This is a genomic window from Novosphingobium sp. BL-S-21, assembly GCF_055521655.1.
This window is the reverse complement of the sequence record NZ_CM145496.1, coordinates 2597263-2704984: the sequence shown is the minus strand read 5'-3', so window position 1 is coordinate 2704984 and position 107722 is coordinate 2597263. Positions and strand designations below refer to the sequence as shown.

General features: G+C 66.9%; 118 protein-coding genes, 1 tRNA gene and 2 riboswitches (2 of these 121 running past the window's edge). Of the genes, 50 read left to right on the top strand and 69 right to left on the bottom strand.

From position 1 onward, the window contains the following. From flgA to ACZ1J6_RS21415, 4 genes are all read left to right on the top strand, one after another. A protein-coding gene (gene flgA / locus ACZ1J6_RS21430) for a flagellar basal body P-ring formation chaperone FlgA (RefSeq protein ID WP_132268586.1) crosses the window boundary here: on the top strand, positions 1–271 show its 3' portion. 167 nt of this gene lie to the left of the window's left edge; 271 of the gene's 438 nt are visible here — the last part of the coding sequence; the start codon falls outside the window, past its left edge; its stop codon occupies positions 269–271. Positions 272–282: 11 nt separating this feature from the next. Then, positions 283–1056, top strand: a complete 774-nt coding sequence (gene flgH, locus ACZ1J6_RS21425; protein ID WP_132268584.1) for a flagellar basal body L-ring protein FlgH — start codon at positions 283–285, stop codon at positions 1054–1056. Between the two features lie 370 nt (positions 1057–1426). Then, positions 1427–2308, top strand: a complete 882-nt coding sequence (locus tag ACZ1J6_RS21420; protein ID WP_134094034.1) for a flagellin — start codon at positions 1427–1429, stop codon at positions 2306–2308. A gap of 300 nt (positions 2309–2608) precedes the next feature. Further along, a complete protein-coding gene (locus ACZ1J6_RS21415; RefSeq protein ID WP_132268580.1) occupies positions 2609–4462 on the top strand; it encodes a methyl-accepting chemotaxis protein in 1854 nt (617 codons plus the stop codon). A 60-nt stretch (positions 4463–4522) separates the two neighbouring features. On the opposite strand, the gene cobU is transcribed toward ACZ1J6_RS21415, so the two are convergent. The 9 genes from cobU to ACZ1J6_RS21370 are packed head-to-tail and all read right to left on the bottom strand — an operon-like array spanning position 4523 to position 13152. Then, on the bottom strand, positions 4523–5029 hold the full coding sequence (gene cobU, locus ACZ1J6_RS21410) for a bifunctional adenosylcobinamide kinase/adenosylcobinamide-phosphate guanylyltransferase (protein ID WP_132268579.1): 507 nt from the start codon (positions 5027–5029) through the stop codon (positions 4523–4525). Then, a complete protein-coding gene (locus ACZ1J6_RS21405) occupies positions 5026–6480 on the bottom strand; it encodes a cobyric acid synthase (RefSeq protein WP_465128027.1) in 1455 nt (484 codons plus the stop codon). Before ACZ1J6_RS21405 ends, cobU begins: the two co-directional genes overlap by 4 nt. Then, on the bottom strand, positions 6468–7430 hold the full coding sequence (gene cbiB / locus ACZ1J6_RS21400; RefSeq protein WP_465128026.1) for an adenosylcobinamide-phosphate synthase CbiB: 963 nt from the start codon (positions 7428–7430) through the stop codon (positions 6468–6470). The genes ACZ1J6_RS21405 and cbiB overlap by 13 nt, the downstream gene beginning before the upstream one ends. Then, positions 7427–8416, bottom strand: coding sequence for an aminotransferase class I/II-fold pyridoxal phosphate-dependent enzyme (locus ACZ1J6_RS21395; protein ID WP_465128025.1), 990 nt, complete (start codon positions 8414–8416; stop codon positions 7427–7429). Before ACZ1J6_RS21395 ends, cbiB begins: the two co-directional genes overlap by 4 nt. Beyond that, a complete protein-coding gene (locus tag ACZ1J6_RS21390) occupies positions 8413–9162 on the bottom strand; it encodes an adenosylcobinamide-GDP ribazoletransferase (protein ID WP_465128024.1) in 750 nt (249 codons plus the stop codon). The genes ACZ1J6_RS21395 and ACZ1J6_RS21390 overlap by 4 nt, the downstream gene beginning before the upstream one ends. A gap of 30 nt (positions 9163–9192) precedes the next feature. Continuing rightward, positions 9193–9774, bottom strand: coding sequence for a histidine phosphatase family protein (locus ACZ1J6_RS21385; protein WP_465128023.1), 582 nt, complete (start codon positions 9772–9774; stop codon positions 9193–9195). After that, complete coding sequence (cobT, locus tag ACZ1J6_RS21380) at positions 9771–10799, bottom strand: nicotinate-nucleotide--dimethylbenzimidazole phosphoribosyltransferase (RefSeq protein ID WP_465128022.1); 1029 nt, start codon at positions 10797–10799, stop codon at positions 9771–9773. Before cobT ends, ACZ1J6_RS21385 begins: the two co-directional genes overlap by 4 nt. Next, positions 10796–11203: a DUF1636 domain-containing protein gene (locus ACZ1J6_RS21375; RefSeq protein WP_132268566.1), complete on the bottom strand. Its 408-nt coding sequence runs from the start codon at positions 11201–11203 to the stop codon at positions 10796–10798. Before ACZ1J6_RS21375 ends, cobT begins: the two co-directional genes overlap by 4 nt. Beyond that, positions 11203–13152, bottom strand: a complete 1950-nt coding sequence (locus tag ACZ1J6_RS21370) for a TonB-dependent receptor plug domain-containing protein (protein WP_465128021.1) — start codon at positions 13150–13152, stop codon at positions 11203–11205. Before ACZ1J6_RS21370 ends, ACZ1J6_RS21375 begins: the two co-directional genes overlap by 1 nt. Positions 13153–13325: 173 nt before the next feature. Continuing rightward, a riboswitch (cobalamin riboswitch) is annotated at positions 13326–13516 on the bottom strand. Between the two features lie 79 nt (positions 13517–13595). Next, a riboswitch (cobalamin riboswitch) is annotated at positions 13596–13819 on the top strand. Between the two features lie 173 nt (positions 13820–13992). Here ACZ1J6_RS21370 and ACZ1J6_RS21365 point away from each other — a divergent pair. After that, entirely contained in the window at positions 13993–15315 is a 1323-nt protein-coding gene (locus tag ACZ1J6_RS21365; protein ID WP_465128020.1) for a cobyrinate a,c-diamide synthase, read from the top strand. Here ACZ1J6_RS21365 and paoC read toward each other — a convergent pair. From paoC to ACZ1J6_RS21330, 7 genes are all read right to left on the bottom strand, one after another. Then, the gene (gene paoC, locus ACZ1J6_RS21360) at positions 15305–17503 is read right to left on the bottom strand and encodes an aldehyde oxidoreductase molybdenum-binding subunit PaoC (protein WP_465128019.1); all 2199 of its coding nucleotides are present in this window, start codon (positions 17501–17503) and stop codon (positions 15305–15307) included. The two genes, ACZ1J6_RS21365 and paoC, sit on opposite strands and share 11 nt — an antisense overlap. Next, the gene (locus ACZ1J6_RS21355) at positions 17500–18450 is read right to left on the bottom strand and encodes an FAD binding domain-containing protein (protein ID WP_465128018.1); all 951 of its coding nucleotides are present in this window, start codon (positions 18448–18450) and stop codon (positions 17500–17502) included. Before ACZ1J6_RS21355 ends, paoC begins: the two co-directional genes overlap by 4 nt. Next, the gene (gene paoA, locus ACZ1J6_RS21350) at positions 18447–19112 is read right to left on the bottom strand and encodes an aldehyde dehydrogenase iron-sulfur subunit PaoA (RefSeq protein ID WP_134094022.1); all 666 of its coding nucleotides are present in this window, start codon (positions 19110–19112) and stop codon (positions 18447–18449) included. The genes ACZ1J6_RS21355 and paoA overlap by 4 nt, the downstream gene beginning before the upstream one ends. Before the next feature lie 151 nt (positions 19113–19263). Then, on the bottom strand, positions 19264–20742 hold the full coding sequence (locus ACZ1J6_RS21345; RefSeq protein ID WP_465128017.1) for a PepSY-associated TM helix domain-containing protein: 1479 nt from the start codon (positions 20740–20742) through the stop codon (positions 19264–19266). Continuing rightward, positions 20739–21305 carry a hypothetical protein gene (locus ACZ1J6_RS21340; protein ID WP_132268556.1) on the bottom strand — a complete coding sequence of 189 codons (567 nt, stop codon included), beginning with the start codon at positions 21303–21305 and terminating at the stop codon, positions 20739–20741. Before ACZ1J6_RS21340 ends, ACZ1J6_RS21345 begins: the two co-directional genes overlap by 4 nt. Further along, positions 21299–23593 carry a TonB-dependent receptor gene (locus ACZ1J6_RS21335; protein ID WP_465128016.1) on the bottom strand — a complete coding sequence of 765 codons (2295 nt, stop codon included), beginning with the start codon at positions 23591–23593 and terminating at the stop codon, positions 21299–21301. The genes ACZ1J6_RS21340 and ACZ1J6_RS21335 overlap by 7 nt, the downstream gene beginning before the upstream one ends. Before the next feature lie 121 nt (positions 23594–23714). Beyond that, entirely contained in the window at positions 23715–24371 is a 657-nt protein-coding gene (locus ACZ1J6_RS21330) for a transcriptional regulator (RefSeq protein WP_465128015.1), read from the bottom strand. Between the two features lie 194 nt (positions 24372–24565). On the opposite strand from ACZ1J6_RS21330, the gene ACZ1J6_RS21325 reads away from it, so the two are divergent. Genes ACZ1J6_RS21325 through ACZ1J6_RS21305 form a run of 5 tightly spaced genes read left to right on the top strand, consistent with a single transcriptional unit; the run spans position 24566 to position 29213 of the window. Then, complete coding sequence (locus tag ACZ1J6_RS21325; protein WP_465128014.1) at positions 24566–26038, top strand: aldehyde dehydrogenase family protein; 1473 nt, start codon at positions 24566–24568, stop codon at positions 26036–26038. 10 nt (positions 26039–26048) lie between these two features. Next, positions 26049–26834, top strand: coding sequence for a carboxymuconolactone decarboxylase family protein (locus ACZ1J6_RS21320; RefSeq protein WP_465128013.1), 786 nt, complete (start codon positions 26049–26051; stop codon positions 26832–26834). Next, a complete protein-coding gene (locus tag ACZ1J6_RS21315; protein WP_465128012.1) occupies positions 26824–27645 on the top strand; it encodes an NAD(P)-dependent oxidoreductase in 822 nt (273 codons plus the stop codon). The genes ACZ1J6_RS21320 and ACZ1J6_RS21315 overlap by 11 nt, the downstream gene beginning before the upstream one ends. Continuing rightward, a complete protein-coding gene (locus tag ACZ1J6_RS21310) occupies positions 27642–28412 on the top strand; it encodes an SDR family NAD(P)-dependent oxidoreductase (protein ID WP_465128011.1) in 771 nt (256 codons plus the stop codon). Before ACZ1J6_RS21315 ends, ACZ1J6_RS21310 begins: the two co-directional genes overlap by 4 nt. Positions 28413–28427: 15 nt before the next feature. Beyond that, entirely contained in the window at positions 28428–29213 is a 786-nt protein-coding gene (locus ACZ1J6_RS21305) for an SDR family oxidoreductase (RefSeq protein WP_465128010.1), read from the top strand. 9 nt (positions 29214–29222) lie between these two features. Here ACZ1J6_RS21305 and ACZ1J6_RS21300 read toward each other — a convergent pair whose 3' ends face one another. The 4 genes from ACZ1J6_RS21300 to ACZ1J6_RS21285 all read right to left on the bottom strand — a co-directional run bounded on the left by ACZ1J6_RS21300 (position 29223) and on the right by ACZ1J6_RS21285 (position 32570). After that, a complete protein-coding gene (locus ACZ1J6_RS21300) occupies positions 29223–30350 on the bottom strand; it encodes a GGDEF domain-containing protein (protein ID WP_465128009.1) in 1128 nt (375 codons plus the stop codon). 167 nt (positions 30351–30517) lie between these two features. Beyond that, a complete protein-coding gene (locus ACZ1J6_RS21295) occupies positions 30518–31411 on the bottom strand; it encodes a sensor domain-containing diguanylate cyclase (protein WP_465128289.1) in 894 nt (297 codons plus the stop codon). 136 nt (positions 31412–31547) lie between these two features. Continuing rightward, positions 31548–32243 (bottom strand): MASE1 domain-containing protein, encoded by a 696-nt coding sequence (locus ACZ1J6_RS21290; protein ID WP_465128008.1) that lies wholly within the window; start codon positions 32241–32243, stop codon positions 31548–31550. Between the two features lie 236 nt (positions 32244–32479). After that, positions 32480–32570, bottom strand: a tRNA-Ser gene (locus ACZ1J6_RS21285). A 78-nt stretch (positions 32571–32648) separates the two neighbouring features. Here ACZ1J6_RS21285 and ACZ1J6_RS21280 point away from each other — a divergent pair. Together ACZ1J6_RS21280 and ACZ1J6_RS21275 are read left to right on the top strand one after the other, a co-directional pair. Continuing rightward, the gene (locus ACZ1J6_RS21280) at positions 32649–33704 is read left to right on the top strand and encodes a peptidylprolyl isomerase (protein ID WP_465128007.1); all 1056 of its coding nucleotides are present in this window, start codon (positions 32649–32651) and stop codon (positions 33702–33704) included. Then, the gene (locus ACZ1J6_RS21275; protein ID WP_465128006.1) at positions 33701–34024 is read left to right on the top strand and encodes a DUF1905 domain-containing protein; all 324 of its coding nucleotides are present in this window, start codon (positions 33701–33703) and stop codon (positions 34022–34024) included. The genes ACZ1J6_RS21280 and ACZ1J6_RS21275 overlap by 4 nt, the downstream gene beginning before the upstream one ends. A 15-nt stretch (positions 34025–34039) precedes the next feature. Here the strand turns inward: ACZ1J6_RS21275 and ACZ1J6_RS21270 are convergent, their stop codons facing one another. After that, a complete protein-coding gene (locus ACZ1J6_RS21270; protein ID WP_132268535.1) occupies positions 34040–36133 on the bottom strand; it encodes a RelA/SpoT family protein in 2094 nt (697 codons plus the stop codon). 301 nt (positions 36134–36434) lie between these two features. Between ACZ1J6_RS21270 and ACZ1J6_RS21265 the strand changes: the two genes are divergently transcribed. Next, entirely contained in the window at positions 36435–36920 is a 486-nt protein-coding gene (locus ACZ1J6_RS21265) for a hypothetical protein (RefSeq protein ID WP_465128005.1), read from the top strand. On the opposite strand, the gene ACZ1J6_RS21260 is transcribed toward ACZ1J6_RS21265, so the two are convergent. From ACZ1J6_RS21260 to hemF, 3 genes are all read right to left on the bottom strand, one after another. Further along, on the bottom strand, positions 36914–37294 hold the full coding sequence (locus ACZ1J6_RS21260; protein ID WP_132268531.1) for a hypothetical protein: 381 nt from the start codon (positions 37292–37294) through the stop codon (positions 36914–36916). The two genes, ACZ1J6_RS21265 and ACZ1J6_RS21260, sit on opposite strands and share 7 nt — an antisense overlap. A 215-nt stretch (positions 37295–37509) precedes the next feature. Continuing rightward, positions 37510–38295 carry an SDR family NAD(P)-dependent oxidoreductase gene (locus tag ACZ1J6_RS21255; RefSeq protein WP_132268529.1) on the bottom strand — a complete coding sequence of 262 codons (786 nt, stop codon included), beginning with the start codon at positions 38293–38295 and terminating at the stop codon, positions 37510–37512. Positions 38296–38408: 113 nt separating this feature from the next. Beyond that, the gene (gene hemF / locus ACZ1J6_RS21250; RefSeq protein ID WP_465128004.1) at positions 38409–39302 is read right to left on the bottom strand and encodes an oxygen-dependent coproporphyrinogen oxidase; all 894 of its coding nucleotides are present in this window, start codon (positions 39300–39302) and stop codon (positions 38409–38411) included. A 59-nt stretch (positions 39303–39361) separates the two neighbouring features. Here hemF and pdeM point away from each other — a divergent pair, with 59 nt between their 5' ends. Together pdeM and infC are read left to right on the top strand one after the other, a co-directional pair. Continuing rightward, the gene (pdeM, locus tag ACZ1J6_RS21245; RefSeq protein ID WP_465128003.1) at positions 39362–40078 is read left to right on the top strand and encodes a ligase-associated DNA damage response endonuclease PdeM; all 717 of its coding nucleotides are present in this window, start codon (positions 39362–39364) and stop codon (positions 40076–40078) included. A 234-nt stretch (positions 40079–40312) separates the two neighbouring features. After that, positions 40313–40834, top strand: coding sequence for a translation initiation factor IF-3 (gene infC / locus ACZ1J6_RS21240; RefSeq protein ID WP_132268524.1), 522 nt, complete (start codon positions 40313–40315; stop codon positions 40832–40834). 157 nt (positions 40835–40991) lie between these two features. On the opposite strand, the gene ACZ1J6_RS21235 is transcribed toward infC, so the two are convergent. The 16 genes from ACZ1J6_RS21235 to hisB all read right to left on the bottom strand — a co-directional run bounded on the left by ACZ1J6_RS21235 (position 40992) and on the right by hisB (position 50961). Beyond that, complete coding sequence (locus ACZ1J6_RS21235; protein WP_132268522.1) at positions 40992–41525, bottom strand: J domain-containing protein; 534 nt, start codon at positions 41523–41525, stop codon at positions 40992–40994. A 173-nt stretch (positions 41526–41698) separates the two neighbouring features. Beyond that, positions 41699–42187 (bottom strand): peptidoglycan-associated lipoprotein Pal, encoded by a 489-nt coding sequence (pal, locus tag ACZ1J6_RS21230; protein WP_132268775.1) that lies wholly within the window; start codon positions 42185–42187, stop codon positions 41699–41701. Between the two features lie 195 nt (positions 42188–42382). Then, the gene (tolB, locus tag ACZ1J6_RS21225; RefSeq protein WP_465128002.1) at positions 42383–43798 is read right to left on the bottom strand and encodes a Tol-Pal system beta propeller repeat protein TolB; all 1416 of its coding nucleotides are present in this window, start codon (positions 43796–43798) and stop codon (positions 42383–42385) included. Continuing rightward, positions 43795–44754, bottom strand: coding sequence for a hypothetical protein (locus ACZ1J6_RS21220; protein WP_314463999.1), 960 nt, complete (start codon positions 44752–44754; stop codon positions 43795–43797). The genes tolB and ACZ1J6_RS21220 overlap by 4 nt, the downstream gene beginning before the upstream one ends. A gap of 14 nt (positions 44755–44768) precedes the next feature. Continuing rightward, on the bottom strand, positions 44769–45224 hold the full coding sequence (locus ACZ1J6_RS21215) for an ExbD/TolR family protein (protein ID WP_132268516.1): 456 nt from the start codon (positions 45222–45224) through the stop codon (positions 44769–44771). After that, complete coding sequence (gene tolQ / locus ACZ1J6_RS21210) at positions 45224–45934, bottom strand: protein TolQ (protein WP_132268514.1); 711 nt, start codon at positions 45932–45934, stop codon at positions 45224–45226. Before tolQ ends, ACZ1J6_RS21215 begins: the two co-directional genes overlap by 1 nt. Then, positions 45931–46395, bottom strand: a complete 465-nt coding sequence (locus ACZ1J6_RS21205) for a YbgC/FadM family acyl-CoA thioesterase (RefSeq protein ID WP_132268513.1) — start codon at positions 46393–46395, stop codon at positions 45931–45933. The genes tolQ and ACZ1J6_RS21205 overlap by 4 nt, the downstream gene beginning before the upstream one ends. Positions 46396–46571: 176 nt before the next feature. Beyond that, positions 46572–46949 carry a histidine triad nucleotide-binding protein gene (locus tag ACZ1J6_RS21200; RefSeq protein WP_132268511.1) on the bottom strand — a complete coding sequence of 126 codons (378 nt, stop codon included), beginning with the start codon at positions 46947–46949 and terminating at the stop codon, positions 46572–46574. 35 nt (positions 46950–46984) lie between these two features. Continuing rightward, a complete protein-coding gene (locus ACZ1J6_RS21195) occupies positions 46985–47311 on the bottom strand; it encodes a phosphoribosyl-ATP diphosphatase (protein WP_465128001.1) in 327 nt (108 codons plus the stop codon). Positions 47312–47374: 63 nt separating this feature from the next. Then, positions 47375–47545 (bottom strand): PEP-CTERM sorting domain-containing protein, encoded by a 171-nt coding sequence (locus tag ACZ1J6_RS21190; protein WP_166675222.1) that lies wholly within the window; start codon positions 47543–47545, stop codon positions 47375–47377. Between the two features lie 147 nt (positions 47546–47692). Continuing rightward, positions 47693–48454 (bottom strand): imidazole glycerol phosphate synthase subunit HisF, encoded by a 762-nt coding sequence (gene hisF / locus ACZ1J6_RS21185; protein ID WP_314464007.1) that lies wholly within the window; start codon positions 48452–48454, stop codon positions 47693–47695. Positions 48455–48458: 4 nt separating this feature from the next. Continuing rightward, positions 48459–48704 carry a hypothetical protein gene (locus ACZ1J6_RS21180; RefSeq protein ID WP_132268505.1) on the bottom strand — a complete coding sequence of 82 codons (246 nt, stop codon included), beginning with the start codon at positions 48702–48704 and terminating at the stop codon, positions 48459–48461. After that, complete coding sequence (gene hisA, locus ACZ1J6_RS21175; RefSeq protein ID WP_132268503.1) at positions 48701–49429, bottom strand: 1-(5-phosphoribosyl)-5-[(5-phosphoribosylamino)methylideneamino]imidazole-4-carboxamide isomerase; 729 nt, start codon at positions 49427–49429, stop codon at positions 48701–48703. Before hisA ends, ACZ1J6_RS21180 begins: the two co-directional genes overlap by 4 nt. 1 nt (position 49430) lies before the next feature. Next, on the bottom strand, positions 49431–50069 hold the full coding sequence (gene hisH / locus ACZ1J6_RS21170; protein WP_134094000.1) for an imidazole glycerol phosphate synthase subunit HisH: 639 nt from the start codon (positions 50067–50069) through the stop codon (positions 49431–49433). Beyond that, on the bottom strand, positions 50066–50359 hold the full coding sequence (locus ACZ1J6_RS21165; RefSeq protein ID WP_132268499.1) for a YciI family protein: 294 nt from the start codon (positions 50357–50359) through the stop codon (positions 50066–50068). Before ACZ1J6_RS21165 ends, hisH begins: the two co-directional genes overlap by 4 nt. Next, positions 50359–50961 (bottom strand): imidazoleglycerol-phosphate dehydratase HisB, encoded by a 603-nt coding sequence (gene hisB / locus ACZ1J6_RS21160; protein ID WP_132268497.1) that lies wholly within the window; start codon positions 50959–50961, stop codon positions 50359–50361. The genes ACZ1J6_RS21165 and hisB overlap by 1 nt, the downstream gene beginning before the upstream one ends. Before the next feature lie 201 nt (positions 50962–51162). On the opposite strand from hisB, the gene ACZ1J6_RS21155 reads away from it, so the two are divergent. The 10 genes from ACZ1J6_RS21155 to ACZ1J6_RS21110 all read left to right on the top strand — a co-directional run bounded on the left by ACZ1J6_RS21155 (position 51163) and on the right by ACZ1J6_RS21110 (position 58528). Then, a complete protein-coding gene (locus ACZ1J6_RS21155) occupies positions 51163–51663 on the top strand; it encodes an SspB family protein (protein WP_132268771.1) in 501 nt (166 codons plus the stop codon). A gap of 34 nt (positions 51664–51697) precedes the next feature. Next, positions 51698–52177 (top strand): hypothetical protein, encoded by a 480-nt coding sequence (locus ACZ1J6_RS21150; protein WP_465128000.1) that lies wholly within the window; start codon positions 51698–51700, stop codon positions 52175–52177. A 94-nt stretch (positions 52178–52271) separates the two neighbouring features. Next, the gene (gene gmk / locus ACZ1J6_RS21145; protein WP_132268493.1) at positions 52272–52925 is read left to right on the top strand and encodes a guanylate kinase; all 654 of its coding nucleotides are present in this window, start codon (positions 52272–52274) and stop codon (positions 52923–52925) included. A 174-nt stretch (positions 52926–53099) separates the two neighbouring features. Further along, positions 53100–53915 carry a hypothetical protein gene (locus ACZ1J6_RS21140; protein ID WP_465127999.1) on the top strand — a complete coding sequence of 272 codons (816 nt, stop codon included), beginning with the start codon at positions 53100–53102 and terminating at the stop codon, positions 53913–53915. A gap of 142 nt (positions 53916–54057) precedes the next feature. Next, positions 54058–54894: a 2,3,4,5-tetrahydropyridine-2,6-dicarboxylate N-succinyltransferase gene (gene dapD, locus ACZ1J6_RS21135; protein WP_465127998.1), complete on the top strand. Its 837-nt coding sequence runs from the start codon at positions 54058–54060 to the stop codon at positions 54892–54894. A gap of 156 nt (positions 54895–55050) precedes the next feature. Further along, the gene (locus ACZ1J6_RS21130; protein WP_134093996.1) at positions 55051–55320 is read left to right on the top strand and encodes a hypothetical protein; all 270 of its coding nucleotides are present in this window, start codon (positions 55051–55053) and stop codon (positions 55318–55320) included. 3 nt (positions 55321–55323) lie between these two features. Then, the gene (locus tag ACZ1J6_RS21125) at positions 55324–55752 is read left to right on the top strand and encodes a DUF1810 domain-containing protein (RefSeq protein WP_465127997.1); all 429 of its coding nucleotides are present in this window, start codon (positions 55324–55326) and stop codon (positions 55750–55752) included. Positions 55753–55865: 113 nt separating this feature from the next. Further along, entirely contained in the window at positions 55866–56072 is a 207-nt protein-coding gene (locus ACZ1J6_RS21120; RefSeq protein WP_442044813.1) for a hypothetical protein, read from the top strand. Positions 56073–56189: 117 nt separating this feature from the next. Next, the gene (locus ACZ1J6_RS21115) at positions 56190–56483 is read left to right on the top strand and encodes a hypothetical protein (RefSeq protein ID WP_314464015.1); all 294 of its coding nucleotides are present in this window, start codon (positions 56190–56192) and stop codon (positions 56481–56483) included. Between the two features lie 461 nt (positions 56484–56944). Then, on the top strand, positions 56945–58528 hold the full coding sequence (locus tag ACZ1J6_RS21110; RefSeq protein ID WP_465127996.1) for a GMC family oxidoreductase: 1584 nt from the start codon (positions 56945–56947) through the stop codon (positions 58526–58528). A 28-nt stretch (positions 58529–58556) separates the two neighbouring features. Here the strand turns inward: ACZ1J6_RS21110 and ACZ1J6_RS21105 are convergent, their stop codons facing one another. Continuing rightward, positions 58557–59363, bottom strand: a complete 807-nt coding sequence (locus ACZ1J6_RS21105; RefSeq protein WP_465127995.1) for a sugar phosphate isomerase/epimerase family protein — start codon at positions 59361–59363, stop codon at positions 58557–58559. A 258-nt stretch (positions 59364–59621) separates the two neighbouring features. Here ACZ1J6_RS21105 and kdsA point away from each other — a divergent pair, with 258 nt between their 5' ends. Then, positions 59622–60464: a 3-deoxy-8-phosphooctulonate synthase gene (gene kdsA, locus ACZ1J6_RS21100; protein WP_465127994.1), complete on the top strand. Its 843-nt coding sequence runs from the start codon at positions 59622–59624 to the stop codon at positions 60462–60464. Between the two features lie 65 nt (positions 60465–60529). On the opposite strand, the gene ACZ1J6_RS21095 is transcribed toward kdsA, so the two are convergent. The 3 genes from ACZ1J6_RS21095 to ACZ1J6_RS21085 all read right to left on the bottom strand — a co-directional run bounded on the left by ACZ1J6_RS21095 (position 60530) and on the right by ACZ1J6_RS21085 (position 63704). After that, entirely contained in the window at positions 60530–61351 is an 822-nt protein-coding gene (locus ACZ1J6_RS21095) for a 3-deoxy-manno-octulosonate cytidylyltransferase (RefSeq protein ID WP_134093991.1), read from the bottom strand. A gap of 6 nt (positions 61352–61357) precedes the next feature. Beyond that, complete coding sequence (locus ACZ1J6_RS21090) at positions 61358–62395, bottom strand: KpsF/GutQ family sugar-phosphate isomerase (RefSeq protein WP_243654375.1); 1038 nt, start codon at positions 62393–62395, stop codon at positions 61358–61360. 271 nt (positions 62396–62666) lie between these two features. After that, positions 62667–63704, bottom strand: a complete 1038-nt coding sequence (locus ACZ1J6_RS21085) for a phytanoyl-CoA dioxygenase family protein (protein ID WP_465127993.1) — start codon at positions 63702–63704, stop codon at positions 62667–62669. 135 nt (positions 63705–63839) lie between these two features. Here ACZ1J6_RS21085 and ACZ1J6_RS21080 point away from each other — a divergent pair, with 135 nt between their 5' ends. The 4 genes from ACZ1J6_RS21080 to ACZ1J6_RS21065 are packed head-to-tail and all read left to right on the top strand — an operon-like array spanning position 63840 to position 68857. Next, positions 63840–65057 (top strand): DUF2279 domain-containing protein, encoded by a 1218-nt coding sequence (locus ACZ1J6_RS21080; RefSeq protein WP_465127992.1) that lies wholly within the window; start codon positions 63840–63842, stop codon positions 65055–65057. Between the two features lie 34 nt (positions 65058–65091). Continuing rightward, positions 65092–65937: an inositol monophosphatase family protein gene (locus ACZ1J6_RS21075; protein ID WP_465127991.1), complete on the top strand. Its 846-nt coding sequence runs from the start codon at positions 65092–65094 to the stop codon at positions 65935–65937. Further along, positions 65934–67580: a capsular polysaccharide export protein, LipB/KpsS family gene (locus ACZ1J6_RS21070; RefSeq protein ID WP_465127990.1), complete on the top strand. Its 1647-nt coding sequence runs from the start codon at positions 65934–65936 to the stop codon at positions 67578–67580. Before ACZ1J6_RS21075 ends, ACZ1J6_RS21070 begins: the two co-directional genes overlap by 4 nt. Next, positions 67577–68857, top strand: a complete 1281-nt coding sequence (locus ACZ1J6_RS21065) for a capsule biosynthesis protein (protein ID WP_431567219.1) — start codon at positions 67577–67579, stop codon at positions 68855–68857. Before ACZ1J6_RS21070 ends, ACZ1J6_RS21065 begins: the two co-directional genes overlap by 4 nt. 4 nt (positions 68858–68861) lie before the next feature. On the opposite strand, the gene ACZ1J6_RS21060 is transcribed toward ACZ1J6_RS21065, so the two are convergent. After that, positions 68862–69572, bottom strand: coding sequence for a fatty acid desaturase CarF family protein (locus ACZ1J6_RS21060; RefSeq protein WP_465127989.1), 711 nt, complete (start codon positions 69570–69572; stop codon positions 68862–68864). A 65-nt stretch (positions 69573–69637) separates the two neighbouring features. Here ACZ1J6_RS21060 and ACZ1J6_RS21055 point away from each other — a divergent pair, with 65 nt between their 5' ends. Then, complete coding sequence (locus tag ACZ1J6_RS21055) at positions 69638–70873, top strand: glycosyltransferase family 4 protein (RefSeq protein ID WP_465127988.1); 1236 nt, start codon at positions 69638–69640, stop codon at positions 70871–70873. On the opposite strand, the gene ACZ1J6_RS21050 is transcribed toward ACZ1J6_RS21055, so the two are convergent. The 3 genes from ACZ1J6_RS21050 to ACZ1J6_RS21040 all read right to left on the bottom strand — a co-directional run bounded on the left by ACZ1J6_RS21050 (position 70870) and on the right by ACZ1J6_RS21040 (position 72398). After that, entirely contained in the window at positions 70870–71412 is a 543-nt protein-coding gene (locus ACZ1J6_RS21050) for a hypothetical protein (RefSeq protein WP_442044833.1), read from the bottom strand. The two genes, ACZ1J6_RS21055 and ACZ1J6_RS21050, sit on opposite strands and share 4 nt — an antisense overlap. Positions 71413–71521: 109 nt before the next feature. Further along, a complete protein-coding gene (locus tag ACZ1J6_RS21045) occupies positions 71522–71833 on the bottom strand; it encodes a hypothetical protein (protein WP_132268464.1) in 312 nt (103 codons plus the stop codon). A 217-nt stretch (positions 71834–72050) separates the two neighbouring features. Further along, positions 72051–72398: a hypothetical protein gene (locus tag ACZ1J6_RS21040; protein ID WP_465127987.1), complete on the bottom strand. Its 348-nt coding sequence runs from the start codon at positions 72396–72398 to the stop codon at positions 72051–72053. Positions 72399–72940: 542 nt separating this feature from the next. On the opposite strand from ACZ1J6_RS21040, the gene ACZ1J6_RS21035 reads away from it, so the two are divergent. From ACZ1J6_RS21035 to ACZ1J6_RS21025, 3 genes are all read left to right on the top strand, one after another. Continuing rightward, positions 72941–73369 carry an OsmC family protein gene (locus ACZ1J6_RS21035; protein WP_132268461.1) on the top strand — a complete coding sequence of 143 codons (429 nt, stop codon included), beginning with the start codon at positions 72941–72943 and terminating at the stop codon, positions 73367–73369. Positions 73370–73440: 71 nt separating this feature from the next. Continuing rightward, complete coding sequence (locus ACZ1J6_RS21030; protein ID WP_134094172.1) at positions 73441–73749, top strand: alkylphosphonate utilization protein; 309 nt, start codon at positions 73441–73443, stop codon at positions 73747–73749. A gap of 67 nt (positions 73750–73816) precedes the next feature. Continuing rightward, on the top strand, positions 73817–74026 hold the full coding sequence (locus ACZ1J6_RS21025) for a hypothetical protein (RefSeq protein ID WP_465127986.1): 210 nt from the start codon (positions 73817–73819) through the stop codon (positions 74024–74026). Here ACZ1J6_RS21025 and ACZ1J6_RS21020 read toward each other — a convergent pair. Further along, the gene (locus ACZ1J6_RS21020; protein ID WP_465127985.1) at positions 73981–74454 is read right to left on the bottom strand and encodes a COG3650 family protein; all 474 of its coding nucleotides are present in this window, start codon (positions 74452–74454) and stop codon (positions 73981–73983) included. The two genes, ACZ1J6_RS21025 and ACZ1J6_RS21020, sit on opposite strands and share 46 nt — an antisense overlap. Positions 74455–74778: 324 nt before the next feature. Here ACZ1J6_RS21020 and ACZ1J6_RS21015 point away from each other — a divergent pair, with 324 nt between their 5' ends. Beyond that, the gene (locus ACZ1J6_RS21015; protein WP_132268458.1) at positions 74779–75060 is read left to right on the top strand and encodes a hypothetical protein; all 282 of its coding nucleotides are present in this window, start codon (positions 74779–74781) and stop codon (positions 75058–75060) included. Between the two features lie 100 nt (positions 75061–75160). Here the strand turns inward: ACZ1J6_RS21015 and ACZ1J6_RS21010 are convergent, their stop codons facing one another. Next, positions 75161–75559, bottom strand: coding sequence for a hypothetical protein (locus ACZ1J6_RS21010; RefSeq protein ID WP_465127984.1), 399 nt, complete (start codon positions 75557–75559; stop codon positions 75161–75163). Positions 75560–75696: 137 nt separating this feature from the next. On the opposite strand from ACZ1J6_RS21010, the gene ACZ1J6_RS21005 reads away from it, so the two are divergent. Beyond that, positions 75697–76311 carry a hypothetical protein gene (locus ACZ1J6_RS21005; protein WP_465127983.1) on the top strand — a complete coding sequence of 205 codons (615 nt, stop codon included), beginning with the start codon at positions 75697–75699 and terminating at the stop codon, positions 76309–76311. Positions 76312–76315: 4 nt separating this feature from the next. Here ACZ1J6_RS21005 and ACZ1J6_RS21000 read toward each other — a convergent pair whose 3' ends face one another. The 4 genes from ACZ1J6_RS21000 to ACZ1J6_RS20985 all read right to left on the bottom strand — a co-directional run bounded on the left by ACZ1J6_RS21000 (position 76316) and on the right by ACZ1J6_RS20985 (position 78165). Next, positions 76316–76702, bottom strand: coding sequence for a DUF4440 domain-containing protein (locus tag ACZ1J6_RS21000; RefSeq protein WP_132268453.1), 387 nt, complete (start codon positions 76700–76702; stop codon positions 76316–76318). Then, complete coding sequence (locus ACZ1J6_RS20995) at positions 76699–77013, bottom strand: YciI-like protein (protein ID WP_134093982.1); 315 nt, start codon at positions 77011–77013, stop codon at positions 76699–76701. Before ACZ1J6_RS20995 ends, ACZ1J6_RS21000 begins: the two co-directional genes overlap by 4 nt. 132 nt (positions 77014–77145) lie before the next feature. Next, a complete protein-coding gene (locus ACZ1J6_RS20990) occupies positions 77146–77517 on the bottom strand; it encodes a hypothetical protein (protein WP_465127982.1) in 372 nt (123 codons plus the stop codon). Positions 77518–77526: 9 nt separating this feature from the next. Then, positions 77527–78165: a hypothetical protein gene (locus ACZ1J6_RS20985; RefSeq protein ID WP_465127981.1), complete on the bottom strand. Its 639-nt coding sequence runs from the start codon at positions 78163–78165 to the stop codon at positions 77527–77529. Positions 78166–78472: 307 nt separating this feature from the next. Here ACZ1J6_RS20985 and ACZ1J6_RS20980 point away from each other — a divergent pair, with 307 nt between their 5' ends. Continuing rightward, positions 78473–79630 carry a phospholipase A gene (locus ACZ1J6_RS20980; protein WP_465127980.1) on the top strand — a complete coding sequence of 386 codons (1158 nt, stop codon included), beginning with the start codon at positions 78473–78475 and terminating at the stop codon, positions 79628–79630. A gap of 42 nt (positions 79631–79672) precedes the next feature. On the opposite strand, the gene ACZ1J6_RS20975 is transcribed toward ACZ1J6_RS20980, so the two are convergent. The 3 genes from ACZ1J6_RS20975 to thiC form a co-directional block, all read right to left on the bottom strand. Beyond that, positions 79673–80437, bottom strand: a complete 765-nt coding sequence (locus ACZ1J6_RS20975) for a DUF72 domain-containing protein (RefSeq protein WP_465127979.1) — start codon at positions 80435–80437, stop codon at positions 79673–79675. Next, positions 80437–80730, bottom strand: coding sequence for a hypothetical protein (locus ACZ1J6_RS20970; protein ID WP_132268444.1), 294 nt, complete (start codon positions 80728–80730; stop codon positions 80437–80439). Before ACZ1J6_RS20970 ends, ACZ1J6_RS20975 begins: the two co-directional genes overlap by 1 nt. Positions 80731–80865: 135 nt before the next feature. Next, complete coding sequence (thiC, locus tag ACZ1J6_RS20965) at positions 80866–82749, bottom strand: phosphomethylpyrimidine synthase ThiC (protein WP_465127978.1); 1884 nt, start codon at positions 82747–82749, stop codon at positions 80866–80868. A 240-nt stretch (positions 82750–82989) separates the two neighbouring features. On the opposite strand from thiC, the gene ACZ1J6_RS20960 reads away from it, so the two are divergent. Continuing rightward, the gene (locus ACZ1J6_RS20960; RefSeq protein ID WP_465127977.1) at positions 82990–83619 is read left to right on the top strand and encodes an SOS response-associated peptidase family protein; all 630 of its coding nucleotides are present in this window, start codon (positions 82990–82992) and stop codon (positions 83617–83619) included. Between the two features lie 107 nt (positions 83620–83726). Here the strand turns inward: ACZ1J6_RS20960 and ACZ1J6_RS20955 are convergent, their stop codons facing one another. Further along, positions 83727–84347 (bottom strand): outer membrane protein, encoded by a 621-nt coding sequence (locus tag ACZ1J6_RS20955; RefSeq protein WP_132268439.1) that lies wholly within the window; start codon positions 84345–84347, stop codon positions 83727–83729. Positions 84348–84944: 597 nt separating this feature from the next. After that, entirely contained in the window at positions 84945–86033 is a 1089-nt protein-coding gene (locus ACZ1J6_RS20950) for a Gfo/Idh/MocA family protein (protein WP_465127976.1), read from the bottom strand. An 18-nt stretch (positions 86034–86051) separates the two neighbouring features. On the opposite strand from ACZ1J6_RS20950, the gene ACZ1J6_RS20945 reads away from it, so the two are divergent. From ACZ1J6_RS20945 to ACZ1J6_RS20930, 4 genes are all read left to right on the top strand, one after another. Continuing rightward, on the top strand, positions 86052–86984 hold the full coding sequence (locus ACZ1J6_RS20945; RefSeq protein ID WP_465127975.1) for an aldo/keto reductase: 933 nt from the start codon (positions 86052–86054) through the stop codon (positions 86982–86984). Continuing rightward, complete coding sequence (locus ACZ1J6_RS20940; RefSeq protein WP_465127974.1) at positions 86981–88066, top strand: LLM class flavin-dependent oxidoreductase; 1086 nt, start codon at positions 86981–86983, stop codon at positions 88064–88066. Before ACZ1J6_RS20945 ends, ACZ1J6_RS20940 begins: the two co-directional genes overlap by 4 nt. A 371-nt stretch (positions 88067–88437) precedes the next feature. Further along, positions 88438–89673, top strand: coding sequence for an MFS transporter (locus ACZ1J6_RS20935; RefSeq protein WP_314464060.1), 1236 nt, complete (start codon positions 88438–88440; stop codon positions 89671–89673). 73 nt (positions 89674–89746) lie between these two features. Beyond that, positions 89747–92032, top strand: a complete 2286-nt coding sequence (locus ACZ1J6_RS20930) for a TonB-dependent receptor (RefSeq protein ID WP_465127973.1) — start codon at positions 89747–89749, stop codon at positions 92030–92032. A gap of 200 nt (positions 92033–92232) precedes the next feature. Here ACZ1J6_RS20930 and ACZ1J6_RS20925 read toward each other — a convergent pair whose 3' ends face one another. After that, on the bottom strand, positions 92233–93597 hold the full coding sequence (locus tag ACZ1J6_RS20925; protein WP_465127972.1) for an FAD/NAD(P)-binding protein: 1365 nt from the start codon (positions 93595–93597) through the stop codon (positions 92233–92235). Between the two features lie 186 nt (positions 93598–93783). Here ACZ1J6_RS20925 and ACZ1J6_RS20920 point away from each other — a divergent pair, with 186 nt between their 5' ends. Then, positions 93784–94377 carry a uracil-DNA glycosylase family protein gene (locus ACZ1J6_RS20920; protein ID WP_465127971.1) on the top strand — a complete coding sequence of 198 codons (594 nt, stop codon included), beginning with the start codon at positions 93784–93786 and terminating at the stop codon, positions 94375–94377. A 17-nt stretch (positions 94378–94394) separates the two neighbouring features. On the opposite strand, the gene ACZ1J6_RS20915 is transcribed toward ACZ1J6_RS20920, so the two are convergent. Together ACZ1J6_RS20915 and ACZ1J6_RS20910 are read right to left on the bottom strand one after the other, a co-directional pair. After that, the gene (locus ACZ1J6_RS20915) at positions 94395–95249 is read right to left on the bottom strand and encodes a MipA/OmpV family protein (protein ID WP_465127970.1); all 855 of its coding nucleotides are present in this window, start codon (positions 95247–95249) and stop codon (positions 94395–94397) included. Positions 95250–95367: 118 nt separating this feature from the next. Then, a complete protein-coding gene (locus ACZ1J6_RS20910; protein WP_132268427.1) occupies positions 95368–95922 on the bottom strand; it encodes a GNAT family N-acetyltransferase in 555 nt (184 codons plus the stop codon). A gap of 74 nt (positions 95923–95996) precedes the next feature. Between ACZ1J6_RS20910 and crtY the strand changes: the two genes are divergently transcribed. The 6 genes from crtY (at position 95997) to ACZ1J6_RS20880 (ending at position 101331) form a co-directional block, all read left to right on the top strand. Continuing rightward, positions 95997–97202 (top strand): lycopene beta-cyclase CrtY, encoded by a 1206-nt coding sequence (gene crtY, locus ACZ1J6_RS20905; protein WP_465127969.1) that lies wholly within the window; start codon positions 95997–95999, stop codon positions 97200–97202. Then, positions 97199–98677, top strand: coding sequence for a phytoene desaturase (locus ACZ1J6_RS20900; RefSeq protein WP_465127968.1), 1479 nt, complete (start codon positions 97199–97201; stop codon positions 98675–98677). Before crtY ends, ACZ1J6_RS20900 begins: the two co-directional genes overlap by 4 nt. Then, positions 98674–99123 carry a hypothetical protein gene (locus ACZ1J6_RS20895; protein WP_132268421.1) on the top strand — a complete coding sequence of 150 codons (450 nt, stop codon included), beginning with the start codon at positions 98674–98676 and terminating at the stop codon, positions 99121–99123. Before ACZ1J6_RS20900 ends, ACZ1J6_RS20895 begins: the two co-directional genes overlap by 4 nt. Before the next feature lie 3 nt (positions 99124–99126). After that, positions 99127–99723 carry an LOG family protein gene (locus tag ACZ1J6_RS20890; RefSeq protein WP_132268419.1) on the top strand — a complete coding sequence of 199 codons (597 nt, stop codon included), beginning with the start codon at positions 99127–99129 and terminating at the stop codon, positions 99721–99723. A gap of 51 nt (positions 99724–99774) precedes the next feature. Further along, positions 99775–100758, top strand: coding sequence for a phytoene/squalene synthase family protein (locus ACZ1J6_RS20885; protein ID WP_132268759.1), 984 nt, complete (start codon positions 99775–99777; stop codon positions 100756–100758). A 423-nt stretch (positions 100759–101181) separates the two neighbouring features. Next, positions 101182–101331, top strand: coding sequence for a lmo0937 family membrane protein (locus tag ACZ1J6_RS20880; protein ID WP_132268417.1), 150 nt, complete (start codon positions 101182–101184; stop codon positions 101329–101331). A 127-nt stretch (positions 101332–101458) separates the two neighbouring features. On the opposite strand, the gene ACZ1J6_RS20875 is transcribed toward ACZ1J6_RS20880, so the two are convergent. Next, positions 101459–102682 carry a multidrug effflux MFS transporter gene (locus ACZ1J6_RS20875; protein WP_243840970.1) on the bottom strand — a complete coding sequence of 408 codons (1224 nt, stop codon included), beginning with the start codon at positions 102680–102682 and terminating at the stop codon, positions 101459–101461. Positions 102683–102854: 172 nt separating this feature from the next. On the opposite strand from ACZ1J6_RS20875, the gene dinB reads away from it, so the two are divergent. Then, the gene (gene dinB, locus ACZ1J6_RS20870; RefSeq protein ID WP_314464071.1) at positions 102855–103976 is read left to right on the top strand and encodes a DNA polymerase IV; all 1122 of its coding nucleotides are present in this window, start codon (positions 102855–102857) and stop codon (positions 103974–103976) included. A 70-nt stretch (positions 103977–104046) separates the two neighbouring features. On the opposite strand, the gene ACZ1J6_RS20865 is transcribed toward dinB, so the two are convergent. From ACZ1J6_RS20865 to ACZ1J6_RS20840, 6 genes are all read right to left on the bottom strand, one after another. After that, entirely contained in the window at positions 104047–104595 is a 549-nt protein-coding gene (locus ACZ1J6_RS20865) for a GNAT family N-acetyltransferase (RefSeq protein ID WP_465127967.1), read from the bottom strand. Continuing rightward, on the bottom strand, positions 104585–104980 hold the full coding sequence (locus ACZ1J6_RS20860) for an NUDIX domain-containing protein (protein ID WP_465127966.1): 396 nt from the start codon (positions 104978–104980) through the stop codon (positions 104585–104587). The genes ACZ1J6_RS20865 and ACZ1J6_RS20860 overlap by 11 nt, the downstream gene beginning before the upstream one ends. An 83-nt stretch (positions 104981–105063) precedes the next feature. After that, complete coding sequence (locus tag ACZ1J6_RS20855) at positions 105064–105684, bottom strand: 6-phosphogluconolactonase (RefSeq protein ID WP_314464077.1); 621 nt, start codon at positions 105682–105684, stop codon at positions 105064–105066. Positions 105685–105881: 197 nt separating this feature from the next. After that, positions 105882–106340: a Dps family protein gene (locus ACZ1J6_RS20850; protein WP_132268409.1), complete on the bottom strand. Its 459-nt coding sequence runs from the start codon at positions 106338–106340 to the stop codon at positions 105882–105884. A gap of 124 nt (positions 106341–106464) precedes the next feature. Then, positions 106465–107022, bottom strand: a complete 558-nt coding sequence (locus tag ACZ1J6_RS20845) for a hypothetical protein (protein ID WP_465127965.1) — start codon at positions 107020–107022, stop codon at positions 106465–106467. A gap of 28 nt (positions 107023–107050) precedes the next feature. After that, positions 107051–107722: the 3' portion of an HAD-IIB family hydrolase gene (locus ACZ1J6_RS20840; protein ID WP_132268405.1), read on the bottom strand. 81 nt of this gene lie beyond the right edge of the window; 672 of the gene's 753 nt are visible here — the last part of the coding sequence; its start codon lies beyond the right edge, outside the window — the gene reads right to left on this strand; it ends in the stop codon at positions 107051–107053.

The following is a 107722-nucleotide window of genomic DNA, read 5'->3' as shown; positions in this document are numbered from 1 at the left end:
CCCGGCCGAAGCGGCGGGACAGGAGGCGGTGCGCCGCCTCAACGCGGGCGCGCCCGTGCGCTCCACCGACCTCACCCCGCCGCGTCTCGTGCGCCGCGGGGAAGCGGTGACCATCTCGCTCGTGTCCGGCAACCTGAAGATTTCCTCGCCCGGGCGCGCGCTCAGCGACGGTACCAAGGGCGAGCAGGTGCGCGTGCTCAACCTTGCCACCAACCGCACGCTCGACGCCGTGGCCGAAGGCTCGGGCGACGTGCGCATCACCGCGCAGTAGGGAGACTGGCCGTGAACAACCGCTTCGCAACCGTCGCTTCCGTGATCCTCGCCGCCAGCCTGGTTTCGGGCTGCGGCTCGGTGGGCCGGCTCAAGAACGTCGGCAAGGCGCCGAAGATGTCGGAAGCCGAGGACCCGGTCGCCCCGCGCCTCGAACCCTCGATCGGCAACCACTCGGTGGACGACCGGGCACTGGCGGCGGGCGGTCAGCAGGCCGACGCGGCGCGCGGCGCTTCCCTGTTCCGTACCGGCGGCGGCGCCTTCTTCCGCGATCAGCGCGCCTCGCGCGTGGGTGACATCGTGACGATCCGCATCAACATCGCCGACAATGCGCAAGTCGCGAACTCGACCACGCGCACCCGCAACGGCAGCGAGAACAGCGGCATCGCCGCCTTGCTCGGTCTGGAAACGGTGATCCCCAAGATCCTGCCCGGCAACCCGGACCCCTCGAAACTGGTCAGCACGGATTCGAAGTCCAGCGCCACCGGGGTCGGCAACACGACCCGCAGCGAGCAGATCAACATGACCGTGGCCGCCACCGTCATCGGCGTGCTGCCCAACGGCAACCTCCAGATCCGCGGCAAGCAGGAAGTGCGCGTCAACTACGAGCTGCGCGAGCTGGTCGTCACCGGCGTGATCCGGCCCGAGGACATCGCCCGCGACAATTCGATCAAGCACTCCCAGATCGCGGAGGCCCGCATCAGCTACGGCGGCCGCGGCCAGCTCACCGACGCGCAGCAGGCGCGCTGGGGACAACAGATCTACGACGCCCTCTTCCCGTTCTGACGAGGCGTACTATTGCGATGTGAATTGCACCTCTCCGGCAGCAGCCGGAGGGGCGCTATTCACGTGTCTGCAAAATCCCGACACCGCGCCGACATCAACCCTCGCGCCATTCCCCCCCATTTCGTCATTGCGAGCGTAGCGAAGCAATCCAGAGCGGCGTGAGACCGACTCTGGATTGCTTCGCTACGCTCGCAATGACGAGGGGTAACTGTACACCGAAACGCCGCGACAAATTTTTTCTTCCATAAAATCCGAAGCCTTCTTCCGTCTTCCTAGAATGAACATGCAGCCGGAAGAACCAGCTGCGCGCATGGCGGCGCTTCCGCCATCTGGCCGCAGAACTTGGCCTGTATTCTAGAAGGAAGAAACAATGGCGTTTTCGGTTAACACCAATGCTGGCGCAATGGCCGCTCTCCAGAGCCTCAACGCGACCAACAAGGGCATGAACACCGTGCAGAGCCGCATCAACACCGGCTTCAATGTCGCTTCGACCAAGGACGATTCGGCAAAGTACACGGTTGCCCAGACGCTTCGCGGCGACCTCGGCAAGCTGGGCGCGGTCACCACCTCGCTCAACAACGCCAAGAGCGTCACGGACGTTGCTGTTGCCGGTGCCGAGCAGATCTCCGACCTCGTCAACGAGATGAAGTCGAAGACTCTCGAAACGTCGGACGCTGGTCTGGACGAAGAAAGCCGCAAGGCGATTGCCAAGGATCTGGTCGCTCTGAAGAAGCAGATCGGCACGATCATCGACGGTTCGGACTTCAATGGTACGAACCTGCTGAAGGATAGCAATCCCACCGTAGCCACCGACGGCAAGGTCAGTGCACTTCAGTCGATTTCGGGTACCGAGACGCTGACAGTGGACAACCAGGGCTTCACCACCAAGGCTGCAACCGCTCTGGGCGCAGCAGGCACCGACACCGACATCGATGCCATCAGCGGTGCTGCTGACGGTGATGCGGCAAAGACGGCGGCTGATGCCTTCACCGCCAAGCTGGACACCTTCTTCGGTGAGGTCAAGGACAGCCTGAGCGAGATGGGCGCGGCTTCGCGTCAGATCGATGGTCAGCTGTCGTTCAACAGCAAGCTGACCGACGTGGTCACTGCCGGCGTGGGCAACCTCGTCGACGCTGACCTGGCCAAGGAATCGGCGACCCTTCAGGCCCTTCAGGTCCAGCAGCAGCTGGGCACGCAGGCTCTGTCGATCGCCAACCAGGCGCCGCAGACGATCCTCTCGCTCTTCCGTTAATCGGAAGTTCGATGGTCTCCCGGTTCGCCGGGAGACAGGTCGTCTGGAAGGCCGGGATGGTTCGCCATCCCGGCCTTCTGTCGTTTCGGGAACCATGAAACGGGTGAGGCCGAAGACGCACCGGAAGCCTTCCTGAGATTGCGGCCAAAATTCATCGAGCGCCGCAGCCACGCAGGCCGTCTTCACGGCGGTTTCGCAAGGAATTCCACGCCTCCCACGCCCGCGATTTGCCCGTCGATCTATAATAAAAATGGCGCGCCGACGGCGGGACCGACCCCCCAAGCAGGAACTGGACTACAAATGCTTGAATTTCTGAACAATTGGCGTTTGCCCAAGAAATTGTGGGCTGCCTTTTCGATCATCAACATCATGATCGCCATCGTCGGCATCAACGGCTTCCTTTCGACCCGCGAACTGAAGTCCGTGGCCGAGGCGCATGTCTCGCGCGGGATGGCCGGCATGTCGGGGCTCACCGACGTGATCAGCAACGTCAAGGAGCTGCGGATCATCGTCTACAGCTACTATAACGCCGCTTCCGCCGCCGACGCCCAGAACCTGCGCGACCGCCTGAAGTCCGGGGATGAGGACCTGCTGAAGTCGGTCGAAGCCTACAAGGTCATCGGCGACGAAGCCTTCGCTGCCGAAACCGCCGACCTGCGCACGCGCGCCCTGGCGCTCACCCAGGTCAACGACCGGATCTTCGCCCTGCGCACCGCCGGCGACAACGACGGCGCCATGGCGCTCATCAAGGGCGACGGCAAGAAAGCCTCGCACGACATGATCGAGCAGACCGACAAGCTGATCGAACTGACCCGCGAACGCGTTGCCGCCAAGGCCGAAGACGGCGCCCAGACCGCCCAGACCGCCATGATCCTCTGCGTGACGCTGGCGCTCGGCGCGATGGCGCTCATCGTCTTCATCTGGCTGCTCATCAACCGCTCGGTCGCCGCACCGATGAGCCGCATCGCCCAGGTCACCTCGACGCTCGCCGAAGGCGGCAAGGCCGAAGTCCCCTACCGCGAGCGCGGCGATGAAATCGGTGAGATCGCCGAGGCTGTCGAACAGTTCCGCGCCGCCGCCGAAAGCCGCGCCGAAGTGGACGCCAAGGGTGCCCGCGAACAGGAACTGGTCACGTCCACCTTGCGCTCCAGTCTCCAGGCGATCAGCGAAGGCGACCTGACCCAGACCATCAATGCCGACTTCCCGCCCGCCTATGGCGAACTGAAGAGCAACTTCAACTCCGCCGTCGGCGCCCTGCGCGACCTGATCGGCGCCGTGGCCGAAAGCGCCGTGGCCATCCGCACCGGCTCCAGCGAAATCGCCCAGGCTTCGGAAGACCTGGCCCGCCGCACCGAGAGCAATGCCGCCAGCCTTGAGGAAACCTCCGCCGCCATCACCCAGATGGACGAACGCCTGCGCGCCACCGCCGCCGCCGCCGGACGCACCGTCCAGCGCGCCGATGGAGCGATGAACGTGGTCGGCTCGGGCCGTGAGATCGCCGACGAGGCCGTGCAGGCCATGGGCCGCGTCAGCGAAAGCGCCAAGGGCATCGACTCGGTGATCGAAGGTCTCGACAAGATCGCCTTCCAGACCCGCGTGCTGGCCATGAACGCCGCCGTCGAAGCAGGGCGTGCCGGCGATGCCGGTCGCGGCTTCGCAGTCGTGGCCGATCTCGTCTCGGCGCTCGCCATGCGCTCGGAAGAGGAAGCCAAGCGTGCCCGCGAACAGCTCACGGCCACCCAGACCGACATCGGCACTGCCGTGGAAGCGGTGCAGCGCGTCGACGGCGCCCTGCAGAACATCTCGGGCGACGTCACCGAAGTGCACTCGCTGCTGAGCGACATCGCCAGCGACAACCAGGCGCAGTCCTCGACGATCACCGAGATCAGCGCGACGATCGGCACGATGGACCAGGCCACGCAGCAGAACGCGGCGATGGTCGAGGAAACCTCGGCCGCGGCACGCAACCTCAACAGCGAGGTCACCTCGCTTTCGGATCGCGCTTCCATGTTCCGCACCGGACACGAAGGCATGCGCGCGCCGGTCCGCACGGTTGCAGCAGCCTCGTTCGCCCCTGCTCAGCCGATGCAGCCGGCAGCGATCCGCAAGCCGATGAAAGCGCTCGCCACGGCAGACGACTGGATGGACTTCTAAGCGTTCACCGAAAGCTGAAAACGGAAAAGCCGCCCTGTCCCGGGCGGCTTTTTCTTTGCCCTATTTCAACACCAGCGGCAGACCGGCGGCGACGAAGACCGCCCGCTCCACCGTGGCGGCAACACGCTGGTTGAGCCGCCCGGCCTCATCGCGAAACCGCCGCCCGAGAGGTGTGTCCGGCACGATTCCCAGCCCCACTTCGTTCGCCACCAGCACCAGCGGCTTCGGGCATGCCGAGATCGCCCGGCACAGACCATCGAACTGCGGTTGCAACGCCGCCTCCGCCAGCATCAGGTTCGACAGCCACAGGGTGAGGCAATCGACCAGGACCCCGTCCGCCTCGTTCGCGGCCCGCGCGATGGCCTCGCTCAGGTCCATCGGCGCTTCCAGAGTGGACCAGCGCGGCCCGCGATCTTCGCGGTGGCGAGCGATCCGCGCCTCCATCTCGTCATCGAGCGGCTGGGCGGTGGCGATATAGATCAACCGTCCCGGCCCCGCCTCGACGAGCGCCTGCGCATGGCGGCTCTTGCCCGACCGCGCGCCGCCCAGAACCAGCGTGCTCGTCATGCGCGATACTCCGTGAGGGCCAGCAGGCCGTCGATGTCGAGATGTCGTTCCATGTCCGCCGCCAGTTCGTCGAGCGCGGCATCGACGGCAGCGCCGTGGTCGAGCCCGTCGCTCTGCGCCCCCAGTCGCGCCAGCAGCGCGGCGCGTAGTCCGGTCGAGGCGAGCAACCCGTGGCAATATGTCCCCATGATCCGGCCCGAGGCATCGACCGCGCCGTCCGGTTGGTCATCGCCGAGCAAGGCGAAAGGCACCGCGCCGCCGCGCCGGGTGACGCCCATGTGCATCTCGTAGCCGGTCATCCGTGCGCCGAGCGCCGTGCCGGAAACTTCGCGCAGGGCCTTGCGGTCTCCCAGCACGGTGGTCACGTCGAGCAGGCCCAGCCCGGCGATCTCGCCCGGCGGCCCCTCGATGCCGAGCGGATCGGCAATCGTGTGGCCGAGCATCTGGTACCCGCCGCAGATGCCCAGGATCAGCCCGCCGCGCCGCCGATGCGCCAGCACATCGATGTCCCAGCCCTCGGTGCGGAGGAAAGCCATGTCCGCCAGGGTGGCCTTGGAGCCGGGCAGCACGACCAGCGCGGCTTCGGCCGGGATCGGCGTGCCGGGCGGGATCATCGCCACGTCCACGCCGGATTCCTGCCGCAGCGGATCGAGATCGTCGAAATTGGCAATGCGGGGCAGGATCGGACAAGCGACGAGCAGCTTGCCGTTGCCCCCGCCCAGCCCTCTTTCGAGCACGACGGCATCCTCGCTGGGCAGGCGCGAGACGGCGCGGGACCACGGCATCACGCCATAGCCGGGCCAACCGGAAAGCTGCGCGATGGCGGCATAGCCATCGGCAAACAGCGCCGGATCGCCGCGGAACTTGTTGATGAGGAAGCCCCGGATCATCGCCGCGTCATCGGCGTCGATCACCGCGCGGGTGCCCGCCACGGCCGCGATCACGCCGCCCCGGTCGATATCCCCGACCAGCACGACCGGAACCCCGGCCTCGCGCGCGAAGCCCATGTTGGCGATGTCCCCGGCGCGCAAGTTGATTTCGGCCGGGGAGCCCGCCCCTTCCACCACCACCAGATCGCAGCGCGCCTCCAACCGGCGGTAGCTCGCCATGACTTCCGGCAGGAGCGTGCGGCGCGCCTCGCGGAAATTGGCGCTGCCCAGGGTGCCGCGCACTTCGCCGTGGACCACGAGCTGCGAGGTCCGGTCGGCCTGGGGTTTCAGCAGGACCGGGTTCATGTCGACATGAAGCGGTGCCCGCGCCGCCAGGGCCTGGAGCGCCTGGGCGCGGCCGATCTCGCCGCCCTCCGGGGTGACGGCGGCATTGTTCGACATGTTCTGCGGCTTGAACGGCAGGACCTTCAATCCGCGGTGGGTGAGCGCGCGGCATAGCCCCGCCACGAGCACGGACTTGCCGACATCCGACCCCGTCCCCTGCAACATCAAGCCAGCCATACTGCTCCCCACGCCGCGGCGAATGCGCCAAGGGCCAGCAGGACGCAGGCCCGGCGGTAGATCGCCAGCGCCCGTCGCAAGTCCGCCGCGCCGGCAATCCGGCCCTCCTCCCCGATCCAGGGCTTCGGGGCAAGGACGCCGTCGTAAAGGATCGGCCCGGCGAGCCTGACGCCGAGCGCGCCCGCCATGGCCGCTTCGGGCCAGCCGGCATTGGGCGAGGCATGGCGGCCGTGGTCGCGAAGCATGACCCGCCAGCCAGCCCGCCCGCCCGCTCCGGCGGCGAGGCAAAGCACCGCGCCCGCCAGCCGGGCCGGGAGCAGATTGGCCAGATCGTCGATGCGCGCGGCTGCCCAGCCATAGGCTCGCAGCGGTTCTTCCGGATGGCCGATCAGGCTGTCCGCCGTGTTGATCGCCTTGTAGGCCCAGGCGCCCGGCAGGCCGCCCAGCAGGAGCCAGAACAGCGGCGCCGCCACCCCGTCGCAGAAGCTTTCGGCAAGGCTCTCGATCGCCGCGCGGACCACCCCGGCGGCATCGAGCCCGGCCGTGTCCCGCCCGACGATCATGCCGACGGCGCGGCGCGCCTGCGCGAGGTCGTCCGCTTCCAGCGCGGCCAGCACCGGCCGGACGTGGTCGTCCAGGCTGCGCGCCGCCAGGGCCGGCCATGCCAGCACCGCCAGCAGGAGCCAGGCCCAGTCCCCTGCCGCACCGCGCACCAGCCAGACCACCAGCATCGTCGCCAGCACCACCGCCGCGATCAGGCCGAGCATGGCGCCCAGGCCGGCGATGCGCCGCGCCATGTCCGACCACTCCGCACGGTTCAGCTTGCGCTCGCAGCCAGAGATCACGCGGGCGAAGAACCCGACCGGATGACCGATCAGCCCGTGGAGCCGCCCCGGCCAGCCCAGCGCGCCCTCCAGCGCCATGGCGGCGAAAGCGATCGGCTCGATCACGCCGCGCGGCCTGCCAATGCCGCGTCCAGACGCGCCAGCGCGTCCGCATCGCCGGGCACGCCGAAGCGCAGCCAGTCGGGGCGATCCGCGAAAGGGCGCACCAGAATGCGCGCGCGGGCCAGGCGATCGAACAGCGCGCCGCCCGCGCAGCCGGTCACCAGGCGGAACAGCGGACAGTCCCCCTGCGGCTCCAGCCCATGGCGGCGCAGCACGGCATCGAGCGCGGCGGCGCGCACGGGCAACGCGCTGCGGGTGCGCGCGATCCAGTCGCCATCGGCATAGGCCGCCGCGCCGATGGCCAGCGCCCCGGCATGGACCGGCCAGCTCCCCAGCAATTGCCGCAGCAGCAGCATGAGCGCCGGCGGGCCGAGCACGAAACCCAGGCGCAGACCCGCCAGTCCGAAGAACTTCCCGAACGAGCGCAGCACGATCAACCGGAACCCCGGCGCTACGGCGCGGGCGACACTGGCGCCGGGATGACAGTCCGCGAAAGCCTCGTCGACGATGAGAAAGCCGCCCGTGGCATCGATGCGCTCCGCCCAGGCCACCACATCCTCGGGGTCGCGCAGCACGCCGTCGGGATTGTTGGGATTGGCGAAGACGAAGACTTCCCGGGCCTTCGGCTGCTCGCCGAACAGCGCCGGGCGAGAGGGGGCGAAAGCCTCCCGATGAGTGCGATAGGCGGGCACCAGCGCGCGGCCGGGCAGGTCCAGCGCCCTGGCCAGCAGGCGCAGCGCGGTCTCGCTGCCCGGCACCGCACAGCAGAGTTCCGGCGCCACGCCGAAATGGCGCGCGGCCGCGGCTTCGAGGCGAAGCAGCGCATCGGGATCGGGCAAGGCCGTCCAGTCGATCGGCCCGACGCCCGCAGCGGGCCATGCCAGTGGATTGAGGCCGGTCGAGAGGTCCAGCCAGTCTTCCGGCGCGCCGCCGAAAGCCCGCGCCGCCTCGCTTACGCGGCCGCCATGAAACAGGAAGGCCGCGCTCATCGTACGACCGCCAGCGCCAGCAGCAGCAGGGTTTCGACGACCTCGATCCCGGCGCCATGCCCGTCGCCGGAAATACCGCCGATACGGCGCCGAAGCCACCAGCCCCAGGCCGGAACCGCCAGGAACACCGCCAACAGGGCGGGTGCCACGAGCAGCGCCGCGACAGCCCCGATGACACTCCACAAGGCCAGGTGCCGCCATGTCACCGCGCTGCGAAAGCGGCTGCCCAGCCCTTCGTGCAGCGGCGGCAGCGCCAGCGTCCAGGCCAGCGGCGCCGCGCGCGCCAGCGGAGCGACGAGCAGCAGCGCCCAGACCTGCCCGGGCGCCAGTGCATGGAGCAACACCAGCTTCGCCAGCAATTGCATGCCGATCGCCACCACCGCAAAGCTGCCGACATGAGGATCGGCCATGACCGCCGAGAGCCGCGCCGGATCCTTGTGCGCCGCGCCCGCGCCATCGGCCACGTCGCCAAGCCCGTCGAGATGCAGCGCGCCCGTCACCGCCACCCAGGCGCCGAGGCCGCACAGCGCCGCGATCCAACCGTCGCCGCTGCAGCCGCCCATGGACGGGGCCATGAACGGAGCCACGGAGCGGGCCAGCCACCAGGCCAGCGCCACCGAGCCGCCGACGGCCAGCCCCGCCGCCGGGAACCAGCGCATCGACCCGGCGAAGTCGTCCGCATCGGCGCGAACCGCCGGAAGCGGCAGCCGCGTCAGGAACTGGAGGGCGAGAACGAGCTGCTTCATCCTGCCTTACCCTTCATCCTACCTTGCCCCTCATCCTGCCTTGCTACTGTCGAGCGAGAGGATCTGCGCGGCAGGCAGGCCCTCGCCCGGCCAGATGCGCAAGCTCACCAGCGCGCCATAAGGGAGTTCGAAAGCCCAGACCTGGCGGTGGTCGAACCCGAACAGGACCGAGAGCGCAGCGCGCATCGCCCCCCCGTGCGTGAGGATGAGACTGGCCCTGTCGATACCCGCCACGGCCTCTCCCACGCGGGCGCAGAGCTGCGACCAGCGCTCGCCTCCCGGCGGGGCGAAAGCCTCGGGATCGTCCCAGAACCGCGCCTGCACGGCCGGATCGAGCTGATGCGGCGCCATGCCGTCCCAGGCGCCGAAATCGATCTCCCGCCACCGCGGGTCAAGGCTGTGCGACAGGCGGCGCATGGCCGCGATCTGCGCGGCCGGAATGCTGGAGCGGCGCAAGTCCGAGGAAATCACCCGCTCGAACGCCAGGGCCGCGCTGCGCGACACGCAGCGGGCGATGCCTACCGGGGTCGGCGCATCGTCCCGGTGGCCCAGCAGCAGGCCCGGCTCGTAAGGCGCCCCGTGGCGCATCAGGTGGACGAGGATGCCGCTCATGATGCCCCGGACACGGAGGATGCCACTGCCGCCTCGGCAAAAGTCGCCATGCCGTCATGCGCGGCCAGGGCCGAACGCACGATCTGTGCCGCCACCGCCGCGCCGGATCCCTCGCCCAGCCGCATGCCAAGGTGGAGCAGCGGGTCCAGCCCGAAGCGATCGAGCAGGCGCGCATGGCCCGCTTCGGCCGAACAGTGCGCGGCAAGGCAGTGGGCCAGGACATCGCGATTGCCGGCGAACAGCGGCGCCATGGCCGCGCAAGTGATGAACCCGTCCAGCAGGACCGGCACCCGCAAGTGCCGCGCTGCCAGCACGGCGCCCGCCATGGCCGCGATCTCACGCCCGCCAAGGCGGCGCAGGGTCTCGAAAGCATCCTCGCAGGCCGCGCCGTGCAGGGCGAGCGCCGCCGTCACCGCCTGGGCCTTGCGCGCCACGCCGGCATCGTCGAGCCCGGTGCCGCGCCCTACCCAGTCGGCCGCAGCCCCGCCGAAGACCTGCGCCGCCAGCGCGGCCGCCGGGGTGGTATTGCCGATCCCCATTTCGCCCACGAAGAACAGATCGCTGTCCGCCGACACCGCGGCGGCACCGCGATCGAGAGCTTCGAGGCACTCGGCCTCGCTGAGAGCGGGCTCTCGCGTAATGTCTCCGGTCGGGCGGTCGAGATCGAGCGGGACGACCGAGAGCGCCGCCCCGCAGGCTGTCGTCAGCGCATTGATCGCCGCGCCGCCGGCCTCGAAATTGGCGACCATCTGCGCCGTGACTTCGCTCGGATAGGCGCTCACCCCGCGCGCCGCGACCCCGTGATTGCCCGCGAAGACCACGGCGCGGATCCGCTCGGCCCGTGGCCGGGTGCGCCCCTGCCAGCCGGCCATGAACACGGCGATGTCCTCCAGCCGCCCGAGCGAGCCCGCAGGCTTGGTGAGCGACGCCTGGCGCGCACGCGCGGCGGCCAGCGCGGGCGCGTCCGGTCCGGGCAGGTCGGCCAGGGCGGCGGCGAAAGCGGCGCGGTTCTCGAAGCGGATCATGTGCCCAGGTACCCTTCCGGCGGGGTGCGGGTGATGAAGTGGCCCTTCACGCCCTGCGGCCACTCGCGATAGGGCACCTGCCCCTCCTCGCTGGCGGCATGGCGCACCGCATATTCGAGGATCGCGCGGGCCGCCTCCGCATCGGGTGCGAAATCGCCGAGCACATAGCCCAGCTTGCCCGGCGCCCGGATCGCCACGGTGCAATGGCGCTGGCAGGCGAAGAGGCAGGGCATTTCCTGCACCGCCACGCCCTGGAGCGCGGGATCGGCAGCCTGCGCCGCGCGCATGGCCTCTGCCAGGACCGCACCGCCGCGCCGACCGTCCTCGTCCTCGCGGACTTCGGCGGAATGGCGGCAGGTGTTGCACACGACCACGGACGGGCCGGGTTCGACTGGAAGCAGCATCAGAACCGGCTCCTCAGTCCGAAATAGACGGTGCGGCCAAGCGTGCCGTAGCCGCTCACGGTTTCGTACTTCTGATCGCCCACGTTTTCGATACGTCCTTGAAGAATCAGGCCTTCCATGACCTGCCACTGCGCGCGCACATCCACCAGCCAGTAGTCGTCCAGCGTGGCGGTGCCGGTCGCCGCATTGAAGCTTTCACCCGAATAGCGCGCGGCCAGGCTGGCGCGCAGGCCCTGCGGCAGCGCCACGCCCAGCTCGGCATTGGCGAGATGACGCGGCACGCGCTGGAGCTGGCGGCCGTAAGTGCCGCTGCCTTGCGTGCGATCCTCTGCCGCGATCCAGCTGTAGTTGCCCTGGGCGAAGAGGACGCCCCATGTGGCCGACGCGGCGAGTTCCAGCCCGCGGGCATGGCTGGCCTTGACGTTGGCATAGTAGCCGAAGCGCGAGGTGCCCGTGCCGGGAACGTAGCAGATGTCCGGCAGGGTGCCGCTGGTGGGGCAGTAGGCAAAGTCGATCAGGTTGTCGGTATCGCGCTCGAACCAGGTCGCCGACAGGCGTAAGGCTTCGCCGAAGCCCTGCTCGGCGCCCAGTTCCCAGCCTTTCGCCTTCTCCGGCTTGAGATCGGCCACGCCGTACATGCTGAACAGCTGATAGAGCGAGGGCGCCTTGAAACCCTCGTCATAACTGGCACGCAGTATCGTGGCGCCGCCATTGGGGGTGTAGACCGCGCCCGCGCTGAACACCGTGTTGCCGCCGAAGCGCGACTGGTGATCGTAGCGCGCGCCGCCATTGAGCGTCAGCCCGGTGAGCGGGGTCACGCGCAGTTCGCCGTAGACGCTCTCGGTATTCGCCCGGCTGGGCACGAGGGCATAAGCCGCGGTGCTGTTCGCGGGCGAGGCGGTGGTCATCCGCTGTTCCTCGCGCTCGGCGCCGAACACGGCCTGGATGGCCTCGCTGAACGTGTAGGTGCCCTGGTACTCGAAACGGCGCACGCGGCCATGGGCGTCGAACGTCAGTTGGCGGACTTGCCGTGCGGGGTCGAAGTTCTCGCGGTCGGTCTCGGTCTGGAGCACGGCCACGCGGTTCGCCAGCCGGCCGTCCAGCAGCGCGAAGTTCACCCCGGCATAGCCCGACCATTCGCGCGTCCACCCATAGGCCAGGGAGTCGCCGGAGGTACCGTCGAACGCGTTCCGCGAATCCGACCAGTAGCCGCGCAGATCCAGCGAGATGCCAGGCGCGACGCGGTAAGTCATCGTGCCGCTGGCCGCGCTGCGCCGGTAGCCGTCGTCCTCCGTGCCATTCGCGCGCGCGGAGATGCCGTCCGTGGCGAAGCGCGAGGCGGCAATGCGCCAGTCGACGGCCTCGGAGGTGCCGCCAAGACCCACGCGGGCCGAGACGGTGTCATGGGTTCCTGCTTCCACCGCGAAGCTGCCTTCCAGCGGCGCGGCCGCGCGGCGGGTGCGGACGTTGACGACACCGCCGATGGCATCGCTGCCCCAGAGGATCGATTGCGGACCGCGCAGGATCTCGACGCGATCGGCATCGTCGACCAGGAAATTGGCAAAGCCATAGCCTCCCGCCGTCGATGAGGCGTCCGACAGGCGCATCCCGTCGATCACCATCACCGTCTGCCCGGCATCGGCACCGCGAATGCGCAGCGACGTGGTGGTGCCATAACCGCCGTTGCGCGACATGCTGATGCCGGGCGTGCGCAGCAGCACATCGGTCAGCGCGATCGGCTGGGCCGCAACGATCTGCGCCTCGTCGAGCACGGTGACGGTATCGGCCACCCGGTCGGCCGCAACGGGCGTGCGCAGGACGGTGACCACGATGCGTTCGTCCAGAGGCACTGCATCGGCCTCCTCGGCCAGGGCCGCGAGCGGGTGCAGCGCCCCTGCAAGGGCTAGCGCGAGAGCCAGGGGGCTGGCGGCGGGAATTCGGCAGTTCACGGCATGTCCTTCGCACGAGCATCGACCCGGCCGGGTCGGCACGCATGCGAAAGGCAGGGCCTCTGCCGCCCATGCAGCGGACGACGCCCCCTCCCGCGCGGCGCGTGCCGGCACGGCAATGGCTGTCGTTGCGCGAGGAATGGCCCCGTTCGCCCGGCTCACCCTGTCCGGTCGAAGAACGACGGCGTCAGGCAGGTCTCCTGGCTCACGGGTCAGTGCCGTTTCGGCCGCCTTCTCAGGGACTTGCACCCCCAATGGCGAATTGGCCGCACGGCTCGCCGCTTACAGTTGCAGGGGCAGCCCGGGCATTCACCCGCGTTCCCTTTTGATCCCCTTGCGGGGAACCTGTCGCTGGAGCGCCCCTATCCCGGTGGGGTGCCGCGTGCAAGAGCCCGGCGCTTGCGCGTGTCCTGCCCGCGCTTGCGCTCTCTGGCGAAGTGCCATAGGCCCGCCGGGCCAGGGGGGCCCGCAAGGGCTTAATCGGGAAGTCCGGGCCAGAGGGGTAATCCCGCTGGAATCCGGCACTGCTCCCGCAACTGTAACCGGGGATGCGCCCCGCCAGCACGCCATTGGCACCGCGCGGTGCCGAGAAGGCGGCGGAAGGCGCGCCGATTCCGAGAAATCGGGCCCAGGAAGTCAGGAAACCGGCCCCCAGCCGTCGATCCTTCGCGCGGGCGGGATGTACCGGGCGGACGGGGGCCATGCCCGATGCGGAGCGCTGCTCCCCGCGGACCCGGTCTTTCGCGAGACGACAAGCCGTACTTGCGCCCAGGAGGATCGAACCGCCATGCCGCCCTGCCCCTTCCGCCTTTCGGATACCGCTCCGTCCGGACGATATTCGTGCCTGCCCGCATGACGGCCTGCCCCGCCCTGCTGGTCACCGCGCCCTCGTCGGGACAGGGCAAGACCCTCGTCACCGCCGCGCTGGCCCGCCGCCACCGCCGCGCCGGGCGCAAAGTGCGGGTGTTCAAGTGCGGGCCGGACTTCCTGGACCCGATGGTGCTGGAAAGGGCCAGCGGCGCGCCCGTCCACCAGCTCGACCTGTTCATGTGCGGAGAGCGGGAATGCCGCGCCTTGCTGCACGAGGCCGCGCGGGACGCCGACCTGATCCTTGTCGAAGGGGCAATGGGCCTGTTCGACGGCACCCCCTCCTCCGCCGACATCGCCCGCCTGTTCGGTCTGCCGGTCATGGCGGTGATCGACGGCGCCTCGATGGCGCAGACGTTCGGTGCGCTGGTCCACGGCCTTTCCACCTACCGCGCGGACGTGACCCTGGCCGCCGTGCTGGCCAACCGCGTCGGCAGCGCGCGCCATGCCGAACTGCTGGAGCGCGGCATGCCGGGCGGGGTGGAATGGCTTGGCACCCTGCGGCGCGATGCCGGGCTCGGCCTGCCCGAACGGCACCTCGGACTGGTGCAGGCCGGGGAGGTGGCGGATATCGAGGCGCGCATAGACCGCGCCGCCGACAGTCTGCCGGAAACCGCGCTCTGGCTGCCCGAGCCGGTGCCCTTCCCCGCCCCGGAAGCCGCCGAAGCGCCGCCCTCCGCGCTGTCAGGCCGCCGCATCGCCATTGCCCGCGACGAGGCCTTCGGCTTCATCTATCCCGCCAACCTCGCATTTCTGGAACGGGCCGGGGCGCGGCTCGCCTTCTTCTCGCCGCTGCGCGATGCCGTGCTGCCCCCTTGCGACGGCTTGTGGCTACCCGGGGGCTATCCCGAGCTGCATCTGGACGCTCTTTCCGCCAATCGCCCGATGATCGCGGCGATCCGCGCCCACTTCCAGGCGGGGCGGCCGATCCTGGCCGAATGCGGCGGCATGCTTTACGCCTCCGAGAGGCTCGAAAGCACCGACGGCGCCAGTGCCGCCCTGCTCGGCCTGCTGCCTGCGCGGGCCGTGATGCAAGGGCGGCTGGCAGCGCTGGGCATGCAGGAGATGGAACTGGGCGGTCATGTCGCGCGGGGCCACACGTTCCACTATTCGCGGCTGGAAACGTCCCTTTTGCCCACCGTCAGCGCCGTCACGCCGGACGGGCGGCCGGGCGAACGCCTGTTCCGCCACGGACCGCTCACGGCCAGCTACATGCACTTCTACTTCCCCTCGGCGCCGGAATTGATCGCCGACCTGCTGACCTGCCAAACCGCCGACCTGGGATTCAGGCGATAGCCGGCAGTTTCGCAAGGTGCTTGTCCAGCGTGAGCGGATAGTCCCGCACGCGCACCCCCGTGGCGTTGTAGACCGCGTTGGCCACGGCCGCGCCGACGCCGCAGAGCCCGAGTTCGCCCACGCCCTTGGCCTTCATCGGCGAGACCTTGTCGTCCGCCTCGTCGAGGAAAACCACGTCCTGGTGCGGAATGTCGGCGTGGACCGGCACTTCGTACCCGGCAAGGTCGTGATTGACGAAGAACCCGAAGCGCTTGTCGACCGCCAGTTCCTCCATCAGCGCGCCGCCCACGCCCATGGTCATGGCGCCGATGACCTGGCTGCGCGCCGTCTTGGGATTGAGGATACGTCCGGCCGCGCAGACCGCCAGCATGCGTCGCACCCGCGTCTCGCCGGTATAGGCGTCCACGGCCGCTTCCACAAAGTGCGCACCGAAGGTCGACTGCTGGAACTTCTTGCCCAGATCGCCCCACTGCATCGTCTCTTCGGCAACGATCTCGCCAGACTTCGCCGCCTCGGCCAGGGCGGCGGAGCGGTTACCCGCGCGCACTTCGCCATCGGCGAATTCCGCGGTGGCCGGATCCATGCCGAGCCGCTGCGCCGCGGCTTCGCGCAGCTTCACGCAAGCCGCATAGACGCCCGACGTGGAGCTGTTGGCGCCCCATTGCCCGCCGGAGCCTGCCGAGGCCGGGAACGAGGAATCGCCCAGCTTCACGCGCACGTTCTCCACCGGCAGGCCCATCATCTCCGCCGCGGTCTGGGCGATGATGGTGTAGGAGCCGGTGCCGATGTCGGTCATGTCGGTCTCCACCGTGACCACGCCGTCGCTCGACAGCCGCACGCGGGCGGCCGATGTCATGTTGATGTTGTTGCGGAACGCCGCCGCCACGCCCATGCCGATCAGCCAGCGCCCGTCGCGCATCTTGCCCGGACGCGTCTGGCGGCGTTCCCAGCCGAAGCGCTTTGCACCGTCCTCCAGGCATCGCACGAGGTTGCGCTGCGAGAAGGGCCGCTCGGGATGCTCGGGATCGACTTGCGTATCGTTGAGCACGCGGAACCGCACCGGGTCCATGCCCAGCTTCTCGGCCACTTCGTCGATGGCGATCTCCAGCGCCATGAGGCCGGGCGCTTCGCCGGGTGCGCGCATGGCATTGGCTTCGGGCAGGTCCAGTTCGGCCAGCCGCAGGGCAGTGAGGCGATTGGCGCCGGCATAGAGCAACTTGGTCTGCTGCGTCGCCGATTCCGGGCCGCCGCCGGGAAGGTCGCCGGACCAGCTTTCATGGCCGATCGCGGTGATGCGCCCGTCCTTGCCGGTGCCGATGCGGATGCGCTGGATCGTGGCCGGGCGGTGCGTGGCGTTGTTGAGCATCAGCGGCCGCGGCATCGCGATCTTCACCGGCCTGCCGCAGGCCTTCGCGCCCAGCGCCGCCATCACCGCATCGGCGCGCAGGAACAGCTTGCCCCCGAAACCGCCGCCGATGAAGGGCGAGCGGACATGGACTTTCTCGGGCGGCAGCTTGAAGGTGGCGGCCAGCTCCTTCTTGTTCCAGGCGATCATCTGGTTGGACGTCCAGACCGAGAGCGCATCCTCTTCCCACCAGGCGATGGTGGCGAAAGGCTCCATCATCGCGTGGTTCTGGTCGGGCGTGGTGTAAGTCTGGTCGAGCTGCACCGCGGCCGAGGCGAAGGCGCCCTCGAAATCCCCGGTATGGGTGTCGGCATCGCTGCCCGTCAGCGGCTGCGCGCCGGGCTTCGCCTTGGCGAGATCGAAACGGCCGTTACCGCGCTCGTATTCGATCCGCACCGCGTTGGCGGCATTGCGCGCCTGCTCGAAGCTCTCGGCCACGACCACCGCCAGCGCCTGATGGTAATGGTCGACAGCGGGACCGCCCAGCAGCTTGGCCGTGTTCATGCTGCCCTTGCCGAGCGGCTGTGCATTTTCGGCGCTGACCACCGCGAGCACGCCGGGCATGCGCTTGGCTTCGGCCGTGTTCATCGCCGTGACCCGCCCCTTGGCGATCCCGGCACCGATCACATACCCGTAGGCCGGCCTGGCCGGCACGTCCTTGTGCTCGTAAGCATAGGGGGCCTGCCCCGTGGTCTTGAGCTTGCCGTCCACGCGGTCGACCGCCTGGCCGATCACTTTCATGGCGTCGATGGGATTGGAGCCCGCAGGCGTATCGAACTTCATGCCCGGTTCTCCTGGATGATCGCCGCCAGCGTGCGCTCCGCCAGAGTGACCTTGAAGGCATTCTCATGGGTCGGCCGCGCGTCTGCGAAAGCCGTGCGCGTCACGGCGCCCGCGCCATTGCGCAGCTGCGCGTCGGCGGCTTCGACCCGCCAGGGCCGCGGCGCGACGCCGCCGAAGGCCACTCGTCCGCTGCCATCCTCGTTCAGCACCGCCGCCACGGAAACGAGCGCGAAGGCGTAGGAGGCCCGGTCGCGCACCTTGTGATAGACATGCCGTCCGCCCGGCGGCTTGGGCAGAGTGATGGCCGTGATCAGCTCGCCCGGCCGGAGCACGTTCTCCAGGTGCGGCGTATCGCCCGGCAGGCGGTGGAATTCGCCCACCGGCACGCTGCGCGTCTTGCCCTGGGCATCGACCGTCTCCACCGCGGCATCCAGCACGCGCAGGGCGACCGCCATGTCGCTGGGGTGCGTGGCGATGCAGGCCTCGCTCGTGCCGACCACGCCGAGCTGGCGGCTGAAACCACCGATCGCCGCACAGCCGGAGCCGGGCTTGCGCTTGTTGCAGGCCTGGTTGGTGTCGTAGAAATAAGGACAGCGGGTGCGCTGCAGCAGGTTGCCGCCGGTCGTCGCCTTGTTGCGCAGCTGGCCCGAGGCGCCTGCGACGATGGCGCGCGTGAGCACGCCGTAATCGCGCCGCACGCGCTTGTCCGCGGCCAGCGCGGTGTTGCTGACCAGCGTACCGATGCGCAGCCCGCCTTCCGGCGTCTCCTCGATGCGGTCGAGGCCGAGATCCTGCACGTCCACAAGATGCGTCGGCGTCTCGATCTCCAGCTTCATCAGGTCGAGCAGGTTGGTGCCCCCGGCGATGAACTTGGCGCCCTTGTGCCCCGCGACTGCGGCGGCGGCAGCGGCCGGCGTCCTGGCGCGCTCGTATGTGAAAGCCTTCATGCCTCGATCTCCGCGCCGTGAGTCTCGGCAAGCTTGACGCCCGCCACTTCCGCCATCGCTTCGGCAATGTTCGAATAGGCGCCGCAGCGGCAGATATTGCCGCTCATCCGCTCGCGCATTTCCAGAACCGTCATCTCGGGAGCGCCGCCGACGTCCTCCTGAACATGGCTGGGAATACCCGCCCTGATCTCTTCCAGCACCGCGACGGCCGAGCAGATCTGGCCCGGCGTGCAATAGCCGCACTGGAAGCCGTCATGCTTCACGAAGGCCGCCTGCATCGGATGCAGGTCTTCCGGAGTACCGAGACCCTCGATTGTGGTGACGGCATCGCCTTCGTGCATGACCGCAAGGCTGAGGCAGGAATTGATCCGCGTACCGTTCACGAGCACCGTGCAGGCCCCGCACTGACCGTGATCGCAGCCCTTCTTGGTGCCCATCAGGCCCAGGTGATCGCGCAAGGCGTCCAGCAGCGTGGTGCGCGTATCGACCATCAAGGCCTGCGCCTTTTCGTTGACCTTGAACGAAACGGCCATCGTCGGGGGCTTGCGCGCCATGGGAGCCTGTCCTTCCGCCATCGTGGGCACCACGGTCAGCCCCACGCTCGCCGCGCTGCCTGCCAGGACCGCGCGCCGCGATACCTCGAAATCCGCCGTTTCGCTCATTGCCCGTCCTTGTCGCACCAGGACGGCAGTTTCCGTCCATCGGGTACGATAACGCACGGCGACGGATTCCGGCACTGTGTGAAATCACATGCCGTCATGAACGAGGCTCATCAAAGAGCGTTCCCGGATCAGGGCCGGGACGATGGATTTCTCAGGCGGCGGTCCTGGTCCTTCCGCGCAGGAGCGAGGCGAGCAGGCCCGCGCTGCCGGCCAGCAAGATGGCGTCGATCAGGACCGCGCCGCCTTGCGGCAGCGCCGCCGCTCCGTGGATGAAGGCCAGGATCGCCAGCAACGCCGTCAGGGCCCAGCGCCAGGCACGCGCCAGCCGGGGGCCGGGAACCGTCTTCGCCAGCGCCGAAGCCAGGATCGAAAGCACGGTGAAGGCGAGCCAGGCGGCAGGCAGGGACGCTTCGGGCGCAAACCGTGCCAGCAGCGCGGTGAGGCAGAGCACGACCGGCTGCCCCCAGCACACCGCCGCCCAGATCCGCTCCCACTGCGGTGCGGGGCGGCCCCGGTCGCGGCGACGGGCGAGCCAGATGGTCACGCCGCTGGAAGTCACCACGCACAGCGCGATGCCCAGCAATCCATAGGCAAGCCGCACGGCCAGTCCGCCATACCAGCCGAAATGGACCTGGCCGATGCCGCCGAGCACGCGGGTGCCGGTCACGAAGTCTTCGGGGTGTTCGTCGGCCACCACCTTGCCCGCCGCGTCGAACCGGGTCTCGTCCTGCTGGACCAGCAGCTTCGCGCGGCCGCTGAGCACGGTGACGCGCATGTCGGCGCGGCCCGCGCGCTCGACCATGACGTTCTGCGGCGCGGCATCCGGCGCCCGGGCGCGGGCCTGCGCGATGAGAGCCGCGATATCGGGCATCGGCACCGCCCGCGTATCGACCGGCGGCGGCGCATCCAGGAAGAGTTCGTAGACCTTCTTCATCCCGCCCTCCGGATAGAGCAGCAGGGCGAGCACCGCGACGATGATGGTGCTGAGGCCGAGCAGCGCCCCGGTCAGCGCCAGCGTGAAGTGGAACGGCAGCGCCCAGATCCCCAGGCGGTTGTGCAAGTCCGCCTCCTGCAACCGGCGCGAACCGCCGAGCCGCAAGTGGAAGGCATCGCGCAGCACGCGCGGATGGGCGAGGATCCCGGAAACCAGCGAGGACAGCAGCGCCACCCCGGTCAGCCCGACGATGAATTCGCCCCAGCTACGCGGCAAGTGCAGGTTGACGTGGAGGTGGATCAGGAAATCGGTCCAGCCGGCTTCGAGGTCCGACAGCGAGCCGTCCTCGGCCACGGCCCACTTGCGCTCGAAAGTCGGGCTGAAAGCAACCAGCGACGCGCCCTCCTTCGCAGTCGTGGGCAGGGCGAGGTAAAGGGCGGTATCGGCAGGCGCGTGCTGCGCGCCTTCGGCAATGGCGCGGGCAGCGGCGGCATCGCTCAGGCTGCGCGCGACCGGGGTGGCGGGCACTTCCCAGCGTTCGAGATCGGGCGCGAAGACAGCCACCGTGCCGGTCACGCAGACGAGGTAGATCACCGCCGCGAAGGCGAGGCCCAGGATCGAATGGCTGCTGAGCACCGAACGCACCGTTTCGGGCGAAAGCGGCCAGCGCCATTGTTTCTTGCGGGTATTGCTCATGCCGACGCTCCCAGATGGGCCAGGCCGAAGCCGACTACGCTGGTGGCGACCAGCACGGCGGTCGCGCGCAGGATGCGGCGGTCGGCCAGGGTCCAGGTCATGGCGAGGCCCCAGAGCACCGGCATCAGCAATCCGCCGATCACGATGCGGGTGCGCGGGTCGCCCGGCAGGTAGACGGTGACGCAGAAGGCGACCGCCATCGCGGCGGTCATCCCCAGAGGGCCGGCCAGCAGGGTCCGCAGCACGCCGCGCCACAAGCGCCCGGGCTCGTCCAGCGGCTCGGGCGCCGCTTCCATCTCGCGCAGGCGCGCGGCCTTGCGCCGCACGCGGCCCAGCCAGACCACCGCCAGCGCGCCGATCCCCTCCATGACCAGCCCGAGCGCGAGGCCCTTCACCGGCCCGACCAGGAACGCCGCGGCCAGCAGCAGCCCCAGCAGAACGACCCAGCCCCCGGCAATCATGCCCAGGGCCGAACCGTCACGCCGCAGCCACGAGCGCCGCAGCAGGAAGGCGCCGAGCGCACCTCCCGCAAGCAGCAGGAGGCTGGCCGGCCAGATCACCAATGCACTCCCGCGCCCAGCCCGAAGGTCTGCGGCTCGCCCAGGATCGCCTGATGGATCGCCGCATATTCGTACTGCTTGTACTTCTCGTCGAAGATGTTGCGCGCGAAGAGGAACAGCGACCAGTTCTCCGTCTCGTAGCCGAGCTTGCCGTTCACCAGGGTGCGGGCCGAGACCTTGTATTGCGACTGGTCCTGGCCGACGCCGGTATAGACCGAAGTGCGGTAATTGGCATTGACGTTGGCCGTGAACCCGCCGCCGAACTGCGCATTGGCGCCGCCCGAGAGCGTCCAGCGCGGCGCATAGGGGAACTGCGTGCCCTGAAGGTCCACCGTGCTCGTCGCGCCCGTAGGCAGGGTGAAATCGTCGAACTTGGTGCGAACGTGGCCGATCGAGGCATAGAGGTCGACGCCCTTCGCCACGTTTGCATTCGCCTCCACCTCGAAGCCGTAGAGGTGCGATCCGGCGGCGTTGACCGTGTTGTAGTCGTAGGCGTTGAGCCCGAAGTAGGCGGTGACCTGCTGGTCCTTCCACTCCATGTAGAACAGATTGGCGTTGAAGGTCAGCCGCCCGTCCAGCCACTTGGAGCGCAGCGAGGCCTCGTAGTTCCAGCTATATTCGGGATCGTAGGGGATCAGTTCGGCGCGGGCCGGGTTCTGGCTCGACCCGCCCGAGCGATAGGCCCGCTGCACGGTGAAGGCGGTGGTGAGGTCCGGCGTCCAGTCCATGCTGATCCCCGCCTTGGGCAGGAAGGCATTGAACGTGCGGCTGTTCGACGCAAGCGGCGAAGACGCGTCGGACACGAGGCCGAGCACGCCCTGGTTGATGACCGAGATGACCGGCGCGTAGGCCGTGCCCATGAAGTTCACGTCCGGCAGCGTGCCGTTGAAGGCGGCGACGGTCTCGGCCGCATAGCGGTTGCGCTCGTGATCGAAACGGAAACCGCCGATCAGCGTCAGCCGGTCCGCCAGCTTGAAGCGGGCATCGCCGAACAGGGCCATGGTCTCGACCTTCTCGGGCTGCTCGGCGCTGTAGGCCACCGGGATCACGGGAAGCTGGGCGCTGTAGGCATTGGCGATGAACTGCGAGGTCGCGGCGTTGAAGCCGCGCGATTGCAGCAGACCCGCGATCGTTGCCGTGGGAGTGGCGATGTTGACGCGGCTGTTCTGGTCGATTGCGCCGGTGCGGCGATAATACCAGGCGCCGAGCAGGCCGCTCAGCCAGTCGCTCTCGTAATTGAGGCGCAACTCCTGCGTCAGCGTCTTGTAGAGATAGCGATTGTCGATCGCCTGGATGTCCTCGGGCGTGCCGTCGGTATCGATCACCGAATGGACCTTCGAACGATTCCAGGAGGTCACGCTCGACAGCTTGAGACTGTCGGTCAGCGGATAGCTGATGTTGAAGACCGCCAGATCGCTGTCGATCTTGCCGCGGCTGGGCTGGTCGCCCGTGGAGATGCGGTGGTCGTAATAGTCCGGCACGTCGGTCCGGGCATATTCGTAGAGGTAGCCGCCGTCGCGCCGCACGCGGTTGTAGCTGGCCACCGCTTCGAGACCGGGAATGGCGCTCGGCATCCACTTGAGCTTGCCGCGCAGGTTCAGCGACTTGAGTTCATCGTCATAACCGCCGCGGGTGACGTTGCGGATCAGTCCGCGATCGGCGCGGCGCTCGGCCGAGAGGCGCAGGCCCAGTTCGTCGCGGACGATCGGCCCGCCCACGGCCGCCGAGAAGGTGCGGTCGTCATGCTCGCTCCAGAGCACGCGCGCGTCGCCGGTCCAGCGGTCCAGCGACGGGTCCTTGCTGGTGATGACGATGCCGCCGGCCAGGGCATTGAGGCCCTGGATGGTCGATTGCGGCCCGCGCAGCACTTCCACTTGCTGCACGTCCCACATGTCGGTCGGGCCGCCATAGAGCGCCCACTTGGGAATCGGCGCGCCGTCGACGTAGACACTGGCCGTATCCGCCTGCCCGCCCGCGCCCACGCCGGTATTGCTGATGCCGCGAATGGTGAAGCCGGACGAACCGTAAGTCTCGGCCAGATTGGCGGTGCGGTTGTAGACGTCCTGGATGGTGATCAGGTTTTCCCGCTCGATCCGCTCGGGCGTGATGACCGCGATGCTGGTCGGCGTTTCCTGAAGCGTGCGTGCGCTTTTCTCGCCGGTGACGATGATATCGTCCGGGCTGGTGGTAGTCCCCGCCGCGGGATCGCCGGGCACGCCCTGCTGCGCCTGGACGGGAACGGCGAGCGCGGCAGCGGCAACGCCCGTAAGCAATACGGAAAATCTGAACATGAAACCCCCTGTTTCCTCAGGCGGCGACATAGATTTCCTCGATATTGCGAGTCAATCGCATTCTCAATAGCCGTGACCGTAAATCCGATAGCGTGTCCTTCCTGCTTCGGCCCCGGCCCGCTCAGATGCGCAGACTGGCCATCACCACTTCCCGGTTCTGGCGGTTTGCCTCGAAGCGGGTGAGATCGGGGTCGTTGTCCAGGATAGCCGCGATGATCCGCAGCCGCCCCGCCCGCCAGAGCCCGACACCCGCGCCGAACGATTCGACCACCGGGGAGGCCCGGGTCGAGGCATAGTGCAGGGTCACGCGCGTCAGCATTTCGAACAAGGGCCTGCGGACCATCTGGAACAGCAGCTCCTGGAACTCCAGCTCGAATGCCCCGAATTCCGCCATCGAGCGGAAGGCGGCCGCGCGTTCCCCCAGCCCCGCCAGCCGGTCCCGCAGGGCCTGGTCGGTGCATCGCGCGGCCGCCGTCGCCAGTTCGGTGAACAGCAGGGAGGTCATGTCGAGCGCCTCCTCGTAACCCGCCGGGTTCATCCGCATGTAGGAAACCATGGCGCGCTCCAGCGCCGCGTCGTCGGGCCGCGTGCCGTAATAGCCCCCGCCCGGGCCGCGCCGCACTTCCAGCAGGCCCTCATGTTCCAGCACCCGCGCAGCCTGCTGCAGCGTGACGATGCCCACTCCCAACGCGCGGGCCAGCTGGTGAAGGGAGCCGAGCAAGGCGCCGTCTTCGCAGGCGAAAATGCGTTCCCGCAAGGTTTCGGTCGTGCGTGCCACCAGGTTGGTTCCCCTGCGGCGTCCCGGCGACAGATCCATACACTCTCCATAATGTGCCTAGTATTTGGCATTCATGGCCATTCTCGGTTCAATTTTGGCAAATTCAAGTCAATTGACCGCGTATATTTGCCTTCATACCTTTCACCTGAAACCGAGCGGCATCAAGCGCCGCCACTGGAGAGGATCGAAAGAGGATGGGCTTCCAACATCCCGACATCTCGGCATTCCCCGAGATTTCGCTGGTCATTGGCGACGAACGCGCACGTTCCGGCAGCGGCGCGGACTGGGGCCATGTCTACCCCGGCACCGGCCGCGTTACGCGTGAGGTCCGTCTGGCCAGTCCGGCCGATGTCGACCGCGCTGTCGCCGCGGCCAAGGCCGCGCAGCCGGCATGGCGCGCCCTGCCCGGCGACAAGCGGCGCGACCTGATGTTCCGCCTGGCCTCGGTGATCGAGAGCAAGGCGGCGGAAATGAGCCCTCTGCTTACGGCCGAGAACGGCTCGATCCTGATCGCCGGCGGGCACATGAGCCTCGATGCTGCGCAGAAGTTCCGCTATTACGGCGGCTGGGCGGACAAGATCGACGGGCGCACCGTCTCCACCTGGGGCGGCCCGGCTCACGATTACGTGATGTACGAGCCTTACGGCACACTAGGCATCATTGTCCCCTGGAACGGCCCGCTGTTCGCCGCCACGATGGTGATGGCCCCCGCCCTTGCCGCCGGCAACTGCGTGGTGCTGAAGGCGCCCGAACTGGCGCCGTGGTCGCTGATGAAACTGATGGAGGCGACCCACGAAGCGGGCTTCCCGGCGGGCGTCGTCAACCTCGTCACCGGCGGGCCGGACGTAGGCGCGGCGATGGTCGATCACCCCGGCATCGACAAGATCGAATTCATCGGCAGCGGGGCGACGGCGAAGAAGATCCTCGCCAGCGCCGCGCAGACGTTGAAGCCTGTCGGCCTCGAACTCGGCGGCAAGTCGGCAGTAATCGTGTTCGGCGATGCCAACCTTCAGGCAGCGGCCAAGCGGGGGCTTTCCGGGGCCGTCAGCGCCAATGGACAAGGCTGCGTCAACGGCACGCGCCTCTTGGTGGAGCGCTCCGTCTACGAACCTTACCTCCAGATGCTGAAGGCCATGGCCGCGCATGTGAAGGTGGGTGATCCCTTCGCCATGGACACCTTCATGGGCCCGGTGATCTCCGAAACCGCGCTCGATCGCATCGACGGCATGGTCCAGCGCGGGGTCGAGCAAGGCGGCGAAGTGCTTTGCGGCGGTGCCCGGATGGAGGGCGATCACGGCGAAGGCTACTTCTACCCGATCACCGTGCTTGCCGGTGTCGCCCCTGCCAGCGAGATCGCCCGCAACGAAGTGTTCGGCCCGGTCCTCGTCGTCACCCCGTTCGACAGCGAGGAAGAGGCGATCGCGCTGGCGAACGACAGCGATTACGGCCTTGGCGCCTATGTCCACACCACCAATCTCACCCGCGCGCACCGCGTCGCCGGGCGGATGATGGCAGGGCAAGTGCAGGTCAACGGATCGGGCGAGGCGATGACGCCCTGCGTGCCCTTCGGCGGCATGAAGCATTCCGGACACGGCCGCCTCGGCGGGATCGAGGGCCTGCGCGAATTCCAGCAGGTCCGCAACGTCTGGGTCAACCTTCAGGACTGAGGAGACGGTCATGGCACTGCTAGACCCCATCGAACGCGGCCAGCGCGGCCTTGAGACCGAGGCCGAAGTCACCGGCCGCACCGCCCACGAACCGGCGACGCTGCTCGAACAATCGTGGCGGGATTTCGTCTTCGCCGAAGTATGGACCCGCCCCGGACTGCCGCGCCGCCCGCGCTTCCTGGTGGCGATCGCCAGCGCGGTGACCTGCGGATTGCAGGACAGCCAAGTCGTCGACTTCGTGCGCGGCGCATTGAACACCGAGGCACTGACCTTGGCCGAACTGCGCGAGGCCGCACTACACCTCGCCGTCTACGCCGGCTGGGGCAATGGCGGCAAGCTGGACCGCGCGGTCACGCGCGTGGCCGAGGAACTCGGACTGCCGCCCGCCGAAGTCCCCGCGATCTGCCCCGACCCCTGGGACCCGGATGTCCGCAGCCAGCGCGGGCATGACGAATTCGCCAAGGTCATGACCTTCGCCCCCGGCCCTCCGGCAACACCCTATCTGGAAGGCATCAACAACTTCGTGTTCGGAGAGATGTGGTGCCGTCGCGGCTTGGACGAGCCTTCGCGCCGCTGGATCACACTGGTCGGCGTTTGCGAATCCGGCGCGGAAATCCCGATCCGCAGCCATATCCATGCCGCCATATCAAGCGGCAACTGCCAGCCTGCCGAGATGCTCGAATTCTGCCTGCAATATGGCACGCACGCCGGCTGGCCCAAGGCCTCGCGCATTCAGAGCGTGGTGCTGGAGATGATCGACAAGGTAGCAAAGGGGCTCCCCTGGCATGCCAAATGACAAGATCAAGACCGGCTTCATCGGCCTCGGCTCGCAAGGCGGCCCGATGGCCGAGCGGATGCTGGCGGCCGGATACGAACTGATCGTCTGGGCACGGCGGCCGGAGGCGACCGATGACCTCGTCGCCAAGGGCGCGCATCGTGCGGCCTCGGTCGCCGAACTTGGCGAGCGTTGCCAACACGTAGGCGTCTGCGTGGTGGACGATGCCGGGGTTGAGCAAATCTGCGCTGAACTTCTCCCGGTCATGAAGCCGGGCAGCGTCCTCGTCATCCACTCCACGATCCTGCCGCAGACTTGCGAGCGACTGGCAGCGGAAGCCGAAGCACGCGGCATCGCCGTGCTCGATGCCCCGGTCAGCGGCGGCGGCGCGGGCGCGGCGGCGGGAACGCTCACCGTCATGTGCGGCGGCAGCGAAGCGGCCTTCGCCAAGGCCCTTCCCGTGATCGAGAGCTTTGCGGGCAAGACCGTGCTGCTCGGCCCGGTCGGATCCGGCCAGCGCGCCAAGATCGTCAACAACGCGCTGATGGCGGCCAACATGGGCCTTGCCCATGCCGCGCTCTCCTTGGGCGAAGAACTGGACATCGACCGGGCGGCGCTGGCCGATCTGGTCAAGCACTCCAGCGGTCGCAGCTTCGGTTTCGAGGTCTACGCCCGCCTGCCCTCACCCAGCGCCTTTGCGCATGGCGGCAAGCTGCTGCGCAAGGACGTGGATCTGCTCGGCACGATCACCACGCCCGACAATGCGCTGGCCCACGCCGCCGATCCCTTCCTCGACGCGGCGCTGGCCGCAATGGAGCAAATCACCCCATGAGTGTGATCTTCAAGACCCTGGACATGACCGGCAAGGCCGCCGTCGTTACCGGCGCCGCATCGGGCCTTGGCCGCATGACCGCGCTGAAACTGGCGGAGGCCGGCTGCGACCTCTGGCTGGTGGACGTGAACGAACCGGGCCTCGCCGAAACCACCGAATTGCTCGTCCCGCATGGCCGCAAGGTCGGCAGCGAAGTGGCGGATTTGTCCGATCCCGCCGCCTGCCACGCCGTGATCGCCCATGCGGTGGAAAAGTTCGGCCGGCTCGACGCGCTCTGCAACGTTGCCGGGCTGATCTACCTCGCCAACACACCGCAGATGCCACAGGCGCAGTACGAACTCACCATCGACGTCAATCTCAACGCCCCGTTCTTCCTGTCGCAAGCGGCGATCCCGCACTTGCTGGAAGCGAACGGCGCGGTGGTCAACGTTGCCTCCTGCGCGTCCTACATCGGGGAGGCCTATGCCGCCGCCTATTGCGCCAGCAAGTGGGGCCTCGTCGGCATGACCAAGGCCATGGCGATGGAATTCCAGAAGAAACCCATCCGCATCAACGCCGTCGCGCCCGGCGGCATGATCACCAATATCGCGACCAACTTCACCCCGCCGGAAGGCTGCGACTTCGAACTGCTCAAACGCTTTTCGGGCCTGCGCGGCCAAGTGGAGGTGGAGGACGTGGCCGACCTTGTCGTGCTGCTCGCCTCGCCCGCCGGTCGCGGCTTTCACGGCGCCTGCCTCTCGCTCGACGCGGGCATCACGGCAGGCTGACAGGAGACGATTGCAATGACATTCTCACTCGACCAGTTCCGCCTTGACGGCAAAGTGGCGGTCGTCACCGGCGCGGGCGGACGCGGCAATTCCATCGGCCGTGCCTATGCGCTTGGCCTTGCCAACGCAGGCGCTTCGATCGTCGTGGCCGACCTTAACGGCGATGGTGCCAAGGCCGTGGCGGACGAAATCATCGCGGCCGGCGGCAAAGCCGTGGGCGTGCAGGTGGACGTTGCCGACGAAGCCTCCACCCTCGCCATGGGCGCCGCTGCCAAGGAAGCCTTCGGCGGCGTCGATATCCTCATCAACAACGCCGCGCTGATGGTCGACGTCAGCTACGACAATTGCGAGACCATCGGGCTCGATGCCTGGAACAAGGCTTTCGCGGTGAACCTCAACGGCGCGCTGCTTTGCGCCCGCGCGGTGATCCCCTCGATGCGCGCGCGTGGTGGTGGACGGATCGTCAACCAGACTTCGGGCGGCGCCTTCCCGGCAACCGGGCTTTACGGCATCACCAAGCTGGCGCTGGTCGGCCTGACCACTTCGCTGGCCAAGCAGTTCGGCAAGGACGGCATCACCTGCAATGCCATCGCGCCGGGCAATGTCACCTCGGACGCGGGCAAGATGCTGGTGCCGGACGATTCGCCGTTCATCCAGTTCCTCAACATGACTTGCGCGCTCAGGGCTCGCGGCGCGCCGGACGAACTGGTCGGCACGGCCTTGCTGCTGTGTTCGGACGCAGGCGCGTGGATTTCCGGCCAGACCATCCATGTCGACGGCGGCTGGGTGCTGCGCCCCTGAACGCGGCGATCAGCAGAGTTCCCTGACCTCGAGGTCGCGGCACGCCTTGGCCCGATAGAGCGAGCGATCCGCGCGGACGATCACGTCGTCGATCCGCCGGTCGTCCGCTTCCACGGCGGCAAGCCCCATGCTCACGCTCCAGCGGTCGGTGAGCGCCCCGCTCATTTCGAGACGGCGGCGCAGGCGCGTCATGAAGCCCTCGGGATCGCGGCACTCCACCGGCAGCAGCACCAGGAACTCGTCGCCGCCCAGTCGCGCGGCCTGGCCCGCGTGTTCACGGGCCAGCGCAGCGGCCTCCCGGCCCAGGCTTATGAGCACCTGATCCCCCGCGCCGTGGCCGTGACGGTCGTTGATGGCCTTGAAATGGTCGACGTCGATGGCGATGACCGCCGCGCCGGGGCGCAGGAAGCGCAGCGCCACTTGCTCCAGCCCCGCCCGGTTCCAGCAACCCGTCAGCGGATCGCGCAGCGCAGCGGCGCGCAGGGCCCGCTGGACCTGCTCGACGGGAATCGCCAGGAGCGCCAGATTGAGCACGCCCAGCAGCACCTGGTCGGAAAGCAGCGCCAGGAGCGCCACGAGGTTCTTGCCCGGAAGCTCGAAGAACATGCCGCAGATCGAGAGCGCATATCCGGGAAGATATCCCAACATCGCCAGACCGGCGAGGCGCCGGCCCACCGAGCGCCGCGCGCCGTGACCGAAAGCCAGTATGAATCCGGCCAGCCCCATGGAAATCGCCAGACCCGCCGCATCGCAGACGCTCTGCCCGCGCTCGGTTCGCGCCATCCAGCCCAGCGCATCGAGCATGCCCGGCAGAACGTGGCCAAGGACCGCGCTGGCCACCGGCACGATCATCCACCAGCGCCAGGGCCGCCCGCCTTCCAGCGCATAGACACCGGCGACCGGAAGCGCCTGGGTCAGTCCCAGCACGGCATAGATCGCCATGCCCGCCGCCAGCGAACCGCGCGGAGCGGCGGTGAAGGCAAAGAGCACGGCAGTGTAGAGAAACGACGAGAGCGCCCAATGGACGAAATGCCGCGCGGATCGATCCCGCAGCCAGAGCACGCCGAACACGAACCCGAAGGCGCTCGACGACAGCATGCTGCACAGGCGGAGGGTATCGACGTCGGGAAAGGTCATCGGACTCGCTTGGATCGAGAGCAGCCCAATGCCATGCAATGGTTAACAATCGTCTCCGCAGAATGCGCCGCAACCCACCGCCGTCTCGCCTCGCTCGATCTGGACAAGGTAAAGGGCTGGCCTTGGGTAAAGGGCCGGATCCTCACGGCGAGGCACCGGGATAGCCGTCAGCCGGTCTGGCGCAGCAGGTTCCGTCCCTCGTCCTTGGCCTGGTAGAGCGCGCGATCGGCGCGGCCCATGAGTTCCTCGCGGTCGATATTGCCCTTGAGCGGCGTGAGGCCGATGCTCACCGTCACCTGCTGAAGGTCGAGCGGCTCCCAATCGATGGCCTCGACGGTGCGGCGCACGCGCTCGGCCACGGCGAAGGCCATTTCCGCGTCGGTGGCCGGCAGGACGATCAGGAATTCCTCGCCGCCGATCCGGCCTACGAGGTCGGATCCCCGGATCGCCAGGGCGCAGACTTGCGCCACGCGGCGGATCACCTGATCGCCCACGGCATGGCCGAAACGGTCGTTGATCTGCTTGAAGCGGTCGATGTCCAGCACGGCGATGGACAATGGCCCGCCAAGGACGGCAGCCTTGGCGATCTCGGTATCGAGGAAGGACAGAACCTTGCGGCGATTGGCGATCTCGGTCAGCGAATCGGTTTCGGCCAGATGGATCGCCTCGTCCGCTCGGGCTTCGGCGCGGGCCCGCGCGCTCGCAAGTTCCATTGCCGCAAGCACGCGGTTGGTCACGTCCTGGAAGATGCCGAAGATCGCGCCGGGCTTGCCATCCTCGCGCAGTTCCACTTCGCTGCAGCTGTAGACGTAGCGGATTTCCCCGTCCGAGCGCACGATTCGCGCTTCGAAATCGAGCGGCTCCAGCGATTCCAAGCTCTGGGCCAGCTTGTCCTGCACCAGCGACCGATCTTCGGGGTGGTAGAAGTTCATCGCCGTGTCCAGCGCCGGATGCGTACTGGCTTCAAGGCCGTGGATGCGAAACACCTCTCCCGACCAGAACAGCCGCTGCTCGGCCAGTTCGAGCCGCCAGTGCCCCACTTTGGCAATGCCCTCCGACATCTCGAGCCAGCGCTTGCCGCGCTCCACTTCCGCGAAGCTGCGGTCGCGCATGGCCATCAGCGCGGCCAGGGGCAGCGCCGAGACCAGCAGGGTGAAGAGGTAGAACTGGAAGAACAGCACTTCCAGTTCCGTGTCCCTATGCGCGCTCAGAAGGCTGATCGACCCGCGACCCTGCCAGATCGCCACGGAACCGATCGCCGCAATGATCAGGATGCTGCAGGTGGCGCCGGTCGCGCCCAGGAAATAGGTCGCGAACAGCACGCCGAGCAGGGGCAGGAACAGCAGCGGATAGCAGCGGATAGCTCGATTGCGTGAAGACCGCCGCCGCCAGGAACGTGACCAGCACGAGCACGACCGCCGTGCTGCCGGCATGGCTGCTCGTCTTCGTCGGTCCGCCGGGGCCGGGGTGAGCGAAGTTCATGATCAGCGGCACCACGATCATGATGCCCAGCGCGGCCGTCGTCAGCCAGGAGACGAACATGTGCCCGAAGCCGTTCCCGATCAGCAGGGCGGCGATCGCCGCGCTGACCGAGGCAGCCAGGATCGCGGCAAAGCAGAAACGCAGGATGGCGGCGATGTGGAAGAAGGAATCGTTGCGCCGTTCGATGTCGCGCATGATCCAGAAGGCGACCAGCGCCTCGATCACGTTGGCGGCCGTCTGTCCCAGCGCGAGCAAGGGCAGTCCGCTCCAGGTGAAGTTGGCGAGGAAGCTGGCAGCAGTCAGCGACAGCAGCACCCATCGCCTCTCGCCGGGCTGCGCCAGCAGGAGCGCGGCCACGGCCACGCCGCTGGCCGGCCAGACGGTGGCGATACCGTCGGCTCCCCTCGTCAACTGAAGAGCTATGGCGGCGAGGACGAAATAGAAGAGGCCCGCCAAGACCGCGACCAGAATCGTCCTACGGAGATTACTGCTACCCACATTCCGGAGATAGCCGTCCGCTCGAACGATTTCGACCGAATAACGCAGAGATGGAGATTTTTCGGTGCGCCGATCCGGGACATGTCCCGGCGATCCGCCTGCTTGACCCGAAGGTCCGTTTCACATTCGCAGGTGGGATCGAGAACAGATGGCGGAGCGGGAGGGATTCGAACCCTCGATACGCTTTTGGCGTATACTCACTTTCCAGGCGAGCGCCTTCGACCACTCGGCCACCGCTCCGCATGCACTGGTAAGGCGGGCGCCCTAGCCTGCGTTGCAGGGTTTCGCAAGCCGTCTCGGCATGCCATCACGCTCTCGATGCGAAAATTCTTTTCAGCCCTCGTGGTTTCCGCCCTTTTGTCCACTCCGGGCATGGCCCAGGACGCCCCCGCAGCGCGGACGCCGAACGATATCGTCGCGGGCGCACCGGCCGGGGACTGGGTGAGGATCGCGCCGTCCGACCTCCTGGTCATGGACCTCGCCCCGGATCCTTCCGGCAAGGCGCGGCGGGTGGTGATCCAGCTAATCCCGGCACCCTTCTCGCAAGGCTGGGTCGGGAATATCCGCAGGCTCGTGGCGGCGCGCTGGTACGACGGGATTGCGGTCGTGCGGGTCCAGGACAACTACGTGGCGCAATGGGGCGATCCCGAAGGGGAGAACCCGGCGAAGGCCAAGCCACTGCCCAAGGGGCTCGCGGTTGTGCGCGAGGATTATGCGGCGAAGGTCAAGACCTCCGTCCTTCACCTCGACAAGGCCGGAAGCCGGGACAGCGCCCGGCTCGACCTTGTTCTGGAGGACGGCGGCAGGAAGACCGCCCGGCCCATGCTCGGCGACCGGGACGCTTATGCCCAGCGCACCTTGTTCGTCGATGGCTGGCCGGCGGCCATGGGAGAGCGCGGGCCTGCAGATAGCGCAAGCCCCGCCGAGAACCCGGACGTCTTTTCGCAGCGAGAGGCCTCGCTCTGGCCGATCCACTGCTACGGCTATGTCGGCGTGGGCCGGAACAACGCGCCCGACACCGGCACCGGCGCCGAGCTTTACGCCGTGATCGGCCACGCGCCGCGACAGCTCGACCGGAACGTGGCCATTGTCGGCCGCGTCATCTCGGGCATCGAGAACCTCTCCGCCCTGCCGCGCGGCACCGGCGAGATCGGCTTCTACAAGACGCCTGCCGAGCGCGCGGCGATCCGCTCGGTTCGCCTGGGCAGCGAGGTGCCCGGCCTGCCCGCTTACGAATATCTCTCCACCGACAGCCGCAGCTTCGCCGCCTATGTGGACAAGCGCGCGAATCGGCAGGACGATTTCTACGTTCATCCCGCCGGCGGGGTAGACGCCTGCAACGTGCCGGTGCCGATCCGCGAGGCAGCACAGTGATCCCGGCCGAGCAACTCGACCACACCGGCCTGCTCTGGCGCTGGACAGGCGGCGCCAACAGCGGCACCTGGCACTTCCTCACCATCGACGGGGCGGCAGGCGAGGCCCTTTCGGGCACGGCGGTGATGCGCAAGCTGGAAGGCACGGCCCGCGGCTTCGGCTCGCTGAAGGTCAGGGCACGGATCGGCGAGACGCATTTCGCCACCTCCGTTTTTCCCAGCAAGTCGGACGGAGGCTGGCTGCTGCCGGTGAAAGCCAGCGTGCGCCGCGCCGAAGGGCTGGCGGAAGGCGACGAGGTGGCGGTCAGCCTGGAATACTGACCTCCCTCGCAGCCGTCAGATGCGGGAGGCTTCCGCGACCGCCTCGCTGGCGCGCAAGGCGCTGACGATGCGGGTAAGGTGGGCCAGGTCGCTGACTTCCAGGTCCACCTCGTACGTGCCGAAAGGCTCGTCGCGGTGGACCATCTGCAGGTTGGTGACGTTGGCGCGGTTGGTCGCCAGGATCTGCGTCACTTCCGCCAGCGTGCCCGGACGGTTGTAAAGCACCAGGCTCAGGCGGCCGACGGCGCCCGTGGTGCGTTCCCCCCAGGAGAGGTCCAGCCAGTCCACATCGGCGCCATTGGCCAGGGTGAGGCAGTCGATCGCATGGACTTCCACCTTGTGATCGGGACGGCGGATGCCGACGATGCGATCTCCGGGAACGGGATGGCAGCATTCGCCCAGCTCGAAACCGACGCCGGGCGTGAGGCCGCGGATGGAGATCGCACGCTCGGTATGAGCCCATTCGCCATCGTCGGGGAGTTCGGCGGTACTGCCCGGCACCAGCGCCTCCATCACTTGTCGGTCGGTCAGGCGGGCGGAGCCGATGGCAAACATCAGGTCTTCCTCATCGCGCATTTCCAGGCGCTGGATGGCGCCGTCGATGGCCTTCTTGCCGATGCGGCCCGGCAGGCGACCGACGATCTCGTCCAGCAGCTTGGCGCCGATCTCCGAGACTTCCTGCCGCTCCTTCGCGCGAACCGCGCGGCGGATCGAGGCGCGCGCCTTGCCGGTGACGACGAAGCCCAGCCACGAGAGCTGCGGCTCGGACGTGGGGCTCTTGATGATCTCCACCACGTCGCCATTGGCGAGCTGGGTGCGCAGCGGCATGTGGCGCCCGTTGATCTTGGCACCCACCGTGGCATTGCCGAGATTGGTGTGGACGGCATAGGCGAAGTCCACCGCCGTCGAACCCTTGGGCAACTGGAACAGCGCGCCCTTGGGCGTGAAGGCGAAGATGCGATCCTGGTAGATCGCCATCTTGGTATTTTCGAGCAGTTCCTCGGCATCGTGGCTGGCATCGACAATCTCGATGAGGTCGCGCAGCCAGCCGACCTGCCCGTCGGGACGGGAACCCCCCTGCTTGTAGGCCCAGTGCGCCGCCAGGCCGAACTCGTTGAGGCGGTGCATGTCGCGCGTGCGGATCTGCACTTCCATCCGCATCGAACGCTCGAAGATCAGCGCCGTGTGCAGCGACTGGTAGCCGTTCGACTTCGGCGTGGAGATGTAGTCCTTGAACCGTCCGGGGATCATCTGCCAGGTCTGGTGCAGCACACCGAGCGCCTTGTAGCATTCGTCCACATTGTCCGTCAGGACGCGGAAGGCCATGATGTCGGTGATCTGCTCGAAGGTCACATGCCGCTCGGCCATCTTGCGCCAGATCGAGTAGGGATGCTTCTCGCGTCCCGAAACCTCGACATTCAGGCCTGCTTCCGCCAGCGCCTGCTTGATGGACAGCGCGATGGCGTCGACCTGCCCGCCTTCCTCGCTGCGGATCTGCGCGAGGCGGCCGGTGATCGTGGCATAGCCCTCCGGCTCCAGCTGCTCGAAAGCGAGCATCTGCATCTCGCGCATATATTCGTACATGCCCACGCGCTCGGCCAGCGGGGCGTAGATATCCATGGTCTCGCGGGCGATGCGGCGGCGCTTGTCCTCCTTCTTGATGTAGTGGAGGGTCCGCATGTTGTGCAGCCGGTCTGCCAGCTTGACGAGGAGGACGCGCAAGTCCTCGCTCATCGCGAGCAGGAACTTGCGCAGGTTCTCGGCCGCGCGCTCGTTCTCGGTCATCACGTCGATCTTGGAGAGCTTGGTGACGCCGTCCACCAGCCGGGCCACGTCCGGGCCGAACAGCTTCTCGATCTCCTCGATCGTCGCCAGCGTGTCTTCCACGGTATCGTGGAGCAACGCGGTGATGATCGTCTGCTGATCGAGCTTCAGCTCGGTCATCAGGCCCGCCACTTCCACCGGATGGCTGAAGTAGGGGTCGCCCGAGGCGCGCTTCTGGGTGCCGTGCTTCTGTACGGTATAGACGTAGGCACGGTTGAGCAGGGCCTCATCGGCCTGGGGCGCGTATTCCTTCACGCGTTCGACAAGTTCGTACTGGCGCAGCATTCCCGGACTTCATGTCAGGATTTTTCGCGGCGCGGCAAGAGGCCGAGTCTTCACATGCAGATTATGCAACGAAACTGTGACATTGGCACCACCTCGTTTTCGAGCGCACGACCGCGAGTATGACGCCGGCGGGCGAGCAATCGATTCCATCGGAATTCCCCGGTGTCTGCGGTTAAGCCGCGGGGAACATGACCTGCGGCACCATCGCGCCGGGACTGCGCCGAACCCTGGAAAGAGATTTTCCGTCGTCTGGAAGCGCCGGAGCCGCCGTCCCTCCGATTCGAAAGCACGAGAGGCAGCCATGGCGAGCGAAATGGAAACGGCGATCTATGCGGCCCTGCTGGGCATGACCGATTCGGAGCTGGTAGAGGCCGCTCTGCTGCCGCCGCGCCCTTTCGCCCCCGATCACCTGCCGCGCGCGCCGCGCCTGCGCACCCTGATCAGTGCCACGCTGCTGCGCGACATGCTGCCCGCGCAGACCATCATCGTCCGCAACGTCTCCGAACGCGGCATGTGCCTTGCCTGCAAGGGCGCCTCCGGGAACGGCGGCTACAAGGCCCTGCCGCTCGGCGACGAGATCGTCTGCATCCGCCTGCCCGAGAATGTCGAGCATCTTGCCCAGGTCCGCTGGGTGGAAGGCCATGCCTTCGGGGTCGAGCTGTTCTGTACGCTGGATGTCGAAGCGCTTGGCGCTGCCAATCGGCGGCGCAATGTCCACTTCCTGCATATGCTGGAGCCGGACGGTGCCGCGACCGCGATGGGCGATGGGGCCGTCCGGGATCAGTAGTACTTGAAGGCGGTGATCACGCCGCCGCGGGTGTCGCACTTGAAGGTCTTCTTCACCGTCTTGGTGGTTCCGTCCTTCTTGCGCAGCACGACATCGACGAGCGCCCGCACCGAGGCGCGGTCGTCGCTCTTCTTGTCGGTGTCTTCCACCTGGCGCATTTCCACGTCCACCGCGCCCAGCTTTGCGCCCCGGGCCTTGGCCTCGGTCATGCAGGCGGCCACGGCCCGGTCGCGCGCATCGGCTTCGGAGGGGACTGCAGGGGCTGCCGGCGCCGCGGGCGGCGTCGGATCCTGGCTCCAGGCGCGCGGCACGATGGCACAGGCCAGCAGGAGGAAGCTGGCGCCGCTGAAGACTTTCCAAGACTGATCCTGCATGAGCCTCTCCCTCTCGCTGCCACAGCGGCAACGAGGGAGGATCATGCGCGCAGGATGGCAGCTACCCTATCGGGGCAAATACCGAGACGGCCTGATGCCTTCCCTTATCGCCGGCCACCGGCCGAGCCCCCTATCGGCCGGGGTGGACCAGGCGCCCGAACGAATCAGGCGCCTGAGCCGGTCAAGCACTCGGGCCGGTCAGGCGCCCAGGCCGATCAGGCAATGGTCGGCAGGATGCCGCCCTCGGCCCGGATCGCCGCACCGTTGGTGACGGCCGCCAGCGGGCTGGCCAGGAAGGCGACCATGGCGGCAACCTCGTCCGCCTCGATCAGGCGGCGAATCAGCGAGAGCGGGCGCAGCTTGGTGAAGAATTCCTCTTCGCGCTCCGCTTCCGAGGCGTCCTTGTTCTCCACCACCGAGCGGATGAACTCGACGATCCCTTCCGACCGCGTGGGCCCCGGCAGCACCGAGTTCACGGTAACCTGCGTGCCGCGCGTGGCGTCCGCCATGCCGCGCGCCACGGCCAGTTGCGCCGTCTTGGTCATGCCGTAGTGGACCATCTCACCCGGCGTCATCAGGCCGCTCTCGCTGGAGATGAAGATCACCCGCCCCCAATCGCGCTCCAGCATGCCCGGGAAATAGTGGCGCGAAAGCCGGATCCCGCTGAGGACGTTGACGTCGAAGATCTCGCGCCATTCCTCGTCGGTGATTTCCACGAAGGGGCGCGCCTCGTAGATGCCCAGGTTGTTGACCAGGATGTCCACCTGGGGGACCGCCTCCGTCAGCGCCCTGGCCCCTTCGGCCGTTGCCGGGTCGGCCAGCACGGCACGCACTTTGCCCAGCTGGCCCACGGTATGGGCAGCGGCATCGAGCTTGGCCTGGTTGCGGCCGGTGACGATGACTTCGGCGCCTTCCGCCGCCAGCTTCGCGGCGATGGCAAGGCCGATGCCGGCGGTCGATCCGGTTACGAGCGCAGTCTTTCCGGCGATCTTGAGATCCATGAAGCTATCCTTCTTGCAAACTTGCGGTGTCGGAGCGCTAGATAAGGGAAAGAATGAAAGCCGATTAGGACCGCTTCAAGCCGGTCAGTTTTGCTTCCGGCGCACAGATGCGGTCAGGACCAGGTGGCTTCGGGCGGCAGGCTCATGAGGATCGCGTCGATATTGCCCCCGGTCTTCAGGCCGAACAGCGTGCCCCTGTCGTATACCAGATTGAATTCGGCATAGCGACCGCGCCATTCCAGCTGCACGGCCTTGTCACCGGCGGTGAAGTCCAGCCCCATGCGCCTGCGCACCAGGCGCGGGAACACCGCGAGGAAAGCCTCTCCCACGGCGCGGGTGAAGGCGAAGTTCGCCTCCCATTCCGCCGCGTCGGCGCATTCGAGGTGGTCGTAGAAGATGCCGCCGACACCGCGATGAACCTTGCGGTGCGGGATGTAGAAATAGTCGTCCGCCCAGGCCTTGTAGCGGTCATAGTAGCCCGCCCCGTGCGCATCGCAGGCCGCCTTTAGCTCGGCGTGGAACTCTTCCGTATCCTGCGCATAGGGGATCGGCGGGTTGAGATCGGCGCCGCCGCCGAACCAGGCCTTGGTCGTCGTGAGGAAGCGCGTGTTCATGTGCACGGCCGGGACGTGAGGATTGGCCATATGCGCGACCAGACTGATGCCCGTGGCCGAAAAGGCGTTCTGCTCGGCCGAGGCGCCGTTGATCGTGCCGGCAAAGTCCTTCGACAGTGCCCCCACGACGGTGGAGACGTTCACGCCGACTTTCTCGAAGACCTTGCCCTTCATCAGCCCGCGCGTGCCACCGCCGGTCTCGGCACCGGCCTCGCTTTCCCCGCGGCCCTCCACTGCAGCGCGCTGCCAGGGGGTATATTCGAAAACCGCCGAAGACCCCGCCTCCCGCTCGATCGCCTCGAACTCGGCGCAAATACGGTCGCGCAGGGTTTCGAACCACGCGCGGGCTCGGCCGGTTTGGTCATTCCAGTCTTGGGCAATCCTGTCGGTCATCGCATTTCCTCTTCCGCCGGGCGCTTGCCAAATCGCACGGCCTGCGGCAAGGGAAAGCCATGGTTCCCTTTTCGTTCCTTTCACAGGAGTTGCAACTGGTCCCGCCGCCCGCCGGGTCTCCGACCGGTTCCGGGGCCGCGCGGGGCGCCGCGCTCTACTGGCCGCGCGAACAGGCGCTGCTGGTGGCGGACCTGCACCTGGAAAAGGCCAGCTATTTTGCCCGGGGCGGGCAGATGCTCCCTCCCTACGACAGCCGCGAGACGCTGGAACGTATCGCACTGGCGGTACGGCAGACCGGCGCGCGCCGGGTTTTCGCGCTGGGGGACAACTTCCACGACAGCAAGGGGACCGAGCGGCTCGATCCCCATGCCGCCGGAATGCTGGGCGCTCTCACCCGCGCGCTCGACTGGGTGTGGATCACCGGCAACCACGACCCCCATCTCGGCAGCGAGGCTGGCGGCACGCGGGTAGAGGAAATCGAGGTCGCGGGTATCGCCCTGCGACACGAGGCGCGGCCGGGCACCACCGGCCCCGAACTTTCGGGCCATTTCCACCCGCGCCTCATCATCAACGCCCGCGGCCGACGAATCGCGCGGCCTTGCGTGGTCCACAGCGGCAATCGATTGATCCTGCCTGCTTTCGGCGCCCTGACGGGCGGCATGGACGCCGCCGATCCGGCGATTCTCAAGGCCCTGCAACCCGCGCGCGAGATCGACGCGATTCTCTCGGCAAAGGACCAGCTGCTGCGCTACCCCCTCTGGCGCGCGGCCGCCTGAGTACCTATATGCACTTTCGGTCTATCCGAGGGCCGAACAGAAACGGCTATCCGGTCGTTGTTTGCGGCACCGGCCCACTATCGGGCGTGAGCCCGGACAAGACACTTTAGGCGTCCTATAGATTTCCTTGAAATCGTGCTTTGCGTGTCGACGCGATTCGCATTAATGACGCCTCCACTCGCCTAGCGACAGAAACGATTCAGGAGAACGCTTATAGCACCCCCACCCCGGCGCATGATGACGCCACCGGTCAAGAGTGGCCCGCGCTACAATAACATGATCCAGTCGGACAAGGTCCGGGTTATCGACCAGGACGGCGAGAACATCGGCGTCATGTATACGCGCCAGGCGATCGAACAGGCGGCCGAAGTCGGCCTCGACCTGGTTGAGGTCTCGCCCAACGCGGATCCGCCGGTGTGCAAGTTCCTGGATGTCGGCAAGTTCCGGTACGAGGCCCAGAAAAAGGCCAATGCCGCGCGCAAGACCCAGAAGACGCAGGAGATCAAAGAGATCAAGATGCGTCCGAACATCGACGATCACGACTACGACACGAAGATGCGCAACGTCCATCGGTTCATTCTCGATGGCGACAAGGTGAAGGTCACCCTGCGCTTCCGCGGTCGTGAGCTTTCGCACCAGCAGCTGGGCATGAACCTGCTGCGCAAGGTGCAGGAAGACGTCGCGGATATTGCCAAGGTTGAAGCCTATCCGCGCATGGAAGGCCGCCAGATGCTGATGGTGCTTTCGCCCAAGTAAGCATTCGGCCCGTCATTCACGGCAAAAACACGAAGAGCGCGCCGCAAGGCGCGCTCTTTGTCTATGGGCCGCATGTTATTTACGGGCCGCATGGTCATGGCCGTCCTAATGACGAATGACCGGGATCAGCCGTGAGCCGCGCCCGGCTTCCCGGCGCTCAGCCCTTCCACTCCCGGCGCTCTTCCGCCGCGCGCAGGACTTCATAGGCCAGCTGGTAGGTCTGGAACGCCTTGGCCGCCTCGGGATCGTTGGGCTTCACATCGGGGTGCACTTCCTTGGCCTTCGTCCGCCAGGCCCTGCGCACCGCATCGAACTCCGCATCGGGGTCGAGACCCAGCGCTTCCAGCGCGCGCAATTCGTCGCGGCTGCGCGAACCGTCGCCGGAGCCTCCCCAGCCATAGTGCGCCGATTCCTTGAATCCCGCGCTCTCGGTGCGCTCGTCCGATTCCCGGCGCGCTGCCTCTTCGGCGTCGAGCCCGGCGAAATAGTCCCACCCCGCGTTGTATTCCGCGGCATGCTTCTGACAGAAGTACCAGCGATCCGGGCTGTTCGGGCTCTTAGGAGCGGGGCAATTGCCCGGCTCGGTGCAACCATGCCGATCGCACAGGCGCACTTGCGCAGCCTCGCGCGAGCTGCCGTAGCTGCGCCAGCGCGGGAAACCCCAATCCATCGATCGACCTGCGCGACTCATTCGAAGGGCGATACCTGCCGACCCGAAGCCAATGCAAGTGCGTAAGGCTCAAGGTCCATGCGGGAATTCCGGTTCCAGCCGGCCCGGCAGCCGGGAATCGCGGGGATCCCTCATGCAAAAGGCCCGGCTCGCCATCGCGAACCGGGCCTTCTTCACATCTTGCGACCGAGCGATCAGTCTACCGTGACGGTAACCGCGCGGCGGTTCTGGGCCCAGGAGGCTTCGTCCGAACCCAGAGCGATCGGGCGTTCCTTGCCGTAGCTCACGGTGTTCAGGCGCGAGGCGTCGATGCCCAGGCTGATGAGGTAGTTCTTGGCCGCATTGGCGCGGCGCTCGCCCAGGGCGAGGTTGTATTCGCGGGTGCCGCGTTCGTCGGCATGGCCTTCGATCGTGGCGCGCTTGTTCGGGTACTGCTGCAGCCACTGGGCCTGCTTCGACAGCGCCGCCTGGTCAGCCGAATCGACGGTATCTTCGTTCAGCTGGAAGTAGATGGTGTCCGAACCCATCATGCGGGCCACGAAATCGGCCTGGCTGCCCGGCTGCGGGCCGCTGGGCGGCGGCGTGGTCTGGGTGGTGGTGGCCGGGCCCGGCTCGGGCGGCAGTTCCTTGGGCGCCTTGGACGCGCAAGCCGACATGGCAAGGGCCCCGGCGAGGAGGAGCATTGTCGATCCGGTCTTCACATGACGGGGGTACATGAGGGCAGGCATGAGGCAATCTCCTATCGTGCGCAGCCAATTATGAATGGCCTGCGTAGTTTGAAGTTCCGATTAATTTATTACCCTGTCAACCTGAACGAACGCCCCGTCTTGGGCACGTCGTCCAGGCAGATCTGACAGGGCGCTGGTCTCAGAGGGTAATCAGGGGCGAACGGGGCCCCATGCCGGGTCCGAGGCACCCACCGGGGTCGGCAGCCTGCGCTCGTTGCGGCCGGTGAGATCGACCTGCCAGATGGAGGTCGTGCCCGCCGTCTTCGCGGTACGGAAGAACTGGATGATGCGGCCGTTGGGCGACCAGGTCGGCGCTTCGTCCTGCCACGAATCCGTGAGGTGGCGCATGCCGCCGCCGTTCGGGTTCATGACGGCGATGCGCAAGTTGCCGGCAACATGGGTGAAAGCGATCTGGTCGCCGCGCGGGCTCCATTCGGGCGTGGCCGAGCGGCCGCCGAAGAAGCTGATGCGGCGCTGGTTGGAACCATCCGCGCCCATCACATAGATCTGCTGGTTGCCCGAGCGGTCGCTCTCGAACACGATCTGGCTGCCGTCGGGCGAATAGGACCCGCCGATCGAGATGCCCGGCGTGTTGGTCAGGCGCTGCGGCGTGCCGCCCCCGGCCGACGAGATACGATAGATGTCGGTATTGCCGCCCGAAGCCATCGAATAGAGCACCCACTTGCCGTCAGGCGACCAGCGCGGCGCCATCGTGGGGTTGCCGGTGCGGGCGATCAGCTTCTGGGTGTTGCTGCCCAGGTCGTAGACATAGATGCTCGGCTGCCCGTTGAGGTAGGACAGATAGAGAATCTTCGAATAGTCCGGCGAATAGCGAGGGGTCAGCGCGGTGGACTGGCCGCTGGTCAGGTAGCGGTGGTTCGCGCCGTCCGAATCCATGATCGCCAGGCGCTTCATGCGGTGGTCCTTGGGACCGGTCTCGGCGATATAGGCGATCTTGGAATCGAAGAACGGGCTCTCGCCCGACAGGCGCGAGTAGACCATGTCGGCGCACTTGTGCGCGGCGCGGCGCCAGTCCGCAGGCGGAACCTGCCAGCCGCCCTTTACGAGCTGCTGCTTCAGCGCCACGTCGTAGAGATAGCAGCCCACCGTGAGCTGGCCACCGGCGCCGGCGCGGACATAGCCCTGCACCAGCATGTCGGCGCTGCGGGCCGACCATACCGGAAAGTCCGGGGTCTGGATCTGGGCATAGACCGGCTGCGGCAGACCGTCCGGGCCCGAGGGCTTGAACAGGCCGTTGTTCTTGAGATCCGCGGCGACCACTTGCGACAGCGCCCGGCCGAGTGCGGCGGTGGAGCCGGCATTGGTGCCGGTGGGCACGTCGGCATCGGTCGCGAAGGTGGTGATGGCGATGCCGAGGTCCTGCCAGTCGCTATCGTCCGAGACGGTCACCTGAAGGCCGCCATCCTCGTCGGCAGGCGCGGCAGGCGCGCCGGGCGCCGCGGGAGCGGGCTGGACGGGCGTTGCCGGCGGGGCGCTCTGCGCGAGAGCTGCCACGGAACCGGAAAGCAGCAGGCCAAATGCAGCAAGGTGGATGATCTTTTTCATTGCGATAGCCTTCTGTCGAAGTTGGTCGTGATGACCTTCCAACCGTTGTAGAGGTCTTCCGGCAGATTGAACGGGGCGGCAAGTTTCACGGCGCGGATCGCCTGTTCCTGGTGCCGCTGGACTTGCGCCGAATTGGCCGCGTTCTGGCCGGTCGTGCGCAGGACCTGCGGCTCCCCGTCGAGGCTGCCATCCTTGTTGAGGCGGAAGCGCACGGTCGTCACCAGAAGTTCCGCATCGGCGCCTTGCGGGGCCGCCCAGTGGGGCTTGAGCTGGCGGCTGATCGCGCCGTTGAGCGCGGAAACCGCTGCCGGGCCGAGCGCCGCGGCCGGCTGGCCCTTGCCCTGCGTCGAGGTGGCACCCGAAACGCCCGACAGGAAGTCGGCGCCAACGCGGCTGCCGCCTGCCTTCTTGGGCGGCGTGGTGGCCTTGCTCGCGGACGAACCGGGCTTGCCCACGATCCGGTCGATCGCGCTGTCACGGCTGGCGGGCGCCTTGGGTGCGGGCTTGGCCGGAGCCTTCTTCGGCGGCGCGGGCTTTTCGGCGGGCTTCGGCGGCGCCGGCTTGGGGGGCGCGGGCTTCGGAGCAGGCTTCGGAGCGGGACGCGGCGCAGGCCGGGGTTGGGGCGGCTGCGGGCGCGGCGCGGGCGCCGGCGGCACCGGCGCGGGCTGCGGCTCCGGACGGGGCTGAGGCTGAGGCTCGGGGGCTGGAGCGGGAGCCGGCGGCGGGGCCGCTTCGCCCAGTTCCGGCGCCATGTCCGGCGCGGCCTGGCTATAGGGGTCGGGCGAGGTGGACGTCATGCCCACCTGGTCGCTCAGTGTCACTTCGATGCGCTGAGGCGGCTTCACCACCTCGTTCTGCGCCGGGCGCAGCACCATCACCGCCAGCACCGCCACATGCAGTGCGACAGCCAGCGTAAGGCCCAGCCCTTCGTCCTTGCGCAATCCCAGCATTGCCATCGTGCCAGCCTAACTCAGCCGCCTGAACCGCTGCTGACACCCGTCACCAGCGAGATCGACGTGAATCCGGCGTGGTTGAGTTCCCCCATCACGTCGATCACCCGGCCATAGTCGAGCGCCTTGTCGGCGCGCAGGGTGACTTGCGGCTTGCGGCCATCGGCACCGTCCGGAACCGAAGCGAGACGCTCCGCCAGTTCGCCGGGCGCCAGTGCCTCGGTCTCGTAATAGATCGTGCCGTCGCGCTGGACCGAGATCGTGATCTGGTCCTGCTCCTCGTTCATGGCCTTGGCGCGGCTGTCGGGCAGCTCGATCGGCACCGCGGCCTTGAGCAGCGGCGCAGTGACCATGAAGATGATCAGCAGCACCAGCATGACGTCGACCAGCGGCGTCACGTTGATTTCGGCCATCGGCGTGCGTCCGCCGCCGCTACGGCGCCCGCGCCTGCCGCCGCCGGATAGGCCCATCCCCATCAGCGCTGCTCCAGCTCACGCGTGAGCGCGGAGTGCAGGCGATCGGCGAAGCGCTGCAGGCGCGATTCGAACAGGTTCACGCGGTGCGAGAAGCGGTTGTAGGCGATGACCGCCGGGATGGCCGCGAACAGGCCGATGGCGGTGGCGAACAGCGCTTCGGAAATGCCGGGGGCAACCACGGCGAGCGAGGAGTTCTGCTGCTGGCCGATCTGGAAGAAGCTGTTCATGATGCCCCAGACGGTCCCGAACAGGCCCACGAAAGGCGCCACCGAACCCACGGTCGCCAGGAAGTTCAGGCGATTGGAGATGCGGTCGCTCTCCTCGCCGACCGAGGAGGTCATGGCCAGGCCGATGCGCTCGCGCGCGCCTTCGGGGTCGAACTTGGGCATGGCGGCATTGCGGCGCCATTCGGCCAGGCCCGCGCCGGCGACTTTGCCCATCGGCACGTCGCCGCGGCGGCGTTCCTTCTGGTAGGCCTCGAAGTTCTGGGCTTCCCAGAAGCCTTCCTCGTAATCCGCGCATTTGCGGTTGAGGCTGCCGATGCGCAGCATGAAGCTGATGATGATGGCCCAGACCCAGACGCTCGCCAGGATCAGCCCGGCCATGATCGCCTGCACGACGATATCGGCGTGGAGGAACAGTTTTACCGGATTGAGGTGATCGGAATCACTGCCGATGGTCACGGCAGAGGCGAGCAGTTCGAACGTCATTCTAGTCCTCTCGGATGCTCTTGCATGAGCGAGGCGAAAGCATGTTGCCAGGCGGCGGGCTGTTTGCGCGGTCGTCCTTCAGGACTGATGAACCCGACCTTTACCGTGGCTTCGGCAAGGCGAATTTCTCCGCGCCGCACGACTTGCCGAAGGGTGCAGCTCACCCTTCCGACCTGAAGCGCGTGAGTGTCGATCACGACCGCGTCGCCGAGGCGCGCGGGCGAGAGGTAGCGGATATTCACTTCCGCCACGGTGTAGAGCCCCTCCCCGGCCTCCAGCGCGGCGCGCTGGTCTATGCCGAGCAGGTCGAGCAGATCGGAGCGGGCCCGTTCCATCCAGCGGATATAGTTGGCGTGATAGACCACGCCGCCGGCGTCGGTGTCCTCGTAGAACACACGGAGCGCATAGCGGTGGGTCGGTCCATCGAGGACGCCGCTGGGGGGAAGAGGGTCGCTGCTCATGCCACCGGAATGTGTAGCGGGCGAGACCGGCAGCGCAATCCGTTCGTCGCACTTATCCCGCGCGTGCGGGCGGATGGACGGTTAATTGCGTCGTAATTGTCGGATTTGTCGTTGCCTGGCGTCGGCATGGCCCCGGATCGGGTCCGGGACCATGTGCAGACTTCCAGATCCGCGCCTTACTCCGCGATCATCTGGAAGAACTGGCGGCCGCCGAAGATGTGGACGTGAAGATGCGGCACTTCCTGGTGGCCGTTGGTGCCCATGTTCACCATCAGGCGGTAGCCCGGCTCGTCGAGTTCGAGCTGGCGCGTCACATGGCCGACCGCGCGCATGAAGCCGGCGATTTCCGCATCGTCGGCATTGGCGGTGAAATCGTCCCAGGACACATGAGCGGCCTTGGGGATCACCAGCACATGGACCGGCGCCTGCGGGCGGATGTCGTTGAAAGCAAGCGCGAATTCGTCTTCGTAGACTTTGTCGCAAGGCAGCTCGCCGCGCAGGATCTTCGCGAAGATATTGTTATCGTCGTAGGGCAGCTTGGGGTCGATCGGCATGGGGTTCTCCCGGAGATGCGAATACGGGCGAGCATTCAGTCCGCGGCGCGAGCAGCTTTCTCGGCAATGCCGGAGATGCCGTTGCGGCGGTCAAGTTCTGCCAGCACGGCCGCGAAAGGCACGTCGCGCGCGCCCAGCAGGACCATGAGGTGGAAAATCAGGTCCGAGGCTTCGCCCACCAGCGCCTTGTCGTCCTCGGTCAGGGCGGCGATCACCGTTTCGGTGGCCTCTTCGCCCAGCTTCTGCGCGATCTTGCCCAGCCCCTTGGCATGCAGTTTGGCGACATAGCTGCTGTCGGGATCGGCGGCGCGGCGCGCGGCGATCGTTGCTTCGAGGCGGGCGAGAGTGTCGGGGCTGCTCATGCCATGCCCATGCGACGCGCGGGCGGCAGGGTCAAGGCCGGCCCGACATGCGCGGGGCGGCGATCAGTCCGGGCGCTTGGAGGAAAAGCGGCGGCCGATCGCCACGCCGGTGACGCCCAGGGCCAGGAGGAACAGTCCGCTCGGCTCCGGCAGGCGCGTGGCGTCGGCGGCGAAAGCCGGCAGGGGAACGAGGACCATCGCCGCAAAAGCGGGCAGGCAGCGGTAGCGAGGCACGGGGGGCTCCTGCGGGGGACTGTTGACAGGACCCATGGCAGGCCTGCCGGGAACGGCAAGGGATGATCGGAGCCTGTCCCGATCCGGGGCATGATCGGATGGGTCATTTCCGGCCCGTCGTCCCGGAAGACGCCCAGGCATCCGCCCTCACCCGCGCGCGGGCAATCCCGCCGCGCGCAGCGCCGCATGGGCCTCCGCGATCGAGTGCTTGCCGAAATGGAAGATCGAGGCCGCCAGCACGGCACTGGCCTTGCCCTCGGTCACGCCCGCCACGAGATGGTCGAGATTGCCCACCCCGCCGCTGGCGATCACCGGCACCGAGACGCTGTCCGCGATCAGCCGGGTGAGGTCGAGGTCGTAGCCGCTCTGCGTGCCATCGCCGTCCATCGAGGTGACGAGCAGCTCGCCCGCACCGTAGTCCGCAAGCTTCACCGCGTGTTCGAGCGCGTCGATCCCGGTGGCCTTGCGGCCGCCGTGAGTGAATATCTCCCACTTTCCGGGCGCAACCCTGCGCGCATCCACCGAGGCGACGATGCACTGCGATCCGAACTTCTCGGCAATGTCCGCCACCACTTCCGGCCGCGAAACGGCGGCGGAGTTGACCGCCACCTTGTCCGCGCCGGCCAGCAACAGGGCGCGGGCATCTTCGGCCGTGCGCACGCCGCCGCCGACGGTGAGCGGCATGAAGCAGACTTCGGCCGTGCGCTGCACCACGTCGAGCAGGGTGCCGCGCCCTTCGTGGCTGGCGGAAATATCGAGGAAGCACAATTCGTCGGCCCCGGCGGCGTCGTAGGCGCGCGCCTGTTCCACGGGATCGCCGGCATCGACGAGATCGACGAAGTTCACGCCCTTGACCACGCGCCCGTTGGCAACGTCGAGGCAGGGAATGACGCGGATGCGGACGGTCATGGGATCACTCCACCGGCTTGAAGAACAGCAGCACGCAGAACACGCCCACGGTCAGGCACACGGCGAGGTTGAACGCGGTGTAGCCCCAGAACTTGCGCGGATTCTCCTGAAGCGAGGTTTCCACTTTCGACCGCGCCCGGCTGAACAGCATCAGGCGCGCGCGGCCTTCGCGATAATCGCGCAGGGCATAGAGCGCGCCGGGCACGAAGATGGCCAGCGCCAGGACCGCGACGAGGCGGTTCTCGTTCACGCCTTCTCCGCCATGGCGATCGCGGCGGCCAGGTCCAGGCGCCCGTCGTAAAGCGCGCGGCCGGTTATCACGCCTTCGATGCCGTCACCGGCATGGAGCGCCAGCAGGCGAATGTCGTCGAGGCCCTTCACGCCGCCGCTGGCGATCACCGGCATGTCGGTGCGGCGGGCGAGATCGACGGTGGCGTCGATGTTGCAGCCCTTGAGCAGGCCATCGCGGCCAATGTCAGTGAAGAGCAGGCTGGCGACGCCCGCATCCTCGAAGCGTCGGGCCATGTCCACGATCGAGACGTCGGAGACTTCCGCCCAGCCCTCGGTCGCGACCATGCCGTCGCGCGCGTCCACGGCCACGACGATGCCGCCGGGATATTCGCGCGCCATGTCCTTGACGAACTGCGGGTCCTTCAGCGCGGCCGTGCCCATGACGATGCGCGAAACGCCCAGGTCGAACCAGCCGGCCACCGCCTCGCGCGTGCGAATGCCGCCGCCGAGCTGGACATGGCCGGGGAACGCTTCGAGGATCGCTTCCACCGCCTCGCGGTTCTCCGCCCGGCCCGCGAAAGAGCCGTCGAGATCGACGACGTGGAGATATTGCGAGCCCGCTTCGGCAAACAGCATGGCCTGCGCGGCGGGATTGTCGCCATAGACGGTGGCGCGGTCCATGTCGCCTTCGGCAAGGCGCACGACCTGGCCCTGCTTGAGGTCGATGGCGGGGAAAACGATCATCTCAGGGCTTCCATTCGAGGAAACGGGAAAGCAGCGCGAGGCCGTAGGCCTGGCTCTTTTCGGGGTGGAACTGCACGCCCACGATATTGTCCTTCGCCACGGCCGCGACCAGGCCGCCGCCATGGTCGGTCATGGCCGCCACATGCGCGCCGTCGTCGGGCTGGAAGTGGTAGGAATGCAGGAAATAGGCCTCGCCCGGCTCGATCAGGCCCTGTGCCGGGTCCTTGCGGCCGAGCGAAACGTCGTTCCAGCCCATGTGCGGGATCTTGATCGCAGGGTCGGTACGCTCGATGCGCTGGACCTGGCCGCCGATCCAGTCGAGCCCGCGCGTCACCCCGTGTTCCAGCCCGCGCGTGGCCAGCAGCTGCATGCCCACGCATATGCCAAGGAACGGCGCCCCGCCGACATGGACGCGCTCGGTCATCGCCTCCACCATGCCGCGAATGCCCCAGAGACCCTCGGCACAGGCGCGGAAGGAGCCGACACCGGGCAGGACGATACGGTCCGCCGCGCGCACCACGTCCGGATTGGCCGTGATCGCGACGTCTTCGGCCCCGGCCGCGCGCAGGGCATTGGCCACCGAGTGCAGATTGCCCGCGCCGTAGTCGATCAGCGCCAGGATCGGGCGGCCTGCCGTCATCCGGCGAGCCCGGCGACGCTGTCGTCAAGGAAGCCGTGCGCCCATTCGATCACTTCGAACTCGGCCACGCCGCCCGCCACGAACGGATCGGCGGCGGCGAGGATTTCCACCTCGTTGCGATTGCTGCCCTTCGCCAGGATGAGCCCGCCGTCACGCGGGACCTTGCGGCCCCAGCCGAGGAAATGGCCCGCCGCATGATTCGCGCGCAGCCAGGCGACATGATCGGCCAGCAGGCCGTCCACTTCCTCGACGGGGGCGGTGTAGCGAAGCGAGATGATGAAGCTGGCCATCAGAGCGTGTCCTGTCCGAGAATGCCCTTGGTGGAAGGAATCGCCCCGCCCTTGCGCGGGTCGAGTTCCACCGCGGTGCGCATCGCGCGCGCGAAGCCCTTGAAGATGCCTTCGCAGATGTGGTGGTTGTTGGAACCGTAGAGGAGTTCGATGTGCAGGGTGATGCCCACGGCCTGCGCGATCGAGTGGAACCAGTGCTCGACCATCTCGGTATCGAACTCGCCCAGCTTGTCCTGCGTGAAGCCGGCCTTCCAGACCAGGTAGGGGCGGCCCGAAATATCCAGAGAAACGCGGCTCAGGGCCTCGTCCATGGGCGAATGAACGTCACCGTAGCGGCCGATGCCCGCGCGGTCGCCCAGGGCCTGGCTGATGGCCTGGCCGATGGCGATGGCGCTGTCTTCGGTGGTGTGGTGCTGGTCCACATGGAGATCGCCCTTGATGCGGCAGGCGATGTCGATCAGCGAATGGCGGCTGAACTGCTCGATCATATGGTCGAGGAAGCCGATTCCGGTGGAAACCTGATAGGCCCCGGTGCCGTCGAGGTTGACCTCCACGGCGATGTCGGTCTCGTGAGTCTTGCGGGTGATCGAGGCAGTGCGCATGCCAAGGGCCTATAGCCCGCTATGTCAGGGAATCAATTCCGCCCGGCACCAAGTGTGCGCGAAAAGCGTTTCTCAGGTAATCTTTGGTCGCGGCGAATTTTCACGCCCGGCACAAACGACCTAGGGAAAACCCGTCGGAACGTGTTATTTTACGCTTGAACACGCTTGACCGGCACCGGAAGCATGAGCACCAAGGGCGCGATGAACGATACGCCACAAGACAGCCTGATCCCCTACGACGAGATCGTGCAGGAGGCCCTGCGCGCCGTTGTGGGCCGGGTGCTAGGCCAGGTGGAAGCCAGCAATGGCATGCTGCCGGGTACGCACCACTTCTATATCACCTTCAAGACCGGAGCGCCGGGGGTCTCGATCCCTGCCGAGCTGCGGGCGCGGTTCCCGGACGAAATGACCATCGTCCTCCAGAACAAGTTCTGGGACCTGGCGGTGCGCGAAGACGGCTTCACCGTCAGCCTTAGCTTCAACCAGCTCCCGTCCAAGCTGGTGATCCCTTTCGCCGCGATCACCGCTTTCGTGGATCCGGCCGTCGATTTCGGCCTGCAGTTCCAGGCCATGTCCGACGACGACGAGGAAGACGAGCTTTCCGCGCCCGAGAACGATTCGGAACGCGACGTTGCTTCGCGCATTACTCCCAGCGAGGATGGATCGAACGTCGTTTCGGTCGATTTCGGCAAGAAGAAGTAAGGCGGGCAGGAGAAGGCCCGGGAAAGCAAGGTCCATGGGCGTCACCTCGGTTCCGAAGAAAGTCGGCAAAAGCGTCGGCAGCGGCGTGAGCAAGGCCGGAGCGGCGGTCAAGAACACGGCCGCCAAGGCCCGCGCCCGCGCCAACACCTTGCGGGGGCCCAGCCCCAGCACGGCCACCAACCTGGCCATTGCCGACATCGCCCTGCGCAGCGGCACTTTCTTCGCGCGCCGGGCGGTCGAGCACGCACTGCTGGGCAAGCGCTACACCCCGGAAAAGGCCAAGCAGATCCTGCGCGGCCGTTCCTTCACTCAGTCCATGCTCCATACCGCCATTGCCCGCGTGGCCCTGGGCTCCGCGCCCGGCGCGGCGCTGGTGATCGGCGGACTGGCGGCCAAGACGCTCTACGACCGCAGCCGCGCCCGCAAGGCCAGCGTCAAGGGCGAAGCCGAGATCCAGGACATGGCCGAGGACGGCGAAGACGAAACCGGCCTGGTGCCCGACATTCTGAAGTGACCCGATCCGGGGCGAAGGGCTCTCCGCTCGCTCCGCGATCCTCTGCCTTCACCTCACCCCTTGATTTGCGCGCCCGGCGGCGGCATCGGGGCACATGGTCAATTCTCCGGACAATCCCGCCGACACGCTCGCCCGGCGCGGCCTCATGCTCATCATGTCCTCGCCTTCCGGCGCCGGCAAGACGACGATCTCGCGCATGCTGCTTGAGCACGATTCGCACATCTGCAACTCGGTGTCCTGCACCACCCGCAAGCCCCGCCCGGGTGAGGTGGACGGCAAGGACTACTTCTTCGTCAGCCAGGCCGAGTTCGACCGCATGGTGGACGAAGGCGAGTTCCTCGAATGGGCGCATGTCTTCGGCCACAGCTACGGCACGCCCAAGGCCCAGGTGAAAGCCGGGCTGAAGGACGGGCAGGACTATCTGTTCGACATCGACTGGCAGGGCACGCAGCAGCTCTACCAGAAGCTGGAGCGCGACGTCGTGCGCGTGTTCCTGCTGCCACCGAGCATCGACGAACTGCGCCGCCGCCTTACCGGCAGGGGCACCGATTCGATGGACGTGATCGCCGCCCGCATGGAACGCGCACGCTCGGAAATCAGCCACTGGGATGGCTACGACTATGTCGTCGTCAACGACGATATCGAAGCCTGCTTCGAGAAAGTGAAGAAGATCCTCGCCGCGGAACGCATGCGCCGCGCGCGCCAGACCGGCCTGATCGGCTTCGTCCGCGAGCTGATGACGCCCTGATCGCGGTATCGGGAAAGCAGCGAGGGTGACGGGCAGCCGCGCGTCGCGCTGCTGCCTCTCCGCGCCCTGCCCAGCAGGCGGTCCGGCATTTTTTCCCGTTCGTTCGGGCACCTGCGGGCGTCTGGCGCGTAGATGTGGGACTGGCCCTGCTCGGGCGCGCCACGGGAGAGAGCGATGATGCCGCCACGAAAGTCCGCGATCCGGTCGCTCAGCCTGTCGGGCCTGCCCCTGGCGGGCCTGCTCATGCTGGGTGCCTGCAACGCCGCGCCCGATCGGCAGCCGGCTTCGGAGACACGCTCGCAAGCGGTCGCTTCGGACCCGCAAGGCCCCGCAAGCAGCTCGGCCCCGACCTCGGCATCCCCATCGGCCTCGCCTGCTGGATCGCCCACCGCGCCGGCGGAAAACGGCGCGGCCCAGCGCTCCGGCCCGCTCTCCTGCGCGGAGGAACTGGGCGCCACTGCCGCCCAGCGCCGCGCGGATCTGTGCCGCAACGTCTCCCCGGCCACACGCCCCCCCTGCAATGTCGCCAACAGCTGCGCGATGATCGAGGACGAGATCGCCCGCAGCTGCGCCTTGTTCGATTCGAAGGGAGATCCCATGCCGGGATGCCGCCCCGCGCCCAAGAGCAAGGAAGCCGCCGCCGCGGTGGTGGAACGCTATTACTCCGCGCTCAATGCCCGCGACTTCGGGACGGCCTGGCAGCAGTGGGGCGACGACGGCCCGCCGCGCCAGACGATGGCGCAGTTCACGGCCGGCTTCGCCCATACCCGCGCCACCCATGTCGCCATCGGCGCGATGGAGCCTGGCGACGCCGGGGCCGGCTCGGTCTACCAGACGGTGCCCGTCACGGTGGACGCGACTCTGGACGACGGATCGAGCCAGCGGTTCCGCGGCAAGTACGTCCTGCGCCGCGTCAACGGTGTGGACGGGGCCACGCCCGGACAACTGCGCTGGCACATCGATTCCGCCCAGCTTTCGCCGGTCCGCTGAGGCGGAGCCCGACCCCGCCGCCCGCCCGGCCGGAGAGCGCCGGCCTTATGTCCCGCGCTCCCTTCTTACTTGTCCTCGCCCACCGCAGGCTCTACGCGCGCCCGGAACAGAAAATCTGAACGACCTTTCCGGAGACGCGAACATGTCCGAACTCGAAACCGCGATCGAAGCCGCCTGGGATGCGCGCGACACCGTCACCCCCGCCAGCGCCGACGTGCGCAAGCTGGTGGACGAAGCCCTCGGCCTGATCGAATCGGGCACGGCCCGCGTCGCCGAACCGGACGGCCAGGGTGGCTGGAAGGTCAACCAGTGGCTGAAGAAGGCCGTGCTCCTCTCGTTCCGCCTGAACGACAACGCCCCCGTCGCTCACGGCGCCGGCGGCGCGCCCGCCTTCGACAAGGTGCCCGTGAAGTTCGAAGGCTGGGCCGACGAAGACTTCCGCAAGGCCGGCTTCCGCGTCGTCCCGGGCGCCGTCGCCCGTCGCGGCACCTTCATCTCGAAGAACGTGGTGCTGATGCCCAGCTTCGTGAACATCGGCGCCTATGTGGGCGAAGGCACCATGGTCGACACCTGGGCCACCGTCGGCTCCTGCGCGCAGATCGGCAAGAACGTCCACATCTCGGGCGGCGTCGGCATCGGCGGCGTGCTTGAGCCACTGCAGGCCGGCCCGGTCATCATCGAGGACAACTGCTTCATCGGCGCCCGTTCGGAAGTGGCCGAAGGCGTCGTCGTCGGCGAAGGCGCGGTGATCTCGATGGGCGTGTTCCTGGGCGCGTCGACCAAGATCGTCGACCGCGCAACCGGCGAAGTCCACATCGGCAAGGTTCCGCCCTACTCGGTGGTGGTCCCCGGCTCGCTGCCCGGCAAGCCGCTGCCCGACGGCACCCCCGGCCCGTCGCTCTACTGCGCCGTGATCGTCAAGACCGTGGACGCGCAGACTCGCTCGAAGACCGGCATCAACGAGCTGCTGCGCGACTGATCGCCGCACCGATCCTGTCTGGAAGGGGCCGGATGCCAGCGCGTCCGGCCCCTTTCTGTATCTAGCTCCCTCGGAACGGCAGGGGCGATGGGGCGTTGATCCCTGGAACATCGGCCTGAAGCGATCGAAGATCGGGCCGGAAACCGGGAGATGCCCATGGATACCCGCGGCGAGGAAGTTCACGTCGAAAAGACCGAAGCCCGTGCCGGCGCGACGCCCAATGTCGTCCGCTACGTCCTGCTTGTCAGCCTGGTCCTGGCCATTGCCGCCATGTCCGCGATCTGGATCTTCGGCGCGGTCAAGGCCCCGGACGATACCGGCGGCGCCGCCGACACCCGCGAGGCCGTGCAGCGGGGCGATGTCGATCCCCAGTCCCAACCCGGCGTCCAGAGCCCCGAGCCGGCCGCAGGCAAGACCGGAAGCTGACCCGTGGCGGGGCTGGCGCGCTTCGTCGAGGCCCAGTCCCGCGACTATGCCCGCGTGGTCGCGGAGCTGGAACACGGCAGCAAGCGCAGCCACTGGATCTGGTACATCTTCCCGCAAGTGGCCGGCCTGGGACAAAGCGAAACCTCGCAGTTCTACGCCATTTCAGACCTGAGCGAGGCCCGCGCCTATCTGGCCCATCCGATTCTCGGTGCCCGTCTCGATGAATGCACCGAGATCATGCTGGAATGGCTCGGCAAACGCAGCGCGGCCGAGATCCTGGGCGCTCTCGATGCCATGAAGTTTCGCAGCGCCATGACGCTGTTCGAAGCGGCCGGCGGCGAAGCGCGTTTCGGCCGCGCGCTCGATGGGTTCTTCCAGGGCGAGCGGGACGAACGGACACTCCAGTTCCTCGGCACCGCGCCGGATCCCTAGCGCTTCGCTCGTTCGGGAACCCGATTCACCGCCAGCGCGTTTCCCCTGTTGGCCCTTATTGCACGGCGGCCGCAGAGCCGCTCCCAAAGCTGTCGGGCCACGGGAGAGCCGAGATGCAACGCGTCGGTGATGAAGTTCATCTGGATGAAGACGAAGCCCGTTCGGGCAGCACGCCGCATATCGTCCGCTATGTACTGCTGGCCAGCCTCATTCTGGCGATTCTGGCGATGTCCGCGATCTGGATTTCGCGCGCCTGGTGGGACCAGCCGCCGTCCCAGGGACATCCCGTGACCGCCGAGGAGCACGCACTCGGCAACTGACCCTGCCGAATTTGCTTGCCTGACGGGCCGACTTGTCCTGATCTGTGCTCGGGAGAAACGAGAAGGACCGACGTTGCCTTGTGGCGGCGCAGGATCCTCATGGAGAGGAAGACAGGAATGCAGGACACAGCTTTTGCGGCAGGGGCCGACAAGGCCGAATCCCATCCCGCGCGGACGGGCCTTTCCACTACGACGCATTCCACAACGATACATGCTCAGGAAGGTGACCTGCGGCGCGGCGGCGATGCCGCCTTGCCGATCCTTCCGCATATCCTGGCAGCAATCTTCGGCGTGTTCGCCATCGCCATCGTCATTCTCTGGCTGTCGATCGGCGTCTGGAGCCGCCCCAATCCCGATCATCTCGCGCCCGCGGGCGCCCAGCAGCAAGCCCCGGCGCAATCTTCACCCTGAAGCGTGACGTGGGGCGCTTCCATCTGGAGGCGCCCTGAACCCCGCTGCGGGCTGTGGAATGCGGCCAGAAACTCGCCCGAAAATCGACCCGAAACCGGACATCGCCGAAGATGTGCGTGAAAAAATGAGCCGCCGATGGAAGCGTGTCCCGAGCGCGGCATGGGTTCATGCTGCGCTCCCGCCCCGGATCGATCTCTCGCCCCCCGACGAACAATCGATCCCTTGCACCGACGGCCCTCGTATGGACGGCGCCTTCGCGTCATCCTCTACTCGTCCGAATACTCCGTCTCGGTGGCGGGTGTATTCGCCATGTCCCGAACGGAAGACAGTCCGTTGCAGAAATTTAACGACACGCTTCGGAAACCCTGCCGGGCGCATCCTTTCCAGCATCGCCGGAGCGGGTTTACGGCGCGATTCGCGGAATGCTTGATCGCGGGGAAATCGCGGCCTAGCCCTTGGTGATGGGAGAATTCGATTACATCGTCGTCGGCGGTGGAAGCGCGGGCTGTGTCCTTGCCAATCGGCTGAGCGCGGACCCGCGCCGCCGGGTGCTGCTGCTGGAAGCGGGCGGCAAGGACGACTACCTCTGGATTCGCGTCCCCGTCGGCTATCTCTACTGCATCGGCAATCCCCGCACCGACTGGTGCCTGTCCACCGAGGCCGAGGTCGGGCTGGGCGGCCGCAGTCTGAAGTATCCGCGCGGCCGGGTGCTGGGCGGCAGTTCCTCGATCAACGGCATGATCTATATGCGCGGCCAGGCCGCCGACTACGACCAGTGGCGGCAGGCGGGTCACGAAGGCTGGAGCTGGGACGAGGTCCTTCCCTACTTCACCCGCGCCGAAGATCATTACGAAGGCCCCAGCGCGTTTCACGGCAGCGGCGGCGAAATCCGCGTGGAGAAGCAGCGGCTGCGCTGGGACATCCTCGAAGCCTTTCGCGAGGCCTGCAGCCAGCAGGGCATCCCCGCGGTCACCGATTTCAACCGGGGCGACAACGAAGGATCCAGCTTCTTCCAGGTCACGCAGCGCCGGGGTTGGCGCTGGAGCGCATCGGATGCCTTTCTCAAGCCGGTAAGAAGCCGCGCCAACCTCAAGGTAGAGACCGGTGCCAGCGTCGAGCGCGTATTGATCGAGGACGGCCGCGCCGTCGGCGTCGCCTATACGGTGGGCGGCCAGCCCAGAACCGCTCGCGCGCGCGGCGAAGTCGTGCTTTCGGCGGGCGCCATCGGTTCGCCGGCGATCCTCGAACGCAGCGGCATCGGCGATGGAGACCGGCTTTCCGGCCATGGCATCCCCGCCCTGCGCCACTTGCCGCAAGTGGGGGAGAACCTGCAGGATCACCTGCAACTGCGCTGCGCCTGGCGGGTGACGGGGGTGTCCACGCTCAACCAGCGCGCTGCCAATCTGATGGGCAAGGCGCTGATCGGCCTGGAATATGCGCTCAGCCGCAGCGGTCCGATGGCCATGGCGCCGAGCCAGCTTGGCGTCTTCACCCGCAGCCACGCGCGCTATGCCACGCCGAACCTGGAATACCACGTACAGCCGCTCAGCCTTGAAGCCTTCGGCGGCGCGCTCGATCCCTTCCCGGCCTTCACCGCCAGCGTCTGCAACTTGCGGCCGGAAAGTCGCGGCAGCACGCATGTGACCGGCCGCGATCCCGCCGCCGCGCCGAGCATACGCCCGAACTATCTCTCTGCCGAGGAGGACCGTGCCGTCGCGGCCCAGTCGATCCGCCTCACGCGCGAGATCGTCGCCCGGCCCGCCCTCGCCCGCTATGCCCCGGAAGAACTGCGGCCCGGCCCCGAACGCGCGAGCGAGGAAGACTTGCGCAGCGCAGCCGGTGCGATCGGCACCACCATTTTCCACCCGGTCGGCACCGCGGCGATGGGCAGCGTGGTCGATGCCCGCTTGCGCGTTCTCGAGGTGGAGGGCCTGCGCGTGATCGATGCCTCGGTGATGCCCACCATCACGTCCGGCAACACCAATGCGCCGACCATGATGATCGCGGAAAAAGGCGCGGAAATGATCCTTGCCGACAGCCGGTGATCCGTCGAGAACCAGCCCTGCGCGCCGTTCAGGCGAGCAGCGCCCTCGTGCGGGCGACCACTTCCACGAGATAGTCCCGCGCGGCTTCCACCCCCAGCGCCGCCTGCGGAAGCGAAAGGTCCAGGCCCAGCGTCTTGCCGCGCGGGAGGGCATCCACGAATTCGCGAAGGGGCAGTTCGCCCTCGCCCGGAATCAGGCGGCCGCGCTCGGCTTCCTCGGCATGATCGCCCAGGGCCTTGAGCCCGGCGTCGCAAAGGCGGACATGGCCGATCAGCGCGGCGTCGAGTTCCGCCAGTTCGCGCACCACCCCGCCCGCGCGGAAGAAATGCAACGCGTCGACCGTCACGCTCACCCGATCCTCGCCGATATGCGCCACGAGAGCCAGGGCTTCGCGAAGCGTGCGAACAGTCATGACAGGAGAGAATTCGAAGCCGAAGTCCATGTCGCGCTCACGCGCCATTTCGGCCAGGCGGGCCATGTAGTCGAAGGCATGTTCCCGCTCGAGCCCGTTGTCGCGGGCGCCGATGCGGCGGGTGCCGAGCCGGGCGAAGATGTCCATGTCCGCAGCATGGTCCTCGGGCGGGCGCGTTGCCGAACCATTGATGCCCTCGCCCAGGCCGATGCGCAGGCCAGCATCCGCCAGCGCGGCCTGGGCTTCGCGCCGCAGGGCCGCATCCTCGCGCAGCGACCAGGCTGCGTAGCCCTCGCTCCGCCCGGCCTCCTGCTCCAGGCCCATCGACACCGCCTTGCAGCCCATTTCGCCCGCCAGGCGGACATGTTCGAGCGGTCCCATCCCCGCGACCGTGCGGCTGTCGATGCCTAAGGGGTGGGGCATGGTATTATCCTCGTGACGGCGGGTGCGACTGTTACGCCGCCCTGAATAGCCGTCATTTCAGCCGCCGCGAAGCCTTCATCACGCGATAGCCCCAGATGACACGGCGGCGCGCCCAAACGGCCGTCACGACAGGCGCGCCGGAGAGTGCGGCGATGGCGTATCGCGCCGGTTCTGGGGCCTGAAAGCCGGAAACGCCTTGACTGCGGCGGCCTGCCCGGCGACGGCCTCTCTCCCGATCGACGAGGACCGAGCCACGCCATGATTCCCTCCGTTACCCTGCTTCCCGACCTGACTTTCGCCAACGACCGGCCATTCGTGCTGATCGGGGGCATGAACGTCATGGAAAGCCGCGAGGCGGTAATGGACGTTGCCGCCGAATTCGTGCGGGTTACCGGCGAGCTTGGCATTCCTTATGTGTTCAAGGCCAGCTTCGACAAGGCGAACCGCTCGTCCATCTCGTCCTTCCGGGGTCCGGGCCTGGACGAAGGAATGAAGATCCTCGCCGACGTGAAGGACCGCTTCGGCGTGCCCGTGCTGACAGACGTGCACGAACCGTTCCAGGCGGAGGCCGTGGCGGAAGTCGCCGATATTCTCCAGCTCCCGGCCTTCCTCGCGCGCCAGACCGACCTCGTCGTCGCCCTGGCGCGCACCGGCAAGGTCATCAACGTGAAGAAGCCGCAGTTCCTCGCCCCGCAGGAGATGCGCCACATCATCCGCAAATGCGAAGAGGCCGGCAATGGCCGCGTGCTGCTGTGCGAGCGCGGTTCCTCCTTCGGCTACAACAACCTCGTCGTCGACATGCTGGGAATGGACGAGATGAAGGCCATGGCCCCGGTGGTGTTCGATGCGACTCATGCGCTGCAACGCCCGGGCGGCCGGGTCGACAGCGCCGATGGTCGCCGTACGCAGGCTGCCGCCCTCACCCGTTCGGGCATGGCCCTCGGTATCGCCGGGCTGTTTCTGGAAGCGCACCCCGATCCGGACAAGGCGCTCTGCGATGGCCCCTGCGCCTTGCCGCTCGGCCGGCTGCGCGCCTACCTCGAACAGGTCCAGGCCATCGACCGCCTGGTCAAGGCCTTCCCGCCCCTCGACATTGATTGAGCGAAACCCGGATTGAGGAAAACCGGGCGGTGGCTTCGCGGCGCCGCCCCCTTCGGCAATTGCCTTCAGGCGATGCCGCGTTCCTTGAGGATGCGTTCGATCACCGGCTTGTCGCCCGGGTTGTTCAGCTCGATCGCATCCCAGGACAGCGGATCGAGCGTGACGACCGAGACCGGCAGGCCAAGGTCGAGGAAGCGCAGTTGTTCCAGGCCTTCCAGCAGTTCCAGCTCGCAAGGCGGCGCGGCGACGTAGCGCTCCAGCGCGGCGCGGCGGTAGGCATAGAGACCGAGGTGCAGGTGGACCGGCGGGAATTCCCGCGCGGCGGCCTCTGCCGGAAGATAGGGCAGCACGCGCTTGGAGAAGTAAAGCGCCCGGCCGCGGCCGTCGATCACGGCGGTGGTGCCGCCCACCCGGCCCTCGGCCTGGTCTTGGACCAGATGTTCGTAAACGGTACGTGAGGCGCGCACGGCGGGGGTGGCCATGATGGCCTCCGGATCTGCCGAAAGGCGCTCGACCAGCGCCGGGACCACGCCTGCGGGAGAAAGCGGCGCATCGCCCTGAAGGTTCACGACGACATCGGCGACCGGCCCAAGCGTGGCAATGGCTTCCGCGCAGCGTTCGGTGCCGTTGGCGCAATCGGGCGACGTCATGACGACCTGCCCGCCGAAGCTCTCCACTTCGGCGGCGATCCGGTCGTCGTCAGTGGCGACCCAGACGCCGGCCGCGCCGGGAACGCCCATGGCGCAATCCCAGCTGCGGCGGATCAGGCTGCGTTCCTCGCCGGTGGCGCCGGCTAGGCGAACCAGCGGCTTGCCGGGGTACCGGCTCGACGCGAAGCGCGCAGGGATGATGATGGCAAAACTGTTGCCGCTATTCGGGGATGTCACGGAGGTTCAGCTGAGCCCGGTGCGAAGGAAATCGTGAAGGTGGATGATGCCGACCGGGATCTGGTTGATCGTGGCTACCATCTCGTCCTCTACCACCGCGCAGCGCGGGCCGTCTTCGCCGACCACGAAAGCGCATGTGATCTGCGCATCGTTGAGGAAACGAAGGGCATCCTCCGCCGCCATGTCCGCCCGCAGCATCTTGGGGCGCGGCGTCATGACGTCGCGCGCGCAGACCTGGTCGAGTACCTTGAAGTGGCGGCGCAAGTCGCCGTCGGTGATGATCCCGGCAAGGCGTCCGGCCGGATCGACGACGCCGGCGATGCCGAAGCCCATGGACGTCATGCACGTGATGACGCCGTCCATCGGCAGGTCGAGGTCGACGAGCGGAAGCTTGTCGGTGCCGTGCATGAGCTGGCTGACCGAAGCGAGACGCAGGCCGATCGAACCACCCGGATGAAGCGCCTTGAGGCTCTCCTTCGAGACGCCCTGCATGTCCATCAGCACCATGGCGATGGCGTCGCCCAGTGCCAGCTGCTGCGTGGTCGAGCTGGTGGGCGCGATATTCGAAGGACAGGCCTCGGTCGCGACCGGCAGCAACACGCAGATGTCCGAGCGGCGTTCCACCAGCGAATCGGCATGAGACGTCATGCCGACCACCGGAATTTCGCAGCGCTCCGCATGGTCGAACAGGACCTGCAGCTCGGCAGTGTTGCCGGAATTGGAAATGGCGAGGATCACGTCACCCTCCACCACCATGCCGAGATCGCCGTGGGCGGCCTCACCGGGGTGAAGGTACATGGCGGGCGAGCCGGTTGCCGAGAGGGTGGCGGCGATCTTGCGGCCGATATGCCCGGACTTGCCGACGCCGGCCACGACGATCCGTCCAGTGGCGCTGGCGAGAAGCTGGCAGGCTTTGGTGAAACTCGCGCCCAGCGATGCGGCCAGGCTATCCAGAGTGCGTGCTTCGATGTCGATGACTTCGCGTGCTCTGGATATAATGAGATTGCTTGCCCCGACTGTTATCGGGACGACCGAATTCGACAACTTTACCCCCCTGCTCGCGTGCTTTCGATTGCTGCGCATCGCCTACACCTTGCTGGCCGCACTGCACAACGCCACAGTCCTGACATGTACTGTTAGACGCCGGCATAGTCCGCGAATTTGTGCTACGCAGCACACCACCCTATGTAAACCCCACATAATCCCTGAATTGCTCGATCTGCCGCAAATTCCGCACAAGCGCCGACAGGTAGAAGTCACATATAGTTGACGAAATTTAATCGTGACAGTTCCGAGGCAAGGAAGTGCAGGCGGATCAGTCTAACGAATCTACCGCGCGCCTTATTCCGACACTGCGCCAGGGCTGCCCAGCAACTTTCTCGAACCGATCGCGCAAGGACCAAAGCCACCCGACGCGGCGCTCGGCAAGGCCCGGAAGGCTGAGAAGGTCGCCTCCCAACCAGGGCACAAAAGGATTGCGGCGGCAATAGGACCAGATCTCGACGCGCTCGATCGCCCGAACCGAATCGCCGCGCGCGTGGAAGCCCAGGGTATCGGCCACCACCAAGGTATTGGCGGGAACGGCCAGCGGCCGCGGCGCGGGCAGGCCCATCTCGGCAAGGTCCCCCGGCCTCACCCGCGGCGAACCACGCGCGGACAGCCGGTCGATCGTCCGCGGGTCGGCCAGGCTGCGGCGATATTCCCAGTCCAGCCGCGCCGCGGTCAACCGGTGCGATCCCGGAACGAAGGTGAAAGGCGCCTCGTCGGCCGTGACCGCATTCAGGAACAGCCAGGATTTCAGCGATGAGTGAAAGGCATCGGCATGAAGCGATTCCTGCGGGTCCGCCTCGTTGCTGGCGTCGTGCGTCACGATGGTCTGGATATAATGCAGCGGTGCGATCCGGAAACCGGCGACATAGTGGAACAGCGCCTTGAGGTCGTCGCGGCCGAGCAGGCGGCGCAGCGCGGGAATGACCCGGAGCATCGCGGGATCGACGGCGAGGCGGCGAGTGATCGCATCGCCCTGCCGCATTTCGCGCGCTTCACCCTCGTATGTCAGGATCGCCTGGCGCAGCGCCGCAAACTCTTCGGCCGGAATGACATTCTCGATGGCGACGAAACCGTCGCGGTCGAAAGCCTCGCGCCAGTCCTTCCGCACTTTTCCTGCAAGGCGCGCCCGTCGCCAGCTGCACAGCGCCCCGGCCACTTTCACCCGCGCCCGGTGCAGGCCCCAACCGTTCAATCGCCGCGAACCCAGAAGCGGATTGTCGAGAAAACTCTTTGCAGTGGTGCCGAGCTGGAAGATCCAGACGGGTAGCATGAGTAACGACTTGACCGGCTTGAGAACAATCATATGAAGAGGGCTACCGATTTCGGGGGGCTTCGCAATGGCCCCTTTGACAGGTCGCTGGCAACTGATTTCGTGGTCCTCGGATCGTCGAATGTCCTTGGCTGGTAAATGGCATAACTTTTCAGGGTAAGACGATACATGAGGATGGGTTCCCGCGGCCGGGCGGTTCTGGCGCTGGCCGCCTGCCTGCCGGCCACTCCCGCCTGGGCAGATGCGTTCGGCGGCACGGCAGCCCTTCCGGAGGCCGGTTTTTCGGCTCCGACGGGTCGGATCGAGGATCAGGCGCTTGCCGCTGGGGTGATCACGGCGTCCGGCTGCATCGGCAGTGCCGCGCCTTGCGACGGAAATGATCCGCAGCTCGTCGCCGTCTCGCGGTGGAACCTGGCCGACATCTCCTCACCCCGCGCGGTGCCGGACCTGACGACCCTGCCGCCTGCCGCCCTGGAGCCCGAGCCGGCCGCGCCGGCCGATGTCTATGGCCCCACGAACCAGGTGGTTTCCGGCCCGGCCGCATCGCTGCCCCCCGGCGTCAGCCTCAACGGCACCGGCCACGTTCCGCGCGAATATGCCCAGTACCGCGGCTTCTTCAAGCAGGCGGGCACGATCACGACCGAACTGGCGGTCCTGGCCGTCTACATGGGCGTGCAGACGATCCCCAAGCTGACGAAGAAAACCGCCCCGTTCCACTTCAAGGACGAAGGCTGGTTCGGCAAGGATACGACCAGCATCGGCATGGACAAGCTGACCCATGCCTTCAACACTTACCTGATCGCGGACATTCTTCATGCCCGCCTTCACAAGAACACCAATGCCTCGGAAGGCGACGCCGTCACGGCCGGCGTGCTGGCCGCGGGCCTGATGGCGCTCAACGAAGTGTCCGACGCCATCGAGCCCGACAGCGGCTACTCGATGCAGGACATCGCGATGAACCTGACCGGCGCGACGCTCTCGGTGCTGCGCAACACGATTCCCGGCCTGAAGGAAAAGATCGCCTTCAAGATCGAGATCATGCCGAACGACCAGATCTACAGCCACGTCGGCAAGGAACACTACGCCCAGCAGCGCTTCATGCTCTCGCTCAAGGGCGCGGGCTTCGAAGGCCTGCAGAAGACGCCGCTGCGATTCCTGGACCTCCAGGTCGGCTATTACGCCACCGACTTCCTCAACAGCGACCGCGAAAAGGGCATCGAGCCCAAGCGGCACCTGTTCTTCGGCGTCGGCCTGAACCTGGGCGAGCTGTTCTGGGGCAATTCGCAGTCGCGCTTCGGCAAGGCCGCCTACTCCGTGCTCGATCACGTTCAGCTTCCCTACACCTCGGTTCGTGTCGATACGCATGGAGAGTTCGGCCATTGGTAACTGGGCGATCACACGCCATCGAGGCACGCTGATCATGAACCAAAGCCTTACGCCTGCCGTCGAGCAGGCGATGCGCGACGCAGCACGCCTCGCCGTCATGCCGCGCTTCGGCACGGCGGGCGCCGCGCTCGTGGCCGACAAGCGCGAAGGCAATGGTGGCAGCGAACCGGTTACCGCCGCAGACCGCGAATGCGAGGCGATCCTGAGCGAACGCCTCGCCGGCCTGATCCCCGGCGCTCATGTGGTGGGTGAAGAGGCCGTGCATCACCAGCCGGATCTGCTCGACAGGCTCGGCGCCGGAACGTGCTGGATCGTCGATCCGCTCGACGGCACTGCCAATTTCGCGGCGGGCACCGGGCCCTTCGGGCTGCTGGTGGCGCTGGCGGACAACGGCATTCCGGTCGGCGGCTGGATACTCGATCCCCTGTCCGGCCGGTTCTGTGCCGCCCTGTCCGGCCAGGGCGCCACCATCGACGGCCTGGCTTTTCGCACCGCTCCTGCAGCGCGCGCGCGCCCGGTAATGGCCGTGACGCGCCTCTTTCGCGATCCCGACCGACGCGCCCGACTGCTGGCCGAATTGGCCGAAGGCGCCGAAGTGATCGACAGCCCGCGCTGCGCTGCTGACCAGTACCCCCGCATCGCCGGGGGCGAGAACGACATCACGCTGTTCACCCGCACGCTCCCCTGGGACCATGCCGCAGGCGTGCTGTTCCTCAATGAAGCAGGCGGCCGCGCCGCCCGGCCCGACGGCACCCCCTATCGCTGCGACGACCGGCGCGAGGGCCTGATCGCCGCCGTCGATCCGGACACCTGGGACCGTACGGCGCGCCGGCTGGAAAGCCTGGGCGAAACCTTGGCACTGACAGTCGAGGCGGCATGACGGCACCCCCGTTCCTGCGCATTCCGCCCTTCCCGGGCCACCGCGCACCACCCCTGGCCCAGCCCGCTTCCAGAGAGGCCCCCGCCGCGACGGACCTGTCCTCGCTTCTGCGCCAGGCCCGCGTCGGCGGTACGTTCTGGGGAGCCTCCGCTGTGCTGCCCGAAGGCCGCGACGTTCTGGCCTCCGCATCCAGCACCGCGGCTGCCGGCGAAGTCGCGAGACATCTGGGCGACCTTGGGCTGACGGGACGCGCAGCCGCGCGCGGTGCGATTGTCGGCCTTGAAAACCTCCCTTCCCTCCCGTCGGACGGCGACCCCTGGACCGCCTGCGCATCGGCCTCGCTGGTGATAGGCGATGCCGAAGACGAGCTGCTGCTGGTCGCCGCCCTCTGCGGGTGCAAGGTCGCACCCTTGGGGGCCGGGCGCTTCGCCGCGCTTTCGGATCCCGCGGCGCTGGACGCCGTCGCAGCCCGCGAAATCGGCCGCTGGACCTATCGCGACCCCTTCGGCGAAGGCAGGCTGGAGCCTGCGCAAGCCATTGGACTGCTGGCAGGCTGGCGCGCCCTGATCGACGCCAACCGCAAGGTCGCCGGCGTCTACGGCATCGCCCGCTGGAAGCGGATCACCGCCGACAACCTGCTGTGGGACGGCAGCGGCCCGGTGCGCCATGCCGAGGGCGCGCAAGTGCCTGCCGAAGGCTCCCTGGCGCTGGCCTGGATCGCGCGCAGCGATGCACAGGCCCTCGCGGATCTCGAAGCGCGCGGCATCCGCATCGGTGAAATCGAGGACGGCATGATCCGCTCGACCGGCCTCGGCGCCAATTGCGTGCCGCCGCTCTCGATCGTCGTCGATGCCAATGGCCCCCATTTCGACCCGGCCCAGGCCAGCGAACTCGAAATCATTCTCGAAACCGCGGCAATCCCCCGGGCCGTCATCGAACGGGCCGGTGCCTTGCGCGAACGGCTCGTTTCGGGCGGGATCAGCAAGTACGGCCTCGACGCGGAGCGCGCGCCGCGGGCAGACAGCGAAGGCGGTGCCCGGATCGGCGGCCGCAAGCGCGTGCTCGTGACCGGGCAGGTCGAAGACGACCGCTCGGTGCTGCGCGGCGGCGGCGGGCTGGACAATCTGGAACTGCTGCGCCGCGCCCGCGCCGAAGAACCTGGCGCACATATCATCTTCAAGCCGCATCCCGACGTGGAGGCCGGCCATCGCAAGGGTCATGTCCCCGACGCGCGCGCGCTGGAATTCGCCGACACGATCGACCGGACATCCTCGATCGCGGCGCTGCTGGATCAAGTCGATGCCGTCCACGTTCTGACCTCGCTGGCGGGGTTCGAAGCGCTGATGCGCGGGCGCGAGGTCGTCACGCACGGGGTGCCCTTCTACGCGGGCTGGGGGCTGACGCGCGACCTCGGGGCAGTACCCGCGCGCCGCACCCGCCGCCGGACGCTGGACGAACTGGTCGCGGCCACGCTGATCCTCTATCCCCGCTACCTCGATCCCGTCACGCGTTTGCCGTGCGGGCCGGAAACGCTGGTGGACAGGATTGCAAGCGGGCAGGCCAACGTGCGATCAGCACTTATTCGCCTGCGGGAAGTTCAAGGGAGGATGAACCGCGTGCTTGGATGGATGACCCGGCGATGAAGCATCTGCTGCTGACGACTGGGGATCGCCGGTTCCTGTTCCTTCAGGGACCACCCGGACCGTTTTTCCGCGCCCTTGGCGAAGAACTGCGCCGCCGCGGCGCGGCGGTCCATCGCATCAACCTGTCCGGAGGCGACCGGCGCGACTGGCCGGACGGTTCGACCGACTATCGCGGCCTGATGCGCGACTGGCCGCTGTTTTTCGACCGCTACGTGCAGGAACATGGCATCACCGACGTGGTGCTGTTCGGGGACTGCCGCCCCATGCACATGCGGGCGATGCGCCTGGCGCGCCTGCGCGGCATCCACTTCCACGTTTTCGAGGAAGGCTATATCCGGCCCGACTGGATGACGCTGGAGCGTGACGGCGTGAACGGCAATTCCTCGTTCGACCGCGATCCGCAGAACCTGCTCTCCGCGGCGGCCAGGCTTCCCGATATTCCCGATCTCCCGTCGATCACCGCCTCGTTCAACCGGCGCGCGCACGACAGTTACTGGCATTACCACAATGTCGTGACCGGACGGCTGCTGCTGCGCTTCCCGTTCTATCGCACCCATCGCCAGGGATCGATCGTGCTCGAGGGCTTCGGATGGATCCGCCGCTTCTCGCTCCGGGGCCGCCGCGCGCGGCAGGCGCAGGACACCCTGCGCGAGATCGACGGCAAGCGCTATTTCCTGTTCCCGCTCCAGCTTTCGGGCGACTTCCAGATCCGGTCGCACTCGCCATTCCTGTCGATGGCCATGGCGCTCGACTACGTGCTGGCCAGCTTCGCGCGCCATGCGCCCAAGGATGCGCTGCTGGTGATCAAGGAGCATCCGCTCGACGTCGGATTCCGCAACTGGCGCTCGGCGATCCGCCGCCGTGCCGCCCATTTCGGGCTGGCCGGCCGGGTCATGCATATCGACGGCGGCGATCTTCAGCCGCTCTGCGAGAATTCGATCGGCATGGTCTGCGTGAACAGCACCTCGGGCACCTTGGCGCTGGCCTCGGGAACGCCGGTCATCGTGCTGGGGGATGCCGTCTACGACGTGCCGGGCATCACGCACCAGGCCTCGCTCGACCGCTTCTGGCGCAGCCCCGAACTGCCCGACCGCAAGCTCTACGAAGCCTTCAAGAAGGTGCTCCATGCCAAGTGCCTGGTGCGCGGCGGCCTCGCGAGCCAATCGGCCACGCGCATCCTGGTGGAAAACAGTGTCGACCGGCTGCTGGTCCCCGTGGAAGCCCCCGAAGGCCCCGCCGTGCGCCGTCGCTATCCGCCGGCGTTCAACTTGCCCTGAGCCTTCAGGAAGACGGCTCCAGGTTCGCGTCGGGCAAGTGTCCTTGCGAACGCAGGAAGCGGAACAGGCGGTTGACCAGCGGGTTCGACCAGCCGGAATTCGTGGCGAAGTCGCGCTTCAGCGTGTCGTGGTGGATCTGGTGTGCCTCCGGCGACATCAGCAGGCCCAGCTTGCGCATGCCGCGGATGAACCAGGGGTTGTCCCGCCGGTGCAGCGTCCCGTGGAAATACTGGGCGAAGGCCCCGCCCACGAGAAACGCGGCGAATCCGGCCATGAACCAGCCGGGAATCGGCCAGATCAGCGCGGCCACATTGCCCAGAAGCGAGATCGGCAGGGCGCCGGCGATCACGGTGGAGCCGATCAGCCGCCACAGCTGCCGCCGCCCCAGCGCATCCGGGCGCGGGTGGTGGTTCTTGAAATCGTAGGAAATGCGCTCGAACGGGTTGAGCCGCCGCATCCGCTCGCGGAACAGCCCTTGGTACTCCTCGCTCTCACGCGAACCTTCGTAGAAGAAGATCGTGTCCAGCCCCATGCCCGGGCGGCACGGCCGATAGTCCATGTACATGTGAATCACGCCGGACAGCAGATCCGCCAGATACCAGGCGACCAGCATCGCGGGGATGGCAAGCCAGCTCGGATCCGCGAACGCCAGCACCATGCTGCCGGCCAGCGAGGCCAGGAAGGCCCAGAGAAGAATACGCTGCACTAAGGACATGCTCCCGCCAGTAACCCTTCGCGCGCCGCTTGCCAATCGATCCTGACCGCTGCTACGCGCCCGCCATGTCTTCTCGGGCGCCCGCTACCGCCACATCCCGCACTGGAACCGGCGCCGATCCGCGTCCTTTCGTGCTCGACGTCAGCCGCCTGATCTGGCGCCTCTGGGCCGGGCGCCTGCCTACCGGGATCGACCGGGTGTGCCTGGCCTATCTCGAAGAGTTCGCGGACCGGTCCCTGGCCATGTTGCAATGGCGCGAGCACCGGATCGTGCTCGGCCCGCGTGCCAGCGACCGCCTCTTCGCGCTGCTGAGCGCCGGGGTCGGCAAGCCGATCCGGGGCGCGCTGGTCGCGCAGCTGGCTTCGGCGATTCCCGCCGCTCTGGTTCGCCCCCCGAAAGTCGCGGGCAAGATCTACCTCAACGTCGGCCACACCGGGCTGAACGCAGCGGGTCTGGTGGACTGGCTGGCCGCACGGGCGCTGAGGCCGGTCTTCCTCATCCACGACCTGATCCCGATCACTCACCCGCAATATTGCCGCGCCGGCGAGGCGGCGCGCCATGCTGCCAGGATGCGTAACGCCCTGGCTGCGGCGGACGGGTTCATCGTCAATTCGGCCGATACCGGCGGGGCCCTCACCCGCTTCGCCCGCAGCCTGGGACTGGAACCTGCCCCCACGCTCGTCGCTCATCTGGGAATCGAGCCGCTCGCTGCGCCGGCCTCTGCCGTCGCCTTTACGGAGAGTGCGAAAGCGGCGCCGACGGACCGGCCCTATTTCCTGTGCCTGGGCACCATCGAGGCGCGCAAGAACCACATCCTGCTGCTGCGCGCCTGGAAGGGCCTTCGCCGAACACTGGGCACGAACACGCCCGATCTCGTGCTGATCGGCCAGCGCGGCTGGGAGGCGCAGGACACGTTCGACCTGCTCGATTCCGAAAGCCACGATCATGGCCGGATCGTCGAACTCGCCCGCTGCACCGACGGCGAACTGGCCGCCTGGCTCGACGATGCCGAAGCGCTGCTCATGCCCAGCCATGTCGAAGGCTATGGCCTGCCCGTGCTGGAAGCACTGTCGCGCGGTACGCCGGTGATCGCCACCGACCTTGCGGTCTATCGCGAACTGGCGCCCGGCATTCCGCTGTTCCTGGCCGCCGACGACGAACAGGCCTGGCAGAATGCCGTGATCGCCTGCCTGGGCGACAGCACCGAGGCCGCGCGCCAGCGCCGCTTGCTGCAGGACTACCGCGCGCCCGACTGGGCGGAGCACATGGCGCTTGTCGAGGCGTGGCTGGGCCAGCTCTAGCCGATCGAGCAGCCGCCGCCCTCGCTGGTCTTGGACCCGTCGGGGCGGTACCAGGTCGCGATCGGGCCGGCCTTTTCGTCGTAGTAGCAGACCGAAGAGACCGCATTCGTGGTCGCATCGACGTGGACGGCATAGTTATGCGCGCCGCAATTGTGCAATTCGCACTGCGAGGCACCGATATCGTTGTCCTTGCGCATGACCGGGCCCACCGGCCCCTTCATCGCGGCAATGGCATCGAGCACCTTGGGGTCGGTCACGGCGCGGGAAACGCCTTCCTGCACCCGTGGATGCTGGAAGAAGGTGTAGTCCCCCACTTTGTCCAGCGGATACTTGCCGACATAGACTGAGAGGCTGTCGACCGCGCCCGAAGGCGTCTCGCTGGCTTCTGATGGCTCCACTTCGGCCGCGGCGGATTGTTCCGCGATCGTGGGAGAGGCTGCGGGGCTTGGCTCGGAACCGCCCTTGCACCCGGCCAGACCGGCCATGACAAGGATTAGAGTGGCGCCGGCCAACCAGGGGCGCGGGTCCGGATGCTGCATCGGGCTTCCTCCTTCGCGTTCGAAAGTCTCTTCGAATCGCGCCCGAGCATCGCCGGTTCCCGCCTGCGCTGCAAATCCTGATGCCGCCCCGCTTCGACGGGGCCAAAAATCAGCCGCGAATGGCGGGGCGCAGGCGCATCGCGAAGGAGATGACGAAAGGCCAGAACAACGTGGCGATCACGTCGCGAATGGTGTCGTGCCAGCTCCAGGAGCCATGGGCCAGGCGATCGATATATTCGTTGCCCGCCTCCAGGATCACTACCATCGCCAGTGGCCAGGCGGAGCTGAGCTTCTTCTTCATCACGATGGCCGTCAGCAGCCAGATCGTGAGGCCCGCATATGTATGCGCGAACTTGTCGGGGGCCGGGCACTGCGCAACGATCCAGGTGATCGCGCGCTCGTAATGGTGGACGAATTCCATGCCGCCTTATGCTGCGGCGCACCAGGACGGTCCAGCCTCGACAGGCTCGGATACGGTGGAAATTCCGGAGATCGTGGCGGCAATACATCAATGCCGGCAAACCAGATAGGGTATCAGGCCAAATGCGGTATCAGGGCGCGTGGACTCTGGTCCGCCGCGCCCTGACCTTCTCCCTTCCCTCGGCCGTTGCGGCTTGCGCCGCCTGTTCTCCCTGCGGTCAGGCCAGCTTGCGCTGCAGCCTCACCAGAGCGCGGTCGATCGCGTCGCGCGCCGTATCGTTGACTGTACCCGAAACCACCCGATAGACGATCCGCCCATCATCCAGCGAATAGGCCACCGTCGCCATGCCGTCGTTGAAACTGGCAAGGTAGAGCGCCGGCTTCCGCTGGATGAGGGCGAGATCGTCCGCTCGGGGAATCAGACTCTCTCTCATGAAGTAGGCGCCGATCATGTTCGGCGACATCGCGGTGGGCTCCGATCCGGAATCGCTTGCCCAGCCCGCGCCGGCCGAAGCCGCAGCGCACAGGACAAGTCCCACCTGCAATGCTGTCAGGAATCGCTTCATGACACCATCCTCTTCCCTGGCGGCTCCATCATCGCGGGCCGCCTCTCTTGTCCTGGAGACATAACATCCGCCCCGGAGAATCGGAAGCGGTCATTGGCGCAAACCCGCAGAAATCCGTTATTTTGCGCTGCGACAGAAAGATATGGCACCCGCGAACACCGCGCAGGAACCCGACTTGTGCCGCCCCGCGCAGGCCCGACATGCCCTGCCCCCGCCCCGGCGGCCGGTTCCTCGTCGATCACGGACAGGATCGCGCTTGTGAAGGCCTGCCTCGGCGCGATAGCTTCCGCCCCACGGCCCGGCCTGGAGGCGATTCGATGCTGCACCCGCTAACGTCGATTTCCTCCGCGCGGATGCGGTCCAGCGCACCGGCGCGGCGTCTCGGCCGTTCCTGCACACCGAACCGGGCCCCCATCCAGCGAATCGGGAACAGGGCGCGCCGCCCTTGCGTTTGCCCGTCGCGCCCGAACCCCATTCGACCAAGTTCAGGCTGAAAGATTCCATCCCCAAGCACGCACGATCCTCATGAAAGGAAATCCGGCATGACGACCAATTCCGCCTCCGCACGCTATTCGGGCCTCGGCAAGGAAGGCAAAGGCGCCATCAGCACCCGTTCCGGGGTGTTGAGCGACCAGCCCTACGGCTTCGGCACGCGCTTCGAAGGCCAGCCCGGTACCAATCCGGAAGAACTGATCGCCGCCGCCCATGCCGCCTGCTTCACCATGGCCACCAGCTTCGCGCTGGCCAAGGCGGGCTTCTCGGACGGCACGCTGGACACCCAGTGCACCGTGACGCTGGACAGCGCTGACGGCGGCTTCGCCGTCACCAAGTCCGCGCTCACCCTGAAGGCCAGCGTGCCGGGCATCAGCGCCGAGGACTTCGAGAAGCTGGCCGACGAAGCCAAGGCCGGTTGCCCCATCTCCAAGCTGCTCAATTGCGAGATCACGCTCGAAAAGTCGCTGGAGGGCTAGGAAAGCCGCGTGGCGCCTGCCATGGCGCTTGCCTTGAGGATGGCGGGTCCGTCCTGATGGAAAGGACGACCATGGCAGGCGACAACGAAGACTACGTCTATGACGAGGACAGCGGCGAATGGATGCCCGCGTCCGAACTGGCGAGCAAGCGCGCCGCCGAGAGCAGCGTCGAAGTGCGCGATGCCGTGGGCAATGTGCTGGCCGATGGTGACCAGGTTACACTGATCAAGGACCTTGAAGTCAAAGGCGCCGGGCAGACGCTCAAGCAGGGCACGCTCATCAAGTCGATCCGCCTGACCGGCGACCCGCAGGAGATCGACTGCAAGTATCCCGGCATCAAGGGCCTGGTCCTGCGCGCGGAATTCGTCCGCAAGCGCTGACCGCCAAGGGAACGGCAGCAAGGCCCCGACGTTTAGCTCATCGGACGGGGGCGAGCGGAGATCCGCATTGCCGATGAAGATCAATGTCATGGGCGCCGTTGCCGGCGCCATCGCTTTCGGAGCCCTGGCCGGAGCATGCCTGCCGGCGGGTTCGGAAGGCGATACGAAGGCAGAGAACGCCCATACGGCCAAGCGGAAGCAGCACCTCGCCGCGACCCGGCCGCAGGAGCCTCAGCGGCTTTCCGTTGCCGACGCTTCAGGCCCGCTGGGCCGCTGACGGTCCGTCCAGGCACAACCCTGCCTGGTTTCGTCGCCCAGTTTCAGCATCGCGGTATAAGGATATGTCTGATCCGACATGCCATCGGTGCAGGTGCCCGGCCCGATCGCGAGAGTCAGCAAGGCGCCCTTGCGCTCGCCGCTGAAGGACAGGCCGCCCCGCCCGGCGAACCGGCTTACGGCGATCGCCTCACCCTTCGCATTTTCAGGCGTAGTATAAGTCAGGCGCTCTCCCACGACATCCCCGCCCCAGAACGGCTCGGTACCCACGAAGCGGATGCGCTCGTCTGAACCGATCTCGTGAAACGGGGCATGATCCTGGGCATCGCCGGGTACGTTCTTGGCGCCGCTGTGGCAGGCCGAAAGCACCATGACGGCGGCAAGCGCCAGGGCGGCACGGTTCAGCGGAGCGTCGGATCGCGGTTCCATGACCATGGCCTAGTCCGCGCGCGCAAAACGCGCAATCGCCAGATGAGGCGGCCCCTCTACTCATCGCCGCGCTCGGGCGATTCGCCTGAAAGAGAACGCCGGTCTCTCCGCTGACGGTGAAATTTTGCATGTGCGAAAGTTTTTCCGGGAGTTCCGTTACCGCTAACATGCTCGTTTGCCGCAGATTTCCGGACAATTGCGGTTTCTGCAACACCAGTGGCAAGTAATTCCATTGCGACAGCGGTGTCAAAAAACCATGTTGCACTGCAACAAGATAAGGGGTGCCCAAGGCAATCTCCTATCGTTCAGACTAAGGATTTTGCCATGCTGAAGACCGTTTTCGCTGTTGGCGCCGCTCTCGTCGCCGTTGCCACCACTGCCGCTCACGCTGAAGATTCGCGCGATTTCTCGCACGACGGCGTGCACTACAACTACACCACCGAGCAGAAGGGCAAGGTTACCGTGATCGAAGGTACCGCTTCGGGCCAGGTTCCCTTCCGCCTTTACGTCGCTGGCAACCGCGTCACCGGCACCTACAACTCGCGCAACGTGAACTTCCGCCTCGCCGACGCCAAGGGCGCTCTGGCCGGCGCCGCTGCGCAGTAAGGGTTCGTCCCTGAGACAGAAAAGGGCGCCGTTCCAATCGGAACGGCGCCTTTTTTGTTGCCCGCGTGGTATGTCGCAGGGTGTTTCGTCAGGCGCCGGCTCAGTGCCGCTTCTGAAGCACGTCTTCGTGCCGCACGAACCGTATCTCCAGATCGCCGCCCGGGACAAAGCCGTGTTTTTCGGCGATGGCCGCACGCATCTCGGCAATGGCCGCGGCGTCGGTGCCCGACGGCACCTGGTAGCGCGCCAGCACCATGCCCTCTTCCACGTCCACCACGCTGAAGTGGCTGGCGATGCACGAGGCGGCCAGGGCATCGAGATCGAGGCCATCGGCCAGGTTCCAGGTCTTGCCCTCCCGCGAACGGATACGCTTGCGGCAATAGCGGCAAGTGCAGACCAGCGTGCCGTCATCGTCCCGCTCGCGCCGACCATCCGGCTCGTGCACGCGCGTGAACCAGCAGGGCGTGAGCGAATAGGCGTCTGACCGTTTCGTAAACATGCGTTCACCATCTCATCCGGTCGTGAACGGTTGCTTGCCCGAGGCATGGGTATATTCCCCGAAGCATTCACCTCAACGACATGGGGCCTCGGTTAGTCCTATATGAGGTAGGTGGGCTGGCGTGATGTGGAGTTGAAATGGGTTTCGCAAAGTGGTTCGTGGTGCTGGCTGCCGGTGGAATCGGCGCCGGCGTGGTCGTGGCGGGCATGACCACGGGCAAGATCACGAAGTATCCCGATCGTTACGCGCTGTCGGGCGAGCATCGGCCTGCCGCCCGTGAAGACCGGCGATCCGGCTATGCCGATCGGGAGCAGGAGGACTATGCCCTGCCAGACGAGGGCTATGCGGACGAAGGCTATGCCGACGACGTCTCTGGCGGAAACCGGCCCGGCTACGGACCGCCGCGCGGGCGCATGGTGATCCTGGACGGCCCGGGCTGGGCTGACGACGGCGGCCCCGGTTACGCCCGCCCGTGGCGCGACGACCGCGGCAGCGATCGCTACGGCGACCGGGACGAGCGCGGCGCCCCATTCCCGGAGCGCGGCGAACGCCCGTACATGGCCGCGCCCCGTGCCTATCCGCCCTCCGAACAGCGCCTCTACCAAGCGGGACCGCGCAGCTATGCACCGCAGCCCGCCGCGCCTCAGACCCGGACTTCAGGCCCGGCGCCGCGCGATTCCGCCGCCGATTCCGCAGCCCGCGCCGCTGGCGCCGCGGCGGACGTCCTGGCTGCCGAGCGCGAGGGCGCCTGAACGTTCAGGCCAGGGTGAGGAAGACTTCCGCCTCGATCACCCACTGCCCGCCCAGTTCGCGCCACTTGGCAAAATAAGTGCCCGAAGCAGTAAGCACGTCCGAGGTGCTGTCTATCCCTTCCCAGCGCCCGTGCTCCATCGCGATCGGCTCGACCGGGGAGAGCACGACCTCACGGGTCGTGCGGGTGTAGATCAGCCGCGCCGGACCGGAAAATTCCCGCCGCCACACTTTCACCTGGCCCATGCGCCCCTGAATCAGCGCGCTGTCGGTCCCGGTGACCATGACGCAGTCGCGCGCGAGAATCGGGGCGATGGCCGCAGCGTCGCCTTCGGCAATCGCGCGGTTGAAAGCCGCCCGGCGCGCGCGGATGGACAGTTCCGCCCCGCTCATGCTTGCCCCTCGGGCCGCACCGGGTTCGCGGCCCGCGCACCGACAACGGTGTTCCAGCGCCGCACCGTCCAGCGCTGGACGATCCCGGACGTGACGTAAGGGTCCGCCCGGGCGAAGGCCTCTGCGCCTTCCGGCCCCTCGCCCGCGAAAAGCAGGAGAGCCATGTCGACGGGATCCTCCACCGCCCCGCCCAGAACCAGTCCGCCGCTCTCCGCCGCATCCCAGGCCAGTGCGAGGTGCGCGTCACGAAACGCCGGGCGCCGCTCCAGATAATCGGGCGCGAGGTGATAGGTCAGAAGGTAGTGGTTCATCGCGAGGCTCTCGTGCTTCGAAGTGTGACCATCCGCATTACACGAAATGCGCCGGATGTGTCGCCTCGCCCGCATTCGCACACTTCAGCGCACCAGGCCGTGAAGCGGAAAACGGGGCATTCGCGGCCCGTTCTAGCGGCGGTTCCGGTTCAGGGTCCTATCGATCAATCCGTAGTGCAGGATTTGAATCGCGAGGAAAGTGGCAGCCATCAGCATCGTCACCGGCAGGAGCATGCTTTCCTGCCCGGGCCTTGGCCTGACGTCCAGGAAAGTCAGCACCGTGATGACCGCCAACACACCAATCCCCAGAGCCGGAACGAGGCAGAGCGCGAGCACGCGAGGGGCGGTCCAATTTACCGTTCCGGCAAGCGACCATTGCATCGGCAACCGCTCGTGATGCCGAAAGCGGGCATTGGCCCGTACCGACAGCCAGGCAGAAACAGCTGCAAAAACGAAGGTTATGCCAAGCACGATCATCGTCGTCAGAAGATCATGTCCAGCCATCTTCTTCTATCAGGAACATCCCTCGACATAGCCCAGCACCGGCATCATGCCGACGTGGACCATCTTGACCTTGCCGTCCTGCCCGATCTCGAAGCGAAGGGCGGGATCCCCGCTCCTGGCATTGGGTGCGGTGAGGTATTTGGCCGGCGCGGCCTCGTATTTGTGCGGTTCCTCACGGAAGCCGGCGAACCACTTCTTCACGTCCGCCTCTGTGGAGCCGACGCCGACCCCCTCCACGAGCTTGATCTGCGACCGCTGCCCAAGCGTGATCCGCTGCACTTTGCCTTTCTCGACTATGGCGTAAACGCCCGGGTAGTCTGGTGAAGTGACCGTACGGCAAGCATCCGATGCCTGCGCACCGCGCTCCGCCCACGATGAGCCTGAGGGCACCGCCTGCCCCAGCCGCAAATCACCCAGCCCTTCCAACGCCAGCACCTTGGAGTTGGCAGCGGGCCCGGCAGTCCCCGATGGCATCTCCGTAGCCGTGGCTTCGGACGCCGGCGCGGCTCCCTCGAACCCGGACATGGCCCCTTCCGGCATGGCCGAGGACGTCGCAGCCTCGCCAGCCTGATCGGGCGCCTTCGCAGGCTCGGACGAACAGGCCGCAAGTGCAAGGGCCAGGATCGATGCAGTGAGGAGATTCTTCATGAACAGCGCAATGCACATCCGAGGCCAAAGGTTGCGTCGTCGAGCTTTTCCAAAATTGGGGGTCATCGCGCCAGAATAGCACCGGAGCCTTCGACAGCCTGCGAAAACGCATCCGATTTGCCCCCATTTCTCGCCCGAAAAAACCGCTACGGATTGATTTTGCTTTGCAAATTCTCCGCACTTCGCAGATGCGGTAGAGATAATCGGGCGCACAGGGTGACATAAATTGAAAACGATTGCGGGCGCTAGCGCTTTGATGGCGGCGCTTTGCGCCCAGACGGCGTGTGCGGAACCTCTTCGCAAAGCAGTGATCACCGAAATCGAGACCGTGGCGGATGGCTCCGTCCTGGTGGAAGTTCTGCTGGTCAATGACGGTGACTCGGGAAGATCCTTTGACATTCCGGCCAGGATCGATGCCGAAATGCGCAGCAGTAAGGTGGAAATCGCCGCGCTAGAAAGGTCGATCGATACGCCTGCCAGCCTGACAGTGGCACCGGGCGGTTTTGCAAAGGCCCACTACAGGCTGGCAGCTGGCGGACACCCATGGGCCGCAGGACACGCCCCGCTCATCAGCATTCCTCTATGGCATACTGCCCAGGTCGCAGCCGGTCCGGCGCAATCTGCGCCTGCGCTCACTCTGGCGTCGGAGCAGACCGCGGCCACTACTTCGGCCGCTGCTCCGATGGCTGATGCGGCAACCAGCGGGGCGGGACATCGCCCCGTACAATCACGACTCGAAAGAGAAGAGAACGGCTTTCTTACCGATTTTTCGCCTTACGAGCCGAGCTACGTCGTCTTCGGAAATGCCAAGGACAGCGAATGGCGTGTCCAGCTCAGCTTCAAGTATCATTTGCTTGGCAGTCATAGCGATGGCGCCCGGCCGAGCTGGCGGGATGGCCTCTATTTCGGCTTCACCAACAAATTGTTCTGGGACATCGCATCCGATTCGTCGTTCCGCGATGCCAACTATCTGCCGGAACTGTTCTACCGGACACCGGAATTCGCCCTCTCCGGACATACAGGTGCGGGATTGCAGGTCGGCCTTCAACACGAATCGAACGGTCGCTCAGGCAAAATCCAGGGCCGCAGCGTCAACAATGTCTATATCTCTCCTACCATCAGTCAGGACTTGGGCGATGGCTACCGGCTCTCGCTGGCCCCGCGCGCAATGTTGCTGGTGGGCGGCAAAGCAGGCAACCCGGACATCCTGACGTACCGCGGCGCGACGTCGCTGGACGTCAACCTTGGCAAGGACGACGGCCTGCTGCTTTCGGCCTCGGGGCGATATAACTTCAATTCGGGCAAGGGCGCGCTGGAAACCGACTTGTCCTATCCGATCGATCGGATCGTGGGTGGACCGAATTTCTATCTCTTCGTCCAGAGCTTCACCGGCTACGGCGAAAGCCTGTTCGACTACAACCGGCGCATGAGCCGGCTTCGTATCGGCTTCGCGATCACCCGGTAAAAGACGGCAGGGAAACGAGCCGTCGCGCTCTCGTTCGGCGGCTCAGTTTTTCAACTTCTCGATCAGCGCCATTGCCGCAGCGGGCGCTCGTTCTTTGGCGCCGTTGATGAAGAACAGGAAGACGTCCTTGCCGGATTTCGACCAATCCTGCGCGCGCTTTGCCCATTGCGTGAGTTGGGCGGAGGGGTAGCCCTGCTCAAGGTCCGACTGCGCGTTCTGGAGGCGGGCGTAGATGAAGGGGCTGTTCTCGGCCGCGTCTTCGAAGGCGGGGTATTTGGCGCTGTCGGCGAGAATGACCGCGACGCCGGCCTTGCGGGCGAGGTCCAGGAATGCCGGATCGCGGAAACTTTCGTGCCGGGGCTCGATGGCGTGGCGCAGGGCCAGGCCTTCCTGCTTTGCCGGCAGCAGGGCGAAGAAGGCGGCGATCTCGTCGGGGTCGAACTGCTTGGTGGCGGCGAGTTGCCAGTTGATCGGCCCCAGCTTGTCGCCAAGCTCGACCAGGCCCTGCTCGACGAAGTTGGTGACGCTTTCGCCCGCTTCAGCCAGGTTCTTGCGGTTGGTGCAGTAGCGCGAGCCCTTGAGCGCGAACTTGAACCCGTCCGGCACGGTATCGCGCCACTTGGCGAAGCTGGCCGGCTTCTGGCGGCCGTAGAAGGTGGCGTTGATCTCGGTGCCGGTGAGGTGCTGGCCGACATATTCCAGCTCGCGGGCCTTGGACACGCCCTTGGGATAGAAGGTTTCCCGCCAGGGGTCGTAGCTCCAGCCGCCGATGCCGACGTGCACTTCGCCCGGCCCCCTGGCGCTCATCAGGCCTTCTTTCGCGAAAGGCGGCGGCGATTGGCGGTAACGCGCTTGCGATAGTGGCGCACGGCCTTGTGCGCGGTCTGTTCCGGAGAGGCCAGACCGCCGGTCGCCAGCTTCATCGCCAGTTCGGCATTGGCCTGGAGCTTTTCGGTGACCATCAGCATGTTTTCGCGGTTGCTGCCCCGCCCGGTCATCATGTCGGTGGTACGCATTCCCATGACCATCATGGATTCGGCCCAGAGCCAGTAGCTGTCATGGGCGAGCTTCATCCAGTCGCCATTGGAATTGCGGGGCATTCGGGAACCCTTCGAGATGGAAATCGATGGTAGCAGCGCAATCGATTCCTGCGAAGGGGAATTGCTGAGGCCGGAATGGGCCGTCGTCCCGGTGCGAGCCCGGGACGACGTTATCTCCAACCGGCGTCGATACGCTCAGTCGTGTTCGCGGTCTCCCGCGCCCATGTAGAGTTCGCTGCCGGTTTCCCGGAACACCTTGCTCATTTCGGCCATGCCCGCCTCGGCCTCGGAAATGGCGAGCTTGCCGCCTTCTTCCGCCGCGATGAAGCCGGTCGAGGGCTGGTTCTGCTTCGCCGCGAAATCCCGCACTTCCTGGCTGATCTTCATCGAACAGAACTTCGGCCCGCACATCGAGCAGAAATGCGCGGATTTCGCGCCTTCGGCCGGAAGCGTCTGGTCGTGGTACTGCTCCGCCGTGTCGGGATCGAGGCTGAGGTTGAACTGGTCGCGCCAGCGGAACTCGAACCGGGCGCGGCTGAGGGCATCGTCGCGGACTTTGGCGGCCGGGTGGCCTTTCGCCAGATCGGCAGCATGGGCGGCCAGCTTGTACGTGACGACGCCAACTTTCACGTCATCGCGGTCCGGCAGGCCAAGGTGTTCCTTGGGCGTGACGTAGCAGAGCATCGCCGTGCCGTACCAGCCGATCATGGCCGCGCCGATGCCGCTGGTGATGTGGTCGTAGCCCGGCGCGATATCGGTGACGAGCGGCCCGAGGGTGTAGAACGGCGCTTCGCCGCAAGCCTCAAGCTGCTTGTCCATGTTCTCCTTCACCTTGTGCATCGGCACATGGCCCGGCCCCTCGATCATCACCTGCACGTCCTGCGCCCACGCCCGCTTGGTCAGTTCGCCCAGGGTGTAGAGTTCGGCGAACTGCGCCTCGTCATTGGCATCCGCGATCGAGCCGGGGCGCAGGCCGTCACCCAGCGAGTAGGCGACGTCGTAAGCCTTCATGATCTCGGTGATTTCGTCGAAGCGTTCGTAAAGGAACGATTCGCGGTGATGGGCGAGGCACCATTTGGCCATGATCGAGCCGCCCCGGCTGACGATGCCGGTCACGCGCTTGGCGGCGAGCGGCACGAAAGGCAGGCGCACGCCGGCGTGGATGGTGAAGTAGTCCACGCCCTGTTCGGCCTGTTCGATCAGGGTGTCGCGGAAGACCTCCCAGGTCAGGTCCTCGGCAATGCCGCCGACTTTCTCCAGCGCCTGGTAGATCGGCACGGTGCCGATCGGCACGGGGCTGTTGCGGATGATCCATTCGCGGGTGTCGTGGATGTTGCGGCCGGTGGAGAGGTCCATCACCGTATCCGCGCCCCAGCGGATCGACCAGACCATCTTGTCCACCTCGCTCGCCACGTCGGAGGCCACGGCGGAGTTGCCGATATTGGCGTTGATCTTGACCAGGAAATTGCGGCCGATCGCCATCGGCTCGCTCTCGGGATGGTTGATGTTGGAGGGGATGATCGCCCGGCCGCGCGCCACTTCCTCGCGCACGAACTCCGGCGTGACGTAATCGGGGATGGCGGCGCCCCAGTCTTGCCCGTCGCGCGCATATTCCATGAGCATCGCGCGGCCGAGGTTCTCGCGCTCGGCGATGTATTCCATCTCCGGCGTGATGATCCCGCGCCGCGCGTAGTGCATCTGGCTGACGTTCATGTCCGGCTTGGCGCGCAGCGGGCGCTTCACGACGTTGGGGAAGGCCGGGACCCCGCCCGAGCGGTCCGGGCCGAGTTGGCCGTTGTCCTCCGGCTTCACCGCGCGGGCTGCATAGTCCTCCACATCGCCGCGTGCGAGAATCCAGTCGCGGCGTTTGGCGGCGAGGCCAGCGGCGATGTCGATGTTCACGTTGGGATCGGTGTAGGGACCGGAGGTGTCGTAGACACGCACGGGCGCCTCGCCCGAACCAGGCTCCAAGTGGATTTCCCGCATGGCAACGCCAAGCGGCCCGACATGAATCTTCTTCGACCCGCGAATGGGCCCGGTGGTAACGCCGATTTCCAGTGTGGAATTGATGTCGGCCATAAGCGATTTTCCTAGGGCTTATGGACGAAAGAAAGGTCGCGACAGATGAGTCCTGTGGCCCGCCCTTCCCTCCGCCCGTGTTAACGGGTTCAGGTTCAACGGGTCGGGCAGCGTGACCTGCCCCTCTCAGCCATTTGTTTCCTTCCGGCTTTCGCAATAGCGAAAACCTTGGGCACAAGCTCCCCGGGGATGGGCGGACGATAGACGGGGCGATCCCGTCCGTCTAGGCCGACCGGCGACATGCCGATCATCTATCGCCTCGACGCACCCGCCCGCGATGTCGCCCGTGCCATGGGCGCCGAAGCCGGGGAGGACCCGTGGCGCGGCGGCCCGGTTTCGGGCGGCGGGTTCGCGCCGGTGGTGACGATGGGGCGCGAATTCGTGGCCGGACCCCGGCCGGAGCAACGCCAGCCGCGCCGCATGGTGCCGCGTCTCTGGGGTGTGCCGCCCCCGCCCGCCGCCTTTGGCGAGCGTCGCCACGGCATCCTCACCGTGCGCAATCTGGAAAGCCCGTTCTGGATCGGCAACTTGCGCAACAGCGAGTTTCGCTGCCTGGTGCCCGCCACTGCGTTCATGGAATGGGGCAAGGTGGACCCGCGCGACGGCAAACGCCGCCAGAACTGGTTCGGCGCTGCCGACCAGCCGATCTTCGCGATGGCCGCTGTGTGGAAGGACAGCGAAGTGCCCAGCTTCGCCCTGCTCACGTGCGAGGCCAATAATGCGCTGCGTGCCGAGGGGCGGGACACGATGCCGGTCATCCTCCCGCCCGAAGCGCACGATCTCTGGCTGCGGGGGGACTGGAAGCGTGCGGCGGCGCTGGTGGTGCCCTATTCGTCCTCGCTCACGACACTGCGCGTGGCGGGCGCCTGAGGACGGGCCCAGAAAAAAGCCGGACGCGGGAAAGCTGGACAGGGAAAACCCGGGCCACCGCAAAGACGGCCCGGGTCACTCCCTGCGAAGAATCGCGGATTACGGGATTACTTGAACCGGATACCGACGCCGCCCATCACGCGCTGGCGTGCCGAGTGGCCGTGGTAGTCGGAATAGACGTACTGAGCATTGACGTAGACCGGCAGGCGTCCCTGGGTGAGCGTGTATTCCACGCCGCCGCCGACCTGATAGCCGTCCGCCTTGTAGTGATCGTAGACGAGGGTGTCGCCGGTCGGGCCGTCGATGCGGCGGCGCTGTTCGCCGTTGACGTAGCCGCCCTTGGCGAAGACCAGCAGCTGCGGGGTGGCGAGGTAGCCGGCGCGCACGGCGGCGCCCCATTCCTCGAAGCCCTTGTGGCAGATGCTGTTGCCGTCGGCCAGGCCGGTGCAGTTCTCATTGCCGTTGCCGGGGCGCCAGTAGCTGCCTTCGGCGCCGATCACGAAGCGGTCGCCCAGCGTGCCGTCGAAGCCCACGGTGCCGCCGTAACCGAACTTGTCGTTATGATTGCCTTCGGACTGGAAGCGATCGCCGCCGGCATTGGCTTCGACGCGGATACCGCGGAAACTCGTGCCGTTCGAAGCGACTTCCGAACCTTCCTGCGCGAACGCAGGCTGCGCGGCGATCCCCGCCGCGAAAAGCGCGGCGATCGTGGTGGCTTTGATATTCATAACAGGTCCTTGAAGTAGGTCGGGGGTCACCGGGAAACGGCGATCCTACGGTCAAAGTTGCCCATTAGGGGTATATCCCGGGCGCAAGTGGGTCGATATGTGACGACTGCGCAACAGTTCCACAAAGCGGAATTCCGGACATTGTCCGGCCGGTTGCCTGCATTTCCGCGGGTCTGGAGCCCATTGATCGTCGGGATCGCGGTTTCGCGCCAAATGGTCGCCGAACTTATTTTGCCTTGGCCGGGAACCGGTCTCTCCGTCCGGCGCCCGCGTGTTCGGGCGTTGGAGGTAGGGTGAGGATGCAGGAAAAAGCGCGCCCCTCCCCCCTCCCCCTTCGTCATTGCGAGCGTAGCGAAGCAATCCAGAGCGGCTCTGCGCGACTCTGGATTGCTTCGCTACGCTCGCAATGACGAAAGGTTGGGGAGAGAAACACGTCGTCCCGGACTTGATCCGGGACCGCTGGCGGTTCTTTAGGCGCTAAATGGCAGAACGGCGCCCCGCTGAACATTGGGCGCGGCTCTGCCAGCGGTCCCGGATCAAGTTCGGGACGACGCCTTCTTCAACGCCTTCTTCAAATCAGCATTCAGCGCCTGTGCTTCAGCCCAGCAGTTCGGCCATCTCCACCACACGCTTCTCGCGGGCGCTGAGTTCCGCCGCCGCGCCGATGGCCACGGCCATCAACCCGTCGCGCGCGGTCACCTGCACTTCGCCCTCGCCGCGAACGGCGCGGGCGAAGGCCTCGTGCTGGTAGAACGTCGCGCCGTGGTGCGAGCCGGCATCCATCGCCGCCTCGTCCACCGCAACGTGCCAACGCTCGACCGCCTTCGGACCCGGCCACGGCACGCGCGGCGACCAGACGAGATCGCCCGGCGGGATCAGCACGTCGAGGCGGCCCTTGTCGCCGGTCGCGCTCATCTCTTCCTGATGCTCGGCGCCCTCGGCGAACATGCAAAGGTCGAGCAGCGCACGGCTGCCGTCGGCGAAATCGACGGTGGTGAAGCTGTTGTCGATTATGTCGGGCTGGCGGCCCTGATAGCGCTCATCCACGTGGTTCACGTCCATCGCGCCCGAGCAATAGACGCGCACCAGCTCCGAACGGGTGATCAGGCGCATGAGGTCGAAGAAGTGGCAGCACTTCTCCACCATGGTGCCGCCGGTGTTGACCGAGAAACGGTTCCAGTCGCGCACTTTCACCAGGAACGGGAAGCGATGCTCGCGGATGGAGAGCATCTGCAGGCGGCCGACCTTGCCGCCGTGAATCTCGTCGATGAAGGCCTTGGCGGGCGGACTGAAGCGGTATTCCATGCCCGTCCAGAACGGCGCCTTGCGGGCCTCGGCGCGTTCGACCACCCAGCGGGCGTCTTCCATCGTGGTGCAGAGCGGCTTTTCGCAGAGGATCGCCACGTCGCTGTCCAGCAGCGGCTCCAGCACCGCACGGTGCGTGAAATTGGGCGAGACGACCACCACGGCATCGAGCCCGGCATTGGCGATCATGCTGGCGCTGTCGGCATATTCCGCCACGCCCTCGGCCTTCTCGCCCAGGGCATCCTTGGCCCAGCCGAGCGAGGTCGGCTCGGGATCGGCGATGGCGACCACTTCGGCGCCTTCGAGGATCTTGAGATTGTGGATGTGCTCGACACCCATCATCCCGGTTCCGACAATTCCGTAACGCAGCGTATCTACCATTTCGCAACTCCGTGTGCCATGTGGCGATCCATGACCTCCCCATCGACGATGCGCCTATCGGCCCAACCCGTCCCGCTCGGCAAGAGCGGAATTTCCGTTTTCCCGATTGCCTGGGGCATGTGGCGGCTCGCCCGACCCGACGGTAACGACGACATCGGCGCCATCGTCGCCCGCATCGAGGCGGCGCTTGAGGCAGGCGTGACCCTGTTCGACACCGCCGACATTTACGGCTGCGACGCCGCGCTCGGCTTCGGCGGCGCGGAACTGCTGCTGGGCAAGGCGCTCGCCGCCCGCCCGGACCTGCGCGACCGGATGACCATCGCCACCAAGGGCGGCATCGTTCTGGGCGTGCCCTACAATTCGAGCCCGGACTACCTGAACAAGGCGCTCGCAGCCTCGCTCGAACGCCTCGGCCTGCCTTCGGTCGAACTCTACCAGATCCACCGCCGCGACTTCCTGGCCCACCCGCGCGACGTGGCCGAAACCCTCGCCGCCATGGTCGAGAGCGGCAAGGTCAAGGCCATCGGCGTTTCCAACTACAGCCCGGCCGAATTCGACGCGCTCCAGGCCTACCTGCCCTTCCCCATCGTCTCGACCCAGCCCGAGTTCTCGGCCGCGCGCTATGCGCCGCTCTATGACGGCACGCTCGACCAGGCGATGGCCCGCGACGTGGCGGTGCTGGCATGGTCGCCGCTGGGCGGCGGACGCCTTGCCGCCGGTTCGCAAGACCCCGTCGCGAAGCTGATCGCCGCGCAAGGCGCGCGTTACGGCACCGATGCTGCCGCCGCCGCACTGTCGTGGATCATGGCCCACCCCTCGCGCGCGATTCCCATCGTCGGCTCGCAGACCCCCGAGCGCATCCTCGCCTCGCGTGATGCGCTGAAGGTCGAATGGACCGCGCCGGAATGGTATGCCGTGCTGGAAGCCTCGATGGGAGCGCGCCTGCCGTGAGCGCGCTGTCCCCTTGCGAAATCAGCTGGTTTTCGGCGCTCTGCGACGATGACTATGAATTCCTCGGCCAGCCGGACCCGATGCTACGCTCCAGCTGGGAGCATTGCCGCAACATCGTGATGGCCGCCGAGGAAGGCGGTTTCGACAACGTGCTGCTGCCTTCCGGCTATGCGCTCGGCATCGACACCACCGCCTTTGCCGCCGCCATCGCCGCCGAGGTTCGCCGCATCAAGCTGCTGATGGCCGTGCGCATCGGTGAGATGTGGCCGGCCCAGCTCGCGCGCCAGATCGCCACGATCGACCAGATCCTGGGTGGTCGCGAGGGCGGCAGCCGCCTGAACATCAATATCATCTCCAGCGAGATGCCCGGCGAAACGCTCGACGGCCCCGCCCGCTATGAGCGCACGACCGAGGCCATCGAGATCCTGCGCACCCTGCTGTCAGGCCAGTCGCTCGACCATCAGGGCCGGTTCTGGAACCTGAAGCTCGACGCGCCGCGCATGATCGCGCCGGGCTCGAAATGCCCGCCGCTCTACTTCGGCGGCCTTTCCGAACCCGCCCGCGAAGTGGCCGCCAAGGGCTGCGACGTCTACCTGATGTGGCCGGACCGGATGGAAGCGGTGAAGGAAACCATCGCCGACATGCGCGCCCGCGCCGCGAAATACGGCCGCACCATGCGCTTCGGCTACCGCGTCCACGTCATCGTGCGCGAGACCGAAGTGGAAGCCCGCGGCGCGGCGGACCGCCTGCTCTCGCGCCTCGATGCTGCGGAAGGCGCGGCGATCCGGGCACGTTCGCTGGACTCCCAGTCGGTCGGCGTGCAGGCACAGGCCGCGCTGCGCGAGACCGCCAGCGACGACGGCTATGCCGAGGACAACCTCTGGACCGGCATCGGCCGCGCCCGCTCGGGCTGCGGCGCGGCGATCGTCGGCGATCCGGACCAGGTGCTGGCGAAGCTCCAGGCCTATCGCGAGGCGGGGATCGATGCCTTCATCCTGTCCGGCTACCCCCATGCGCGCGAGGCGGACCTGTTCGCGCGGCATGTGCTGCCCCGGATCGATCACGGGCCGCTGGCTTTTTAACACACGCCAAACCTCAATACCCCAGCCAACCTTCGTCATTGCGAGCGCAGCGAAGCAATCCAGAGCGGTTCCGCGCCGCTCTGGATTGCCGCGTCGGCTTCGCCTCCTCGCAATGACGAGTGTTGGGAGAGCAAAAGAGGCCGGGGCGGACATTGACTGCGTCGGCAACATACAAGCTGCGCCGCAGGGAGCGCACGACGCATAGGCGGCGCACAGCATCGACATTCCGAGGGTCTGGCCGAGGGTCTGGGGGATCATCCCCCAGGACTTCTCTTCCCTCTCCGCCCTAGAATTTCTTGTTCGCCCCTGCTCTCCCCCATCGCTAGACGATCCGGGATGCAGATTTTCCCCCAAGCCCGGACGTGCCGCGCATGACCCTGTCCCCGCGCCGCCGCTGGCTGCTGTTCGCTCTCGCGCTGACGGCGGGCGTACTCAATCTCGTGGATCGCCAGATCATCTCGGTACTGAAGCCGACGATCGCCGCCGATCTCGGCTGGAGCGACGACGACTACGGCACCCTGGCCGCCTGGTTCCAGGCCGGCGCGGCGTTCGGCTTCCTCGCGGCGGGGTGGCTGGTGGACCGGCTGGGTGCGAAATGGGCCAATGCGGCGGGCGTGGCGGCGTGGTCGCTGGCGGCGATGACTCATGGCTGGGCGCACAGTTTCAGCCAGTTCGTACTCTGCCGCGTCGGGCTGGGCGCCACGGAATCGATGGGCACACCCGCAGGTGTGAAGACCATCGCCACGATCTTTCCGCCGAACCTGCGCTCTCTGGGCTTCGGGCTTTCGAATGCGATGAACAGCCTTGGCGCGATCCTGGCGCCGCTGGCGATCCCGGTGGTCGCGGCGGTCTGGGGCTGGCGCGCCGCCTTCGTGCTGGCGGGCGTGGTCGGCCTGTTCTGGGTCGCGGCCTGGCTTCTGGCGTCGCGCGGGGTGGACTTCGGCGACCGCCAGCCTTCCGCCACGGGCAACCTGATCTCAGGCGACAAGCTGTTCCTGAAGGAAGGCCGTACCTGGACCATCGCGCTGGCCAAAGTGCTGTCGGACGCGACCTGGTGGCTGATGCTGTTCTGGATGCCGGACTACTTCAACCGGCAGTTCGGCCTCTCCGGCACCGAGCTGGGGCCGCCGCTGGCCTTGGCCTATTGCGGCTCGGCGGCGGGCTCGCTGATCTCGGGCTTTGCGGCCAACCGCCTGCTTTCCAGCGGCTGGAGCGCCAACCGCACGCGCAAGACGCTGATGCTGATTTCCGCGCTCTGCGTGGTGCCGGTGCCGCTGGCGCTTTACGTCGAGGGCTACTGGCCCGCCGTGGGCCTGATGGCGTTGACCCTGGCCGGGCACCAGGGTTTCTCGACCAACCTGTTCGGCCTGATCGCCGACGTGACCCCGCGCCACAAAGTGGGCCGCGTGACCGGCTTCGGCGCGTTCTGCGGCAACCTCGGCGGCACCGCGATCAGCAAGATCGCCGGTCTCGTGCTGGCGGCGGGGCTGGGCTACGGTCCGCTCTTCGGTTTTGCTGCGGTTTCCTACCTGCTTGCACTCGGCTGGATTCAGCTCACCATGCCCCGGATTGTCCCGGCAGAGGACACCACCTCGTCCCACGCATAGGGCGACTAAAGGAAAACTATCTTTCTCAACCAAAACGGTTGACTATAGATCCGCGCGACCAAGGGAGATCCGAATGACCATGACCTCGCTCCGCGCCGCCCGCACCCTGCTGCTGGCCTCCGCGGTACTGTTCCCGGCCGCCGCTTATGCCGACGAGGCACCGGACACCGCGTCCGGCGAGATCGTCGTGACCGCGCGCTACCGCGACGAATCGCTGCAGCAGGTGCCGATCGCCATTACCGCCGTCAGCGGTGAATCGCTCAATGATCGCGCGATCCACAACCTCCAGGACCTGAGCGCCACGGTGCCCTCGGTCGACTTCCGCAACGGCGCCTCCAACAAGGACCGCACCGTTTTCATCCGCGGCGTCGGCACGATCAGCACTTCGCCGGGTGTGGAATCCTCGGTCTCCACCGTGCTCGACGGCGTCGTGCTGACCCGCCCGGGCCAGGCCACGCTGGACGTGGGCGAAGTCTCGCGCATCGAAGTGCTGCGCGGCCCGCAGGGCACACTGTTCGGCAAGAACGCCTCGGCCGGCGTCATCAGCGTCGTCACCGCGGCCCCGTCGCAGGAATTCCACGCCTACGCCGAAGGTTCGGCCACGACCGACGAGGAATACCGCATCAAGGCGGGCGTCACCGGCGGCCTTGCCCCGAACGTCTCCGCGCGGATTGACGGCCTATACGCCAATTACGACGGCAACGTTCGCAACGTCACCACCGGCAACGAGGTCAACGGCTACGAGCGTTACGGCGCCCGCGCCAAGATCGAAGCCACGCCCACCGACACCCTGAAGCTCACCCTTTCGGGCGACTACCTCTACTCGCACGACACCACCCCGAGCGGCGTCTATTTGCGCACCAGCCAGATCGCCTATCCCACCGGCGCGGTGACCAATTCCCCGGCGCTCGCCTCATTCCTCGCCGGCCAGGGCATCACCCCCGGCGCCGAGAACCGCGAAGTCAGCACCAACTTCGACACCGACGTGCGCGACAAGAACTACGGCGGCTCGCTGACCGCGGAGTGGGGCCTGGGCGACTACACCGTCACCTCGATCACGGCCTACCGCGAATGGAAGAACCGCCAGCACCAGGACTACGACGCCCTTTCGGAGCTTTCGGCCACTTTCCCCGAAGGCGACGACCGCGGCATCGTGGACAACAAGCAGTTCTCGCAGGAACTGCGGCTGACCTCGCCCAAGGGCAAGTTCATCGACTACGTCGTGGGCGCCTACTACCTCCACGCCAAGACCGACGAAGTCTATTCACGCACGCTCACCCGCCTGATTTCCGGTGCCGAGAACGTGGTGTCGGGCGTGGCGAACTATGGGGTGACCAGCGACAACTACGCCCTGTTCGGTGAGGCCAATTTCAACTTCACCCCCTGGCTGCGTGCCATCGCCGGCTATCGTTCGACCTGGGACGACCTCAGCTACTACCACGTCCGCACGTCGAGCAACGACCCGACCAATTCGGGATCGACCGCGCTCGACGTGGCGGGCATCCGTGCCTACCACAATTCGGCCGGCTCCACCTCGACCCGCGGCGATTCCTACCGCGGCGGCCTCCAGGCGGACTTCCTGCCGAACAACCAGGCCTATTTCACTTATTCGCGCGGCTACAAGGGCCCGGCCTACAACGCCTACTTCAACATGCGCTCGCTCAACGCGACCACGCCGCTGGACGAGATCGCGCTGAAGCCTGAAACTTCGGACTCGTTCGAGGGCGGTATCAAGGGCTCGGCGCTGGGCCACCAGATCACGTATGCGCTGGCGGTCTACTCGACCAAGTTCCACAACTACCAGGCCAACTACAACGACGTGGTCGGCGGCGCGCAAGTCACCCGCCTGATCAACGCCGGAACCGTGCAGACCAAGGGCGTGGAACTCGACTTCGGCCTGCGCCCGATCCCGGGTCTCTCGCTGGACACCTCGGTGGCCTATACCGACGCCAAGGTGCTGAACTTCATCTGCCCCGAAGGCGCGCCGTCCAGCTGCAACATCAACGGCGAAGTCCTGCCCTTCGCGCCGAAGTGGAAGCTCTACAGCAACGCCGCCTACCGCTTCGCCCTGTCGGACGCGATCGACCTCGAAGTGCAGACCGACATCACGCTCAAGAGCCGCACGCAGTACCAGTTGACCGAGACGCCGGGCACGATCCAGCCGGGCTATTACATCTGGAACGGCAGCGTGGCGCTGATCGGCGCGAACGACGGCTGGCAGCTGCGCGGGTTCGTGAAGAACATCACCAACCAGAGCTACTCCAACTTCCTCGCCAACGGCACGCTGGCCGGGATCGTCCGCTACGTCCCGCGTGACGACAAGCGCTATGGCGGGATCATGCTGCGCAAGGAGTTCTGAGGAAAAGGGAGAAGCAGGGGGTCAACACCCCCTGCACCCCCAACACTGTCAAGGTCACGCGGACCAATAGCGTGGTGCGCTCATGGCGGCGTCGGAAGACTTAAATGGCTGCGCCGCAGGGGGCGCACGACGGATAGGGTGCGCGCAGCATCGACATTCCGAGGGTCCGGGGGATCATCCCCCGGATCTTCCCCCCTGCCTTAAAGCCCCTCACCCCCAACCCAGTGCGCATCCGCCAGATAGCGCGCGAGGTTCCACACCTGCCGCCGGATATCGGGCACCGCGACGATCTCCCAGGCTTCCCCCTTGGTGACCGGACCGACCGCAAAGAGCGTGTCCTGCGGCTCGCCGCCGCCATCCCGAACCCGGCCGAGATGATCGACGTCCAGCCCCAGCCGGTGCGCGTCCGAGCGCACCCTGCCCTGGGCCAGCAGGTCCTTCACCAGCGGCGCGCCGCTGCGCATGAGATCGCCCTCGGGGCCGGTGCAATTGATGGTGCGCGATACCTCCAGCCGCACCAGCCGGTCCTCCCCGCGCGGGCGGTACGTCACGGCGACCCCGCTTTCCGTAGGCTCCGCGCCGACCAGCTTGCCGGCGACGAATTCCAGCCGCCCTTCGGCCTCGATCTCGGCAATGCGCCGCGCGACGTCCGGGGCAAGGCGGTGGCGGTGGACATCCCAGTAAGGGCGCAAGTGGCGCAGGAACCGGCGCTGCCCGGCCTCATCGTGGCGGCGCCAGAGATTCTGGGTATGCGGACGCAGCTCGTCCACGGCGGCGCGCCAGCCGATGTCCGCCGCGCGCCTGCGAACGCGGGCGATCAGGTGCGATCCGCGCTCTTCGGGCGCTGGCACGTAGTCGACCGAAGGCCCCCTTTCGGAATGGGCCTGCGGCTTGAGCCCGCGGCGCGAAAGTGCGGTGATCCGGCCCCTGAAGCCCGCCTTGTCGAGCGAGAGCACCATGTCCGCCGCGGTCAGCCCGGTGCCGATCAGCAGGACGTGGTCGATCTCGTCGATCTTCTCCAGCGTGCCGGACTGCCAGGGGTCGGTGAAGCGGCGATCCTCGGGGATGGGGGAGAGGACGGGGTGCGGCGAGGGCGGGAAATTTCCCAGCGCCAGCACGAGCGCCCGGGCCTCGATGGAATCCCCATCCGCCATCTCGACGACGACGCGGCCGTCCTCCAACCGGGTCGAACAGGCTTCCCCGTTGACGATCAGGGCGTCCTGCCCGGCATCGGCCAGCGCCCGGATCAGCAATTCGCGCAAGTAGAGCCCGTAGGAGAGGCGCGGCACGAAGCGGTTGGCCTGCTCGTCTCCGGCATGGCCGATCCAACGCAGGAAATTGGCCTGGTCGTCAGGGAAGGCGCTCATGTTGGCGGCGCGGACATTGAGCAAATGCTCGGGCCAGCGGGTGCCGAAGGCCAGGCCCTTGGCAAGCTGGGCGTCCTTGCGCTCGATCAGGACGACGCGGACGCCGTTGCGCAGGAGGTTGATCGCCAGCAGGGTTCCACTGAAACCCGCACCCACGATCGCGACAGGAAGCGCGCCGGTTCCGTTCTGAGTATTCAAGGGCAAGCTCCGATGGGTATGCAATGTGCCTGTCTAGCGACAGCCGGCGGATATTATCAACTTAATTGGTTGAGAATGTGACATCCCGGCCCGGAGGATCGACGAGCCGTCCGGTCTCCGCATTTCGCCCTTTCACTCCGGTCCAGCTTGCGGAGAGGCCAGGGGCGCGCCATCTGAACGAGGACAATGTCGCTTGCCACCGATCTTCCCGACCTGCTGACGGCCATTCGTGCCTGCCGCCTCTGCGAGGACCGTCTTCCCCACGCTCCGCGGCCGGTGGTGCAGGCCGCGCCCGGCGCGCGACTGCTCATCATCGGGCAGGCGCCGGGCAGCAAGGTCCACGCCAGCGGTCACGCCTTCGACGACGACAGCGGCGACCGTCTGCGCGACTGGACCGGGATCGACAGCGCGACATTCTACGATCCCGCGCTCGTCGCCCATATGCCGACGGGATTCTGCTATCCGGGCAAAGGTAAAGGCGGCGACCTGCCGCCGCAGCCGGCCTGCGCGCCGCTATGGCACGGCCGCCTGCTCGCGGCGCTGCCGGGACTTCGGCTCACGCTGCTGGTGGGGCAATATGCGCAGAAGCGCTACCTGCCGCGCGGTTTCGCGCCGAACCTGACAGAGGCCGTGCACCGATGGCGGGATGCGCCGGAGGGACTGTTCCCCCTGCCGCATCCTGCCTGGCGCAGCCGCATGTGGATGGCGCGCAACCCCTGGTTCGAGGCCGAAGTGCTGCCGGACTTGCGCGAACGCGTCCGGCACGCACTGCGCGGCTGAAGGGCGGCCGGACCGCCTCAGAAGGTGTAGGCGATGCCCGCGCCGACGGTCCACTGGTCGGAACTGCCGCGAAGCGACGTATAGGGCGTGTTCTTGCCGTCCTTCAGCATGGCCGAGTAATTGAGCGCGCCGAACAGTGCGAAACCGCCGTCGCGCAAGTCGCCCGAGAGGTCGTAGCCGACCAGGGCGCCCAGACCCACCGTGTCCCAGCCGCTTTTCGCTTCGTAGACCGGCAGCCCGGACGCGGCGGACTGCTCGGGCGTCACCGAGTAGTAATAGCGGGCGTAGTCGCCATCGGCGTGGTGAGCGCGGGCGTTCACCGCCACGACCATCGCCTTGCTGACCGGGGTCATGTAGGTCACCTGCGGCTGCCAGACCATGCCGCCGTAAGCGCCGTTGACGTCCCACTTCACATCCGCGGAAACGGTGAGGGAGTCGTAGGGATTGAGCAGGCGATTGACCGTCACGCCCGCCGTTCCGCCCACCTCGATGGCAGCGTCGAGCTTGCCGGCGGCGCGCACGACATCGTCCTTGATGCGGCGGTTGCGGTTGAACGACACGCCGAACACCGGACCGGCCGAGAAGTCGATCTTGGAGCCGCGGGTCGAGGGGATGAGGTTGAAGGCAAGGCCGCGGGTGCGGGGATTGACCTCGATGCCCTTGTAGCGCCCCTGCACCACCGGGATGGGCGAGAAAGTCTCATCGTCCGAACCTTCGTAGCTCGGGCCGTAGAGGGCACCGACGCCGATCGTCAGGTGATCGCGCTCATAGACGTTGTCGGAAGCGTCGGCCTCCTGCGCCAAGGCGGCCGTTGCCGAAAAAGCGGAGATGCAGGCGCCGGAAACGAGAGCGGCGATCAGGAGTATGCGCATGGGAATCCTTGTCAGGTTTCCCCGCGCAACGCCTGCACACCCCTAAGGGTTGCCCCGGAGTACCTCCGGAATGGATTGAAAAAATGGCAAAATATTCGGGAACTTTATCCGACCCGGATCATGCGGCCTGTTGCGGAAGGCTCTGGTCGCCCTCGCCGAGTTGGCGCTGCATGAGGAAGACGTCGAGCCACTTGCCGTGCTTCCACCCCGCCCCGTCCAGCGTCGCAACCGGGCGGAAACCCGCGCGGGCATGAAGCACGACAGAGGCCGGTTCGCTCTCGGCAATGACCGCGAAGGCTTGCCGGAAACCGCGCGTTTCGCACTCTTCGAGCAAAGTGGCGAGCAGGCGTCCGCCGATGCCCCGCCCGATGCAGGCCGGTGCGACGTAGATCGTCGTCTCCACGCTGTAGCGATAACCGGCACGCGGGCCGTAGCGATGGGCGAAGCCGAAGCCGATCACGCGGCCCTGCTCGCCTGCCGCGCCGCCTTCGCGCACGACGAGGAATGGATAGCCGGCATCGACGATATCGCGGATCCGGCGCTCGCTTTCCGCAAGGTCAGGCGGCTCCGTCTCGAAAGTTGCGGTACTTTCGAGCACATAGTGTGCATAGATCTCGGTAATGGCTGCGGCATCCTCGATAGAAGCGCTGCAGACGGTCAATTCCTCGGTCATTGTCATCACAATGCCGCAAAGCCCGTGCCCTGCCAAGTTGCGGCAGGCATAACCTGTCCTTAAACGGTACTTCGATGGCCACTTTTTCCTCCGATCTGGCAATTTTGGGCGGCGGCCTCGCCGGATCGCTGATCGCGCTCGCCATGGCGCGGCACCGGCCGGACTTGCGCGTCCTCCTCGTGGAGCGGGAAGACCGGCTGGGCGGGGATCATGTCTGGTCCTTCTTCGAGACCGACGTGGCGCCCGCGCACCGCAACCTGGTGGAGCCGCTGATCGCCCGGCGCTGGAGCGGCTACGACGTCCACTTTCCCGGCTATTCGCGGATGCTGGCCACGCCTTATGCCAGCGTGACCAGCCAGCGGCTGGACATGATGGTCCGCGCCGCCCTGCCCGCCGAGGCCCTGCTCACCGGCGTGGCCGTGGCCGAAGCCGGCCCGCAGCACGTCGTGCTGGGCGATGGCCGGCGCCTGAATGCCCGGGCGGTGATCGACGCGCGCGGCACGCACGGCTTGCCCCACATGGCGGGGGGCTGGCAGAAGTTCCTTGGCCAGATGCTGCATCTTTCGGTGCCGCACGGCCTGGAACGGCCGGTGGTGATGGATGCCCGCGTCGACCAGCTCGACGGCTACCGTTTCGTCTATTGCCTGCCTTTCGGCGCGCGCGAGGTCTTCGTCGAGGACACCTATTATTCCAGCGACCACCGGCTCGATGCCGCCGCCTTGCGCCAGCGCGTGGGGGATTACGCCCTGGGCATGGGTTGGCATGTCGATTCCGTCACCTATGAGGAGACGGGCGTGCTGCCGGTCATCGCGGGCGGCGATTTCGAGAAGTTCTGGAACTGCGCGCCGGATCCATCCGTTGCCCGGGCCGGAACGCGCGCCGCTCTGCTTAACCCGATGACATCCTATTCCTTTCCCGATGCTGTAAGATTTGCCATGCACCTGACCACTCTCGACAACCTCTCCGGCGACAGCCTAGGAAGGACGAGTCATGCATGGGCCGCAAATCACTGGCGCGGGGGGCGCTTTTACCGGATGTTGACGCGCATGCTGTTCGGGGCCGCACGCCCGGAGGAACGCCGGGCCGTGCTCGCGCGGTTCTACACTCTTCCGGAAACGCTGATCGAGCGCTTCTACGCGGGCCGTCCCGCCCTGGCCGACATGGCGCGCGTACTGGCGGGCAAGCCGCCGGTGCCGCTGGGCGCGGCGATGGCCAGCCTTGCTGGACGCGGCTATCCGCTGGCGGACCTTGCGCCCGCAACCGAAAGCCGTAACCGATGAAGAAGGCCTGTGTCATCGGCGCCGGCTTCGGCGGTCTCTCCCTTGCCATCCGGCTGCAGACGTCCGGCATCGAAACCACGCTGGTGGAAGCGCGCGACAAAGTGGGCGGCCGCGCCTACGTCTGGGAGCGCGAGGGCTTCACCTTCGACGCCGGCCCCACCGTCATCACCGATCCCGATGCCCTGCGCGAACTGTGGACGCTCTCCTCGCAGGACATGGCGGACGACGTCGACCTGATGCCGGTCATGCCGTTCTACCGGCTCAACTGGACCGACGGCGTCACCTTCGACTATTCGAACGACGAAGTGGCCCTGCGCCGCGAGATCGCCCGCGTCGCCCCGCGCGATGCGGCGGGCTACGACGAATTCGTGCGCTACGCCGCCGGGGTCTACCAGGAAGGCTACGTCAAGCTGGGGCACGAGGCCTTCCTCGATTTCTCCAGCATGGTGAAAGCCGCCCCGGCGCTGGCCCGCTACCAGGCGTGGCGCTCGGTCTATTCGATGGTCAGCCACTATGTGAAAGACGAGCACCTGCGCCAGGCGCTCTCGTTCCACACCCTGCTGGTGGGCGGCAACCCGATGACCACCAGCGCGATCTACGCCCTGATCCACAAGCTGGAAAAGGACGGCGGGGTCTGGTGGGCGCGGGGCGGCACCAACAAGCTGGCGCAAGGCATGGCCCGCCTGTTCGAGCGGCTGGGCGGTACGCTGCGCCTCGGCGAAAAGGTGGTGCAGATCCACACGCTGGGCGATCAGGTCACCGAGGTCGAGACCGAAAGCGGCTGGAAGCAGCGCTTCGACGCGATCGCCAGCAATGGCGACATCATGCATACCTACCGCGAGCTGCTCTCGGGCAACCAGCGCGGGCAGGACATGGCACACAAGCTGAAGAAGAAGCGCTTTTCCCCCAGCCTCTTCGTGGTCCATTTCGGCCTGGAAGGCACCTGGCCCGGCATTCCGCACCATACGATCCTGTTCGGCCCGCGCTACAAGGGCCTGCTCGACGACATCTTCGAGCATGGCGTGCTGCCGCGCGACTTCTCGATCTACCTCCATCACCCGACCGTCACTGACCCGTCGATGGCCCCGGCGGGCAAGAGCACGTTCTACGCGCTGGTCCCCGTGGCCAACATGGGCAAGCTGCCGATCGACTGGGCGGAAGTGGGCCCGATCCTGGAAAAGCGGATCCTGGCCGAAGTCGGCCGCAGGCTGATCCCGGACATCGACGACCGCATCGTCACCAGCTTCCACTACGCCCCGCCGGACTTCGAAAGCGACCTTGGCGCCTATAACGGCAACGGCTTCAGCCTCGAACCGCTGCTGACCCAGAGCGCCTATTTCCGCGGCCACAACCGCGACGACAAGCTGAAGAACTTCTACTTGGTGGGTGCCGGCTGCCATCCCGGCGCGGGCATTCCCGGCGTCGTCGGTTCGGCCAAGGCGACTGCAAAGCTGATGCTGGAAGCGTTGAAATGACGGTAGCCGAGCCGGCCAGGGCGCTCCACGCCCTGAACCTGGCCTGGGGCTGGACCGGCGTGGACTTCGCCGAGATCGCCGGCCAGAGCCTGATGGGGCACCTGCTGGCGATCGACCGCAAGGGAACGTTCCACTACGTCGATCCCGATATCCTGGCCGTGACTCCTCTGGGAGACGAATCCGCGGCGCGGCGCCACATGGCGCTACCCGAAACCAAGGCCATCTGGCGCGCCGATGCGCTGGTCGATGCGGCCACGCAGCGGCTTGGCCTGACGGTCCTGGGGGAAGTCTATAGCCGGACGCTTTCCGCGATCCTGTCCGGCGACTATGGGCATGAAAACCTGGTCCGGATCGACCTCGTCGACCTGATCTACCTGACCGGCGACCTCGCCCGGCAGACCCGCGATCTGCCGGACGGCGCGCGGGTACAACTGAAGGCTACCTGAGTCATGAAACGCATCGCCGTCTACTGCGGCTCCGCCACCCCCGCCGATCCCCGCTACGTCCAGCTTGCCCGCGACGTGGGCTCGGCCCTTGCCGCCCGCGGCATCGGCGTCGTCTACGGCGGCGGCCGCCTGGGCCTGATGGGCGCCGTGGCTGCCGGCGCGCTCGAACAGGGCGGCGAAGTGATCGGCGTGATCCCCGAGGCCCTCACCGGCGCCGGCGGCAAGGGCGGCGAAGTGGCCAACCACGACTGCACCGAGCTTCACGTCGTCAAGACCATGCATGAGCGCAAGGCCGAGTTCACGCGCCTGTCCGACGCATTCCTGGTGCTGCCCGGCGGCGTGGGCACCATGGACGAGCTGTGGGAAGCGGTAAGCTGGGCCCAGCTCGGCTATCACGACAAGCCGGTGGGCGTGCTCAATTCCTTCGGCTTCTACGACGGGCTGCTGGCTTTCAACCGCCACATGGCCGAAGTCGGCTTCGTGCGCCCGGCCCACCAGGGCATCATCCTGGCCGAGACCGAACTCGACCTCCTGCTCGAACGCATGGAGGCCCACGAGCCGATCGTCCCGATCGTCAGGATGGACCCGGACACGCTGTGAGGCTTGCGGGTGGCGACTGACAACCTCCTCGAAACCGCGGCCCGGAACGGCATGCTCCAGGGCGGGGTGGCGCTCGATCGTGCCCGCCTCGTCAAGGAGGCCCACCGCTCCATCCGCAAGGGATCGAAGAGTTTCTCCGCCGCCAGCCGCCTGTTCGACCGCGAGACGCGCGAGCGCGTCTGGCTGCTCTACGCCTGGTGCCGCGCCTGCGACGACATTGCCGACGAGCAGGATCATGGCCGCGCCACCGGGCCGGTGCGGCTCGGCACCCGGCTCTCGCCCGAGGACCGGCTGGCGACGATCCGCACCCTCACCGAACTGGCGATGGCAGGCGAAACCACCGGAACGCCTGCCTTCGACGCACTCGGCCAACTGGCGCGCGAAGTGCCGCTGACGGACGCCATGGTCGAGGACGTCCTGGCCGGTTTCGCCCTCGACGCGGCCGACTGGCGCCCGCGGACACAGGCGGACATGCTGCGCTATTGCTATCATGTCGCCGGCGCGGTGGGCGTGATGATGGCCGCGGTCATGGGCGTCGCCCCCGATGACGACGATACGCTGGACCGCGCCTGCGACCTCGGCATCGCCTTCCAGATCGCCAATATCGTCCGCGACCTCTGGGAAGACGACGCACAGGGGCGCTGCTACCTGCCGATCGAATGGCTGGTGGAGGCGGACATTCCGCCCGGCGAAGTGACCAAGCCGCACTACCGGGCGGTACTGGTGCCGATGGTGGCCCGCGCCTGCGCCCTCGCGCGAGACTACGAAAGCTCCGCCAGAGTGGGCGCGACGCGCCTGGCTTTCCGCCAGCGCTGGGCCGTGCTCTCGGCAGCCAATATCTACGGCGGCATCGCCCGCGAAGTCGAACGCCTCGGCGCCCATGCCTGGGATCACCGCGTCAGCACCTCGCGCGGCGAGAAGCTGACTCATGTCTGGTCGGCGCTCGAAGAAGCGCGCAGGCTGTCCGACGCGGCAGGGGACGCGCCCCGCCCCGCTCTCTCGCGGCGGCAATTGAGAGCCCTGGCCAAGACTTGATGAACGGGAGATGCGCCGCACGGCCATCCACTGAGAAAGCCGGGGTCACGCCTGCCTTGCGCGTGACAGGACCACAGGCGATCCGGGAAAACGAAAGCCCGAAGGCTCCGGCTTGCTGGGCGTCGCGGCCGACCTTGCGGCTCTGCGAAACGATATGCGGTGGACCCGAGGAACTCGCGGCGAGATGCGCCCAAGGGCGATTCGCGGTCGCAGGGAGACCATGCCGCGACTTGCCCCGGCGAACAACCGGAGCGCCCCTGCCAATCTGCCGCCCGCGCCGCGCCTGAGACGAACCGTTGCGCGGCCCGATCCTGCCCGGATTCGCGCCAAGCGCCATGAAACATATGAAAACTACGGCGAACCGGTGGGAGCCTCCCGCCCCCCGGTGCGTTTCACAATTTGTAACAATTAGGGAGAACCGCCATGCTCTTCACCATTGCCGCCATTCTGCTGGTCCTCTGGCTCCTCGGCTTCGTGGTATTCCACGTATCGAGCGCGCTGATCCACGTCCTGCTGGTCATCGCGATCGTCGTCGGCCTCGTCCAGCTCTTCCGCGGCGGCCGAGCGGTCTAGTACCGACACGGTGATCGCTCCGCCTTGCCACAAGTGAGGCGGACGGCACGAAAAAGCGATCCCGGGCCACGCGCCCTGGATCGCTTTTTCATGTCCGGCGCCGCCGAAAGCGCGCAGCGGCCGCGTCTCAGGGACGCTTGCCGGGCGCGTAGTAGCCGGGAGGATAGTTGAGACGGCGGAACAGCCTGCCGCGCTCGGAATAGAGCACGAAGATCAGCGCCGTCAGCCCTGCTGCCACCATCGATGCCAGGATCGGCCGGGGCGTGCCGTCATAGGCCTGCCCGATCAGCGCGCCCAGAACGGCGCCCATCACCATCCGCACGAACGACATGATCGAGGCCGCCGCCCCCGCCGTGCGCGCGAAAGGCTGGATCGCGATCGACTGGAAGTTCGAGCCGATGAAGCTCATCATGCACATCGAGAAGGTCATCAGTGGAATGAAGACCCACAGCGTCTCGCCTTCGAGAGCGAGGAAGAAGTGCAGCACGGAGCTGGCTATATAGCCGAACAGCGCCGTCTGCGAGACGCGCCGCGCGCCATAGCGCTGCACGATCCGCGAATTGACGAAGTTGGTGGAGGCCATGACCAGCGCCATGCCGCCGAACACCGCGGGGAAGAAGAAGCCGGCGCCGAAGTGTTCGGCCACCAGCTGCTGCGCGCTGTTGATATAGCCGAACATCGCGCCCTGCACGAAGCCCACGCCGAAGAGATAGCCCACGGCCTCACGCGTGCGCAGGGTGAGCGCCATGTTGGTGGCGATCACCCTGGGCCGGATTTCCTGGCGGTAGTCGGGATGCAGCGTCTCAGGCAGGCGCAGCGCCGTCCAGATGCAGACGCACGTGCCCAGCACGCTGATCAGGCCGAATATCCAGCGCCATCCCGCCACCAGCATCACGCCCTGCCCCACCATCGGCGCGATCATCGGCACGACCATGAACGTCATCGACACCAGCGATTGCATGCTCGCCATCCGGTCGCCCTCGAAGCGATCGCGAATGACCGTCATCGGCATGACCATCAACGCCGAAGTGCACAGCCCCGCCACGGCGCGAGCGGCCAGCATCATCGGGAACGTGGTCACCACCGCGCAGGCCAGCGCGCTCAGGACATAGGCGGCAATTGCGAAGAGCAGCACCGGCCGGCGTCCGTAACGGTCGGCGATGGCGCCGGGAAACAGCGAGCCGAGGCCCGTGCAGATCAGGAACACCCCTACGATCAGCTGTCGCTGATTGGGATCGACGACCGAAAGGTCGCGGCTGATCTCGCCCAGAGCGGGCAACATGATATCGATCGAGAGCGCCTGGAGAGCCTGCAGCGCGGCCATGAGGACGACGAACTCGACCCCCCGCATCGGAAACGGCGCGGGATTCGCTGTGTCGGAGGTCATCCCCGGCGCATGCAGCACTTGGACCGGACTGGCCAGCTTTTTCGCGCCTTGGCTCATGCTTTTACCGGCCCGTGCTTTTGCCGGTCCCTGCTCTTGGACGTATACGGCCTATATCGCCGCGGCCTATAGGACCGTCATGGCAGCGCACGAAACCGAATCGGCCGCCGGGGACGAAGCGGACGGCCTGCGCAAGGTCATCCATGTCGACATGGACGCCTTCTACGCCAGCGTGGAACAGCGCGACGATCCCGCCCTGCGCGGCAAGCCGGTGGCGGTGGGCGGCTCCTCGCTGCGCGGGGTGGTGGCCGCGGCCAGCTACGAGGCGCGCACTTTCGGCGTCCGTTCGGCCATGCCCTCGGCCCGGGCGGCGCGGCTCTGCCCGGACCTGATCTTCCGCAAGCCCCGCTTCGAGGTCTACCGCGAGGTGAGCCAGCAGATTCGCGCAATCTTCCACGACTATACCCCGCATGTCGAACCGCTCTCGCTGGACGAAGCCTATCTCGACGTCACCGCCGATCTCAAGGGCATCGGCTCCGCCACCCGCATCGCCGAGGAGATCCGCCGGCGCATCAAGGCAGAAACCGGCCTGACCGCCAGCGCCGGGGTTTCCTACAACAAGTTCCTGGCCAAGCTCGCCAGCGACCAGAACAAGCCCGACGGGCTCTGCGTGATCCGCCCCGGCCAGGGCGCCCAGTTCGTGGCCGTCCTGCCGGTGCGCCGTTTCCACGGCGTGGGCCCGCGCGGGGCCGAGAAGATGGCGCGGCTCGGCATAGAGACCGGCGCGGACCTGCGCGCCCGGGATATCGGCTTCCTGCGCGCGCAGTTCGGCAGCTTCGCGGAATACCTCTACCAGGCCGCGCGCGGGGTGGACCTGCGGCAAGTGCGCGCCAATCGCCCGCGCAAGTCGGTAGGGGGCGAGCGCACGTTCTTCGACAACATCCAGGGCACCGAGGCCCTGCGCGAGACGCTCGGCAATATCGTCGACATCGTCTGGGAGCGGGTGCAGCGCGCCGAGGCCCGCGGACGCACGGTCACGCTGAAGCTGCGCTACGCCGATTTCCAGACGCTCACCCGCGCGCGTTCGCTGCACCATTTCGTGGCGGACAAGGCGGAATTCTCGGCCCTCGGCCATGCGCTGCTGGAGGAGCTGCTGCCCCTGCCCCAGCCGATCCGGCTGATGGGCCTGACGCTTTCGGCGCTGGAACGCGGCGAGGAAGACAGCCGGCCGCCCAAGGATGGGCAATTGCCGCTACTCTAGCAGAAGAGGCGATCCGGCCGGACGGTCGTCCCGGCCCCCCGTCACCCCCTCCGCCATCACCCCTCCCCCGTCATCCCTCGCGCACCAGCACGACCCGCGTGCCGCTGGCGCCCGTCAGCCGGTCGACCTCGCGGTAGCCCAGCTTTTCCGCCAGCTTCAGCGACGCCAGATTCGCTTCCGCGACGATGCAGGCCGTGCGCCGCGCCCCGTGCGCATCGAACCATTCAAGCGCCGCGCGGCCGGCCTCGGTGGCATAACCCTGGCCGTGGAACCCGGAGGCCAGGGTCCATGTCATTTCCACCTCGGTTTCCGCCCGCGCGCCCAAGTCGCGCATGAAGCGGGCATGGCCGAGCTTGCCGACATAACGGCCCGACGCCTTCTCCAGCACCGTGAACTGGCCGAAGCCTTCGAGCGTCCAGTGCCCGACATCGCGCTGGAACCGCGCCCAGGCCTCGGCACGGCAAAGCGGAGATCCGCCGATATGGGTAACGACCTGCGGATCGCAGAACATCTGGCGCATCGGCTCGAAATCGGAGCGGATCGGGCGTCTCAGCAGGAGGCGCTCCGTTTCGAGGCCGATCGGCGCAGCCTCGGCGCCCTCCACCCGGTCATCGCGCATATTCGGACACCCACAACTGCAATTCGCCCGGAAGCCGCGCCGCCATCCGTGACGGCAAGGCATCGAGGGCGAAGAAACGGGCCTCGACGATCTCGCGGCCATCGACATGCGGGCTGTCCTGCGTCCGGCCCGCGACGATGTGGACGTGATTGCTCGCGCCCACGAGGTCCTCGGTGGCGACCATGAGCAGCCGCGCATCGGCCAGCGTGCAGCCGGTTTCCTCCAGCAATTCGCGCCGCGCCGCCGGAACCGCCTCCTCGCCCCGGTTGAGACCGCCGCCCGGCGGCATCCATTTGCCCGAACCGTACGAATGTCGCACCAGCAGCACCTGTCCCCGGGCATCGAGCGCGAGCACCCGCACCCCGTCGAGACGCGGGCGCCGCACCCGCCACACCTGCCTGCGGCCCCAGTGGGCCAGGCGGTAGAGCGTCCGGTGCAGCGGCGCCGGGAGCAGGTTCAGCAGGCCGTTCAGCAGAAGCAGGTCACCTTGTGCCGGGCCGCGCGCAGCAGCCGGGCGACGGGCAGGTCATGCTCGCCCTGGATCGCGGCGTCGAACACGGCGCGCTTGTCGGCACCGCGGATCACGAAGACGATCTCGTCGCTGTCGGTCAGCGCCGGGATCGTCAGGCTCAGGCGGTCGAACGGCGCTTCGGGCGGCAGTGGGTCGGGGGTGATCCGGCGGACCGCATGGGGATCGTCAACCTGCGGGTCCGTGTTGGGAAAGAGCGAGGCGATGTGCCCGTCCCCGCCCATGCCCAGCCAGGCGATGGCAAAGTGCGGCGGCTGGGCCTCTTCGGTCAACGGCACGATCCGTGCGCCGACCGGCTCCAGGCGGGCGCGGATCTTGCCGACATTGCTGGCGGCATGATCCTCGTCGACGATGCGGTCGTCTCCCGGCCAGACCGCGATGCGGTGCCAGGGCAGGTCCATCGCCGCCAGCCGGTCGAAGATCGGGAACGGGGTGGAGCCGCCGGGGACGGTGATCGCGATGTCGTCCGGGCTGGTCGCCAGCGCGGCCCTGAGGCGCTCGGCAAACCAGGCGGCGATGGCGCCATCGTCGGCGCCTTCGATGATTTCGAGTTTCGGCATCCGCGTTGCTTAAGCCGGTTTTGCCGATTGCGCGAGAGGGAGCTTGCGTCCAGGCCCCGGCGGCCGAACCTGTAAACGCGAACGGCGCCGCCCCCGGTGGGGAGCGACGCCATCCTGCTTCCGGAACGGACCCGCAAAGGGACGGCGTTTCCGCGCCGGAAAGGGCCAGCCCGCAGGCGGGTGGCCCCTCATTCCTGTCAGGCGAGAATTTCGCGCAGGAACCAGGCGCGCTGCTCGGCCTGGTCGGTCCAGTCGTCGATAATGCCGTCGGTGGCGTTGTCGCCCGCTTCGCCGGCCAGTTCCTTGGTGGACTTGAGCGCGGCGACATAGGCGCTGTTGTCTTCGAACAGTTCCTTGACCATGCCCATGGCATCCAGGCCGGTATCGTCCTGGTTCGCGACCGAGGTTTTCGCGGCGATCGAGCCGATCGAGGTCATGGTGGTGCCGCCCAGCTTGCGAACGCGCTCGGCAATGAGGTCGGTCAGGCCGAAGATCTCGCCGGCCTGGGTGTCGAACAGCAAGTGCAGGTCATGGAACTGCGGGCCGCGGACGTGCCAGTGGAAGTTCTTCGTCTTGATGTAGAGCGCGAAGGTGTCGGCCAGCAGCCCGTTCAGGCTGTCGATCAGAGCGGCCCTGGAATTGTCCTTGGATGTCATGCCGTGGTTCCCCAATTGCTGTGTGACGTTGCATGCCGGCCTTGGCGATCTGGCCCCGGCCCTCGATGTCTTATGTAGATTTGTGAACGCGGAATTGAACCCCCGGTTCACGATCAATTTCCGATCAGAGTATCGAAAATTCCCGCAGGAACAGAACCAGCGCCGCCGCAAGCAGGCCAAGTCCGACGATCCGCCGGACCCAGCGCAAGGCGGCAAGATCGAGTAGATGAGGGCCAGCCCAGGCCGCTGCGGCCAGCACGGCCCCGCCCACGGCACCCGCCGCACCGGAAGCCAGCGGCGCCGCCATGCCCACGCCCATGCCGAAGATCAGGAAACGGGCCGCGTCGGTCGCCTGGTTGGCGAGCAGCACCAGCAGCAGCGCGCCCAGCGAATTGGTCGGCTCGGCCGGGCGGCGGCGCGGCACGAGGACCAGCGATTCCAGTCCCGCCAGCCCGAGCGCCATGCCGGCGAAAATGGCCCGCGCCGGTGGCGGCAGTTCCGCCAGCATCAGCCCCGCCAGCCAGGCAGCGAAGGCGGCGGTGAGCACCGCGCTCAGCAGGGCGACCAGCAGGACACCCGGCCGCCGCCCCTGCCGCGCGACAAGACCGGCGATCGTGACCTGGTCCCGCGAGCCGAAACCGGCGAGCAGGACCGCGATCAGCGTCAGGTAGAAGGCAGGCACCCGCCGGTTCGCGCGGGAGGCGTTGCCGTCAGCCCGCCTTCTGGCAGGCGATGATCGCCGCGATCACATTGGCGGTATCGCCGGCATCGCGCACGCAGATCGTGTCGAGGCCCATGGCCTTCGCCGGATAGTCGTTGCCGCCGGGGAAGATGGCATCACCGATGAACAGCATGTCGGCCTCGGCCACGCCGCTGTGCTCGGCCAGGCGCTTGAGGCCCCAGGCCTTGTCGACACCGGGCTGGGTGACGTCCACCGACGTGGCGCCGCCGAGATTCACCGAAACGCCGGGCAGGCGCTTCACCAGGTCGGCCTGGATCACCTTGCGCTTGGCGAAGTCGGGATCCCAGACTTCCTTGGCTTCGAGCGGGGCCTGCTGGCCGAGCGCCGAGAAGGTGATCTGGCTGCCGCGATCCTCGATCCGTTCGCCCCAGGTCTCTTCCGGGGTGAAGCCGGTGGCGGCGAGCGAGGCGTCGAAAGCCTCCAGAATCTCGCGCTTCTGTTCGTCGGTGAACAGTTCGGCGTAGACCGGGGTCCAGGCCTCATCCTTGTGGACGTAGAGCTTGGCGCCGCTGGTCGGCATCAGCCAGAGCCGCGAACGATCGGCATGGGCGGGCAGGCGGCTGGCCACCTGCTTGTCGAACTGGGGCCAGTCGCCACCGGAAATCACGGCGACTTGCGCCACTTCCAGCAGTCCGGCCAT

Excerpts from the sequence above, each read along its gene's own strand:
- ACZ1J6_RS20990 (WP_465127982.1), bottom strand. The coding sequence starts at position 77,517 with ATGGCTGGACATGATCTTCTGACGACGATGATCGTGCTTGGCATAACC.
- ACZ1J6_RS21120 (WP_442044813.1), top strand. The coding sequence starts at position 55,866 with ATGCAACGCGTCGGTGATGAAGTTCATCTGGATGAAGACGAAGCCCGT.
- crtY (WP_465127969.1), top strand. The coding sequence starts at position 95,997 with ATGGCCACTTTTTCCTCCGATCTGGCAATTTTGGGCGGCGGCCTCGCC.
- ACZ1J6_RS21130 (WP_134093996.1), top strand. The coding sequence starts at position 55,051 with ATGGATACCCGCGGCGAGGAAGTTCACGTCGAAAAGACCGAAGCCCGT.
- cobU (WP_132268579.1), bottom strand. The coding sequence starts at position 5,029 with ATGACGAGCACGCTGGTTCTGGGCGGCGCGCGGTCGGGCAAGAGCCGC.
- ACZ1J6_RS20935 (WP_314464060.1), top strand. The coding sequence starts at position 88,438 with ATGACCCTGTCCCCGCGCCGCCGCTGGCTGCTGTTCGCTCTCGCGCTG.
- ACZ1J6_RS21070 (WP_465127990.1), top strand. The coding sequence starts at position 65,934 with ATGACGGCACCCCCGTTCCTGCGCATTCCGCCCTTCCCGGGCCACCGC.
- dapD (WP_465127998.1), top strand. The coding sequence starts at position 54,058 with ATGTCCGAACTCGAAACCGCGATCGAAGCCGCCTGGGATGCGCGCGAC.
- dinB (WP_314464071.1), top strand. The coding sequence starts at position 102,855 with ATGGCAGCGCACGAAACCGAATCGGCCGCCGGGGACGAAGCGGACGGC.
- ACZ1J6_RS21200 (WP_132268511.1), bottom strand. The coding sequence starts at position 46,949 with ATGCCGATCGACCCCAAGCTGCCCTACGACGATAACAATATCTTCGCG.
- ACZ1J6_RS21295 (WP_465128289.1), bottom strand. The coding sequence starts at position 31,411 with ATGTCGGAGGGCATTGCCAAAGTGGGGCACTGGCGGCTCGAACTGGCC.
- ACZ1J6_RS21235 (WP_132268522.1), bottom strand. The coding sequence starts at position 41,525 with ATGAGTCGCGCAGGTCGATCGATGGATTGGGGTTTCCCGCGCTGGCGC.
- ACZ1J6_RS21155 (WP_132268771.1), top strand. The coding sequence starts at position 51,163 with ATGAACGATACGCCACAAGACAGCCTGATCCCCTACGACGAGATCGTG.
- ACZ1J6_RS21385 (WP_465128023.1), bottom strand. The coding sequence starts at position 9,774 with ATGAGCGGCATCCTCGTCCACCTGATGCGCCACGGGGCGCCTTACGAG.
- gmk (WP_132268493.1), top strand. The coding sequence starts at position 52,272 with ATGGTCAATTCTCCGGACAATCCCGCCGACACGCTCGCCCGGCGCGGC.
- paoA (WP_134094022.1), bottom strand. The coding sequence starts at position 19,112 with ATGAGCGAAACGGCGGATTTCGAGGTATCGCGGCGCGCGGTCCTGGCA.
- ACZ1J6_RS21020 (WP_465127985.1), bottom strand. The coding sequence starts at position 74,454 with ATGGAACCGCGATCCGACGCTCCGCTGAACCGTGCCGCCCTGGCGCTT.
- ACZ1J6_RS21270 (WP_132268535.1), bottom strand. The coding sequence starts at position 36,133 with ATGCTGCGCCAGTACGAACTTGTCGAACGCGTGAAGGAATACGCGCCC.
- ACZ1J6_RS21215 (WP_132268516.1), bottom strand. The coding sequence starts at position 45,224 with ATGGGGATGGGCCTATCCGGCGGCGGCAGGCGCGGGCGCCGTAGCGGC.
- ACZ1J6_RS20885 (WP_132268759.1), top strand. The coding sequence starts at position 99,775 with ATGCTCCAGGGCGGGGTGGCGCTCGATCGTGCCCGCCTCGTCAAGGAG.
- hisF (WP_314464007.1), bottom strand. The coding sequence starts at position 48,454 with ATGACCGTCCGCATCCGCGTCATTCCCTGCCTCGACGTTGCCAACGGG.
- ACZ1J6_RS20985 (WP_465127981.1), bottom strand. The coding sequence starts at position 78,165 with ATGAAGAATCTCCTCACTGCATCGATCCTGGCCCTTGCACTTGCGGCC.
- ACZ1J6_RS20960 (WP_465127977.1), top strand. The coding sequence starts at position 82,990 with ATGCCGATCATCTATCGCCTCGACGCACCCGCCCGCGATGTCGCCCGT.
- ACZ1J6_RS20900 (WP_465127968.1), top strand. The coding sequence starts at position 97,199 with ATGAAGAAGGCCTGTGTCATCGGCGCCGGCTTCGGCGGTCTCTCCCTT.
- ACZ1J6_RS21195 (WP_465128001.1), bottom strand. The coding sequence starts at position 47,311 with ATGAGCAGCCCCGACACTCTCGCCCGCCTCGAAGCAACGATCGCCGCG.
- ACZ1J6_RS21085 (WP_465127993.1), bottom strand. The coding sequence starts at position 63,704 with ATGATTGTTCTCAAGCCGGTCAAGTCGTTACTCATGCTACCCGTCTGG.
- pal (WP_132268775.1), bottom strand. The coding sequence starts at position 42,187 with ATGCTCCTCCTCGCCGGGGCCCTTGCCATGTCGGCTTGCGCGTCCAAG.
- ACZ1J6_RS20945 (WP_465127975.1), top strand. The coding sequence starts at position 86,052 with ATGTGGCGATCCATGACCTCCCCATCGACGATGCGCCTATCGGCCCAA.
- ACZ1J6_RS21265 (WP_465128005.1), top strand. The coding sequence starts at position 36,435 with ATGGCGAGCGAAATGGAAACGGCGATCTATGCGGCCCTGCTGGGCATG.
- hemF (WP_465128004.1), bottom strand. The coding sequence starts at position 39,302 with ATGACCGACAGGATTGCCCAAGACTGGAATGACCAAACCGGCCGAGCC.
- ACZ1J6_RS21035 (WP_132268461.1), top strand. The coding sequence starts at position 72,941 with ATGACGACCAATTCCGCCTCCGCACGCTATTCGGGCCTCGGCAAGGAA.
- ACZ1J6_RS20865 (WP_465127967.1), bottom strand. The coding sequence starts at position 104,595 with ATGCGCGATGACCGGGTGGAGGGCGCCGAGGCTGCGCCGATCGGCCTC.
- ACZ1J6_RS21080 (WP_465127992.1), top strand. The coding sequence starts at position 63,840 with ATGAGGATGGGTTCCCGCGGCCGGGCGGTTCTGGCGCTGGCCGCCTGC.
- ACZ1J6_RS21000 (WP_132268453.1), bottom strand. The coding sequence starts at position 76,702 with ATGAGCGGGGCGGAACTGTCCATCCGCGCGCGCCGGGCGGCTTTCAAC.
- ACZ1J6_RS20950 (WP_465127976.1), bottom strand. The coding sequence starts at position 86,033 with ATGGTAGATACGCTGCGTTACGGAATTGTCGGAACCGGGATGATGGGT.
- ACZ1J6_RS21165 (WP_132268499.1), bottom strand. The coding sequence starts at position 50,359 with ATGGCCAGCTTCATCATCTCGCTTCGCTACACCGCCCCCGTCGAGGAA.
- ACZ1J6_RS20910 (WP_132268427.1), bottom strand. The coding sequence starts at position 95,922 with ATGACCGAGGAATTGACCGTCTGCAGCGCTTCTATCGAGGATGCCGCA.
- hisH (WP_134094000.1), bottom strand. The coding sequence starts at position 50,069 with ATGACGGCAGGCCGCCCGATCCTGGCGCTGATCGACTACGGCGCGGGC.
- ACZ1J6_RS21005 (WP_465127983.1), top strand. The coding sequence starts at position 75,697 with ATGGGTTTCGCAAAGTGGTTCGTGGTGCTGGCTGCCGGTGGAATCGGC.
- ACZ1J6_RS21375 (WP_132268566.1), bottom strand. The coding sequence starts at position 11,203 with ATGCTGCTTCCAGTCGAACCCGGCCCGTCCGTGGTCGTGTGCAACACC.
- ACZ1J6_RS20975 (WP_465127979.1), bottom strand. The coding sequence starts at position 80,437 with ATGAGCGCCAGGGGGCCGGGCGAAGTGCACGTCGGCATCGGCGGCTGG.
- ACZ1J6_RS21140 (WP_465127999.1), top strand. The coding sequence starts at position 53,100 with ATGATGCCGCCACGAAAGTCCGCGATCCGGTCGCTCAGCCTGTCGGGC.
- kdsA (WP_465127994.1), top strand. The coding sequence starts at position 59,622 with ATGATTCCCTCCGTTACCCTGCTTCCCGACCTGACTTTCGCCAACGAC.
- ACZ1J6_RS20880 (WP_132268417.1), top strand. The coding sequence starts at position 101,182 with ATGCTCTTCACCATTGCCGCCATTCTGCTGGTCCTCTGGCTCCTCGGC.
- ACZ1J6_RS21105 (WP_465127995.1), bottom strand. The coding sequence starts at position 59,363 with ATGCCCCACCCCTTAGGCATCGACAGCCGCACGGTCGCGGGGATGGGA.
- ACZ1J6_RS21355 (WP_465128018.1), bottom strand. The coding sequence starts at position 18,450 with ATGAAGGCTTTCACATACGAGCGCGCCAGGACGCCGGCCGCTGCCGCC.
- ACZ1J6_RS21255 (WP_132268529.1), bottom strand. The coding sequence starts at position 38,295 with ATGGATCTCAAGATCGCCGGAAAGACTGCGCTCGTAACCGGATCGACC.
- ACZ1J6_RS21305 (WP_465128010.1), top strand. The coding sequence starts at position 28,428 with ATGACATTCTCACTCGACCAGTTCCGCCTTGACGGCAAAGTGGCGGTC.
- hisA (WP_132268503.1), bottom strand. The coding sequence starts at position 49,429 with ATGATCGTTTTCCCCGCCATCGACCTCAAGCAGGGCCAGGTCGTGCGC.
- ACZ1J6_RS21390 (WP_465128024.1), bottom strand. The coding sequence starts at position 9,162 with ATGAAGCAGCTCGTTCTCGCCCTCCAGTTCCTGACGCGGCTGCCGCTT.
- ACZ1J6_RS21030 (WP_134094172.1), top strand. The coding sequence starts at position 73,441 with ATGGCAGGCGACAACGAAGACTACGTCTATGACGAGGACAGCGGCGAA.
- tolB (WP_465128002.1), bottom strand. The coding sequence starts at position 43,798 with ATGAAAAAGATCATCCACCTTGCTGCATTTGGCCTGCTGCTTTCCGGT.
- ACZ1J6_RS21335 (WP_465128016.1), bottom strand. The coding sequence starts at position 23,593 with ATGTTCAGATTTTCCGTATTGCTTACGGGCGTTGCCGCTGCCGCGCTC.
- ACZ1J6_RS20895 (WP_132268421.1), top strand. The coding sequence starts at position 98,674 with ATGACGGTAGCCGAGCCGGCCAGGGCGCTCCACGCCCTGAACCTGGCC.
- ACZ1J6_RS20850 (WP_132268409.1), bottom strand. The coding sequence starts at position 106,340 with ATGACATCCAAGGACAATTCCAGGGCCGCTCTGATCGACAGCCTGAAC.
- ACZ1J6_RS21015 (WP_132268458.1), top strand. The coding sequence starts at position 74,779 with ATGCTGAAGACCGTTTTCGCTGTTGGCGCCGCTCTCGTCGCCGTTGCC.
- ACZ1J6_RS21220 (WP_314463999.1), bottom strand. The coding sequence starts at position 44,754 with ATGGCAATGCTGGGATTGCGCAAGGACGAAGGGCTGGGCCTTACGCTG.
- ACZ1J6_RS20920 (WP_465127971.1), top strand. The coding sequence starts at position 93,784 with ATGTCGCTTGCCACCGATCTTCCCGACCTGCTGACGGCCATTCGTGCC.
- infC (WP_132268524.1), top strand. The coding sequence starts at position 40,313 with ATGATGACGCCACCGGTCAAGAGTGGCCCGCGCTACAATAACATGATC.
- ACZ1J6_RS21415 (WP_132268580.1), top strand. The coding sequence starts at position 2,609 with ATGCTTGAATTTCTGAACAATTGGCGTTTGCCCAAGAAATTGTGGGCT.
- ACZ1J6_RS21280 (WP_465128007.1), top strand. The coding sequence starts at position 32,649 with ATGCGAAAATTCTTTTCAGCCCTCGTGGTTTCCGCCCTTTTGTCCACT.
- ACZ1J6_RS20855 (WP_314464077.1), bottom strand. The coding sequence starts at position 105,684 with ATGCCGAAACTCGAAATCATCGAAGGCGCCGACGATGGCGCCATCGCC.
- ACZ1J6_RS21420 (WP_134094034.1), top strand. The coding sequence starts at position 1,427 with ATGGCGTTTTCGGTTAACACCAATGCTGGCGCAATGGCCGCTCTCCAG.
- ACZ1J6_RS21010 (WP_465127984.1), bottom strand. The coding sequence starts at position 75,559 with ATGTTTACGAAACGGTCAGACGCCTATTCGCTCACGCCCTGCTGGTTC.
- ACZ1J6_RS21150 (WP_465128000.1), top strand. The coding sequence starts at position 51,698 with ATGGGCGTCACCTCGGTTCCGAAGAAAGTCGGCAAAAGCGTCGGCAGC.
- ACZ1J6_RS21075 (WP_465127991.1), top strand. The coding sequence starts at position 65,092 with ATGAACCAAAGCCTTACGCCTGCCGTCGAGCAGGCGATGCGCGACGCA.
- ACZ1J6_RS21040 (WP_465127987.1), bottom strand. The coding sequence starts at position 72,398 with ATGAAGCGATTCCTGACAGCATTGCAGGTGGGACTTGTCCTGTGCGCT.
- ACZ1J6_RS20955 (WP_132268439.1), bottom strand. The coding sequence starts at position 84,347 with ATGAATATCAAAGCCACCACGATCGCCGCGCTTTTCGCGGCGGGGATC.
- ACZ1J6_RS21315 (WP_465128012.1), top strand. The coding sequence starts at position 26,824 with ATGCCAAATGACAAGATCAAGACCGGCTTCATCGGCCTCGGCTCGCAA.
- ACZ1J6_RS21300 (WP_465128009.1), bottom strand. The coding sequence starts at position 30,350 with ATGACCTTTCCCGACGTCGATACCCTCCGCCTGTGCAGCATGCTGTCG.
- tolQ (WP_132268514.1), bottom strand. The coding sequence starts at position 45,934 with ATGACGTTCGAACTGCTCGCCTCTGCCGTGACCATCGGCAGTGATTCC.
- ACZ1J6_RS21345 (WP_465128017.1), bottom strand. The coding sequence starts at position 20,742 with ATGAGCAATACCCGCAAGAAACAATGGCGCTGGCCGCTTTCGCCCGAA.
- ACZ1J6_RS20875 (WP_243840970.1), bottom strand. The coding sequence starts at position 102,682 with ATGCGGGGGGTCGAGTTCGTCGTCCTCATGGCCGCGCTGCAGGCTCTC.
- ACZ1J6_RS21060 (WP_465127989.1), bottom strand. The coding sequence starts at position 69,572 with ATGTCCTTAGTGCAGCGTATTCTTCTCTGGGCCTTCCTGGCCTCGCTG.
- ACZ1J6_RS20915 (WP_465127970.1), bottom strand. The coding sequence starts at position 95,249 with ATGCGCATACTCCTGATCGCCGCTCTCGTTTCCGGCGCCTGCATCTCC.
- ACZ1J6_RS20930 (WP_465127973.1), top strand. The coding sequence starts at position 89,747 with ATGACCATGACCTCGCTCCGCGCCGCCCGCACCCTGCTGCTGGCCTCC.
- ACZ1J6_RS20995 (WP_134093982.1), bottom strand. The coding sequence starts at position 77,013 with ATGAACCACTACCTTCTGACCTATCACCTCGCGCCCGATTATCTGGAG.
- ACZ1J6_RS21310 (WP_465128011.1), top strand. The coding sequence starts at position 27,642 with ATGAGTGTGATCTTCAAGACCCTGGACATGACCGGCAAGGCCGCCGTC.
- ACZ1J6_RS21045 (WP_132268464.1), bottom strand. The coding sequence starts at position 71,833 with ATGGAATTCGTCCACCATTACGAGCGCGCGATCACCTGGATCGTTGCG.
- hisB (WP_132268497.1), bottom strand. The coding sequence starts at position 50,961 with ATGCGCACTGCCTCGATCACCCGCAAGACTCACGAGACCGACATCGCC.
- ACZ1J6_RS20970 (WP_132268444.1), bottom strand. The coding sequence starts at position 80,730 with ATGCCCCGCAATTCCAATGGCGACTGGATGAAGCTCGCCCATGACAGC.
- pdeM (WP_465128003.1), top strand. The coding sequence starts at position 39,362 with ATGGTTCCCTTTTCGTTCCTTTCACAGGAGTTGCAACTGGTCCCGCCG.
- ACZ1J6_RS21110 (WP_465127996.1), top strand. The coding sequence starts at position 56,945 with ATGGGAGAATTCGATTACATCGTCGTCGGCGGTGGAAGCGCGGGCTGT.
- ACZ1J6_RS21405 (WP_465128027.1), bottom strand. The coding sequence starts at position 6,480 with ATGGCTGGCTTGATGTTGCAGGGGACGGGGTCGGATGTCGGCAAGTCC.
- ACZ1J6_RS21260 (WP_132268531.1), bottom strand. The coding sequence starts at position 37,294 with ATGCAGGATCAGTCTTGGAAAGTCTTCAGCGGCGCCAGCTTCCTCCTG.
- ACZ1J6_RS20890 (WP_132268419.1), top strand. The coding sequence starts at position 99,127 with ATGAAACGCATCGCCGTCTACTGCGGCTCCGCCACCCCCGCCGATCCC.
- thiC (WP_465127978.1), bottom strand. The coding sequence starts at position 82,749 with ATGGCCGACATCAATTCCACACTGGAAATCGGCGTTACCACCGGGCCC.
- paoC (WP_465128019.1), bottom strand. The coding sequence starts at position 17,503 with ATGAAGTTCGATACGCCTGCGGGCTCCAATCCCATCGACGCCATGAAA.
- ACZ1J6_RS21065 (WP_431567219.1), top strand. The coding sequence starts at position 67,577 with ATGAAGCATCTGCTGCTGACGACTGGGGATCGCCGGTTCCTGTTCCTT.
- ACZ1J6_RS21320 (WP_465128013.1), top strand. The coding sequence starts at position 26,049 with ATGGCACTGCTAGACCCCATCGAACGCGGCCAGCGCGGCCTTGAGACC.
- ACZ1J6_RS21050 (WP_442044833.1), bottom strand. The coding sequence starts at position 71,412 with ATGCAGCATCCGGACCCGCGCCCCTGGTTGGCCGGCGCCACTCTAATC.
- cobT (WP_465128022.1), bottom strand. The coding sequence starts at position 10,799 with ATGATCCGCTTCGAGAACCGCGCCGCTTTCGCCGCCGCCCTGGCCGAC.
- ACZ1J6_RS21055 (WP_465127988.1), top strand. The coding sequence starts at position 69,638 with ATGTCTTCTCGGGCGCCCGCTACCGCCACATCCCGCACTGGAACCGGC.
- ACZ1J6_RS21205 (WP_132268513.1), bottom strand. The coding sequence starts at position 46,395 with ATGAGCAGCGACCCTCTTCCCCCCAGCGGCGTCCTCGATGGACCGACC.
- ACZ1J6_RS21115 (WP_314464015.1), top strand. The coding sequence starts at position 56,190 with ATGCAGGACACAGCTTTTGCGGCAGGGGCCGACAAGGCCGAATCCCAT.
- ACZ1J6_RS21395 (WP_465128025.1), bottom strand. The coding sequence starts at position 8,416 with ATGAGCGCGGCCTTCCTGTTTCATGGCGGCCGCGTAAGCGAGGCGGCG.
- ACZ1J6_RS21325 (WP_465128014.1), top strand. The coding sequence starts at position 24,566 with ATGGGCTTCCAACATCCCGACATCTCGGCATTCCCCGAGATTTCGCTG.